At 41.5% G+C, this 94,600-nt stretch carries 89 protein-coding genes, 10 pseudogenes and 1 riboswitch; of the genes and pseudogenes, 50 read left to right on the top strand and 49 right to left on the bottom strand.

All coding sequences use genetic code 11. The features are described 5' to 3' along the window. Positions 1 to 80 precede the first annotated feature (80 nt). Positions 81 to 386 (top strand): hypothetical protein, encoded by a 306-nt coding sequence (locus tag ACLFKQ_RS09355; protein ID WP_448999569.1) that lies wholly within the window; start codon positions 81 to 83, stop codon positions 384 to 386. Beyond that, positions 370 to 501: a hypothetical protein gene (locus tag ACLFKQ_RS09350; protein ID WP_448999568.1), complete on the top strand. Its 132-nt coding sequence runs from the start codon at positions 370 to 372 to the stop codon at positions 499 to 501. Before ACLFKQ_RS09355 ends, ACLFKQ_RS09350 begins: the two co-directional genes overlap by 17 nt. 20 nt (positions 502 to 521) lie before the next feature. On the opposite strand, the gene ACLFKQ_RS09345 is transcribed toward ACLFKQ_RS09350, so the two are convergent. Continuing rightward, entirely contained in the window at positions 522 to 860 is a 339-nt protein-coding gene (locus ACLFKQ_RS09345) for a type II toxin-antitoxin system PemK/MazF family toxin (RefSeq protein ID WP_448999567.1), read from the bottom strand. After that, entirely contained in the window at positions 857 to 1,108 is a 252-nt protein-coding gene (locus ACLFKQ_RS09340) for an AbrB/MazE/SpoVT family DNA-binding domain-containing protein (protein ID WP_449000319.1), read from the bottom strand. The genes ACLFKQ_RS09345 and ACLFKQ_RS09340 overlap by 4 nt, the downstream gene beginning before the upstream one ends. Positions 1,109 to 1,608: 500 nt before the next feature. Between ACLFKQ_RS09340 and ACLFKQ_RS09335 the strand changes: the two genes are divergently transcribed. Continuing rightward, on the top strand, positions 1,609 to 1,701 hold the full coding sequence (locus ACLFKQ_RS09335; RefSeq protein WP_448999566.1) for an endonuclease: 93 nt from the start codon (positions 1,609 to 1,611) through the stop codon (positions 1,699 to 1,701). Between the two features lie 54 nt (positions 1,702 to 1,755). After that, on the top strand, positions 1,756 to 1,935 hold the full coding sequence (locus ACLFKQ_RS09330; protein WP_448999565.1) for a hypothetical protein: 180 nt from the start codon (positions 1,756 to 1,758) through the stop codon (positions 1,933 to 1,935). Between the two features lie 236 nt (positions 1,936 to 2,171). Here the strand turns inward: ACLFKQ_RS09330 and ACLFKQ_RS09325 are convergent. Next, positions 2,172 to 2,336, bottom strand: a pseudogene (locus tag ACLFKQ_RS09325) (CRISPR-associated endonuclease Cas1); the annotation flags it as partial. A 226-nt stretch (positions 2,337 to 2,562) separates the two neighbouring features. On the opposite strand from ACLFKQ_RS09325, the gene ACLFKQ_RS09320 reads away from it, so the two are divergent. Next, the gene (locus tag ACLFKQ_RS09320) at positions 2,563 to 2,799 is read left to right on the top strand and encodes a ribbon-helix-helix protein, CopG family (protein ID WP_448999564.1); all 237 of its coding nucleotides are present in this window, start codon (positions 2,563 to 2,565) and stop codon (positions 2,797 to 2,799) included. Next, positions 2,799 to 3,203, top strand: coding sequence for a PIN domain-containing protein (locus tag ACLFKQ_RS09315; RefSeq protein WP_448999563.1), 405 nt, complete (start codon positions 2,799 to 2,801; stop codon positions 3,201 to 3,203). The genes ACLFKQ_RS09320 and ACLFKQ_RS09315 overlap by 1 nt, the downstream gene beginning before the upstream one ends. A gap of 296 nt (positions 3,204 to 3,499) precedes the next feature. Here the strand turns inward: ACLFKQ_RS09315 and ACLFKQ_RS09310 are convergent, their stop codons facing one another. Beyond that, positions 3,500 to 4,360, bottom strand: coding sequence for an alpha/beta fold hydrolase (locus ACLFKQ_RS09310; RefSeq protein WP_448999562.1), 861 nt, complete (start codon positions 4,358 to 4,360; stop codon positions 3,500 to 3,502). 165 nt (positions 4,361 to 4,525) lie between these two features. Next, on the bottom strand, positions 4,526 to 5,251 hold the full coding sequence (locus ACLFKQ_RS09305; protein ID WP_448999561.1) for a lysophospholipid acyltransferase family protein: 726 nt from the start codon (positions 5,249 to 5,251) through the stop codon (positions 4,526 to 4,528). 479 nt (positions 5,252 to 5,730) lie between these two features. Between ACLFKQ_RS09305 and metG the strand changes: the two genes are divergently transcribed. Then, the gene (metG, locus tag ACLFKQ_RS09300) at positions 5,731 to 7,338 is read left to right on the top strand and encodes a methionine--tRNA ligase (protein ID WP_448999560.1); all 1,608 of its coding nucleotides are present in this window, start codon (positions 5,731 to 5,733) and stop codon (positions 7,336 to 7,338) included. Between the two features lie 118 nt (positions 7,339 to 7,456). Beyond that, positions 7,457 to 8,071: a LabA-like NYN domain-containing protein gene (locus tag ACLFKQ_RS09295; RefSeq protein ID WP_448999559.1), complete on the top strand. Its 615-nt coding sequence runs from the start codon at positions 7,457 to 7,459 to the stop codon at positions 8,069 to 8,071. Between the two features lie 168 nt (positions 8,072 to 8,239). Here ACLFKQ_RS09295 and ACLFKQ_RS09290 read toward each other — a convergent pair whose 3' ends face one another. Both ACLFKQ_RS09290 and ACLFKQ_RS09285 read right to left on the bottom strand, forming a co-directional pair. Then, the gene (locus ACLFKQ_RS09290) at positions 8,240 to 12,511 is read right to left on the bottom strand and encodes a choice-of-anchor I family protein (RefSeq protein WP_448999558.1); all 4,272 of its coding nucleotides are present in this window, start codon (positions 12,509 to 12,511) and stop codon (positions 8,240 to 8,242) included. 599 nt (positions 12,512 to 13,110) lie between these two features. Continuing rightward, positions 13,111 to 14,358, bottom strand: a complete 1,248-nt coding sequence (locus tag ACLFKQ_RS09285) for a DNA cytosine methyltransferase (protein WP_448999557.1) — start codon at positions 14,356 to 14,358, stop codon at positions 13,111 to 13,113. A gap of 136 nt (positions 14,359 to 14,494) precedes the next feature. Here ACLFKQ_RS09285 and ACLFKQ_RS09280 point away from each other — a divergent pair, with 136 nt between their 5' ends. Together ACLFKQ_RS09280 and polA are read left to right on the top strand one after the other, a co-directional pair. Further along, complete coding sequence (locus ACLFKQ_RS09280; protein WP_448999556.1) at positions 14,495 to 15,181, top strand: YqiA/YcfP family alpha/beta fold hydrolase; 687 nt, start codon at positions 14,495 to 14,497, stop codon at positions 15,179 to 15,181. Positions 15,182 to 15,764: 583 nt separating this feature from the next. Beyond that, entirely contained in the window at positions 15,765 to 18,716 is a 2,952-nt protein-coding gene (gene polA, locus ACLFKQ_RS09275; RefSeq protein WP_448999555.1) for a DNA polymerase I, read from the top strand. A 765-nt stretch (positions 18,717 to 19,481) separates the two neighbouring features. Here polA and ACLFKQ_RS09270 read toward each other — a convergent pair. Further along, a complete protein-coding gene (locus ACLFKQ_RS09270; protein WP_448999554.1) occupies positions 19,482 to 19,745 on the bottom strand; it encodes a DUF1830 domain-containing protein in 264 nt (87 codons plus the stop codon). A 580-nt stretch (positions 19,746 to 20,325) separates the two neighbouring features. Here ACLFKQ_RS09270 and ACLFKQ_RS09265 point away from each other — a divergent pair. Next, positions 20,326 to 20,973 (top strand): annotated as a pseudogene (locus tag ACLFKQ_RS09265) (sugar phosphate nucleotidyltransferase). A gap of 52 nt (positions 20,974 to 21,025) precedes the next feature. Here ACLFKQ_RS09265 and ACLFKQ_RS09260 read toward each other — a convergent pair. Then, positions 21,026 to 21,559, bottom strand: coding sequence for a hypothetical protein (locus ACLFKQ_RS09260; RefSeq protein WP_448999553.1), 534 nt, complete (start codon positions 21,557 to 21,559; stop codon positions 21,026 to 21,028). Between the two features lie 17 nt (positions 21,560 to 21,576). After that, complete coding sequence (locus ACLFKQ_RS09255) at positions 21,577 to 22,389, bottom strand: tetratricopeptide repeat protein (protein ID WP_448999552.1); 813 nt, start codon at positions 22,387 to 22,389, stop codon at positions 21,577 to 21,579. Positions 22,390 to 22,587: 198 nt separating this feature from the next. Here ACLFKQ_RS09255 and msrP point away from each other — a divergent pair, with 198 nt between their 5' ends. Then, positions 22,588 to 23,592, top strand: a complete 1,005-nt coding sequence (gene msrP / locus ACLFKQ_RS09250) for a protein-methionine-sulfoxide reductase catalytic subunit MsrP (RefSeq protein ID WP_448999551.1) — start codon at positions 22,588 to 22,590, stop codon at positions 23,590 to 23,592. A 269-nt stretch (positions 23,593 to 23,861) separates the two neighbouring features. Here msrP and ACLFKQ_RS09245 read toward each other — a convergent pair whose 3' ends face one another. Then, positions 23,862 to 24,257, bottom strand: coding sequence for a hypothetical protein (locus ACLFKQ_RS09245; protein WP_448999550.1), 396 nt, complete (start codon positions 24,255 to 24,257; stop codon positions 23,862 to 23,864). Between the two features lie 187 nt (positions 24,258 to 24,444). Between ACLFKQ_RS09245 and ACLFKQ_RS09240 the strand changes: the two genes are divergently transcribed. Both ACLFKQ_RS09240 and aroA read left to right on the top strand, forming a co-directional pair. Then, positions 24,445 to 24,600, top strand: coding sequence for a hypothetical protein (locus tag ACLFKQ_RS09240; protein ID WP_448999549.1), 156 nt, complete (start codon positions 24,445 to 24,447; stop codon positions 24,598 to 24,600). 153 nt (positions 24,601 to 24,753) lie between these two features. Continuing rightward, on the top strand, positions 24,754 to 26,100 hold the full coding sequence (gene aroA, locus ACLFKQ_RS09235; RefSeq protein ID WP_448999548.1) for a 3-phosphoshikimate 1-carboxyvinyltransferase: 1,347 nt from the start codon (positions 24,754 to 24,756) through the stop codon (positions 26,098 to 26,100). 15 nt (positions 26,101 to 26,115) lie between these two features. Here the strand turns inward: aroA and ACLFKQ_RS09230 are convergent, their stop codons facing one another. Together ACLFKQ_RS09230 and ACLFKQ_RS09225 are read right to left on the bottom strand one after the other, a co-directional pair. After that, complete coding sequence (locus ACLFKQ_RS09230; RefSeq protein WP_448999547.1) at positions 26,116 to 27,045, bottom strand: carbonic anhydrase; 930 nt, start codon at positions 27,043 to 27,045, stop codon at positions 26,116 to 26,118. 56 nt (positions 27,046 to 27,101) lie between these two features. Continuing rightward, positions 27,102 to 28,079, bottom strand: a complete 978-nt coding sequence (locus tag ACLFKQ_RS09225; RefSeq protein ID WP_448999546.1) for a phosphoribosyltransferase family protein — start codon at positions 28,077 to 28,079, stop codon at positions 27,102 to 27,104. Positions 28,080 to 29,043: 964 nt separating this feature from the next. Between ACLFKQ_RS09225 and ACLFKQ_RS09220 the strand changes: the two genes are divergently transcribed. Beyond that, positions 29,044 to 30,000, top strand: a complete 957-nt coding sequence (locus ACLFKQ_RS09220) for a diguanylate cyclase domain-containing protein (protein ID WP_448999545.1) — start codon at positions 29,044 to 29,046, stop codon at positions 29,998 to 30,000. A gap of 63 nt (positions 30,001 to 30,063) precedes the next feature. On the opposite strand, the gene rpe is transcribed toward ACLFKQ_RS09220, so the two are convergent. From rpe to ACLFKQ_RS09200, 4 genes are all read right to left on the bottom strand, one after another. Then, complete coding sequence (rpe, locus tag ACLFKQ_RS09215; RefSeq protein ID WP_448999544.1) at positions 30,064 to 30,759, bottom strand: ribulose-phosphate 3-epimerase; 696 nt, start codon at positions 30,757 to 30,759, stop codon at positions 30,064 to 30,066. Positions 30,760 to 30,915: 156 nt separating this feature from the next. Beyond that, positions 30,916 to 31,596: a uracil-DNA glycosylase family protein gene (locus ACLFKQ_RS09210; RefSeq protein ID WP_448999543.1), complete on the bottom strand. Its 681-nt coding sequence runs from the start codon at positions 31,594 to 31,596 to the stop codon at positions 30,916 to 30,918. Positions 31,597 to 31,672: 76 nt separating this feature from the next. Next, on the bottom strand, positions 31,673 to 32,266 hold the full coding sequence (locus tag ACLFKQ_RS09205; RefSeq protein ID WP_448999542.1) for an ExbD/TolR family protein: 594 nt from the start codon (positions 32,264 to 32,266) through the stop codon (positions 31,673 to 31,675). Between the two features lie 37 nt (positions 32,267 to 32,303). Then, complete coding sequence (locus ACLFKQ_RS09200; protein WP_448999541.1) at positions 32,304 to 33,038, bottom strand: MotA/TolQ/ExbB proton channel family protein; 735 nt, start codon at positions 33,036 to 33,038, stop codon at positions 32,304 to 32,306. Positions 33,039 to 33,246: 208 nt separating this feature from the next. Between ACLFKQ_RS09200 and ACLFKQ_RS09195 the strand changes: the two genes are divergently transcribed. From ACLFKQ_RS09195 to ACLFKQ_RS09165, 7 genes are all read left to right on the top strand, one after another. Continuing rightward, positions 33,247 to 33,849, top strand: coding sequence for a hypothetical protein (locus tag ACLFKQ_RS09195; RefSeq protein WP_448999540.1), 603 nt, complete (start codon positions 33,247 to 33,249; stop codon positions 33,847 to 33,849). 62 nt (positions 33,850 to 33,911) lie between these two features. Further along, positions 33,912 to 34,100, top strand: a complete 189-nt coding sequence (locus ACLFKQ_RS09190) for a hypothetical protein (protein WP_448999539.1) — start codon at positions 33,912 to 33,914, stop codon at positions 34,098 to 34,100. A 174-nt stretch (positions 34,101 to 34,274) separates the two neighbouring features. Next, entirely contained in the window at positions 34,275 to 35,366 is a 1,092-nt protein-coding gene (locus ACLFKQ_RS09185) for a 3-deoxy-7-phosphoheptulonate synthase (RefSeq protein WP_448999538.1), read from the top strand. Between the two features lie 328 nt (positions 35,367 to 35,694). Next, entirely contained in the window at positions 35,695 to 36,108 is a 414-nt protein-coding gene (locus tag ACLFKQ_RS09180; protein ID WP_448999537.1) for a cytidine deaminase, read from the top strand. A 122-nt stretch (positions 36,109 to 36,230) separates the two neighbouring features. Next, the gene (locus tag ACLFKQ_RS09175; protein WP_448999536.1) at positions 36,231 to 37,049 is read left to right on the top strand and encodes a carbon-nitrogen hydrolase family protein; all 819 of its coding nucleotides are present in this window, start codon (positions 36,231 to 36,233) and stop codon (positions 37,047 to 37,049) included. A gap of 40 nt (positions 37,050 to 37,089) precedes the next feature. Continuing rightward, positions 37,090 to 37,932: a 16S rRNA (adenine(1518)-N(6)/adenine(1519)-N(6))-dimethyltransferase RsmA gene (gene rsmA, locus ACLFKQ_RS09170; protein WP_448999535.1), complete on the top strand. Its 843-nt coding sequence runs from the start codon at positions 37,090 to 37,092 to the stop codon at positions 37,930 to 37,932. A gap of 256 nt (positions 37,933 to 38,188) precedes the next feature. After that, positions 38,189 to 38,530 carry a cupin domain-containing protein gene (locus ACLFKQ_RS09165; protein WP_448999534.1) on the top strand — a complete coding sequence of 114 codons (342 nt, stop codon included), beginning with the start codon at positions 38,189 to 38,191 and terminating at the stop codon, positions 38,528 to 38,530. A 361-nt stretch (positions 38,531 to 38,891) separates the two neighbouring features. Here ACLFKQ_RS09165 and ACLFKQ_RS09160 read toward each other — a convergent pair whose 3' ends face one another. Further along, positions 38,892 to 40,103 carry an IS256 family transposase gene (locus ACLFKQ_RS09160; RefSeq protein WP_448998010.1) on the bottom strand — a complete coding sequence of 404 codons (1,212 nt, stop codon included), beginning with the start codon at positions 40,101 to 40,103 and terminating at the stop codon, positions 38,892 to 38,894. A 29-nt stretch (positions 40,104 to 40,132) separates the two neighbouring features. Then, positions 40,133 to 40,444: pseudogene (locus ACLFKQ_RS09155) on the bottom strand (hypothetical protein); the annotation flags it as partial. Positions 40,445 to 40,503: 59 nt separating this feature from the next. Here ACLFKQ_RS09155 and ACLFKQ_RS09150 point away from each other — a divergent pair. Together ACLFKQ_RS09150 and ACLFKQ_RS09145 are read left to right on the top strand one after the other, a co-directional pair. Beyond that, positions 40,504 to 40,706: pseudogene (locus tag ACLFKQ_RS09150) on the top strand (acyltransferase); the annotation flags it as partial. Between the two features lie 359 nt (positions 40,707 to 41,065). Next, positions 41,066 to 42,619 carry a haloacid dehalogenase-like hydrolase gene (locus ACLFKQ_RS09145; RefSeq protein ID WP_448999533.1) on the top strand — a complete coding sequence of 518 codons (1,554 nt, stop codon included), beginning with the start codon at positions 41,066 to 41,068 and terminating at the stop codon, positions 42,617 to 42,619. Positions 42,620 to 42,812: 193 nt separating this feature from the next. Here ACLFKQ_RS09145 and ACLFKQ_RS09140 read toward each other — a convergent pair whose 3' ends face one another. Both ACLFKQ_RS09140 and leuC read right to left on the bottom strand, forming a co-directional pair. After that, positions 42,813 to 43,283 carry a DUF4079 domain-containing protein gene (locus tag ACLFKQ_RS09140; RefSeq protein ID WP_448999532.1) on the bottom strand — a complete coding sequence of 157 codons (471 nt, stop codon included), beginning with the start codon at positions 43,281 to 43,283 and terminating at the stop codon, positions 42,813 to 42,815. 304 nt (positions 43,284 to 43,587) lie between these two features. Then, the gene (gene leuC, locus ACLFKQ_RS09135; protein WP_448999531.1) at positions 43,588 to 44,991 is read right to left on the bottom strand and encodes a 3-isopropylmalate dehydratase large subunit; all 1,404 of its coding nucleotides are present in this window, start codon (positions 44,989 to 44,991) and stop codon (positions 43,588 to 43,590) included. A 766-nt stretch (positions 44,992 to 45,757) separates the two neighbouring features. On the opposite strand from leuC, the gene ACLFKQ_RS09130 reads away from it, so the two are divergent. Both ACLFKQ_RS09130 and ACLFKQ_RS09125 read left to right on the top strand, forming a co-directional pair. Next, entirely contained in the window at positions 45,758 to 46,276 is a 519-nt protein-coding gene (locus ACLFKQ_RS09130; protein ID WP_448999530.1) for a hypothetical protein, read from the top strand. Positions 46,277 to 46,602: 326 nt separating this feature from the next. Continuing rightward, a complete protein-coding gene (locus ACLFKQ_RS09125) occupies positions 46,603 to 47,313 on the top strand; it encodes an IS6 family transposase (protein ID WP_448997902.1) in 711 nt (236 codons plus the stop codon). Between the two features lie 171 nt (positions 47,314 to 47,484). Here ACLFKQ_RS09125 and ACLFKQ_RS09120 read toward each other — a convergent pair. Further along, positions 47,485 to 48,117: pseudogene (locus ACLFKQ_RS09120) on the bottom strand (Uma2 family endonuclease). A 219-nt stretch (positions 48,118 to 48,336) separates the two neighbouring features. On the opposite strand from ACLFKQ_RS09120, the gene ACLFKQ_RS09115 reads away from it, so the two are divergent. Next, positions 48,337 to 48,402, top strand: coding sequence for a DUF4351 domain-containing protein (locus ACLFKQ_RS09115; protein WP_449000318.1), 66 nt, complete (start codon positions 48,337 to 48,339; stop codon positions 48,400 to 48,402). Positions 48,403 to 48,830: 428 nt separating this feature from the next. On the opposite strand, the gene ACLFKQ_RS09110 is transcribed toward ACLFKQ_RS09115, so the two are convergent. Both ACLFKQ_RS09110 and ACLFKQ_RS09105 read right to left on the bottom strand, forming a co-directional pair. Beyond that, positions 48,831 to 49,517, bottom strand: coding sequence for a Uma2 family endonuclease (locus ACLFKQ_RS09110; protein WP_448999529.1), 687 nt, complete (start codon positions 49,515 to 49,517; stop codon positions 48,831 to 48,833). Positions 49,518 to 49,714: 197 nt separating this feature from the next. Beyond that, positions 49,715 to 49,846, bottom strand: coding sequence for a hypothetical protein (locus tag ACLFKQ_RS09105; protein WP_448999528.1), 132 nt, complete (start codon positions 49,844 to 49,846; stop codon positions 49,715 to 49,717). A 14-nt stretch (positions 49,847 to 49,860) separates the two neighbouring features. Between ACLFKQ_RS09105 and ACLFKQ_RS09100 the strand changes: the two genes are divergently transcribed. Continuing rightward, a complete protein-coding gene (locus ACLFKQ_RS09100; protein ID WP_448999527.1) occupies positions 49,861 to 51,672 on the top strand; it encodes an ABC transporter ATP-binding protein in 1,812 nt (603 codons plus the stop codon). On the opposite strand, the gene ACLFKQ_RS09095 is transcribed toward ACLFKQ_RS09100, so the two are convergent. The 3 genes from ACLFKQ_RS09095 to bioF all read right to left on the bottom strand — a co-directional run bounded on the left by ACLFKQ_RS09095 (position 51,669) and on the right by bioF (position 54,457). Next, entirely contained in the window at positions 51,669 to 52,010 is a 342-nt protein-coding gene (locus ACLFKQ_RS09095) for a hypothetical protein (RefSeq protein WP_448999526.1), read from the bottom strand. The two genes, ACLFKQ_RS09100 and ACLFKQ_RS09095, sit on opposite strands and share 4 nt — an antisense overlap. A 318-nt stretch (positions 52,011 to 52,328) precedes the next feature. Continuing rightward, the gene (psb27, locus tag ACLFKQ_RS09090) at positions 52,329 to 52,733 is read right to left on the bottom strand and encodes a photosystem II protein Psb27 (protein WP_448999525.1); all 405 of its coding nucleotides are present in this window, start codon (positions 52,731 to 52,733) and stop codon (positions 52,329 to 52,331) included. A 578-nt stretch (positions 52,734 to 53,311) separates the two neighbouring features. After that, a complete protein-coding gene (bioF, locus tag ACLFKQ_RS09085) occupies positions 53,312 to 54,457 on the bottom strand; it encodes an 8-amino-7-oxononanoate synthase (RefSeq protein WP_448999524.1) in 1,146 nt (381 codons plus the stop codon). 334 nt (positions 54,458 to 54,791) lie between these two features. Beyond that, a riboswitch (Glutamine riboswitch) is annotated at positions 54,792 to 54,858 on the bottom strand. A gap of 134 nt (positions 54,859 to 54,992) precedes the next feature. On the opposite strand from bioF, the gene ACLFKQ_RS09080 reads away from it, so the two are divergent. Together ACLFKQ_RS09080 and ACLFKQ_RS09075 are read left to right on the top strand one after the other, a co-directional pair. Then, positions 54,993 to 55,910, top strand: coding sequence for an alpha/beta fold hydrolase (locus ACLFKQ_RS09080; protein WP_448999523.1), 918 nt, complete (start codon positions 54,993 to 54,995; stop codon positions 55,908 to 55,910). 81 nt (positions 55,911 to 55,991) lie between these two features. After that, positions 55,992 to 56,879, top strand: a complete 888-nt coding sequence (locus ACLFKQ_RS09075) for an NAD(P)-dependent oxidoreductase (protein WP_448999522.1) — start codon at positions 55,992 to 55,994, stop codon at positions 56,877 to 56,879. 85 nt (positions 56,880 to 56,964) lie between these two features. Here ACLFKQ_RS09075 and ACLFKQ_RS09070 read toward each other — a convergent pair whose 3' ends face one another. From ACLFKQ_RS09070 to ACLFKQ_RS09060, 3 genes and pseudogenes are all read right to left on the bottom strand, one after another. Next, a complete protein-coding gene (locus ACLFKQ_RS09070; protein WP_448999521.1) occupies positions 56,965 to 57,198 on the bottom strand; it encodes a hypothetical protein in 234 nt (77 codons plus the stop codon). Between the two features lie 18 nt (positions 57,199 to 57,216). After that, entirely contained in the window at positions 57,217 to 57,474 is a 258-nt protein-coding gene (locus tag ACLFKQ_RS09065) for a hypothetical protein (RefSeq protein WP_448999520.1), read from the bottom strand. A gap of 182 nt (positions 57,475 to 57,656) precedes the next feature. Next, positions 57,657 to 58,852 (bottom strand): annotated as a pseudogene (locus ACLFKQ_RS09060) (IS1634 family transposase); the annotation flags it as partial. Between ACLFKQ_RS09060 and ACLFKQ_RS09055 the strand changes: the two are divergent. Beyond that, complete coding sequence (locus ACLFKQ_RS09055) at positions 58,837 to 59,148, top strand: hypothetical protein (RefSeq protein ID WP_449000359.1); 312 nt, start codon at positions 58,837 to 58,839, stop codon at positions 59,146 to 59,148. The pseudogene ACLFKQ_RS09060 and the gene ACLFKQ_RS09055 overlap by 16 nt on opposite strands. A 34-nt stretch (positions 59,149 to 59,182) precedes the next feature. On the opposite strand, the gene ACLFKQ_RS09050 is transcribed toward ACLFKQ_RS09055, so the two are convergent. Together ACLFKQ_RS09050 and ACLFKQ_RS09045 are read right to left on the bottom strand one after the other, a co-directional pair. After that, positions 59,183 to 59,572: a hypothetical protein gene (locus ACLFKQ_RS09050; protein WP_448999519.1), complete on the bottom strand. Its 390-nt coding sequence runs from the start codon at positions 59,570 to 59,572 to the stop codon at positions 59,183 to 59,185. A gap of 377 nt (positions 59,573 to 59,949) precedes the next feature. After that, a pseudogene (locus ACLFKQ_RS09045) lies at positions 59,950 to 61,107 on the bottom strand (ISAs1 family transposase). Positions 61,108 to 61,667: 560 nt separating this feature from the next. Here ACLFKQ_RS09045 and ACLFKQ_RS09040 point away from each other — a divergent pair. Both ACLFKQ_RS09040 and ACLFKQ_RS09035 read left to right on the top strand, forming a co-directional pair. Continuing rightward, on the top strand, positions 61,668 to 63,530 hold the full coding sequence (locus ACLFKQ_RS09040) for an SBBP repeat-containing protein (protein WP_448999518.1): 1,863 nt from the start codon (positions 61,668 to 61,670) through the stop codon (positions 63,528 to 63,530). A 45-nt stretch (positions 63,531 to 63,575) separates the two neighbouring features. Further along, positions 63,576 to 64,282 (top strand): IS1 family transposase gene (locus tag ACLFKQ_RS09035; RefSeq protein WP_448999162.1). Its coding sequence is split into 2 segments (ribosomal slippage): positions 63,576 to 63,849 and positions 63,849 to 64,282, totalling 708 coding nucleotides; the frame shifts between segments, so codons are not numbered across the junction. 9 nt (positions 64,283 to 64,291) lie between these two features. Here ACLFKQ_RS09035 and ACLFKQ_RS09030 read toward each other — a convergent pair. The 8 genes and pseudogenes from ACLFKQ_RS09030 to sipA form a co-directional block, all read right to left on the bottom strand. Then, positions 64,292 to 64,609: pseudogene (locus ACLFKQ_RS09030) on the bottom strand (hypothetical protein); the annotation flags it as partial. 19 nt (positions 64,610 to 64,628) lie between these two features. Beyond that, complete coding sequence (locus ACLFKQ_RS09025; RefSeq protein WP_448999339.1) at positions 64,629 to 65,894, bottom strand: IS701 family transposase; 1,266 nt, start codon at positions 65,892 to 65,894, stop codon at positions 64,629 to 64,631. An 85-nt stretch (positions 65,895 to 65,979) separates the two neighbouring features. Further along, positions 65,980 to 66,968: pseudogene (locus tag ACLFKQ_RS09020) on the bottom strand (IS110 family transposase); the annotation flags it as partial. 466 nt (positions 66,969 to 67,434) lie between these two features. Further along, entirely contained in the window at positions 67,435 to 67,674 is a 240-nt protein-coding gene (locus tag ACLFKQ_RS09015) for a hypothetical protein (protein ID WP_448999517.1), read from the bottom strand. Positions 67,675 to 68,214: 540 nt separating this feature from the next. Then, the gene (locus ACLFKQ_RS09010) at positions 68,215 to 68,439 is read right to left on the bottom strand and encodes a hypothetical protein (protein ID WP_448999516.1); all 225 of its coding nucleotides are present in this window, start codon (positions 68,437 to 68,439) and stop codon (positions 68,215 to 68,217) included. A 17-nt stretch (positions 68,440 to 68,456) separates the two neighbouring features. Continuing rightward, complete coding sequence (locus tag ACLFKQ_RS09005; RefSeq protein WP_449000317.1) at positions 68,457 to 68,894, bottom strand: transposase; 438 nt, start codon at positions 68,892 to 68,894, stop codon at positions 68,457 to 68,459. Positions 68,895 to 68,937: 43 nt separating this feature from the next. Next, entirely contained in the window at positions 68,938 to 69,072 is a 135-nt protein-coding gene (locus ACLFKQ_RS09000; RefSeq protein WP_448999515.1) for a hypothetical protein, read from the bottom strand. A gap of 401 nt (positions 69,073 to 69,473) precedes the next feature. Then, positions 69,474 to 69,689: a regulatory protein SipA gene (gene sipA / locus ACLFKQ_RS08995; protein ID WP_448999514.1), complete on the bottom strand. Its 216-nt coding sequence runs from the start codon at positions 69,687 to 69,689 to the stop codon at positions 69,474 to 69,476. 145 nt (positions 69,690 to 69,834) lie between these two features. Between sipA and ACLFKQ_RS08990 the strand changes: the two genes are divergently transcribed. The 4 genes from ACLFKQ_RS08990 (at position 69,835) to ccsB (ending at position 73,403) form a co-directional block, all read left to right on the top strand. Next, entirely contained in the window at positions 69,835 to 70,704 is an 870-nt protein-coding gene (locus ACLFKQ_RS08990) for a dienelactone hydrolase family protein (protein ID WP_448999513.1), read from the top strand. Positions 70,705 to 70,734: 30 nt separating this feature from the next. Further along, on the top strand, positions 70,735 to 71,400 hold the full coding sequence (locus ACLFKQ_RS08985; RefSeq protein WP_448999512.1) for an SDR family oxidoreductase: 666 nt from the start codon (positions 70,735 to 70,737) through the stop codon (positions 71,398 to 71,400). Between the two features lie 18 nt (positions 71,401 to 71,418). Beyond that, positions 71,419 to 72,276, top strand: a complete 858-nt coding sequence (locus tag ACLFKQ_RS08980) for an SMP-30/gluconolactonase/LRE family protein (RefSeq protein WP_448999511.1) — start codon at positions 71,419 to 71,421, stop codon at positions 72,274 to 72,276. A 137-nt stretch (positions 72,277 to 72,413) separates the two neighbouring features. Next, positions 72,414 to 73,403 carry a c-type cytochrome biogenesis protein CcsB gene (gene ccsB, locus ACLFKQ_RS08975; protein WP_448999510.1) on the top strand — a complete coding sequence of 330 codons (990 nt, stop codon included), beginning with the start codon at positions 72,414 to 72,416 and terminating at the stop codon, positions 73,401 to 73,403. Positions 73,404 to 73,506: 103 nt separating this feature from the next. Here ccsB and ACLFKQ_RS08970 read toward each other — a convergent pair whose 3' ends face one another. Beyond that, a complete protein-coding gene (locus ACLFKQ_RS08970) occupies positions 73,507 to 73,851 on the bottom strand; it encodes a hypothetical protein (protein ID WP_448999509.1) in 345 nt (114 codons plus the stop codon). Positions 73,852 to 73,935: 84 nt separating this feature from the next. Then, a complete protein-coding gene (locus ACLFKQ_RS08965) occupies positions 73,936 to 74,364 on the bottom strand; it encodes an SDR family NAD(P)-dependent oxidoreductase (protein ID WP_448999508.1) in 429 nt (142 codons plus the stop codon). A gap of 83 nt (positions 74,365 to 74,447) precedes the next feature. On the opposite strand from ACLFKQ_RS08965, the pseudogene ccsA reads away from it, so the two are divergent. The 4 genes and pseudogenes from ccsA to ACLFKQ_RS08945 all read left to right on the top strand — a co-directional run. Then, positions 74,448 to 74,606: pseudogene (ccsA, locus tag ACLFKQ_RS08960) on the top strand (cytochrome c biogenesis protein CcsA); the annotation flags it as partial. A 185-nt stretch (positions 74,607 to 74,791) separates the two neighbouring features. Further along, on the top strand, positions 74,792 to 76,564 hold the full coding sequence (locus ACLFKQ_RS08955; RefSeq protein ID WP_448999507.1) for a S8 family peptidase: 1,773 nt from the start codon (positions 74,792 to 74,794) through the stop codon (positions 76,562 to 76,564). A gap of 186 nt (positions 76,565 to 76,750) precedes the next feature. Beyond that, positions 76,751 to 76,966 (top strand): hypothetical protein, encoded by a 216-nt coding sequence (locus ACLFKQ_RS08950; protein ID WP_448999506.1) that lies wholly within the window; start codon positions 76,751 to 76,753, stop codon positions 76,964 to 76,966. A 118-nt stretch (positions 76,967 to 77,084) separates the two neighbouring features. Beyond that, the gene (locus tag ACLFKQ_RS08945; RefSeq protein ID WP_448999505.1) at positions 77,085 to 78,410 is read left to right on the top strand and encodes a TMEM143 family protein; all 1,326 of its coding nucleotides are present in this window, start codon (positions 77,085 to 77,087) and stop codon (positions 78,408 to 78,410) included. A 79-nt stretch (positions 78,411 to 78,489) separates the two neighbouring features. On the opposite strand, the gene ACLFKQ_RS08940 is transcribed toward ACLFKQ_RS08945, so the two are convergent. Next, a complete protein-coding gene (locus ACLFKQ_RS08940; RefSeq protein ID WP_448999504.1) occupies positions 78,490 to 79,077 on the bottom strand; it encodes a nucleotide-binding protein in 588 nt (195 codons plus the stop codon). A gap of 126 nt (positions 79,078 to 79,203) precedes the next feature. On the opposite strand from ACLFKQ_RS08940, the gene ACLFKQ_RS08935 reads away from it, so the two are divergent. Then, positions 79,204 to 79,764, top strand: a complete 561-nt coding sequence (locus ACLFKQ_RS08935) for a DUF3124 domain-containing protein (RefSeq protein ID WP_448999503.1) — start codon at positions 79,204 to 79,206, stop codon at positions 79,762 to 79,764. A 14-nt stretch (positions 79,765 to 79,778) separates the two neighbouring features. Then, entirely contained in the window at positions 79,779 to 81,383 is a 1,605-nt protein-coding gene (locus ACLFKQ_RS08930) for a cation:proton antiporter (protein ID WP_449000316.1), read from the top strand. Here the strand turns inward: ACLFKQ_RS08930 and ACLFKQ_RS08925 are convergent. Beyond that, a complete protein-coding gene (locus ACLFKQ_RS08925; protein ID WP_448999502.1) occupies positions 81,380 to 82,060 on the bottom strand; it encodes a potassium channel family protein in 681 nt (226 codons plus the stop codon). The genes ACLFKQ_RS08930 and ACLFKQ_RS08925 overlap by 4 nt on opposite strands. Before the next feature lie 163 nt (positions 82,061 to 82,223). On the opposite strand from ACLFKQ_RS08925, the gene ACLFKQ_RS08920 reads away from it, so the two are divergent. Both ACLFKQ_RS08920 and ACLFKQ_RS08915 read left to right on the top strand, forming a co-directional pair. After that, positions 82,224 to 83,633 (top strand): malic enzyme-like NAD(P)-binding protein, encoded by a 1,410-nt coding sequence (locus ACLFKQ_RS08920; RefSeq protein ID WP_448999501.1) that lies wholly within the window; start codon positions 82,224 to 82,226, stop codon positions 83,631 to 83,633. A gap of 17 nt (positions 83,634 to 83,650) precedes the next feature. Then, a complete protein-coding gene (locus ACLFKQ_RS08915) occupies positions 83,651 to 84,508 on the top strand; it encodes a M15 family metallopeptidase (protein WP_448999500.1) in 858 nt (285 codons plus the stop codon). Between the two features lie 206 nt (positions 84,509 to 84,714). Here the strand turns inward: ACLFKQ_RS08915 and ACLFKQ_RS08910 are convergent, their stop codons facing one another. After that, positions 84,715 to 84,906 (bottom strand): cation transporter, encoded by a 192-nt coding sequence (locus tag ACLFKQ_RS08910; protein ID WP_448999499.1) that lies wholly within the window; start codon positions 84,904 to 84,906, stop codon positions 84,715 to 84,717. 20 nt (positions 84,907 to 84,926) lie between these two features. Between ACLFKQ_RS08910 and ACLFKQ_RS08905 the strand changes: the two genes are divergently transcribed. Then, positions 84,927 to 85,061 (top strand): hypothetical protein, encoded by a 135-nt coding sequence (locus ACLFKQ_RS08905; RefSeq protein WP_448999498.1) that lies wholly within the window; start codon positions 84,927 to 84,929, stop codon positions 85,059 to 85,061. A 38-nt stretch (positions 85,062 to 85,099) separates the two neighbouring features. Beyond that, positions 85,100 to 85,978, top strand: coding sequence for an SWIM zinc finger family protein (locus ACLFKQ_RS08900; protein WP_448999497.1), 879 nt, complete (start codon positions 85,100 to 85,102; stop codon positions 85,976 to 85,978). Between the two features lie 178 nt (positions 85,979 to 86,156). Here ACLFKQ_RS08900 and ACLFKQ_RS08895 read toward each other — a convergent pair whose 3' ends face one another. The 4 genes from ACLFKQ_RS08895 to ACLFKQ_RS08880 all read right to left on the bottom strand — a co-directional run bounded on the left by ACLFKQ_RS08895 (position 86,157) and on the right by ACLFKQ_RS08880 (position 90,706). Further along, on the bottom strand, positions 86,157 to 86,726 hold the full coding sequence (locus ACLFKQ_RS08895; RefSeq protein WP_448999496.1) for a hypothetical protein: 570 nt from the start codon (positions 86,724 to 86,726) through the stop codon (positions 86,157 to 86,159). An 11-nt stretch (positions 86,727 to 86,737) separates the two neighbouring features. After that, positions 86,738 to 87,880, bottom strand: coding sequence for an alpha-D-ribose 1-methylphosphonate 5-triphosphate diphosphatase (locus ACLFKQ_RS08890; protein ID WP_448999495.1), 1,143 nt, complete (start codon positions 87,878 to 87,880; stop codon positions 86,738 to 86,740). Positions 87,881 to 87,996: 116 nt separating this feature from the next. Further along, positions 87,997 to 89,241 (bottom strand): MFS transporter, encoded by a 1,245-nt coding sequence (locus tag ACLFKQ_RS08885; protein ID WP_448999494.1) that lies wholly within the window; start codon positions 89,239 to 89,241, stop codon positions 87,997 to 87,999. 448 nt (positions 89,242 to 89,689) lie between these two features. After that, the gene (locus ACLFKQ_RS08880) at positions 89,690 to 90,706 is read right to left on the bottom strand and encodes a type I glyceraldehyde-3-phosphate dehydrogenase (protein WP_448999493.1); all 1,017 of its coding nucleotides are present in this window, start codon (positions 90,704 to 90,706) and stop codon (positions 89,690 to 89,692) included. Between the two features lie 399 nt (positions 90,707 to 91,105). Here ACLFKQ_RS08880 and murC point away from each other — a divergent pair, with 399 nt between their 5' ends. From murC to ACLFKQ_RS08865, 3 genes are all read left to right on the top strand, one after another. Beyond that, a complete protein-coding gene (murC, locus tag ACLFKQ_RS08875) occupies positions 91,106 to 92,593 on the top strand; it encodes a UDP-N-acetylmuramate--L-alanine ligase (RefSeq protein WP_448999492.1) in 1,488 nt (495 codons plus the stop codon). Then, positions 92,580 to 93,482 carry a UDP-N-acetylmuramate dehydrogenase gene (murB, locus tag ACLFKQ_RS08870; RefSeq protein ID WP_448999491.1) on the top strand — a complete coding sequence of 301 codons (903 nt, stop codon included), beginning with the start codon at positions 92,580 to 92,582 and terminating at the stop codon, positions 93,480 to 93,482. The genes murC and murB overlap by 14 nt, the downstream gene beginning before the upstream one ends. A gap of 74 nt (positions 93,483 to 93,556) precedes the next feature. Next, the gene (locus ACLFKQ_RS08865) at positions 93,557 to 93,889 is read left to right on the top strand and encodes a YbaB/EbfC family nucleoid-associated protein (protein ID WP_448999490.1); all 333 of its coding nucleotides are present in this window, start codon (positions 93,557 to 93,559) and stop codon (positions 93,887 to 93,889) included. The last annotated feature ends 711 nt before the right edge of the window (positions 93,890 to 94,600 follow it).

Here is a 94,600-nt window from a genome sequence, read left to right as displayed (position 1 = left end):
CTTTAATTTGGTTGCGTTAATTGTGTCAACAGAACCTAGAGAAGTTAATCAAAATCTACGTGAGAAACTCCCTCGACTCGATGAATAAATTTCTTTACGCTACAATCTTATTTCTGACTAGTTCTTTAATCGGCTTAATGCCTTTGAAAGCTCAAGCGCAGGTATTTATTAACGGAGAACTAATTCAAGGACAAGAGTTACAAAACTTCCAAACCCTTGTTGGTTATGAAGTGCCTTCTGGACGTTACTGGATTGATTCTGATACCGGCTACTGGGGTTATGAAGGAAATCCCCAGATTCAAGGCAATGTCTACGTGCAAATCGAACAAAACCTTAATAGTCAGGCTAACAGCCAAAATAGTGGTCGAGTTGACAGTTATTGTTGACAGTTATTATAGTAGCGGTGGAGCAGGAGGATATGGCTCTTATGTCAGTGATGGTGAATGTTCCTATTTTTCTTCGGGAGGAATGAGCATTAATACCTGTGACGACAACTGGTAAAGGGAATCGCAGAACTAATTTCAACCAATAATTACTTTAAAAGTTTCGACTACGCGCTCGACAAATTCTGTGGGCAATACTTCACCTGTTGTTTTCCACCAGCGAGTTTTTAGATCTAAAGTTCTCACTTGTTCGGCAATTACCGAGCCTCTAGCCTTGAAGCCTTCGGGAACGGGAATCATCATTTTAATTTGAGGCTTGACCGTACTAGTTAGGGTAGTAACGACAACTATACCCCCTCTTGCTGCATTGTATTTAGTGTGACTCAACACCAAACAGGGACGGGCATTACCCGCTTGTTCTCTACCTTGAGTGGGATTTAAATTTATTCTGATTACTTCCCCCCGCCGAATTTTCATAACAGTTCCTCGCCCACAGGTTCGCTGCCGACAAAATCAGCCACGTCGTCGGAATATTCAAACTCTTCGGGAATGCTGGCTATGAGCTCGTCTAAAGTCGGCACCGTCTGTTTCTTGCTAATGATTAACTTGCCTTCTTCCTCAGTAAGCTCCACTACCGATTTTTCATCGATGCTCAAACTCTGCGCTACCTTACTCGGTATGCGAAGTCCAATACTGTTACCCCATTTTCTTAACTCTACTTCCATTGTCACTACTAATTTTAGTTGTAATTATACATTGTATAATTTTAGTCGATTCGATCGTCTTGCGATCGCTTATTTCCCCGCTCGACTCATAAACACTTCCGAGCAGAATTAGTTTCTCATCACCATCGAGTTAAAGTAGGAAAAACCCAGAGTGCGAAACTATCAAAGATTGGCGATCCCACATCATAACGACCAACTCTCCAGTTCTTTACCAGTCTGAGAATTCTATTGCTCTATGTGACAATTTCTGCGGTTTATTAAAAAACACTAAAATTGCTAGACAAAATTGTTAGCTTGTGTTTGCAACTCAATCGGTCGCTGGATGTAAAATCCAGCGCTGCGATTGAGAAGGAGGCGGTTGCTGAGGAGGGGCTGTGGGGCGGTTGCGAAGCAAGTCGGTACGACTCGGTCGCCTCGCCCCCTTGTAAGCCTCGTGCTTCCTCAGCAATTAAAGACCTCCGTCGTTGCTCAAATTCAGTGTTTGACTGAGGAGAAACATCATGACAATCGCATTAGTTAGCGTTTTAGTTTTGGGCTGGCTTTTAGCTGTTACTATCGGCACTTATGCTTACTTTGCTAACGAAGAGAAATGAACTTCCAATAAGACCGTTTCAGATTGGAAATACTTCCACATCCAGGAGGAAATCATGACAGATTTAACTAAGAATCAAACTCGATTAGCTTACGTTGATTGGCTGAAAGATATATATCGACACCATCCTAGTATGCGTCAAGTAGAACTTCTCAAAGACCAACTCAAGCAGGAAAAACAAAAAGATAAGGTCTTTTATCAGTCTATCAAAGCGAAACTAGCTACTCAACAATAACAAGTCAGGCTAGAACGATACTCGTCGTTCTAGCCATAGTTCAAACTTTTCTCATCGGAGATATCGCCGCCTGCTATCCGCGATCGATAAGGTTAGGACACTCATTCGACTACGACACCAGCGCCCAGATACGCTAGGGATCAACGCCTTACGGCATCTAAGGTTAGGACACGGCAGTTGCCGAACCTCCTTTTGTGTATGCATCCAGTAGCAATTTTACAAGCACCTTTCTCAAGACGATTAACGGAGGCAACCACAATCATGTCTACTAAAGAAACTCGAAAAATCTCCATCAAATCCAAAGCCAATGGTGCAGCTTGAGAACGAGGCTGATGATAAAATCCCAATGCTGGTTCTAAACCAACACTTAAAATGGCATTCATCATGTCAAAGACGAGGATAGTAAGCCAGAGCGTGGAGGGCAGAAACACGGATAGTTTTAGTTTCAGCAGGTATTGGCAGTAATTGCATTGCTTGTAAACCTTTTGTTTACTTTTGATTACAACTATCTTAATCAATCAACTTGGCGAAAAAGCTTCCACCTATAACAAAATTTCGAACGCTAAGATTTTTCAACAGTTATAAGCAGTTATAATATATACTGATCTCTCATGCTTGGCTAAAAAAATGAACTTCAATCTTTATTTGGAAGATGAGTTAGAACGAGAATTACAAAATCTAGCACGAGTTACTGGCAAATCTCGCAATGCCCTAATCAGAGAAGCTATTCAAAGCTTGATTTCCCAGCATCATAAATCTAAGTGGTCGAAAAACATACTTGATTTTCGAGGCATAAAAGAGGGATTGGATTTTGAATCTTATCGTGATGAACTGTTAAATCCAGAAGAAACAGAGGTAATTTAGTGCGCTTTTTGCTAGATACTTGCACTATTAGTGATTTTGTTAAAGGAGATCTAGGAACGTTAACTCAAATTAAAAATCATCCTCCTTATGACTTAGCAATCTCCGCGATAACTTTGATGGAAGTTGAATATGGATTAATCTTAAATCCTGCTAAGGCAAAAAAGTTAAGACCAATTTTTGCTGAGTTCTTCAATTCAATATCAATTATTGCTTTTGCCACCAAAGAAAGCGATCGCGCTGCCCAAATTCGCGTCAAACTAAAACAAGCTGGCACTCCTATAGGTGCATACGATTTACTAATTGGAGCAACCGCTTTATGTCATAATCTGACTTTGGTAACGTCCAACACTAAAGAATTTGTCAGAATTGAAGACTTGACTTTAGAAAATTGGCGCTCGCTTTAGAATTAAAAACTTACGGCGATCGAAGGTAGAACACGTAACTGTTTTTTGTCTAGTAGTTCTAATTTAGAAAGCGATCGAGGGGGGTGGCAACGATTCGTGAATTGCAAGGTTCATATCCCCCTTTAACCCTTATCTGAATTGAGTTTCATCAACTAGGAATTAGGGAAAATTCAAAATTCAATGCTGGAGGTTTTCGATTCAAATCTAGTCTGTAGCTACCAAAACGATTGATATATTTTGTCAGATGAAAGAAAAAATCAATTTTAACTCTTTCAAATACTAAAAGCTGCAAAATTTCACAGATTACCCCTCATGACACTCTCGCTAGTTTTTCTCCTGGTAGCCGCTAAATTCTCAGTCGGTAAGAAATCGTGTCGAGCGAGAATGTCGTATAAATCGATCTCTTTTTCCAACAAACAAGCATGACCGCTATGGGGTAAAATCGTCATTCTCGCCTTTGAAAGCAAAGCCGTTAAGCGTCGCGCTTCTTCAACGGAAGGTAAAAGCCGGTCTGCAGCACCTGCCAGAATTAATGTCGGTATTGTGATGCCATTTAATTCTGCTGGAGAAACTTCAAAATCTCTTAGTAAAGCCAGACGGCGACTTACTTGTTGGGGTGAAAGGTATCTCATCGCCCTAATTAAAGCTCTTCTGTCGTTCGGCTCGATGCGAGACAACTCTGCCAAAAAAGGTAGTAAACCAACAGCCGAATAGCCATGTACCCAAGGTGGCATCCAGCGAATTAAATCGACACCCCAACCTAAAATAGGTCGTCGGTCGAATGAAGATGCTGGATTTGCCAAAATTAGACGTTGAATTAAATTTGGAGCATATAGAGCAACTTTAATCGCCAGACAGCCACCGAAAGATTCACCGCAAAGATAGACTAAACGCTGGGAATTAAACTGTAATTCTCGCTCGATCAGTTGGATGGTTTCTCCTGTCAGAATTTCCCAATCACCTAAATGATTGGCAGGAATAGATAGACAACGTAAAGCAAAATTAGCCTCTAGCTTTTTTTCTTGAATTTGTAATAGTTCTCCTGTACCATCAAGACCAGGAATATAGATAAATAGAGGGAATTTTGAGTCTCGCTCGCTGCGGCGAGCGCCCAAACTGTTTTTCGACGGTAAGAAACGTATTCGAGGTTGTTTCATTCAAAAGGGTAAGATTGAGGAATATTGCAATGGGTTATTAAAAATTAAAATTCCTTATTATTAACTATCATCTATCGCAGAAATAGTCTAATGGCAACCGGGATAACTGAGGGGTAGAGTGAACTTCTCCCTAAAAGCCAACCGCCATACACGATCGCTTGAATGCTAAGGGTAACTTTTACTGAGTAGTTCGGAAATTTGTGTCTGACAATAATGAGTAAGACCGAGAGCTAGTTCTTTGGCTTGTTTGCCCTGATACTGCTGTTTTTTGGCACTATCAATTATATAAGGACGACCAATAGCAACCTTAACTCGATGGTAAATTATCATGGGGTGAAAACCAGGGCGATCAAAAAATGGCTCTTTTCGGTCGAATTGTCTCAACCAACGAATGGGAATTGTAGGATAAATAGTTTCATCCAAAGAGGCGATCGCGATCGGCAAAACTGCCAGTTGGGATACGGGAACTCTCCAGGCTAAATGAGCGAATCCTCGTTCGAACTCGTTTAAGCGGTTGGGTTGGGTTGGTTCTACCATTGGTTTGGTACCTTCGGGAAATAATCCTACCCACTGTCTGGCGGCTAAAAGTTTGGCGGCACGAGCGAACAACCGTTGTTTTTTGTGTGGGGATTCCGCTAGAGGAAAACAACCGAGGAGCTCGACAGCTACTTGACGAATTATCGGTGCTTGTCCCATGTAATGATGGCAAGCAATTCGCAATGAATAAGGCAGACTAGCGATCAAGATTGGGGCGTCCAAGAAACTGCGATGATTACTAATGACGATCGTCGGGATATCCTGAGGAATACGGTCTGCACCCTCGACAGATAACCTGACATCAATTGCTGACAAAATAGATTGGGCTGTCAAATGAGAAGTATAAAAAGACATTTACGCAATTAAACCTGAAGAATAATTTAATTTATAAGGTTAAGGAGATAGAAGACCCACATAAATAGTTAACAAATTTTTAATCTTTTTCGCTCTGGCGGAAGCTATATTTAAGTCGGAAATTAGTCGCTCGAGCCAAAAATAGATTTATTTTAAGGATTTTGTAAAAGAAATCAAACAAGTATTAAGTATTTTTCCCAATGGCTACATTAATCTATGTTGTCAATAATACTGATAGTGTCAGCCAGACGAGTTATAAACTAGATATAATAACGCTTGATTTCTAATTACATAGCCAAAGCAAAAGTCATCGACAAAAATTGTTAGCGTAATTAAATCCGACAAACTTTCTAACTCAGATTTAGCCAATTCTGCTTTTTATAACGCTCGAATCTTAAAAAAATATGCTAATAAATAAATTCGCTAAATTTTGAAATTTTGACTATGGAGTTAGATTCATATCAGGTGTATCTATATAAATGAACGAGTACCAAACTAATACTTACAAATTTACTATTACAACTCCGCTTTACTATGTTAATGACATTCCTCACATCGGTAGTGCGTATACTACCATCGTGGCAGATGTTATAGCACGTTTTCAACGTTTGCAGGGAAAATCCGTGTTGTTAATTACGGGTACGGACGAACACGGACTCAAAATTCAGCGCACTGCCGACGAAAAAGGTTTGGCTACTCAAGTTCATTGCGATCGCATTGTAGCCAGTTTTCAATCTCTCTGGGAAAAGCTGAATATTAGCTACGATCGCTTTAGTCGAACTACTGCCAAATCCCATCAGGCGATCGTCAATGAATTTTTTGAGCGGGTTTGGGACAGAGGAGATATTTATCTCGCTCGTCAGCAGGGTTGGTATTGCGTATCCTGTGAGGAATTTAAAGAAGAAAGGGAATTAACCGCAGATAAATATTGTCAGATTCATGTTAATAAACCAGCCGAGTGGCGAGATGAAGAAAACTATTTTTTTCGTCTCTCTAAATATCAGCAACATTTAGAAGAATTGTATGCCGCCCACCCCGACTTCATTCAGCCAGCTAGCAGACGTAATGAGATTTTAAATTTCGTCACCCAAGGTTTACAAGACTTCTCCATTTCTCGCGTCAATGTCGACTGGGGGTTCCCTCTGCCAGTCGATCCCAAGCATACGATTTATGTCTGGTTCGATGCTCTGTTGGGATACTTAACAGCTTTACTAGAACCAGGACGAGAGCCAACTTTAGCCAATGCCACATTAGAACGGTGGCCGATTAATCTCCATCTAATTGGTAAAGATATTTTGCGTTTTCATGCAGTTTACTGGCCTGCTATGTTAGCTTCTGCGGGATTGAGTATGCCAGAAACCGTCTTCGGTCACGGTTTTTTAACTAAAGATGGGCTAAAAATGGGTAAAAGTTTGGGCAACACTCTCGATCCCTTTAGTTTGGTCGATCGCTACGGTGCCGATGCAGTACGCTATTACTTCGTTAAGGAAATTGAGTTGGGTAAAGATGGCGATTTTAATGAAATTCGCTTTATCAATACTCTTAATGCCGATTTAGCTAACGATTTGGGTAACTTGCTCAATCGCACTTTGGGAATGTTAAACAAATATTGCCAAGGTAACGGTCCCCAATTAACTAAAGCTGATTACGATTTAGAGCATCCACTCAAAAAAATAGGTGTGGATTTGGGAGAGCGGGTTACCGATGCTTACGAACATCTCAAACCCAGCCAAGCCTGCGAAGAGATTTTCGATCTAATTCGCGCTAGTAATAAATATATCGATGATAGTGCGCCTTGGAGTTTATTCAAGCAGAAAAAACAGGCTGATGTAGAACAAATTTTGTATGCAGTTCTAGAATCGATTAGATTGTCAGCCTATTTACTATCGCCGATTATCCCCAACTTGAGTAATGGTATCTACCAACAGTTAGGATTTACTGCGGATTTCAATGAGATTGAGTCGGAGCAAAACCAACCTAAATTTGCCATTCACTCTCAGTGGGGAGAACTAGCGGCAAATCAAAATTTAGGTAAAGCTAGTCCTATTTTTGCCAAACTAGAATTACCCGAATCAAAACTGCAATAAAAATTGCAGTCGGCTAAATAATTAAAATAAATTTTGGTCAGTCAAACAATAACAAATTTAATACATTCAAAAAATAACTTTTTTCAGTTTTACTTAAATAATAACGAGGCTTAAAAAAATGCTAGATAATTTTGGAAGCGATCCGATATTTACCCCAGAACAGATTCTCGAAAATAGGGGACGCGTAGCGATATTCATCGATGGCTCTAACTTATTTTACGCCGCCCTACAGTTGGGTATTGAAATCGACTACAGTAAATTGCTCTCGCGTCTTACAGGTGGCTCGAGATTGTTGCGTTCCTTTTTTTATACCGGAGTCGATCGCACTAACGAAAAGCAACAGGGATTTTTACTCTGGATGCGTCGCAACGGCTATCGCGTAATTGCTAAAGATTTAGTTCAGTTACCAGATGGCTCGAAAAAAGCCAATTTAGATGTAGAAATTGCCGTTGACATGATGTCCTTAGTCGGAGCTTACGATACGGCAATACTAGTTAGTGGCGATGGCGATTTGGCATATTCTGTAGATGCGGTAAGTTATCGCGGTGCTAGAGTAGAAGTTGTCAGCTTGCGATCGATGACGAGCGATAGCTTGATCAATGTTGCCGATCATTATATCGATCTCGATCAAATTAAAGAAGATATTCAAAAAAACATCAAGCCTAGCGATCCCTATCGTAGTTTTTCGGGTTTTGGTATTTTGGAAAATTCTCCCAGTCCTGAAATTAGATAATTAAACTAGTTTTCAAACTTCTACAGTTGGCGGGAAGCTCGTGTCTTCGCCGCCAATTATTTATTTGCAGTGAATGTTCGCAAGCGATAAAAATGGAGACGTGGTCGAGCAACGTCTCCGAACTCCGAAATAGACAAATTAGTTTAGTTGGTTTGCTAAAGCATCAAATCAAGCAAGGTCAAATTCAACGATGATGTCATTGAAATCTCTGTCGCCGCCGTTGAAGATATCTTCAAATCCATAAGTGTTTTCTCCAATAACGCGAATGTGAGAGAACTCGTCGCTGTTAGCTGTCTTATAAGAGAAGTAAACCGTAGGTTCGTTGCTACTGTTTGAGTCGGTAAGTTCTTCAATGTCGCCATCGACTACTAAGAAAGGCGCATAAATAGTGCCACCAGCCAGTTCGGCAGTAAATTCTGCCTGTTGGTTATTTTCAGGAACGCTGAGGCTGAGATCCAAGCTATTTGCCAAAGCAGCGTCAAGATAACCAGCATCCCCAGGAGTGATCGCTTCACCAGAAATAGGATCGATAACGGTGCCGTCAGTGTCCGTTACTTCAAACAAACCAACGGTGTTTTCAAAGAAAGCATCGCGACTGACGGTAAGGGAGATATTAGCAGCATCTTCAATGCCTGTTAAATCGATTACGGGAACATTATCGACTACAACACCGCCATCACCATTACTGCCATTACTACTACTATCGAGAACCGTGTCGTCGCGAAAGAGAAGATTCTGAATGCGGGTATCCTCTTCAGGAGGAGTATCTTCATTGTCAAAAGCTGGTGTGCTGGGATCGTCATCAGCAGGAAAGTTAACGGCGAGATACTCCGCTAGGGTATCCTGTTCGGTACCTGGTTCGGCAAATTCCGCCTCGTTGGGAGCCGCATCAGGTAGGGGCTGTGGTGGCAGGTCGACGCGGTTTTCGCCAAAGGCTGGGAAAGGATAGCCATCGCCGCCGTCAGCCAGGAAATTGAGGGTGACCAAGCGAATCTCGCGGCTGGGATCGCCTACTAGTTCACCATCTTCAACAATTATATCGGTAACCCCTTCTTCATCGGTAATTGACAGGCTTTGAACCCGTTCTCCCTCTGTAGTAACGTTGCCCTCTTCATCAATGGCGATCGCCTGGGCATCGGGATCGAAGCTAAAGGCAAAGCCGCCAATTTGGGGGAACTGTCCGGGGGTCGCTCCTGCTTCGGTAGCGGATACGGCATACTCGACGATTTGCTCTAGTTCCTCAGCGGTTACGGTGAGTAAACTTAGCTCGTTGTTAAAGCGCAAAGTATTCTCAATATCGAGTTGGGAAATTTCTCCCTCATCTTTACCGGAGGCGGGGTTTGCTTGAGGTGACAAAAACTGAGTTTCGTTGCCCTCATTGACAACCTGCCCAATGGGAGCGCGAATGCCGCCGCCATTTTTAATCGAGACAGCAACTTCATCATCGTAGAAATCGGCGTAAAATAAATTGGCATCAGCGGTCAGATTGCCTAAATTAGTCTCCTGAGTGCGCACTTCTTCACGGCGACCATCTAAGAAAACCTCAGTCAAGCCAAAGACATTGCTGTCTTTGGTATTGACTACGTTCTCAACTGCATCAGTAACCTGTCGGACGACTTCCCCTCTGGTTTCGTCAGCAAAAGCTTCGTCTAAGCTTCCCCAAAGACTTGCGACGATTTCATCGGTAGTGGCATAAGCACCACTTACTTCGGGATCGACGCTTTCAGGGATGACAACGCCGTTTTCGTCGAAATCGACAACCAGACGACCCACATAGGAATATTCCCCAGCACTACTAACAATCGCTACGGGTTCGCCGTCGGCATTCTCGACGAAAATAGGATAAGTATCGGCAGCGGTGTCACCGCTACGCAGCGTATCTGTCTCGTCGGCAAGTATGGTATCAGAACCGCCAGCGATGATAATGTCTACGCCAGAGAGTAGGGGAGCTAAATCCTGCTCTAGGGCAATTTGTTGGAGGTGTGAGGTCAGGACGATCTTGTTAATACCCTGCGACAGTAATTCGTCAATGGTGGGCTGGATAACCTCAGCCAAAGCCTGAAGATCGTTGGTATCGGGTCCAACTACCTCAACCTCACGGGGAGAAGAGATACTGGCTAACAGCGGAGTGGTAATGCCGACAACGCCAATCTGCTCGCCACCACGCTCGATAACTGTCGCTGGAGCGAGTTTGGGAGTATTGGCGATTGGACTCCGCGTACCGGCAGAGCCGCTTGCGTCTAAATCTTCAAAGGGTGGCGAAGATTGGAAAGCCGTATTTTCGGAAATACCTTCGGCAACTAGATCCTCAAGCGCACTATTGGTAAAGTCGAGGTTGGTACTGAGATAGGGGAACTGAGCACCTAGCCAGTTGAGTTCGTCGGGCGTTCCGTCATCATCGCTATCGTCAACTGTAGGCGCAATAATATCTGCCATCGTATCCGGTCCGAGGTCGAACTCGTGGTTGCCAATGGCTGACGCATCGAAGCCGGTGAAGTTCATAATCGAGATATCGACCCGTCCCACACCTTCTTCTAGCCTGGAGAGCGCATCCTCAGGAAGATCGTAGAAGTCTTTGTAGGCATTTTGTAAAGGCTCGACTAGGGATTCATCACCTGCCGCTGAGAAAAAAGGACCCGGAATATAGTTATCTCCGGCGGAAATGGTCAGGGAGTTTGCGACTTCTTCTTCTAGGAAGTCTACGCTCGCTGCAAAGTTAGGAGCGTTTTGGATGGCATCTACACCGCCTTCTAAGTCGGAAGTGTGGAGGAGTTGCAGCCTATACCGTTCTTCATCCATAGGTTGCGATCCAGTTTCTGAATCTGGATCGCTTCCGGTAACTGGGGACATTTCCCCTTCTCCCTGATTCGGGTTAATCGACGTAGTCAGTTCAAACACGGCGGTAGAGCCACTCACCTCGTAGGCAACTGCTAACAAAGGCATTCCGGTGGGACTTTCTGCGGCAGGAATGAACTCTAAACCTTCAGGCGCAACATTACCTGCAGTTCCCGCTTCCAAATCGCCCTCAAAGTCGCGGGTATTGATATATTGAACGAACTCGGCACTGCTAGGTTCGGTAATGTCATAGACCATAATTCCGCCGATTCGTTCTAGCCCGACAAAGGCATAATTGCGATCGCCAATAGTTCCGAGGGCTACTCCTTCTGGTTCTGGTCCCTTATTGTCGCTACGAGTATCGAAGCTGTTTTCGTCGTTGTCAGAGTTGAAAAAGTCGGGGAACTGTTCGGCAGTGATGCGCTCTAATTCACTACCACTATCGAAAACCAAATTGCCTTCGCTGTCCCAAATTGAAAAAGAGCGTCCGCCAAAAGCGTATAGTTCGTCATAGTCGCCGTCGCCATCCGTATCGCCGCGAGTCGTAGTTACTAACAGCCTTCCCAAATTCTCCTCTTGCTGGAGTTCTGCGGCATTGGGAAAAGCTTCTGGATCGAGTTTGAGGTCTGCTATTCGTGACTCTTCGACAAAGGTTTCAGTTTCGTTTCCTGCCTCACCTTCAACAATATATTCTCTGGCATCCCCTTCATTGGCAGTGACGATATAGGTTTCGCCATCGTCAGCTTTGTAAGCAGCGATCGCATCGGGCTGGTACATTCCCAAAACGGGGGCGTTGCGAAGATTAATCGCTCCGTCTTCATCACTAGGGTCGAGGGCATTATTACTGTAGTTCTTGAACCCTAGGGGCAGAATTTCGGTAACTTCAGCAGTGCGGATATCTACTTTTGCCAGGGCATTGTTTTCTTGTAGAGTCACAAAAGCCGTTTCTGAGTCGGGGGTAACCGCGATATATTCTGGCTCTAAATCCTGGGCAACGGTAACGGTGTCGTCTGGATTTTCTGTACTTACGTCGGGACCAAAAATTCTCACTCCCGCTTCAGTTAAGGCTTGCTTGCGATCGTTGAAATCGGCAAACCCTGCCGTTGTCACATCGGTATCCCTTAAGTTTTCTACGCCACCAGAAAGGTCGATAATACTAATCGAACCTTCGGGGTCATTGGTATAATCATCGCTAGGTTCTCCTTCGTTTGCTACTAGTACCTTCTTGCCGTCTGGCGTAAAGGTGACCATATCCGGCAGTGCCCCTACCGTTACCTGACTGACTAAATCACCATTGGTACTGAAGAACGCGACTTTACCGGGATCTTGAGTCTCCTCAGCCGCGATCGCTACCGCGACAATACCGTCTTTAGCCGCAACGCTGTTGGGACTTGCACCAAAGGGAGTAATGTTAATGGCTTTAATTAAAGTCGGATTACTCGGATCGCTGAGATCGAGAACGTCAACCGTTCCCTCGTTACCATTGACAACAAAAAGCCGTTGAGTCTCGGAGTCATAGGCAGGAATTTCTGCCGCACCTTCGTCAAAAACTCCGGTTGCGTATCTGCCAAGTGGAGATAAGTTAATATTATTTGTCTTCGTCATTAATTTCGAAACAATAGTTATAAGTGTTAGCGGTGAAACTAAAGTGAATTTAGACAATTTTTTCTACTAAAATCGAATTTTTTGACAGCCTAAAATGAACAGCTAGATCGAAGTAAATCTCGCTGGAGCTATGTTATTTATTGATATTTGTCGTTAAATTTGGCTCGAAAAAAATCGATTTAAGCAGGATGCTGCTTGAGAAAAGAATTGAAAATAATAAGTTACACTATTGGCTCAATACTAAAAATAGTTCGACCGATAGTTGAAGATATTCACCATCTATTGAGGCTAGATCGTTGGAAAAAGCCTTCAATGTCCGGTTATCTCCGATAGAGAAAGCCTTTAATCTTGAGAATACTCTCTCAGTTTTGAGTAAATAGTAGATAAATTTTTGATTAAGAAAAGGTTATTTAGCTAATTCTTCATCTCAGCTTCAAATATACATACTGTAAGCAGATATTTACTTCATATTTAAGGCAGGAGGCAGAAAAAATTATTGACTCCAACCACCTTAGTCATTTGTAGCAAACGTTTGAATATTTCATATTACCTTTGCAAGTATCGATTCTCGCCATTTTTATGATAGAAATACAGCGAAATTAATTTATTCTCTTTCTTTGAGGAATTATATCGCGAGGTACTTGCCAAAAATTTGAAGCTTGCTTCATTTTGAAACTTAAAATTGAATCGTCAATTAAATCTAATTTTTTTATTTCAAGTAGAGATTTATTAATATTTAAACACTTAATTATTTCTGCTCCCAAAGAGTTTGCCAATAAAGGAACGACGGCATTGCCAATTTCCCGAAATCCGTGCCATATCGTGCGATGAAATTGAAACCAATCTGGAAAAGTATGAAGTCGAGAAGCTTCTCTGATGGATAAGCATCTGGGGTGAAGATAATGAATTGGGCGAGGTGCGGTAAATGCTCCTTTATTACTAGCTGTTCCTGCTCTTAAAGTATTAGATAAACTATGAGGAGATAGTTTTAAAAAATGACTTATCGGCTCTTTTTTTCCTTGAGACGTATTGGTAAAGCGTTGAATCGTTTCAGCAGTATGTCTCGAGCCAATATGTCCCCAAACAGTTTTATTTAGAGTCCTTATGTGACATAAAGAATACGCTTCTTGTGGGATTAGACTGAAGCTTTTTCTAAATCCTGAATAGTTCAGCCGCTCGGAACTTATTCCCTTATCTTTTCCAAGATATACAGAAATTTCACTCAAATCCGATATTGCCGAACTTACTGTATTCAAAGGTGTTAAATTTTCACCATGGGTTGGAGTAGGGTAATTAGGTTTAGGCATATCTCGGCGATAGCCAATTAAGAACAGCCTTTTTCTCTTTTGTGGAGCACCGTAGCAAGAAGAATCTAGCACTCTTATCGGTCGAACCACAGAGTATCCATTGTGTTCGAATTTATCGATTAATTCATGCAAAAACTTGCGATGTTTTCCAGTTGCAATGCCGGGGACATTTTCAAAAATAAAGTACTTTGGTTGAATTTCAGAAACGATCCTGGCATATTCAAAAACCAAGTGATTGCGGGGATCGTCTAAAGCTCTGCGTCCCATATGGGAATAGCCTTGGCAAGGTGGTCCGCCGGCTAGTAAGTCTATATCAGCTTGGAATCCTTTGTGTTCGATCGCACTTAATAATTCTCGACTAGATAACTGAGAAATATCTCTACAAATAGTGGCTCCATAGGGAAAATTATAATGATGGACTAGTGAATGTATGGGATCGATTTCTACAGCCGCCGCAATATCGAACCCAGCAGCTTCTAAACCCAAAGACATTCCACCACAGCCGGAAAATAAGTCGATCGCGATTGGACGATTGCTCAAAGTTTCTCTTCTTGTAGTTGCACTAGCTTATTTATGCCGTAGTTTACAGTATCTCAGTAGAAAACGGTTTAATTTGAATGAAATTAATCGAATTTAAACTTAATGCTGAGGCTAAAATCCTTTTCGCTAGAGATTAATGGCAACCAGAAGTAAGCTCGAATTATTGGTATCCAACATGAACCGAATGGCATATATTTATCTGCATGGTTTTGCTTCTAGTCCCCAATCTAACAAAGCTCGTTATCTGCGCGATCGCTTTGCCGAATTAAATCTGAATTTACAGGTTCTCGATCTCAACCAAGGAAATTTTTCACGCCTTACTCTTACCAGACAGATACAGCAAACTGCAGCGGCTTTTCCAGATTCCGATCTTCCCGTAACTATTATCGGTTCTAGCTTTGGCGGTTTAACGGCAGTATGGCTAGCGCAAAAGTATCCTCAAGTAGAGCGTTTGGTACTTCTCGCACCGGCTTTTAACTTTCTTAATCACTGGCTGCCTAAATTGGGTGAGGCGCAGCTAGAGCAATGGCGAACTACTGGCTATTTACCTATCTATCATTATGGGGTAGATAAATTACTGCCTTTGCACTATAAGTTTGTAACCGATGCTGAAAGTTATGATGAATCTTCGCTAGTGCGATCGCTTCCTACATTAATTCTTTACGGTATCGAAGATGAAGTGATTCCCGTCGCTGCCAGTCGTAATTATGCCCGTCAGCGTCCTGAAGTTAAGTTAATCGAACTAGATAGCGATCATAGTTTATCAAATGTAAAACAGAGAATTTGGCAGGAAATTAAAATTTTTTGTAGCTTGTCTGCCTGAAATGCCAAAAAACGATCGATGACACATAAGTCGCGATCGTTTTGCTACTGTGTATCATACTATACATTTGGAAAGAGAGAGAGACTCGGATATATGTGAAAAATCCATCCTTTAGAGAAACAACTAAACTATTTCGGTCTACTCTCTCTTGACTTTTTTTGATGAAGAATTCCCAATGAGGCGTTAATTTAAGCGATAAAAAGCTTGAGAAGTATTTAAACAAATAGGGTTTACTATAAACGCACAATAACTATCTCAACAACAGATAAAACAACTTACCAATTCTGGCTATGATTGCGTTCCTAACTGGTTCACTTTAATTAGTAAGACAATTAGGTCTCGCCCAACTTTTGTTTTCTGGAAAGAAGTTATCGTGTAGATTGAAGCAGATCGTGTAGATTGAAGCAGGAGGTACAAGCTACAATCTTTTAGGAAGAAGCTTGGTGTACTTCTTTGTACCTGAATATAAATTAGCATCGACCCAAAATTAATTTCCAGTGGATTTTACTAATGTTTACCGTTTTTGATATATGTAAATATTCCTCATTATCGCGATACATCGATCGCTGGTTAGAATAATTTTATGTCTCAAGCTATTTCAAACAACTCATCCTCTTCAGCTCGAGTGGCACCTCTATTTATTTTGCTTGACGGTCACTCGTTAGCTTTTCGCGCTTATTATGCCTTTAGCAATTCTCGCAGTGGACCTTTAATTACATCCAAGGGAGTTCCCACTAGTATTTGTTTTGGTTTTCTCAATTCTCTATTACAGGTTTTAGAGTCAGAACAGCCTCAGTCGATGGCTGTCGCTTTCGATCGCAGCGAACCGACTTTTCGTCACGAAGCCGACTCTAACTATAAAAGCAATCGGGCTGAAACACCAGCAGACTTTATTCCCGATATGTTAAATCTGCAGCAGTTATTGGAGGCGTTAAATTTGACTATTGCCACTCAAGCCGAATACGAAGCGGATGATGTGTTGGGAACTTTAGCCAGACAGGCTAGCGAAGCAGGCTATCGCGTCAAAATTGTCAGTGGCGATCGGGATTTGTTTCAATTAGTGGATGATGCTAAAAATATCGGTATTCTCTATTTAGACAACAAGGCTTTAAAGACTAGTACCAAAAATTATCTAGAATTCGATCGCGCCGCAGTAGTCGCCAAGATGAACATCACTCCCGAACAGGTAGTTGACTATAAGGCATTATGCGGCGATCCTTCAGACTGCATTCCTGGAGTAAAAGGTATTGGGGATAAAACTGCGGTCAAGTTACTAAACAAATACGGCTCTTTAGAAGCTATCTATCAAAATATCGATTCGATTAAAGGTGCGACTAAAAAGAAACTGGAGGCGGGGAAAGCCGACGCGCTACATTCGCAATTTTTAGCTCGAATCGAGCTCGATACTCCTGTTGATGTCACCTTAGAAGACTGTAAATTAACGGGTTTCGATACCGAGAAAGTTATTGCCTTATTAAAAGAATTAGAATTGAATAAAGCGATCGCTAGTATAGACCGCTTGCAAGCTAGATTGGGCGGAGAAGCTTCAGGCGATCGCCAAAAAATAACCATTTCGCGTCAGCCTAGTGATAATAGTAACGGTCAGCTTTCTTTATTTGGCGATGAAAATCTAGTAGAAGGGGAATTAGAACCAGTCAAGCCACCAACTTTTACTCCCAAACTAAATACTCAGATTATCGACACCGAAGCCAAGCTGCAAGAATTAATTACTACGTTAGAAAAACATACTAACCCAGAACAGCCAGTTGCTTGGGATACCGAAACCACTTCTTTAGATACTCGCGATGCCGAACTCGTAGGTATTGGCTGTTGTTGGGGAGAAAAAAATTCTCAAGTTGCTTACTTTCCCATCAACCATACCGTTGGAAAACAGTTAAGCAAACAGCAGGTATTCTCGGCGTTAAAACCTATTTTAGAAAGTGCTAAATATCCTAAAGCTTTGCAAAATGCCAAATTCGATCGCCTGATATTACACTATCAAGGTATCGAATTAGCAGGAGTAGTTTTTGATACGATGTTAGCCAGCTACGTTCTCGATCCAGAAACTACTCACAATCTGGGAGATTTGTCCAAACGTTATGGTTTAGAAATTGCTGCTGCTAGCTATAAAGATTTAGGAATTGCTAAAGGACAAACTATTGCGGATCTAGATATTGCTAATGTAGCAGATTACTGCGGAGTAGATACCTATGCTACTTATTATTTAGTAGGGAAACTCAAAGCAGAACTCCAACAGTATCCCGACTTAGAAAAGTTATTACTAGAAATCGAACAGCCGTTAGAACCCATATTGGCAAAAATGGAAGCGACTGGCATTCGTTTGGATATCGATTATTTACGAGATTTTTCCCAAAAGCTAGAGCGAGATCTAGAAGAAATTGAAGCCCAAACATATCAGTATGCAGGGGAAAAGTTTAACTTGGGTTCTCCGAAGCAACTAAGCGAAATTTTATTCGATCGCCTGAATTTGGATCGTAGAAAATCTAAGAAAACTAAAACGGGTTATTCTACCAACCAGGCAGTCTTAGAAAAGCTCAAAGGCAATCATCCGATTATCGATACGATGCTGGAGTATCGCACTTTAGCCAAACTAAAATCAACTTATGTCGATGCCTTGCCCGCTTTAGTTCGTCAAGACACTAACCGAGTGCATACTGATTTCAATCAGGCAGTTACAGCTACGGGAAGACTATCTTCTTCTAATCCCAACTTACAAAATATTCCGATTCGTACCGAGTTTTCTAGACAAATTCGTAAAGCTTTTATTCCTGAAGATGACTGGCTGTTAGTAGCAGCAGATTACTCGCAGATCGAGTTGAGAATTCTGGCACATTTAAGTCAAGAACCCGTATTAGTGGAAGCTTATCGCAACAGTCGCGACGTGCATCGCGTTACCGCCCAACTTCTATTTGAAAAAGAAGAAATAACCGCCGAAGAAAGACGCTTGGGTAAGATAATTAATTTTGGGGTTATCTATGGTATGGGGGCACAAAGATTTTCCCGAGAATCTGGTTTTAAACCAGAAGTTGGCAAAAAGTTTATTGAAAAATATCGTCAGAAGTATGGCAAAGTTTTTGATTATTTAGAAGGAGTAAAAAAACAGGCGATCGCTTTAGGATATGTTACGACTATTTTAGGCAGAAGACGATATACAAATCTCACTAGCGACAGTTTGAAAAAGCTCAAAGGAAGCGATCCTCAAGATGTCGATTTAGAAAATCTCAATTACAGCTATTCCGATATGCAAATCTTAAGGGCGGCGGCTAATGCTCCCATTCAAGGCTCTAGTGCCGATATTATTAAGATTGCCATGATAAAATTACACCAAACTTTAGAAAAATATCGGGCGCGATTATTATTGCAAGTTCACGATGAATTAGTTTTAGAAATTTCCCCAGAAGAATGGTTGGAATTACAACCATTAATTATTTCAGCGATGGAAAATGCGGTTAGTCTGAGTATTCCTTTACTCGTCGAAGTTCACGCTGGAAAAAACTGGATGGAAGCTAAATAGGGCTGGGGAATCTAGCGATCTCTAGGGAAAGTAGGAAGAGTATGATAGGCAGGGAAAGACTACTAGTAGAGACTTAGGAAATTTTCCTATTGCCTCTCGCCTCCTGCCTTTTGCCTGTTGAAAATTTTTGAAAATTTGGCTATTTTCCCAATGTGTATCTTATGGGTCTGAGAAATACTGTATTACTGACTAATCACCGCGTTCAAAGGTTTCTTTACTGGATTTCTCGATATTTCTAGTTTAGAAACGTTTGTAAATAAACTAGGAACATTAGGCATTTCTTGATGACAAGTCGGACAAAACCAATAGCTTCTATGATGGCTTAAATGGCGCAACAGTTTATCTTGGCAACATAGACAAGTGTTCATATATTTCCCTTCTTTTTAAGCTAATTTTTAAGTTACTGACATGGCACAATCGCCTCAAAACTTTAGCAATCGTCGAGCCAGTTATTTTGTTAATTTCTATTCGTTTATTTAGATAACCTTGGGAAAAAATACTGTATGCTTACTGTATGCTTGGGGCGATCGCGATAATTTTGTTATATTTGTAATTACAAAAAATTGTTTGCTGAAATTTTTTTAAAAATACCATGAACAACCAGCTATATTTCATTCTAGCGTATCCAAAGAATAAATTTTCTATCTAAATATAGATATTAAGTTCGTTTAAACGAACTCGATCGAGCTTGGAGCTAAAAAATTCTTTTCTCGCTCGCTCGTAGTCAGTAATGAAATAGCATCGATGAAAAACAATTTAACTTTGTTAGTTCACTCTCAAGTTGTTACAAGGAATAGTATTGGTTGTAATAACATTTACCTGAGTAGAGCTATAAACATTTAGTTCCGTTTGTATTAAACTCTCGAATAATAACCTTTGTCCGGGAAAAACAACTTTTTCCCACTGAAAGCGGTCAGGATTAGTAATTTTGATTATTTGTAAGTTACTAGTAGTGTTTTGATACAGACAAAGAATTTTTTCGGATTTAATTTTTACATGAGGACGCTCGACAAGATTTTGATTTTTCATGATAATTGTTAGTTAAGTTCAGTTATAAAAAAAAGCTAATGAAAAGTATTCAATAGGCAATTAATTGCTATGAAAAAATACCAATCAAAACGTACTTTTTTTTAATCAACTAATTTTAAAAAATCTATAGTAATTTGTTTATTATTACTTGTTATTACTATAGAGTCGCAGGTGATTTCAGGCTTTAAATTTAAAGTCTCAACTCAAATCATTAGAAAGTTTAAACTTACGAGTAATGAAGGAATTGACTATAAACCAAATCTTTTGTAAAAAATTTTACAGTTTTTTATGAAAGAATTATTTTAGTTATTCCAGGCTATTTTTGTCTACTATACTATGATGGCGTTTATTTGGTAACAATCTCTGTATGGTTTATAACATAAACAAAGCTTTGTTAAATTTCTGTAACAAATTGGGTTAAAGTTCTCAATCTATATAAAAGCGATCGCTTTTAACCGTTGTTGCTTTTGCGCCATAACTCTATAACATTTATTTGGCATTTGTCTGATTTGAAGACTATTGCTTAGAAAAATTTTGTCAAGCAAAAATTTTAAATTTTTATCATACAATTTGAATTATAATGACTTCAAATAAAGTAACTAAAGCCGTAATTACTGCCGCAGGTTTTGGTACTCGGACGTACCCTGCAACCAAAGCTATCAAAAAAGAGTTTTTACCGATTATCGATCGCCAAGGTCGTGCCATACCAGTAATTCTAGCGGTTGTCGAATAAGCAGTAAAAGGCGGTATCGAAGAAATTGGCATTATTATAGTTCGGGCAAGCGATCGTGATTTATTTAAAAACTTTTTTCAGTCTGCAGCACCACCCGAACTTTGGCAGAAACTTTCGCCAGAGAACAGAGAATATAGTCAATATTGAGTTTGGCAAGAAAACCACTCGCTCTTGAAAATTAATGAAATATATGAAAAACCGACTCTTGAATATGCTCGACGAAATTTACGGGTTTCGGGAATGAATAATGATGAGTTTTTAGGTATTTTTGGTCTGTATGTTTTAGAGCCAAGAATATTCAAACTTCTAGCTTCAGAAATTGCCGATAACGAGCGGGTTAAAGGAGAATTTCAACTGACAACTTGTTTGGACAAACCCCAGAAAGAGCTCGGCGCAGTCGGCTATCTAGTCAAAGGACAACATTTTGATACGGGAATGCCTTTAGTTTATCGCCAGACTACGATCGATTTTTATGAGCGGGAAAGCAAACAATAGTCTGAGATCGCTGAATGTTTTTAGTTCAACTCAATTCAACCAGTTCGAAGTTCTAATTGTCGATCGCCTCAATTGCCCGCGCGATCGCTGTTTGTTGTGCGGCATCGTAACCCCAACGCTGCAAAAAGCCGTGGTAATTTCCCGTCCCTTCAGTAATAGTTCGTTCTAACTCGGTTAATTCTTGTTGAATTAAATTTAAATCGAGCTGGCGAATCAAATTAGCAGTGCGTCTAGTAACTCGTTCCGAGCCTCGGGCATTTTCTTCATCATGGTTGCGACGGTGAGCCACTGCCATTGCTGAAGACATGGCGAGATTTTTAACTAACAGTTCGCTAATTACTTCAGGAGCAGTTTTGAGAGCAGCGATCGCCCCAGAAGAAGGATTGTCTGCTAAGGGCAAATCGCCAGTTAAATAAGCTACAAAAAAACCACGCGCTCCTGCTTTAGTACTGACTATTTCAGCGATCGCTCGTTCGATTTCTGAGTCTGTCAGTTGGTTGTGGCTCATTTTGACCATCAAAGACTGAGTTTTGGCGATCACTTCGGGGAAAGAGCGCGCTGGTGCTTGCGGTTGAGATTGGTTCATAATTAAACTCTGCAATTTTAATTTAGCTTGAGAAACTTATCTAGTGCGGCGATCGTCTCGGGAGGCCAGCGGCGAATATTTTTTACCCAGTCTAGGTCTTGGTAGCGATTGTCTAAACCGACAGCGGCTACCCAGTTACTCTCTGCTTCTCCTTGTTTGCCTTCCACCCAAAGCACCGCTGCTAGAGCCGCACGCATATCGGCAAACATGGGATATTTACGTACTAAATTACGCATCTGACGAATTGCTTCAGTGCGATCGCCTAGTTGATATAAAACTAAAGCTGCGTTACCGCGAGCGAGAGCAAAGTCTGGTGCGATCGCTACTGCCTGTTGATAGTCTTCTAACGCTTCCTGCCATTTTTCCTGTCCTGCTTTGGCATTGCCGCGATTGTTGTAAGCCATCGCATCTTGAGAATTTAGTTCTAAAGCACGGTCGTAGTCAGCTAAAGCGAGTTTCCAACGTCTTTGACCTTCATAAGCAATACCCCGATTGAGATAGGTATCGGGATATTCAGGAGCGAGTTCGATCGAACGAGTATAATCGGCGATCGCTCCTTCTAATTTATATTGACCGATCCTAACGTTGCCTCGATTACTCCAAGCGGCAGGGTTATCGGGAAACTCATCAATTAGCTGAGTCCAGTAAGCTTCGGCACCAGCGAAGTCACCACTCTCTAAGGCGCGAAACGCTTTTTGAGCCAGTTGTTCGCCTCTTCTAATTTGTTGTGCCGTAATGTTGCCCTCGACATCCACTGCTACAGCTATCTCGGGAAAACTCCATAAGCAGAGGCAGAAGATACAAAGTAAGCTGACTAACCAACGAATCATAAAATTTTTGTTTGAAGTTACAGTTTTTTATCTTTAGTTTAATATTTTCCTTAATCTGTAATAGTTGCTAGGACTCCGTATTTCTTCAACTCGTTAGAGGTATTTACAACCCTTGAGGCTTTGCCAAGCGGGATAACTTCAGCCTTGATAAAGTAGATATATTGCCGAATATCTCAATAATAAATAATCTAAATTTTAATGACTCTGATTCGTATCCCTCAAGCCTGGGAAATTTCCGAAAACAAGATTACTCCGCCTCGACTGTACTACAATCGCCGTCGCTTTATTAAAACCCTCGTAGGAGCGGGTATCGGAGCGAGTATTTTACCTCTAGCCGGTTGTCAGTCAGGATCTTCTGCTGTCGGTAAATCTGCTTCTGAGACAGCTTTAGAAGCCAGTTTAGATTTACCAGCGATCGAATCCTTCACGCAAAATCCCCAATTCGCTAAGGTAAACCGACCAATTACTGCAGAAAAACTCGCAGGACAATATAACAATTTTTATGAGTTCGGCGGCAACAAAAAAATTTGGCTGGATGCTCAGAAATTACCTACAGAAAATTGGCAGGTTGAAGTGACGGGACTGGTAAAAAATCCTCGTACCTACGATCTCGATACTCTCAAGCAGCAGTTTCCCCTAGAAGAAAGAATCTATCGATTTCGTTGTGTCGAAGCTTGGTCGATGGTGCTTCCTTGGATTGGATTTCCAATGAAAGCTCTAATTGAAGCGGTCGAACCTACTGCTAAGGCTAAGTTTGTTAGCTTTACTTCTTTTTACGACCCAGAAATTACCACGGGACCTACATTTCATTTGGGTTCACTTCCTTGGCCTTATACGGAAGGTTTGCGAATTGAAGAAATGGCGAACGATTTAGCTTTTTTTGCCGTCGGTATTTACGGTCACGACTTGCCCAAACAACATGGCGCACCCTTACGTATGGTCGTTCCCTGGAAATACGGTTTCAAAGGAGCTAAATCTATCGTAAAAATTGAATTTATGGCAACTCAGCCAGCTACTTACTGGAATACCCTCGTTCCTAACGAATATAAATTTGAAGCTAACGTCGAACCTAATGTTCCCCATCCTCGTTGGTCTCAGGCTACGGAAAAATTTATCGGTACTGGTCCCGATTTATCTTGGGAAATCAAAGAAACCCTTCCTTACAATGGTTATGGAGAGTATGTCGCTAGTCTTTATACTTAATAAATGGAGTTTCTAACCAATTTTGGCGATCGCGGAATTTAAAAGTTTGAAGTGCAAAATTGGTTCTACCGACGACAATTTTAGGCAAGAGAAACAGAAACTTCTTAAAATAGGGCGGAGCCACAAACCATTGTAATCTTATAAAAACAGAGGTGGCCATCATTCGACCACCTCACGATCGTTTTTTATTTTTTGGCTCTGACTCGAGTTGCTCGGTTAATTATTATTATCATTACTTCCAAACAACTGAATCGACCCGAGTAAAAAACTTATCTTCCTTTTCTAATATTACGAGCCATGTTACGAAACATATCCATGCTGTTGTCTTTTCGACGACGCTCTTCTGGCTTGGTATTAGGGTTAGCGTTTACGGGTTGAAAACCATTGGTATTAGTTTGAGTAACCGCAGAGCCACCAGTAATTCCAGGCTGAGATTGAGAACTAGGAGTAGGGTTGAATACTGTATTGCTGGTTCGGTCTTGGTCTAGCTCAGTATTAAAATTTTTGTCTCCCATTGAAGAAACTTCTTTAACTACTTCAAAACCGTCTTTATATTTGAGGGTTTTGGGAAAAGTTTTTCTTACTCTGACAGGCTTTCTCATGTAGTTAATGTCGCCTAGAGTTTGTGCGTCATCTGGATTGAGGAAAAAATCTTTAGCTCCCATGAATCGTATCTCCTGATTATTGAGTGTGTTGACGAGAAAGTCTTAAATTAAAATTTCGCCCCATTAAAGTTGCGAAAAATAACCAAAAATTAAAATTAGTTAAGTTAAGTATTATTGTACATATAAATAAAACTAATAGTCAACCAAATATTAATCACTAAAGTCATACTATTAACAGAATTTACCTATGTGCGATCGCCGAGAAATATTGATTGCCTTGGTAATGACTCTGGTAGTGTTTGAGCTGAGAGGACAATGTTTTGGTTGTCGAGGAACAGTTAACGAAAATACAAAAACTTCTAATTTAGTTATTATTTTGGCTTGCAATTTAGCAGTACTATAGTACTAATTAATTGAGACGCGGCGATCGCACTTCAGCTACTTGCCATTTACCATTTCCTTTGTCTTAGACAAAAAGCTCTCGGTGCTATCTATAGCTAGATGAAATTTTGATAAGATTGGCTACGGAAATTATTATTTTGCCGACTTTTAGCTTATGTCCTCTTCTGTCGTAACCACGCAAGATAACCCTGAGCCCCAAAAATTAATTATCGCTATTCCTACTTCGGGAGTAACAGTACGTGGGACAATTAGTATACCAGGAGATAAATCTATTTCTCATCGTGCCTTGATGTTGGGGGCGATCGCTTCAGGAGAGACGATTATTGAAGGTTTGTTACTAGGAGAAGATCCTCGTAGTACCGCTAATTGTTTCCGGGGGATGGGAGCAGAAATTTCCAAATTAAATAGCGAACGAGTTGTAGTTCGAGGAATTGGGTTGGGCAATTTACAAGAACCCGATGATGTATTAGATGCAGGTAATTCTGGAACGACAATGCGGTTGATGCTTGGATTGTTGGCATCTCATCCAGAGCGAACGTTTGTCGTCACCGGAGATCGTTCTTTGCGATCTCGCCCTATGTCTCGCGTTGTCAAACCTCTAGAACAAATGGGTGCGGTTATTTGGGGACGCAGGCAAAATTCCTTAGCTCCTTTAGCGGTTAAGGGTAGACAACTCAAAGCCATACACTACATGTCTCCTATCGCCTCAGCTCAGGTCAAATCTTGTGTGTTACTTGCTGGATTGATGGTAGAAGGGAACACTACCGTTACCGAGCCAGCTTTGTCTCGCGATCACAGCGAACGCATGCTTAAGGCTTTTGGTGCCGAACTAATCACCGAGCCTCAACTTAACAGCGTTACCTTAATCGGGCAACCCAAACTAACGGGACAAAAAGTCATCGTTCCAGGAGATATTAGTTCTGCTGCTTTTTGGTTGGTAGCTGGTGCGATCGTACCAGATTCGGAATTGTTAATTACCAATGTGGGAATAAATCCCACCCGTACTGGAGTTTTAGAAGCCCTAGAGAAGATGGAGGCAAATATTAGCCGAGAAAATGAGCGCATTATTGCCGGAGAACCGGTGGCCGACTTGCGGATTAAACACAGTCAGCTAAAAGCCTGTACCATAGAAGGCAGTCTAGTTCCGCGTCTAATAGATGAGATTCCCATTCTAGCTGTAGCTGCTGCTTTTGCTAGGGGAACTACTATTATTAAAGATGCGGCAGAGTTGAGAGTCAAAGAAAGCGATCGCTTGGCGGTAATGGCTGCAGAACTAACTAAAATGGGGGCAAAAATCACCGAACTACCTGACGGTTTGGAGATTACTGGCGGCAAAGAGCTTAGGGGAACGGAGGTCGATAGTTACACCGATCATCGTATTGCCATGAGTTTGGCGATCGCCGCACTCAATACCGAAGGTGTTACCAGCATTCATCGCGCCGAAGCAGCTTCAATTTCTTATCCCAATTTCGTCAATACTCTACAACAAGTAACTGCTTAACAATGATTACTTTAATTAATTACGTGAATGTACCTTTCTCGCCCAAATTTGAATGGATTTAGAGAATAGTGAATGATAGTTTTTTAGTTCCCTAGGAGTCATTCCCAATTTACTTCCTCGCTCGAATAATTTTGCTAATGAGCTTATCGCTCTTTCAGCTTCTCTGGAAGTTTGGGGTGAATTAACTGCCAGTAATCTATCTAGTTCGGCTCTAATATCGGTCAGTGAAGCTTCTGAATCGGAGCGGAGTTTATTAGTAGGCAGTTCTTTGGTAACTGGAGGAGCTAAAGAACGGACACCATCTGGTTCTTCATTATCTGATAATTGACTCTGGGGCGGCACGTAAGTATGAGTTGCAGTATCATAAGCTAGAACTTCTCCATTCTCGATACGATAAATCCAACCATAAATTCTCAACTTATTTTGATGTAGTCTAGCTCTAACTACTGGATAGGTTTTAAGATTATCAATCTGAATTAAAACATTTTCTGCCACTAATGTTTCAACTAGTTCCTCTCCCGAGTAGTGAGGATAGTTTTCTAATACCAAACGACGAGTAGTTTCGGCGTGTTGTAACCAGTCATATACCAGGGGCATATCAGACTGTAGCTTGTTGAGTTTGAGCAGTCCCTTCATTGCACCGCAGTGAGAATGTCCGCAAATTACTACTTGTTCGATACCCAAAGCATGAATTGCATACTCAATCGTACCTCCTTCACCTCCATTAGCCGAGCCATAAGGGGGGATAATGTTACCTGCATTGCGAATCACAAACAGTTCCCCTATGTCAGTATTGGTGATTAAGTTAGGAGCTACTCTAGAATCGGAACAGGTAATAAACAGCACCCTGGGCTTCTGTCCGTGAGAAAGTTGTTCTAGAAGCTCTTGGTGAGTGTTTACATAGGTTTGTCGAAACTCATCGAGACCGCGAATTAACTTTTTCACTATTTTTTTGTAGACAACAGACAACTAGATGTTCTCTATTATCTAATAAATCAGAACTATTTTCGCCTCAGCAGACGAGACATATTATCTCGAAGCGGACGTAGTCTCCTTTTTAGCTGTTTTAAATTGGAGTTAATTTGCTTCTGTCGATACTGTATCTCAGCAGAAATCATACCATCGGGATAAACCAACCTACGGTTTTCTGTACAAAGTACTGGCTTACCACTGTATTTAGCGATATCTATAGCTTGTTTTAGTTCGCTCTCAATAAATATTATGCTCTTAGTTTGCCGATATATTTGAGACTTAAAATGAGCATGATTATTTAATGCTCTTCTGGTTGTTGAATCGGGCAAATCTAACATGAATAATTTTTCATATTTGATACCCTGTTTCTCTAGCCAATTTTCAGTTTGAGGTCTGTACTTTTCTAGACGAGAAGTTACTAAGTTACCCACTGGCAAGGTGGGAATGAGAAGTGGCTTGGCATTTTCTAAAAATTCAAGGTATTTTAGTCCATCATCATTTTCTTGGGAAGTGGGATCTTCACAGAGTACACCATCTATATCCAAACAAGCTTTCTCAAGATACCCGTGATGCATGAAGTTCCACTCGAACATACGTGGAAAAGGACAAATGTCAAAGTAAAGATCTACTTGGTCTTTGGTCTCTGGAGACACATAAACTGCTGCATAAATAACTTCTTGAGGAATGCCTGCTCGCTCAATTTTTTGTTTCGCCATAATAATAGTTTTACCAGTCCACACGCTGTCATCTATGACCAAAACCTTACGGCAGTCGCCTACTGTCACTCTTTGATTGGTATGAGAGCGAGTTCTGCCCTTACCTAGCATTCTTCCAGAAATCAAACCATCTAGATCTGTTAGAGGCAAATTGAGATGCAAGGCTAAGATGTTAGCAGGAATTAGACCACTACGGGGAATACCGACGATTAAATCTACGTCCCGTGGGATTAAACTGAGCTTGTTAGCCAAAGCCGAACTCATATCGTCAAAAGTACGAAAATTCATCATGATGGCTTTGCTCCTGTAAAGCCAAAGTTACTCCAACCCCATATATAAAAAACAGTTTTCTTTTGCCAGTTTTTGAATTTGGCTTTGTTTGCGATTTTAGTTAATAAATTGAACTTAATCATCTCAATTCTCTTGTTATTTTTTAAATTTCATTAAATTTTTTTAAAATTTTGCTCTACTTAGGATTTGTTTAATGAATTTGAATGAGTTACCGAACTTCTAAAAAATAATATCTGAGACTAATTACACTTGTTTTACTGAGATTATTTCGACTCTAGACACGGGTTGCTCATCATGTATAGTTACCCTGTAACTTAACTTTAGACCGAAATGGATGCTAATAAATAAAAAAATAGATCGAACTTTACGTTTATAGCTGCTAATTTTATTACTGATAAATTGCTATAGGGCTATTTTGACTCTTCTCTCTTGCCCAAGCATTACTATATATGTCATTTTTACCTGGCACCGCAAACCAAATAATCTAGTACGGACAACCGCAAACATACGCAAAAGTTTAGTTTGATTAAAAGTGCGAGCGCTACTCAAATAGAGTTGATTAGACCAAAATTACAGCTTGCGTTTTTTAAAAGTTTCTAATTGCATTGACCGTACGACAAAAAATACTTTGAACAAAACTTTAAATAGGCTAATAAATCGATTTTATCGTGACTTTATATTAATAAGGGGTATGTGCTTTGTAGAAAGCGAAGCTAACAACCTTAGCTCGTACTTTACCATAGCTTAATAGATACTACTAGTCAAGCATGAGTTTTTACTGTCTTTAAATAAAGTAATGTAGAGCTTAAAAGCTTCAAAAGGATATTTGGAACTTTTGAAAATTTAGTTATATTGATTTTCAATAAAGATTTTGCTCTAGATTATAAAGCATTAATTAAGTGCTAAATTTAACGAATATAATTGTGGTGAAAATTATAATAAATGCATTAATAAATTACTTAAAATGTCCAGTTCGCTTTCGTCAATTAAATCGGAAAAGATCTTATTAGTTGACGATCGCGATGACAATTTATTAGTTTTATCAACCGTACTAACTTCGAGAGGTTATGAAGTCAGACAAGCTAATAACGGCAGACTGGCATTAGAAATCGCTAAGTCGAGTGCGATCGATCTCGTTCTGTTGGATATAGCTATGCCAGAAATGGACGGCTATGAGGTCTGTCGACAGCTAAAAGCCAATACTCGTACTAAAGATATTCCGGTTATTTTTATCAGCGTTCTCGCTGAAACGCCAGATAAAGTTAGAGCTTTTACTAGCGGTGGTAGCGACTACATAACCAGACCCTTCGATATTGAAGAACTCATTATTAGGGTTCAAAATCAGCTAGTAGTAAGTAGTTTACAGACAAAATTAAAGACTAAAAATCAGCGTCTCAAAATGTTAGTCAGTCGAGACGATTTGACTAAAATTGCCAACCGCTATTGCTTCAACCGTTACTTAAAACAGGAATGGCGCAGAGCATATCGAGAACACTATCCCTTATCTCTAATACTTTGCGATGTCGATTATTTCAAGCGGTATAACGATCGCTTCGGTCATCAAGCAGGAGATATTTGTTTGAGAAGAGTCGCTCGCGCTATATTCAGTGCAGTCAAGCGTCCGGCAGATTTAGCAGCGCGTTATGGTGGAGAAGAATTTGCGGTGATTTTACCTCAGACACCATCGGCAAATGCTTTAAAGGTAGCCGCAACAATCCGTCAAGCGGTCAAAAACCTCGAGATTCCTCATCCAAATTCAGCGATAAGCAATTTTGTCTCTCTAAGCTTAGGAGTAGCCTCGACGATTCCTACTGTAAGAACTAATAGATTGCAGTTAGTCGCTGCTGCCGATGATGCACTCTATCGAGCCAAAACTCAGGGACGCGATCGCGTCGTTTTGTCGCCAAATCTCAGCAGATAAATAAAAAAAGTGGTTTTAGTTAAAACCACTGACGAGCCGCTTGAGTTTGAGAAAACTACAGATTTATGCCGTAGCAAATTCTGCCTGTGGACGTTTACTATTGCGAATTCCTTCAATCGCCTCAGCGTAATCGGAAGCTTTAAACACTGCAGAACCAGCGACGATCGCGTTAGCACCCGCTTCTAAAACCTGCCAGGTGTTGTGAGCTTTCAAGCCACCGTCAACTTCAATCCAAGGATCGAGTCCTCGTTGGTCGCAGATTTGACTTAGTTTTCTGACTTTATCTGCCATCTCGGGAATGAAACTCTGTCCGCCAAAACCAGGGTTGACACTCATAATTAAAACCAAATCGCACATGGGAAGAGCGTATTCGATCAGTTCTAAAGGCGAGGCAGGATTGAGTACCACACCTGCTTGCTTACCTAGATCGCGTATTTGACCGAGAGTCCGATGTAAGTGAGGAGAGGCGTTGTGTTCTGCATGAACGGTAATAATATCTGCCCCGGCTTCAGCAAAGTCCTCGACATACTTTTCTGGCTCGACAATCATTAAGTGAACGTCTAAGGTTTTTTCAGTCAGAGGACGGATTGCTTTAACGATCATCGGTCCGATAGTAATGTTAGGTACGAATCTACCATCCATAACATCAACGTGAATCCAGTCTGCACCAGCTCTATCTACTGCTTTAATTTCTTCACCCAGACGGGTAAAATCTGCCGACAGGATCGAGGGGGAAATAACAGTTTTTTTATTACTCATAATTTATTTATTTCTCTGATAAAAATCTTTTGTATCGAGCTTAACAAAAATTTTAGATTTCCCCTTTTACCTTATCACGTTTTTAGCTATGGGGAGCGAAATCGAGCTGAAGATCTGACCACAGCAAGACTCTAAAACCGAGAGCGATCGAGCTGATTAAAATTCAACTTGAGCCAGTCGCTGCTGAAGCATTTTAGGAAATGCCGCATAGTATTTTTGGTTCAGGGGAGAAGGATGGGGTAAAGGTAGCAAAATGATAACTTTTTGGTGAGTCATACCCATGTCGTCAGTGGCAGTCAAATTAACCCGTTGCTTAGCCTCAAAGCGATCGCTCTGTTTGTAAAAACTATCTAATTCTCCTTTAGGAGCGTAGGGAGCAAACCATTTAAAGGCTTCCGTACCTAAAGTTATAATTCGATCTCCCTGCCAGTGAAACAGCAATAATTTTTCTACAAAAGGTCGAAAGCGGTTTTTAACCTTCATTAAATACGCCTTATTGCCCGGGGGTTTATAGGGAACGGTATTGGTCAGCAACACGCGATCGCAGGTAGTTTTGTCCAGTTCTTTTCTCGAAGGAGCTTTTTCTCGATGAATGGCATAATAAAATCCCTCTCTAACCATAGTTCCCGAGGCACCAATGAGAGGCTGACGAGCATAAACCTCGTCTTTGCCCAAATCTCTGCCAAAAAAACACAAAGGACTGTTTAAATTACCCGCATATAATATCGGTTGAGTGGGTTCGAGGTTAGCTTCACGATAGACAGCCATGTCGAGAGGGAATTTTTCTCGTTCGGCTTCCTGCTTTACCGCAGCAATTAAAGTTTCAATTTCGGACATATTTGAAGATTAGGCAGTAAAAATCGTTTGTATTATCTCATTTTTTCTCTGGCGAATTTTACTGACTAGGTATTAATTAATTAGTCGGTGGTGTAGGTGGTTGGGGAATTGAGTAAGGATTATAGGGATCTAAGCCTTGAGGAAGCCCGGGTATAGTTGCGGGGGGATTGAAATCATTGGGTTCTGGAGCCTGAGAACCTTCAGGAAGGGTAGCTAGAGCCACGCGATCGCCTCCTACTTCTCGTAAGATATCTAATACTTCTACCACTTCTCTATAGGTAGAATTCTTCGCAGCATACAAGACCATTAAACCATCGGGATTGGTCTGATTGTACTTTTTAATTTCCCAAGTCAAATCGCTGCGACTGACTAAATCCTGCTCTACGTAAAGTTGACCGATGTCGTCTATGGACACGACTAAGATATCCTGCATCTGAGGCGTACCAGTTTTTGCCTGGGGTAAATTCAAACTAATTGCCTGTTGTCGAGAAAAATTAACCGCCGCCAGGATAAAAAAGGTCAAAATACAGAAAATAACATCGATTAGAGGCAAAATTTCAATTCTGGTTTCACTTTCGCGACTATCATCCTGCCAAAGTCTAAAAGGTCTAATTGGTGAAGAACGATACTTAGATTTATTTTTAGTAATTTTTTTATTAGTAGAAGTCATGTTAAATTTACTCACTGGCTATCAAGATGACGCTCGCTTATCTTTGTTCTCCCGTTTCCCTAGCTTCAAAGGGAAAATCCTCCCTATGCGGTGGTTCTGACTCGAGATTGACAAAAGAATATTCATCGGCAACTACTATCTCATCATCTTCTCCATCCCATTTTTGACGATAGATTACTTCTAGTTGACTGGCAGCTTGGCGTAACAGCCTGACCTGATTCGACCAAAAAGCGTGAAACAGCCGGTAAAACGCCAGACTTATAATTGCCACTAATAATCCTACTGCAGTAGAAATTAAAGATTCCCCAATCCCCAGGGTAACTCCGGAAGTTGAAGCAGTACCCAAATCGCCAATTTGGATCGAACTTAAAGATTTAATCAAACCCCAAACCGTTCCAAATAATCCCAATAATGGAGACAGAGCAATCACTGCTTCTAAGAGTTTGTCTCCTTTACGCATTCTGGCTAATTGTTCGTCGGCAGCAGATTCTAAAGCGAGGTGAAATACTTCGGGATCGGGATCGGAATATTTAAAAGGTGCGTGAGCAAAACTTCCCATAGGATGATTGATATGTTCGCTGGCAACTTTTTCTACCAAATCCCAATTGCGCTCGGCTGCGGCGATGATTCTGTGGTAAATTTGTTTTTCTCTGAATAAGACCCTCGACCAAAACCAAATACGTTCTAGAATCGTAGCTATAGAAAGAACGGACAGCAATAGCAAAGGCCAAATGGCTATGCCTCCTTTAGCAATTATTTCAGCAAAGTTCATGGTATCGTCTTACCTCCAGTAATCTTGGTTGCCAAAACATTTCTTCCACAGTTTAAGTTATTCAAATTGTCTTGATGTTAAATTTTAATCCTCCTACAAATAAATCAATGTTAACTGACGTGAAAAGGCACTAGACGACCTAGCAGTAGAGGCGACTTGAGGCTTGTGTGTGGTTGATGTCTGTTTGAGAAACGCAGGTTATATATTTATGTTTCAAAATAAAGTGCCAGAAAAGGCGAGCGAAACTATAGAAATCCGCTGGTTTGAATCTGGAGAAGTACCGGCAGAAGTGGAAAGTTGGTTTCTTAGTGACTGCCTACAAGATACTACAGGCGAACCAGAAGCCAGAACTGACTTTTATCTTTATTTACCAGAATCGACTACCGTTAGCTGTAAATGGCGACAGGGAAACCTCGAACTCAAGTGGCGACAGGCTCAGCGGGGAGAGCGAGAATTTGGCGATGCCGTGTGGTCGGGACGGGTAGAACGATGGTACAAGTCGCTCGAAGGTGAGTCAATCGCTCAAAACCAGCTCGCTCGCTTTGTACCCAGCAAATTTTGGATTGGTGTGAGGAAACAACGTCAGCAGCGTGAGGAATCTGGCGTGAGTGGAGAATTAACTAGATTAGAGATCGATTCTCAACTGTGGTGGAGTATTGCTTTTGAAGCGATCGATGGCGATGGCGATCGCTTCGTTAAAATTCTCGATCGCGTCTGTAAAACCTACTGTGGACCCCAACTATCGCTTCATAACTGTTTTGGCTATCCCCAACTGTTAGCAGAAAAATGTTTGAAAAACTCTAACTTATAAGAGAGGCAAAGCAACCGCGATCGGGATCAAGATCGATTGAGAAGTTTATCCAATTAAACCAGATGATTGAAACTCCTCCTACCAAACCTCCACAACCAGTGCCATCGCCAGAACCCCAACCCGTTCCCAATCCCGTTCCGCAACCAGTACCATCGCCAGAACCCCAACCCGTTCCCAATCCCGTTCCGCAACCAGTGCCAACGCCGGAACCTCAACCGGTACCAACACCAGAACCCCAACCAATTCCCTAACCTAACTAAGCCGCTTATTTTGTAAGCTTATCTCTATGAAATAATGCAAATGCAAGCGTAGCTAAAGATAAATTAAATTATCACAAAAAAATTGATAAACACCTACGTTTCGAGACCAATATATTCGACAATATTTGATATCAAACTCTAAAGTAAGCAACTAAATCAGTAAATATGTACGTTACCAGCGACCTGCACGTTATCGAAACCAGACCATTGTTAAGCCCTGCCTATATTAAAAGCGAATTTCCCATTGAAGAATCCACTGCTGTCTTGGTGACGAGAACTCGCGATCGCATCCGTAATATTTTATCTGGTGAAGACCAGCGAATGTTGGTGGTTGTCGGACCTTGTTCGATTCACGATGTCAAGGCGGCAATGGAATATGCCACTAGACTAGCTGCCCTGCGTACCGAACTAGAAGACAACTTAGAAATATTGATGCGGGTATATTTTGAAAAACCCCGCACTAACGTCGGTTGGAAAGGATTGATTAACGATCCTCACCTCGACAACAGTTACGATATCAATACGGGACTAAAAACCGCTAGAGAATTGCTACTCAATCTAGCAGAGCTTGGACTGCCTGCAGCTACCGAATTACTCGACCCGATTACTCCCCAGTATATTGCCGATTTAATTTGCTGGACGGCAATTGGAGCCAGGACTACAGAAAGCCAAATACACCGACAAATGGCATCTGGTTTGTCCATGCCCGTGGGCTACAAAAATGGTACGGATGGTGGTTTTAAAGCTGCGATTAATGCGATGTTAACGGCAAGAATTTCCCATCATTTTTTGGGAATCAATCAGGATGGACTAGCGAGTATCGTTACAACTACGGGCAATCCCGACGGACATTTAGTTTTACGAGGCGGCGCGAGCAAACCCAACTACGATGCCCAACACGTAGAAGCAGCAGTCACTGCTTTAAAACAAAAAACCCTAAATTCTAGGTTGATGATCGATTGTAGTCATGGCAACAGTAATAAAGACCACACCCGTCAGCCACAAGTTTTAGACAATATAGCCCAACAAGTAGAAAATGGTTCGAAACAAATTATTGGCGTAATGATTGAAAGTCATTTGGTTTCGGGAAGTCAATCTATTTCCAATAATGGTAAGCTTTTAGTTTACGGTCAAAGTATTACCGATGGCTGTGTCGATTGGTCGACTACGGAAAAAATGTTGCGCTCTCTAGCACGATCGGTAGCTAAAGGTAGATCGGAAAACGATAAAAACCCCATTTTTCTAGCAACCAATTAGTTTTGAGGCTCAGAGGGAAATGTATCGCGAGCGTCTAAATAATACAAAAAGCAGAAAAAATGACCGCCATATGTCTAGAGGAAAAAAAATTAACAACGACGGTCAGCTATTTTTAGTACGATAGAAGTCCAATTTTAGATGCGCGATCGTAATATTTCTTGATAAATCGTAAATTTTTCTCTGGCGCTCGAGCTTAAAATTTAAATTTATCGATACCGCTTCTAAATTGCTCATCTTGGATTGTTTTTTGGTTTAAATTTGTCATTTATAATCTAAACTCCGTCCTCAAAAGCCCGTAGATTTTAACTCGATCGGGAGTAGATAAAAATTGAATCCCAGTAACTCAATCAGCGAAGCCCAAATAAACCAGCTAGTTGCCAAAGCCACGGAAACTCTTCAAAATGCCTATGCTCCCTATTCTCAATTCAGAGTGGGTGCGGCAATTTTAACTCATGCAGGTAATATTTTTACCGGCTGTAATATTGAAAATGCCTCTTACGGTTTAAGCATGTGTGCTGAGAGAAACGCAGTGGCTGCGGCGATCGCTACAGAAGGAGGGGATAAAATGAAAATCGATGCGATCGCTATAGTTAACGACCGTCAAATTCCTTGTTCTCCCTGTGGTGCCTGTAGACAAGTGATTTGGGAATTTGGCAAAGATGCCGTAGTAGTTTTTCAGGGTAACGGTCAATGGCAATTCAACCAAGCTAGAGAACTATTACCCGCAGGATTTTCTTTTTAACTTCCTTCCCTCTCAGAAAAGCGAAAGCAAGAACTATCTAGCTTTTGGTGAAAATTGCTATCTTGGTTGGGCTGAAAGTTATATTGTAGGTAGATTAAAAATGCACAAAATTCGAGTCCGCAATGAAGCCATATCTCGCCGCCGCCATTCAAATGACCAGCAAGCCCGACCTCGAACAAAACTTGCTCGAAGCAGAAGAATTAATCGATTTAGCAGTACGCAAAGGAGCAGAATTAGTTGGTTTGCCTGAAAACTTTGCTTTTTTGGGGCTAGAAACAGATAAGCTAGCTAAAGCTGCAGATATTGCTCAAAAAACTCATGAATTTTTGAAAAAGATGGCGCAGCGTTACCAAATAACCATCTTGGGAGGAGGTTTTCCCGTACCAGTAGCAGACAATCCAGCTAAAGCTTACAATACGGCAGTTTTGATCGCGCCCGATGGCAAACAAGTCTTACACTATCAAAAGGTTCATTTATTCGATGTCAATGTTCCCGACGGTAATACCTATCAAGAATCTGCCACGGTAATGCCAGGAAAAGAGTTGCCGTCGATTTATACTTCCGAGCATTTGGGTAAAGTAGGGATCTCGATTTGTTATGATGTGCGCTTTCCGGAATTGTATCGCCATCTTTCCCATCGAGGCGTCGATGTATTATTCGTTCCGGCAGCCTTTACCGCCTTTACTGGAAAAGACCACTGGCAGGTATTACTACAGGCAAGAGCGATTGAAAATACCGCTTACGTAATCGCACCGGCTCAAACTGGTAATCATTATCAACGCCGTTACTCTCACGGTCATGCCATGATCGTCGATCCTTGGGGAGTTATTTTAGCCGATGCGGGAGTGGAACCAGGAGTAGCGATCGCCGAAATTAATCCCAATCGTCTCCTGCAAGTGCGTCGCCAAATGCCTGCTTTAAACCATCGAGTATTTGTTTGACCCTTTATTCCTTATCGTCAATCTTAAAATAATTTATTTAATGACCCAGCGCTCGCCGAGAACCAGTTTTAATTCTCGACCCCAGAAACGTTTTGCCCAACATTGGCTGCGCAGCGAAAAAGTTTTAGAGCAAATTATCGCAGCGGCAGAATTAAAGCAGAGCGATTGTGTCTTGGAAATTGGTCCTGGCACGGGAGTTTTAACTAACCGTTTATTATCTGAAGCCGAAGCTGTAGTTGCCGTGGAAGTCGATCGCCACTTATGCCAAAAATTGCTGGAAAAGTTAGGTACAAAAGACAATTTTTTGCTGCTGCAGGGAGACTTTCTAGAACTAGATTTAAAATCTATGCTCGAGCCTTTTCCTAAATTTCAAAATCCCAATAAAGTAGTTGCCAATATTCCCTACAATATTACGGGTCCAATTATTGAAAAGCTATTGGGAAAAATTGCTCGTCCTGCTACCCAAACATATGACTCAATCGTCTTATTAGTGCAAAAGGAAGTAGGAGAACGCCTGATCGCAACTCCTGGTACTAAAGCTTTTGGCGCATTATCACTCCGCGTACAGTATTTAGCTAGCTGCGAATTAATCTGTCAGGTTCCTGCCAGAGCATTTTATCCACCACCAAAAGTAGATTCGGTAGTAGTTAGGCTACATCCACGTTCCCTTGCCAAGCCTGCTGTTAATCCCAGTCAGTTAGAAACATTAATCAAACTTGGTTTTGGCAATCGCCGTAAAATGTTACGTAATAACTTAACTAGTCTCGTGGCAAAGGAAGATCTTGAGAGATTACTGTCTAAATTAGACTTTAACCCCAAGTGTCGCGCAGAAGACCTCAGCTTGCAAGACTGGATTGCTTTAAGCAATAGCATCAATCTTTGATGTAGCAATATTATATTATCGATCGCATTACCCCCAAGGGAGATGGGAAATTTTTACTTAGCTTGCAGCTATTTTAGTGTCTAGCATTAGTCGTTCGAGGCAATTGCTATAAATCTATCTAATAGTCCATCTTTTTATAACTTTAAGTAGAAGTAAATTTGTTGTCGAGCGAGATAAATTCTAACAAGTGGCAGCCTATCGGCAAAAAAAAATTTAGAAATAGAAATATAGTTGTTATTCAGCGATCGAAAACATTATGAGCGACACCACAGTCAAAAAAGTTAGTTCGGCTCATTCACCAAAAGGAGACATGGGTCAAAAATATTTAGCCAGTGGTAAGAGTATATCCATGCGTCTATGGGAAAAAGAGCAACCTGCAGAACCTAAACCAGACCAAGCTAGAGAATATGAGACAGTAGGCTATGTAATTCAAGGTAAAGCAGAATTACATTTAGAAGGCCAGGTAGTAAAACTAGAACCAGGTGATTCTTGGGTAGTACCAAAAGGAGCTACTCATACCTACAAAATTGTCGAACCATTTACTGCAGTAGAAGCTACTAATCCTCCAGCCAGAATTGACGACAGGGATGAAGTGTAAGTCGAGCTTGTCCAAGAGGTTAAATAAACAATCTTCTTGGTAATCTGGTGAATTACAGCAGTTTTCGTTTGGGTAGACTACATCTTGGTATTAGGCAGGAGTCAGGAGTCAGGAAGCAAAAGAAAAAAGTCGCTCGGTTGTGTTCTATTCAACTGAAAAGCGCAGTAAGTCAGTTGCAGACTTACGCAAAAATAAAACCATGACTCATCTCTTATATGGGCTAGATGCAGGTAAAGATATCGGTCACTACGGTAGATGAGTTTTAACAGTTATAACTTACTGTGATTTGAAAAAATAAAAGTGATAGTGTAATTAAATTAGGCGATTTGAGGATCTGTCAATAAGTTTGTGTCAAAGAAAGTTAAAGTGGAAGCCGTCCTTCAAACTCGATGGCAAATCGATTTAAAGCAGCTTTCCAATCCCGTAAAGGTCTAGTCCATCTCTGAGATAAGTTATTAATCGCAAGATAAATAACTTTGAGCGCAGCTTCATCTGTTGGAAAAATCCGATGATTCTTCAACACTTTTCTAAGAGTCATATTCATCGACTCGATCGCATTAGTGGTGTAAATAATGCGACGGATTTCTGGAGGAAACTGGAAAAACGGAATCACGTGCTGCCAGTGAGCCAGCCAAGACCTACTAATTGGGGCATAAGTGGAGTCCCACTTGTCAGCAAAAGTTATTAGTGCCTGTTCGGCTTCAGCTTCAGTAGCGGCAGTGTACACTCGTTTGAGGTCAGCGGCAACAGCTTTACGGTGTTTGTAGGAGACATAGCGTAGGGAGTTCCTGACCATGTGTACCATACATAACTGTACGCGGGTTTGCGTAAATACCGTTTCAATCGCTTCGGCGAAGCCCGTCAGACCATCGATACAAGCAATAAAGATATCCTTGACTCCACGATTCTTTAACTCAGTTAACACCGACAGCCAGAATTTTGCCGTTTCTGTCTGGGTCATCCACAGCCCCAATAACTCCTTATCGCCTTCGATGTTGATTCCCAGAGCTAGATGGACGGCTTTGTTGATGACTCTTCCCTCCTGTCTGACTTTGACGACCAAAGCATCAAAAAAGATAATTGGATACACTGCCTCTAGGCTGCGATTTTGCCACTGGAGTCGCTCTTCATGAACCGCATTGGTTACTTGAGATACCAGGGCTGGCGATACTTCTACTCCATAAAGGTCTTGTAGTTGGGCTTGGATATCACGAGTGGTCATTCCTCTCGCATACAGGGCGAGAATCTTGTCATCGAAGCCTGTAAAACGAGTTTGTCCTTTTTTGACCATCTGAGGCTCGAATTGGCGATCGCGATCGCGAGGCACGGCAAGTTCCGCTTCGCCAAACTCCCCCTTAATGGTTTTACGGCTGTGTCCGTTGCGTCGATTTTGTCGCTCTTTTTTGCCCCGCTCTGCCTTCTGAGTCTCTAGATGTACGTCTATTTCAGCTTCTAAACAACGCTCTACGAGTTTTTTGGTCAGTTGTTTGAGGATTCCTCCTTCTCCAATAAGGTCTTCTGGTTTTTCATAGTCTTTGAGCAGTTCATCAATTAACTCTGGTCGAAAGGTCATAGTCTCATTCCTCACATTAATTCTATTTATTAGAGTGTGTTTTGACCTTTGACACAATTTATTTTACATACCCCGATTTGAGGTTGCCAGGCTTGATTGTTTTTCATCATGACATTTAAGACAATTAGAAGTTTGTGCATACAAGCAGTGAGAGCACGGGGCTTACAAGCTCTTGAAGTAAATTCAAGAGACAGCCCCTCAACTTTTTGGAGCTTGCCTTTATTAACTAAACGTTCATAAAAAGTCTTTATTGTGGGATTAAAACGTACCGCAACTAGAGTTGCCATATACAGAACACAACGAACTTTAGCTCGCTCACCCCAAATCCTACGCTTTTCCCTTTCCCCTGACTTCTGCAAGAAGTCTAATAACTCTCACTATCTATTACTTCACTTTATAAGGATTTAACTTCAAGGAAATCGAAATTGAGGATAATTGCTGGCTGGGTAGCGGAGTAAATATATGAATATATTTATATTTCGACGGTAACCATTGGCACAGGCAGCGTCATTGTTGCTGGAGCAGTTGTATGTAACTAAAGACATACCACCCTACTCAGTTGCCGTTGGTGTGCCTGCTAAAGTTATCGACAGCCGAAAATGAAAATCCTAAATAACCAAAAAACCAGCTATGTGGATTTGTTTTGTGGTTGAATAGCGACACAAATTATAATAGCGATAAGCAAATTTCTGTTTGAAGATAGCACTACGTTAAAAATTTATCCCAGTAGTTTTGTACAATTTACCCTTTCGTACACAAAATAACTTTTAAAATGATTTTAGCTATGGTAGGTTAAAAAATGAAATTAACAAACAAAACAAACAAGCGATTTTAAGCATTCAAATAGAGCTGTTAAAAATATTGAAAATTGCTGATTAAAGTGTTAATTTAACTATTCGAAAATAATCTATTCTATTCTATTCTATTAGGAAAAACATTAGTCATGATTATCATGTTTGCTAATGACTGAATATAAACAAAAGCGTATTAGTCAAATTAAAAAATCTGAAGCAATAAAATTGATTAAAACTGCTTCTCAAGATACGACAATAATTATAGATTTAGATGAAACGCTATTTTTACGTAATTCTACAGCCGAGTATCTCGACACCCTCAGACCTCGAATACTCGGATTATTACTATTAAAGTTTTTATACTTTGTCCGACCCTGGAGTTGGTTGCCTATATCTTTTAAAGGTTTAAAAGTAAGAGATTGGTTTTTAGTTACAGCATCAACGATTTTATTTCCATGGACGTGGTTTTTATGGCAAAAAAAAGCCAAACAATTAGCCGAACACTACCAAAATAAAGAATTAATTGCTGCTGTCAAACAGAATGGTAGTTCTCCTATTATAGTCGCTACCTTGGGATTTAATTTTATTGTCAATCCTATTCTTAATTCTTTGCAAATAAATTGCGATCGCTTGGTTGGATGTCGATTTTGGCAAGGAGCACGAGATAGATGTGAAGGCAAGTTACTAATGCTAAAAAAAGTTTTATCGCTGCAAGAAATTGAATCTGCGCTCGTCATTACTGACTCTGATGAAGATCTGCCTCTATTGCAAGAAGTAGCCTACCCTTGTTTGGTAACTTGGCCTTTAGCCAAATATACTTTACCACTAGAAAACGTTTATTTGCCATTTTTTTATGTAGAAAAAGTCAAGCGAATCGGACAAAAATATATTTACAAAGTTATCTTGTGGGACGATCTACCACTATTATTTTTGGCTTTTTCCTGGCACACCAGCCATCCTTTACTACACGGCATTAGTATCTTTTTACTATTAGTTTCCTTTTGGTGTGTTTATGAAATAGGCTATTACGAAAACGATCTCGTAGCTGAAAAATACGAAGAAAAACCCAGGTTATCGGTCGCATATCATAGCTATAAGCAAATGATGAAAACTTGGACTCCTTGGCTTTGGTCTGGAATTTTTGGAGTTTTAGGAATTGCTTGTTTGACTAAAGCTAGAGGGGTAAATCTACCGATTAATTATGAACCAATATCCGACCGATTAGCATCACTCAATCCAGTTTTGTTACCTTTAACTTACTGGGTTCTTTTTTTACTAGCCACTAGATTTTGTTTTTGGATCTACAACTATCTTAATAAATCTACGAGGACTTGGTTGTATTTGTTACTTCAATTTTTTAGATATTATGGTTTTCTGGCGGTAACGGCAACTAATATTATTGGTACGAGTTTATTATCTAGTCAGATAATTTGTCGCACGATGCTTTATATCGTGTATCGTTACTCAGGTGGTAGTGACAACGATTGGCCGGTACATGTACCAGAAAAATTATTACGCTGGCTGATATTTACGTTTATTTTATCGGCGATCGCGATCGGTGCTAGAGATTTATCGCTATGGCAAAATTGGCAAACCTGGGCAATTATGGCGTGGTGTCTCATTCAAGGTCACAGGCAGATTCTTAGAGTGGTCGGTCAGTTCAAGCCCATTATCAATCTGCAAGTCAAAATAGAGCCTGTTGCCGATGGTAAAAATGTGTAAGTATAATGTATGTCAGTAGTAATTAAGAAAAAATTTAAAATTTAAGGGAAGAAGATCGCTTCACAACTAATTAAACGGATTCGATCTGAAAAAAGAGATAATGGGGTTCAAAAAAACAGACGCAAGTAATTGTTTTCCCCTACGTCTGTCCGACAAAACCTAGAACTTAAGAACTATTTACTTAAATTCGAGTTTACATTTTGCTAATAATTTTTTGTACGATTTGCATTCCGCTTACTGCTTGCCAACTAAATAACCCCAAAAGAACTATGTTTAAAGAAATATGAGTATAGCGAGCAAAATTATTTCCTTTTTGCATATAAGGAGCTAAAGCAGCAGAAGTAGCAATAATACCAGTCATACCTAATCCAGTTAGCAGATGGGGGCCGAAAAATAGTTTGCCATTGTTAATGTAAGTAACCGCCATTCCGCCGAGACTCCCTATCACCATACAAGCTAAAAGAATCGAACCAATTCGATAATGTCTTTGACCAAAATTCTTCTTAATTAGCTCTTTTCGAGTTTCTTTGTCTGCATCTCGAGTGACGCGAATTTGCCAACCAAGATACAAAGCATAAATTGATAGTCCTAATAAAATCCACATAAAAATTGGATGTCCAAACTGCGACCAAGTTTTAACTGATTCGGGAATCCCTAACTCCATAGTGTTCTCCTCTGTAATATTCCAAAAATTCTATTTAACAACATAACCTAATTCAGGTTTTTAACCAGTTGGTAAAATAACATTCCTAATTTACTTAGGTAAAATTTATTTTTGTCAAACCAATAATTACAGCGGTTCACAACTTGGTAAAGTCCAAATTTATTAACAGCCTAAAAGTTAAAATTAAGTAAAAAGCTAATAGTTCTAAATTCGTTATTCTCTGTAAAATGAACCAAAAATTGCCGTATTTCTAGGAAAACTGCTATTTACTTGCTAAATTCTCCTTTAGAACTACTAAGGAAGTTTAAGCCAGTTCTCGAACGTCAGCAACCTTACCTTCAACTGCTGCAGCTACTACCATTGCGGGACTCATCAGTAGAGTTCTACCAGTAGCAGAACCTTGGCGACCTTTAAAATTACGATTGGAAGAAGAAGCACTAATCTGATCTCCTTGGAGTTTATCGGGATTCATTGCCAAACACATCGAACAGCCAGGTTCGCGCCATTCAAAACCAGCCTCCAGAAAAATTTTATCCAAACCCTCGGCTTCTGCAGCCTGTTTGACTCTTTCCGAACCAGGAACCACAAAGGCTTTAACTCCCGATGCTACCTGTTTTCCTTTAGCCACTCTGGCTGCTTCTTGTAAGTCGCTCAATCTACCATTAGTACAGCTACCGATAAAGCAAACGTCTACTTTAGTTCCTTTGATAGGGTTACCCGGAGACAATTTCATATAACTATAGGCCTCTTTGGCGATCGCTCGCTCGTGAAGAGGCAGACTTTCGGCGGTGGGGATAGTTTCATTAACTCCCAATCCCTGTCCTGGTGTGATTCCCCAGGTTACTGTAGGTTCGATATCTGCCGCTTCAAACGTAACCACGTCATCGTAGACCGCATCTTCATCGCTACGGATACTCTGCCACCACTCTACTGCCTTATCCCAAGCCGCTCCTTGAGGTGCGAAGTCTCTACCCTTGAGATAGTCAAAAGTAGTTTTGTCGGGATTGATATAGCCGCACCGCGCACCGCCTTCTATAGACATATTGCAAACGGTCATTCTTTCTTCCATGGTCATTGCTTCAAAGGTAGTTCCCGCGTATTCATAGGCATAACCTACGCCACCTTTTACCCCTAACTTACGAATGACATGAAGAATTACATCTTTGGCAAAAACTCCAGGTGCCAGTTTGCCGTTAATTTCAATTTTGCGAACTTTTAATTTAGTTAGAGCGAGAGTTTGCGAAGCGAGAACATCCCTAACTTGAGAAGTACCGATCCCAAAGGCGATCGCGCCGAAAGCACCGTGTGTGGAAGTATGAGAGTCGCCACAGGCAACGGTCATTCCAGGCTGGGTCAATCCCTGTTCGGGGGCGATGACGTGAACTACACCCTGATTGCCCGAACCGACATTATAAAATTTAATTCCATAGTCTTTGGCATTTTGCTCTAGTGCCTGCATCATTTCTTCTGCCAAGACATCGACAAAAGGACGCTGGCGATTTTCTGTAGGAACAATATGATCGACGGTAGCGATGGTACGTTCGGGAAACAGTACTTTTAAGTTGCGCTCTCGCAGCATGGCGAAAGCTTGCGGACTGGTTACTTCATGGATGAGGTGCAGCCCGATAAACAACTGAGTTTGACCAGAAGGCAATGTGCCGACAGTATGTAAATCCCAAACTTTATCAAATAGGGTTCCCTTGCTCATATAATTTTTCGATAGTTATTATCTTTATTAAATATCTGTGGTTTATTTTACAATTTTTGCTTCCTCTGCTGCCGAGAGCCTATTTATAAAGTAAAATTTAAGCAGTCAAACAACGTAACATAATGCGTGTCATAACAGCATAAATAGCAGTTTCACTCATTTCAGGCAGGGGAATCGCAGCTATTTTGTATAAATTGTACTTGACAAAATTAAAGTCTAAAAACAGTAGCAGCAAAAATAGGCGAATTTTTTCCGTTCAGCTCAGCAGCAGGAACAAGTTCAGGAAGAGAGAGAAAGGTAAAAAGTTGTCTTGGTCAAATAACTATTTCCAGCCAGCAAGCTACCAAATTGAAGCTAAGAAAAGGAACTCGTTTAAGTCCTCATTTGGAGAAGTGCTGCCTGTTACTTGTGAGTAATGAATCTTTCATCAATGCCGAACAGGACATCAAAGTCTTAACAGGAATGAAAATTTCTCGTAGTACGCAACACAGGTTAATTAACAACTATTACTTGCCAGAACCGAAGATTAGCAAGAGGCTAAAGTCATTAAGTGTCGATGGTGAAACGGTAAGACTAAGTAGGTAGACAGAATTAAATGGAAAATAACAAGAGTTAGTAGCTCGCCCAAAACCTTTATTACTCTATTACTCCTGTCTCCTAACCTTCACAGTTAACTTTAATTTAGTCTATTTACTTAAGAACCAGGTTGGGACAGAAAAGCGAATGGAAAAATTATAAAGCAGTTAAGATTCATCAGGGAATAGGAATGGCATTTTTCCAAGACAATCAGAGTTTAGTCAAATGGGTCAACCAGCAACCATTGAGCCGAAAGGTCAATTGCTTGGGAGATGGTCAAGATGGAGTTGGGAAGATCGTCGAGCAGATTGGAACAAAGCAGCAGAGAAGAGAAATCTTGGATTGGTATCATCTGATGGAAAATCTCCATAAAGTAGGTGGTAGCAACCAGAGACTTAGACAAACCAAAAACTATCTTTGGCAAAGTTTAGTAGATGATGCGATCGCCGAATTTAATGATTTAAAGAAAAAACAAGCAAGGAATTTTCAGAATTATCTACGCAAACACCGATTTAGAATTCCTGATTATCAACTTTACCAAGAGCTTGGTATTTGTATTGGTTCGGGGTCTGTAGAGTCTTGGATTAAACAAGTAGCTTCAAGAATCAAGATTGTTGGCGCACAATGGAATCCCAAAAATGTAACTCAAATGCTGCGACTTCGCTGTGTATATTTAAACAAAGATGTTAGTTTGAGTATTTGTGCCTAGTTTAAAAGTGGGTTGCTCCCGAGGTAAGGAATGCTTTGAAGCATTTTCAGAATAATCATATATAAAATTGATTAACTTACCCACTGTGGTTATTACGGTTTTAAGTTAAAGCTAATTTCTAAGATGCGGGTTATTTTTGGCTGATTCGCAAATCAGCTTTTAGATAAACTGGAACAACAATCAAATATTGTACTTATTGTGTCTGATGTGAATAATTATAGGAAACATAAAATTGCCAAGAGTCAGAGGAAGCACAAACTGGTAATGTTGCAAAAACTTAAGACAAATTTGTAGTATTTAACAAACGTAAATAACTACTAGACCAGATGAACTCAAAGCAACCATTTAAGTGGAAACATTTTCAAGGAGAAATAATTTTACTTTGTGTGAGGTGGTATCTCCGCTATGGTTTGAGTTATCGTGATTTAGCAGAAATCATGCAAGAGCGAGGACTATCTGTAGACCACACCACGATTTACCGATGGGTGATGATTTATGCACCACAAATAGAAAGAAGAGCCAGAAAGCATCTCATCTCAACTAATGACTCTTGGCGAGTAGATCAAACTTATCTCAAGGTCAAAGGAAAATGGAAATATCTATATAGAGCAGTTGACAGCAATGGTATTACCATAGAGTTTATGTTTAGTGCCAGGAGAGATAAACAAGCTGCTAAAAGATTCTTGAAGAAAGCCCTGAAATCGAGACATAATAAGCAGCCAAGAGTTATTAACGTAGACCAAAATCCTGCTTATCCCGCAGCAGTTGAAGAACTTCAAACGGAAGAAATTATCTCTAGTGAGTGTGAATTGAGACAGAACAAATATCTTAATAATATCATCGAGCAAGACCATAGATTTCCGAAAAAGCAGGCTAAGTATAAATTATACTTTCAACATTTCCACTCAGCATGGCGGACATTAAAAGGGTATGAAATCATGAATGTGATTCGCAAAGGGCAAATAAAAAATATCGCTAAAGGTGACATCTTGGGACAAAGAAATTTTGTCTATTCTCTGTTTGGGATCGCTGTCTAAAAAATTAGTTAATCACAGGTATATTCTCTCTGTTCGGATTTTTTGCAACAGAACCGACAGAAGAGATAATTTGTCAATGTTAAAATAGTAAGTTAATTGCCAATAATTTTTAATATGCTTAAAAAGAGCGAATAGTCAAGAAGGCGACCACTCTATAAAAACTAACAATCATCAGGAAATTTGCTGTCTCACCCATGCTCGAAAATCGCGGGTTGTGGCATTTTCTCCATTGGTTTTAGCTTGTTGCAGAAAGCGAGGAATCTTTTTAACTGGTATCGGATTAAAAGTCAGGCTAAATTCAACTTCGGTTTATTGTCCATCTATAAGAGTATAAACTCGCAGTATGCTACCATTAAATCGCCAACATTCGGGAATTTCCATTGAGGCGTAAAGAGCTAATTTATCGATAGCAGAACGAGAATATTCAACTTCAAGCACTAAATCTGGAGGCGGATCTGTTGCCAGATCGATGTTTTCTTTACTCCTAACTAAAGACTCGTTTTGGATGTAATAGCTGCTATCTGGTTCTCCTCCCCGCTCTAAATCATCTCCGATCAGAGTTAACGAACCAGTTCGCTTAATTTCTAACCCCAACTCTTCACACATTACGCCAATAAAAGCTTCAATTAAACGATTTGAGTTTTCATGAGGCATTAATGGGGTCATGATTTCTACAATTCCCGAGCTATAGGCAATGCGATTATTGCGTTGAGAACCCATCTCTGCCAGTATAACCTTAAAAGTTTGCCAGCTAATATTTGTCAGTAATGTTCTAGTTTCTGCCAACGGCTCGATCGCAACCATAGCAATAGTCCCTATGCCTTTAAATCTAATTTTATATATCCATTATCAGACGATGCAATTAATCGAGAAAGTATTTACCAAAACCGCAATAGATAAAATAAATAAGACTTACAGAAGTGCGATCGCTCATTCTACGTCAATTGACTCGAAAGATAGGAGAATTACCTCCAGGGATGCACGTAGCGAAGCCATGCCGTAGGCTTATCGCCTTAACAACCTATCTTAGAAAAGTTAGAAAACCTCGGCGAAGCCTTGTTGGATTTTGAGGCGATCGCCGATTTATAAGTGTGGTTGAGGGAAGTCAGTTAGGACAGTGAGAACAGTTGGGACAGTACGAGTCTCTATAAAGCTATTGCTCTAACTGTTGCTACTTGCTACCTAACAGCAACTCTGGCAAGGCTTTTAAAATAAGCTGGTCAGTCAAAGGTCCGCGTGTCACACTGCTCCAAAGATAAACCTCATCTACTTTGAAAACCGTAGTTTTTCTTCTTTGGGTTCGAGATGTTTCTTGACCCAAAGGCGATCCCTGACAGCAATCGGATTGGTATTGATTCGATTTGGGAAATTAATTACTGCATCAATCAATTACCGCCTTTTTGGTTATACTTATGTACCCAAGACATTACCGTTTCAGGGTTGTCGTTCCTAATCGAGCCAGACATTTGGCGATCGCTAGGAAGCTTAATGAGAACTAACATAGTTCTATTATTTACTTATTTATTTAGTTGTTTGACAAATAGCGCGTGTTCAGGGGAATTTAAACCCTCTTGCAATACCACTAGCACCTGTGCCATATTCCCTGCTAGTAATGCTGAGGTTGCTAACCATAACCCTGGAAATACTTCACTCCGTATAATTCCCCTGTCATCAGCTAATAGCGATTCATACACTCCTTTTCGCAGTATAAACCAGTCCAGCTTTTGCTCTAAAACTTGCCATACGATATATTCCTTCACTCCATTTCGGCGATAGACGGTTTTCTTATCGTATAAGTCATAGGAAGCACTACTGGCAGCAACTTCTGCTATGAGTTCTGGAGAACCTTCGATATAGCCATCACTACTCAATCGAGTTTGTCCCCCCGCATCTGGTTCGATTAGCAGCACCGCATCAGGCTGAGGTTCATTATCCAAATCGAGTCTAACGGTTGGGGCATCGCTCAAGTCAACACCAAAAGTTAGCGCCTGATAGACTCCTAACCAGGTCATTACGCGACTGTGGGGTTTTCCATGCTGTTCGTGTCGTAGGGGAGATGCCACGTAAACTATTCCCTCTATTAGTTCGGCTTTTAAATGGGGCATGGCATGATAACGACGCTCGAACTCATAGCGCGTTAAGCGATCGCCACTCTCTAGAGGTGGTAGTTGCTTATTGACTCGCGGTCGTTTTTGCCGAACCATACTTAAATTTTTAGTATTGCCAATATCATAACTCTAGCAAATTATAAATTGAGAAGCGATCGCCAACGAGGAGAAAGCCAGAGAAATGGAAAAAATGGTTACATCAAATTATTCCGTTTAAGAGTCAAAAAAATCCGTTTAGGAGTCAAATTTAGTCCAGCTTTTCGATAGTCTTGTTTAGGGTAGTTTTCCGTTGGTTAAACTACGAGATCGAGAATTGTTAGCTTTAAAGCGTTTAGGGTTATAGCAATGCGTAATCTAGTTAGGGCAATTTGAAAATTGCTATCTGCTGATTCCTGTTTCCCAACTCCTAGTTCCGAAATTTCCACCAGCTAATGTATTTATGGAAATTCCTCTCAAGCAATATGGCAATCTTCTAGCGGATTATTTAAAACCGCAACGAGGACGGGTAATTAAATTGGCGATCGCTCTACTTAGCAGCATTGCTCTCCAAATACTCAATCCACAACTTTTGGGATATTTTATCGATACGGCTGTGGCTGGTGGCGCGACTAAAACCCTGGTTACTATTGCCTTAGTATTTATCGGCGTGGCGATGTTGACTCAAGTTCTGGCAATTTTGACTACTTATCTGAGTGAAACTGTAGCGTGGACGGCAACCAATGCTCTCTGTGTTGACTTGGCAGAACACTGTTTAAAGCTAGATCTTTCCCATCATCAAGCACGCACCTCTGGAGAATGGGTCGAACGCATCGATGGCGATGTGGTTTCTCTTTCTCGCTTTTTTTCCCAACTGGTAATTCAGGTTTTAGGTAACGGAATTTTATTGGTTGGCATTTTAATTATACTTTGGGTGGAAGATTGGCGGGCTGGTTTGAGTTTGTCTGTCTTTTCTAGCTTGGCACTCGCAATTTTACTAAGGGTGCAAAGATTTGCTGTTCTCCCCTGGACTCGCTACCGTCAAAAGAGTGCCGAGTTTTTTGGCTTTATTGGCGAACAAATTGCTGGACGAGAAGATCTCCGCGCTAATGGTGCTGTTAGCTACGTAATGCAGAGATTCTATCAAATTTTACAGAGTTGGTTGTCTCTCTATCATCAGGCTCGTTTTACCAGTACCCTACTTTGGACGGGTAGCGTGGGACTGTTTACTCTGGGTAATGCGATCGCTCTAGCGCTTGCTGCCTATCTCTGGAATCGTCAAGCGATTACCATTGGTACTGCCTATCTTATTTTTCACTACACCAATCTACTCAGCCAACCCATCGAGCGCATTCGTGAAGAACTCGAACAACTTCAGCAAGTTGAAGCTAGTATTCACCGCATTCGCGAGCTATTTCAGTTGCAATCCTCCGAAGCAGGGTGGTTTCGCCAATCGTATCTTAACTATAAAGAACAGATTTCTCTCCCTTCAACGGCACTGTCAGTAAACTTTAAGAACGTCTGGTTTAGTTACGATAGTTCATCAATAACTAGCGATCTACACAAAACAGATAATCAACAAGACTGGACATTAGAAAACATTTCCTTTGACCTACCTCCTAATAAAATACTGGGACTACTAGGACATACTGGCAGTGGAAAAACTACCCTAGCTCGGCTTTTGCTAAGATTCTATAATGTCCCTCGAGGAACGATCCATTTGGGAAATGTGGCGATCGCTCAAACGTCTATATCGGAGTTGCGTCAACGAGTGGGGATAGTAACTCAAGATGTGCAGCTTTTTCAAGCCAGCATTCGTAATAATTTGACTTTTTTTGATTCTACTATTGAGGATGCAGCGATTTTATCAACGCTAGAGTTATTGGGACTTACAAACTGGTGGCGAGCGCTTCCCCAAGGAATAGATACCATTCTCAGTTCCGATAGTAGTGGACTTTCGGCGGGACAAGCTCAACTCCTAGCCTTTGCCCGTGTGTTTCTCAAAAATCCTGGTTTGGTGATTCTGGATGAAGCATCCTCCCGACTCGATCCGACAACGGAAATGTTAATCGAACGTGCCATCGAAATTCTACTCAAACATCGCACTGCGATTATTATTGCCCACCGCCTTAAAACCATACAGCGAGCCGACCAAATTTTGATTTTGGAGCGAGGAAAGATTGTCGAATCTGGTGTGCGTCCGATCCTCGCTCAAAATCCTCACTCGCGATTTTCCAAGCTGCTGAAACAGGATTTAAAAGGCTCATCCCACTAACTTATAGAAACTATTTGAGATCTAAGAGATAGTAGGTAAAATAAACTCGCTCCTCTTGACTGGCTTTCATTGTTTGTGCGATCGCTAATTAAGAGTAAAGTATCGAAATCTGGTCTGGGAACAGTTCCATATACTGGCTCGAATAAATCGAGAACTAGAGAATTTTCCAAGTCCAGTCTGATTAACTCGTTAAAATTATCTTCGGTTAAATTCAAATTGACCCCAAATAAAACCTGGTGCTCTACTGATCCGGTAGCAAATTCACCCTCACTACTGGTTTGTAAAGAATAACTCTCTCCTTCTTGGGGCTGGGTAGCCCAAAATCGCCAATTTTCCAAGTCACTACGGGGGAGATGAAAAACCGTTCGATATTTTCCTGAATATCGTCGCTGCTACGATTTTACGCAGCAAAATTCTACGAGTATTGAGAAAGCGGTGCGACTCAACGGTTGCGGAGCAAGTCGAAGACTCGGTTTCCTCGCTATGGTAACCTGCACCAAGACACACGATAACAGCATTAACGACTAAGGAATCAACTCGACAAAACGATACTGAGTATATAGGTTCGTGCTTACATAGATCGTCTGAGCGCTCTACAAGCTAAATTCCCTCTCAAAAAATTTTCTTGAGAGGGAAGAAGAATAATGTTATAAAAACTAAACTCCACGTTTGAGAGCAATTTCTACTTGTCTGAATTCTTGGTTGAGTCTTTTCTTCAGTTTTTCTGGTAGAGGACGATTGCCATAGGAGCTATAGTAACCAGCAATAGCATTTAAAGCTGTTTGCATAGTAGTGAAAGAACGCAAACCGGAGGTTTTGGAATCACGCCGATATCGAGAAGCATAATCGCTAATTTTTCGGCGTGCATCAAATACTACATCCTTTTTGTTTGGTGCATCCTCTGGCAGCTCGATCGCCGTTCTCAGACTTTCAAGTACGGCTATGGTATCTTGACTGTAATTGCCCGTCAATCCTGAAGGATTAGAACCACAGCCCATTAAGCTAATTACAACTACTAACACTAAAGCTAGTAACCGTGACAAATATTTTTTGGAAAACATAAATTTATTTAGTCTCGATCCCTGGTTCAATTTATCCTATCAAGAAATTGGTACCTTCTCATACTTCTTGAAGAACTAAGCTGCCAAAATAATAGAAGCAATAGCAAAGATTTTTGAGCCAGGAAGATTTGATGACTGGGAGACTAGGAAACTGAGAGATTTTTTCAGAGCAAAGGTGAAAGGGCAATAAAAATTGTCGCAGCTAGAATTAATCTGGGTTGATGCTGGTTACACAGGAGAAAATTTTCCCCAGTGTAGTCAAGCAATTATGTAATGCCGAAGTAAATGTAATCAAGCGCAGTGATTCTGGTTAATTTTTACTTTATAAATAACTTCTGAGAGCTGATGGCACGAAAAAAAAGAGTTTGATAGCTATCAAAAATTTGCTCGATATTTTAGATAACTCTGATGTAGAAGCGGCATCTAAGCGAGTTCCTCTCGGCTCTTTGGACTACGAGATTGAGGGTGATGTCACCTAATTTCCAGCCAACACTAATAAACAATAAAGTGGTAAATATATGAGACGCGATGAATAAAAAAATTCTGTTTTTTTCTGTTTGAGTCTACTCAATTTAACACTAATTCCAAATTTCGATTAACTTTTGCAGGTGTTCTGGTTGGTGAGTTGCCATCAAAGAAAAGCGAATCCGACTTGTCGGAACGGTAGGAGGGCGAATTGCCGGAGCAAATATTCCTACTTGTAATAGCCGAGTTGCTTTGTCTAAGGCTGCTTGTGGAGAAGCTAAACCCAGACAGATAATTGGAGATTTGGAAGGAAATAAATCGGATTGTGGCAGGTGTCGTTGCAGATAATCTCTATAGCGTAACAGTATTTCCCGTCTGTCTGGTTCTCGTCTCACAATTGCGATCGCCGCTAGTGCTGCTGCCGTATCTGCGGGAGAAAGTCCAGTAGTATAGATCCAGCTTGGAGCGCGATTGCGTAAAAAATCGATAAGGTTAGCACTGCCGGCTACATAACCTCCTAAACTTCCCAAGGCTTTACTGAGAGTACCAACTTGAATTAATTCTGTACCTGTTAGGTTAAAGTGTTCGACACAACCCGCCCCAGTTTTACCCAAAACCCCCGTGGCGTGTGCTTCGTCTACTAGCAACATACATTCAAATTCTCGGGCGATCGCCACTAACTCTGGCAAGGGACATAAATCTCCATCCATACTAAATACGCTGTCGGTAACGATCGAACAGCGTCGGTATAAAGCGCGATTGGCTACTAACTTGAGGCGTAAATCGGCAACGTCGCAATGATTGTAGTCTATTAGTGTCGCACCACTGATTTTTGCTCCTGTTTTTAAGCTAGAGTGATTGTAGGCATCGCTCAGAATTAAATCTCTCCCTCCAACTAGTGCCGCGATTGCACCGATATTGGCTGAATAACCAGAACTAAAAACTAATGCATCCTCAGTTTGTTTTAAATCGGCGATCTCTTTTTCTAACTGTCGATGTAATTCTCGGTGTCCGCTAAGTAAGCGGGAACCAGTACTACCAGTACCGTAAGTTCGGGTAGCTTCTATTGCGGCTTGAATTAGTCGCTCGTCTCCCGCTAGACCCAGATAGTCGTTGCTGGCGAAATTAATTACCTCTCGTCCCTCCAGATTTACTAATGCACCGGGGCGACCGTTAATAGTTTTTACAGCACGATACCATTTGGCATGGTGAATAGTTGCCAGAGATTTTTCCAACCAGCTATAAGGGTTTGCACCCATAGGAAAAATATTATCAATGAGTAGTGCCGAACTTAATGGTTTATTATATCGATCTCGAATCAGCCAGAGCAGTCATACTAAATCTAACAGATTTTACTTGAGTAATCGAGCGAAAATTTAAAAACGGTAGTTCCCACGCTATCGGGAACTACCGTCAATTATTCAGTAAATTGAGTACGAGCTTTGTAGCTAGAACTAACGATATCTTGCTGTCAGAACCCAACAAAGAGCAGGAGACATAATCGCTGTAAAGACAGTAACGATAGCTAATACCCAAAGAAGATCGCTGCTTGCTAAATCCATATATTTTCACCTCTAAAGTTGAAATGTCCGAGGTGCGTTCCTTCGAGAAAGCTTCTCTACTTCCGTCTATCTAAGTGTGAATTAGAAAGATGAACGATAAGTCGGTTGTTTGTATATTTTTATTATGACGGTTGGTTTATTGGTTATGCAAGTACGGTTTTGCCACCAAAGCTTTTACTGCTAGACGAAAGGTAGGATAATGTACAGGGGTGAGCATGACTAATCAAAACCTATGGCAGAAGATACTAAATTTTACAGTTGGCGAAATTTTCGCGCTGGCTACAAAGTCTTTAGTGGCGATCGCACTCTAACAACTACACCTGCTTTACTGCTAATTCATCCCATAGGTGTGGGACTGTCGGGAATCTTTTGGGAACGCTTTATCGAAGCTTGGCTAGCTAAAAATCCCAACTCAGTGATATATAATCCCGACTTACTCGGCTGCGGTATTAGCGAAATGCCTTCAGTGGCTTATTATCCTCTTGATTGGGCGGAGCAACTCAAATATTTTTTAGCAACAGTCGTCAAACAGCCAGTAATGTTGATAGTTCAAGGAGCCTCGTTACCAATCGCGATAAAGTTAGTCCAAAATCCTCCCCAACCCAATTGGATCGAGGCATTGGTTCTATCTGGTCCTCCAGCTTGGCGTACTATAACCCAAGCTGGCAACCCCCTGCGACAAAAATTGTTGTGGAATCTTTTATTTGATTCTCCAATAGGTTTGGGTAATTTATTCTATCGTTATGCCAGTCGCCGCAAGTTTATCGAGTCTTTTTCGGAGCGTCAACTATTTGCCGATGCCCAAAAAGTCGATCGCCATTGGTTAGATGAGTTAACTCAAGAGGCAAAAAATGCTCGGAGTCGCTATGCTGTGTTTTCATTTTTAGCGGGATTTTGGCGAGAAGACTATACTACTGCGATTTCAGCGATCGCCCAACCTACTCTAGTAGTTTTTGGCAAGCAGGCATCGAGTATTAGTTCTGAAGGTAAAACCGAAACGCCACCAGAACGAATGGACCAGTACATCAAGCATCTGCCACAGGGTCAAAGCCGCCTAATTTCTGGGCGTAACGTGCTTCCTTACGAGTCTACTTCAGAATTCGTCAGTGTGGTTTCGGATTTCTTTGATAAATTGAAATCTGCTAGTTAACGTTTCTAATCAAAGTTGCTCTATAAAAAAATTCAAACAAAGAAGTATAGGCACCAATTGCCATAAATACATAAATAAATTATGAACAAAGAAGTAGCATTTTTAGGATTGGGATTGATGGGAGGAGCGATGGCAGCTAATTTGGCGCGTCATGGCTACCAGGTTAAGACTTGGAATCGAACCAGCGGTAGCCCGGGAGTAAAAGTAGCTGCAGCAGGGAGGGCGATCGTAGTCGATTCTTTACCAGAAGCAGTTACAACAGCCGAAATTGTCTTTTCCTGCGTTGGAGATGTTCCTGATGTTGAAGAGGTGTTATTGGGAGATCGAGGAGTCGTACGGTTTGCCCAAACTGGAACTTTGGTAGTAGACATGAGTACCATCGGTAGCGAAGCCGCTAAGGGAATTGGGGCCGAATTACAGCAACGACAGCTGAGATTTATGGATGCACCCGTTTCGGGTGGTGATACGGGAGCGCAGCAAGGTACGCTGACGATTATGGTTGGAGGTTCTGAAGCTGATTTCCAAGAATGTCTGCCTTATTTTGAAGCCATGGGCAAAAATATTACTCTTTGCGGCGATATCGGTAGCGGACAGGCAGTTAAAATGTGCAATCAAATTCTCTGCGCCGTCTACATGGTAGGTATCTGTGAAGCAATGCAGTTGGCTAAACAACAGGGTATCGATCCTAACTTAATTGTCGATGTCTGCGGTACGGGAGCGGCTGGTTCCTGGGCTCTATCTAATTTAGGAGAAAAAATCATCGCTGGAGATTACGCTCCTGGTTTTGCCATCAAACATATTCTCAAAGATTTACGACTAGTCCAAGAAATCAATCGATCTTTAGGCGATCGCGATCTTCCTGGGACAGAGTTAGCCGAGCGCCTGTTTAAAATAGTCAAAGATCTGGATAATGGACAGGGTGGCGAACAGGGAACTCAGGCAATGATTCGTGCTTATTTGAGCGAATAATAAAAATTGAGCTGGTGTCCATTAAAGAATTATCAATACCTTCGCCAAAAAAAGTCCAGAGAACGTACCCCCTGTCAAGAGATTTTTAGCAGCAGAGAGTAATTTTTACTATAGTCCCAGATGAAGACTCTGAGGGAGCAGCTTGAGCTTCTAGCACAGGTCGAATCACCTGTTCGATGCGTAAGGGATAGGATGGTCTTGGTTCGAGACCCACCAGGGATAGGGCAAAGAACGCCAATCCTTTAACGGGACGCTGTGCCAAACTCGAAAAAAACCAATCTACCCTATAGGTCTTATGACCTGATTTGGTCGTAACCACTTCATCTCCTGCGATCGCCTACTTTTCCTGAGGACAAAAACAATGGGTGCGAAAAAACACCCACATTAAGGTCGGCCAGTTCTGGGGACTGTAGAAACATCTTTGAATGGTTTGATAACTCCCTCCTTTTCCCGCCCATCGGGCTATCCCCAGCATTGTTACCCGACCACTCATCCCTAACACTAACATTGCTTGAATAATGCAACCGAGATGCTTCTGGCTGGTGTTGTTGAGTTCAAAACTCAGACAGCTTAGGAGTGTTAGAATTTCTGCCATGGGCTTTGCGGAACTTCGTTTAGGAGTAAACCTAGTTTCCTACAAAAGCCCTGTTGACTTCACACCAAAATTTGGCTCCTCATTTGGCGAAGGTATTGACTCATACAGCGATTTAGCTTTAATCTCTTATCAAACAGCATCGTCGATCGCACCTTCTCAGACAGTGAGACTTCAGGCTCAACTCAATCAATTGAAGTTATTAATCGAGCAAGAAAAATGGCAAGAAGCAAATAGTTTATCCGACGCTCATAAATAGAATCTGGGAGGTTCATTAGTTGTAGTATGCGACGCTGTAGGTCATTGAGAGGTGTAATTTCACAGGTGCCATCACGATAATGATAGAGCGTAATGTCCTCAAAGGCTTTCACCAGTTGCTCAGCAGTGGGTCGCTGGGTTTGGCGTTTGGGGTTACCGGCATAGAGACCAGCGATTTCTTGCTCCTCGGTCTGGAGTTGCCGTCTGTCCTGAAACTCAATGAGTGGAAAAAATCTCAAGGCAATGGTGAGCAGAAACATCAAGCCAGTGATACGCTCTTCATTGCTCAGGTAAATGGGTAAGGCAGGGAGTTGTCCCCGTTTAAAGTGATGAAATCCGTTTTCGAGCTGCCACTGGTCTCGGTAATAGGCAACTGCTTGAGATCGACTCAGTTGCTCAACACTCATGTTGGTGACGTAAATGCGCCAACCAGCAAGTTGCTCAGCCTCATCGAACGCCTCTGCTTGGCGTTCAAATGTGAGCTGGAATTGGGTTTTAGACCGTTTACGTGAAGGGTCTTTGCCACTCGGACGTCCACGCGCCCTACATAGATAAGTCACCGTTTGCGCATCGATTTGAGTGGCAAAGTAAGCACTGACCCGATAGCGTTTGAGAATAGCCTGCATCTTGTTTTTGAGCTGATAGTGGTCTGGGGCAGGGTCGAGAGTGCCCAATAGTTGAGGATATTGGCGCAAGTTAGGACGATAGTCTTTACTATGCTATGTCCCAAGCGCAGTAAGCTGGTAAGCTGGTTGCTTCATCAGCCTCATCAATCTGTTGAGAGACGCTAAAACTGCTGGTATCGCAACGGGCTACCTCGGTCGGTAACTCATAAGCCGTAATCATCGTCTGCCCGAGCTGTTGCTCGATTTGTACTCTTGATGCAGATGAAGCACCTATTACCTCTATTACCGAAGCCAAGCGGTCGTCGGTGGCATCTTTGGTATCTATCTATGGTCCACCCTGTCGCTAGTGCTAGGGTATGTCGGTGCTGAGTTACCCAAGATTCTAATGTACATAGACGATGGTCTGATTGAGTCATGATGTAGCTCAGTAACAGCACACTCAGTTGTCCATAACTCAACCCTCGGCGATTTCCGTGTGGTGATGGCAGGGCTGCATCTAGAATGTCGGACAGGTTCAACTGGAGTAACCAGTATAATTACAGGAATCTCGTCACTGCGTTCTGAGGTGGTGCGTGGCTGGGGTGAGGACATAGTTACTGGATGGCTTCATGTGATGATTTTCCTCAAACCTAATGCCAACAAAAGACTCAGGTTAAATTCTCATGGGCTAAACAATGCGCTCACCTTGGACAAATATTTATTCTACACTCTGACCAAAAATCAGCGAACTGGCAGTCATATCGGTGCTATTTGGAATTTTATACATTTCTACAATGCTTCATTACATCTTTAGCACTACCCTATGTATCTCTATCTCTATGTCATATTCATTCTAATTCGCAGCAATAAGCTAGTAACTGAGTTTCGAGTTTTTGATATTGTATAACTAAATGTAAAAAGTCTTCGAAGTAAGAGATGGCAAATGTCTCAGATTCAGAGGGATGTTTATTGAGATAGACTTTTAAGCAGGCTACTCTAAATTCTTGTTCTAAGCTTAGACTACTGTCAACAAATGCGGGCTTAGGAATTGTGGTGATTTCAAGGCTTCCTTGCTGAAGTTTTTCTAAATTATTTTTTAGCTTTCGGTATTGGCAGAAAAGAATAAGATAATCTTCGAAGTAACTAATGGCTAAGTCGCTAGCTTCTTCGGGATACTCTTGAAGAAAAAGCCTGAGTTCCTGAACTTCGCTCTCAATCGTTGATAATTTTTGATTCATTTGAATGTAAATAAAAATACGTTGAATTGACTGAAAAATTGATTTTGTTTTTTTGAATCAGTTTAATACAGGCTGCTATTCAAAAAACAATGGCTATTTAAATACAAGTTGAAGATAGTAGTCTGCAAACTGAGTAAAAGTCATCTAATTCGTTTGTTCTAGTACTCGCTTATTTAAGTTTAGTTTAATAGGATTTCATTAGAAGTTTACTAGGACTTTCTTTGTTTATTTAAGATTAGTTGCTCGATTCTGTCTATTGAAAAAATCTACAATTTGTCAGTCTTTTCAAGCAAACTTTTATATTGAGAATGGTAGACATTCTTTTTTTTGCTTCTATATTCCCCTTAAAACCAGGGTAAACGCACGAAAGAAAAAAATTAAAATAAGCTAGAATTAGCTAGGATTTGCAGAAGGAAGTTATTATCTAATCCAGCTTGATAAGGCTTCATCTTGAGACTAGCTTTGGAAGTATCTTGTCGCAGTAAGTTGAGAGCCAGTCTGCTCAAAATAGTCATATTTCTAGGAGCGTTATCTTTACGAAGGCGACAACCATCTTCGGCAAACAGCACATCCAGACACCAGTGTAGTTGATTCTCGATTCCCCAGTGAGTTCTAATTGAAGTGGAAAAATGCTCGAATTCTGGCTCTTTAGAACTCAGAAAAAATCTGCGGCTCGAAGTCTGTTGATTCGAGAGACTACGATTACTTTCTTCAATCACCAGTGTTCGCAGTCCGGCCCACTGCTTGATTCTCTTCGGAGAAAATACTTGCTTGACTGGTACTTGCCAAAATGTGCGTCGCTCAAGGCGGTGATGTCCCGCTTCACAAGTGGTTTCTCTGACCACTGCTCAGGAAGTGTCTTCTTGCTGTTGATATTTCTCAAACCAATCTTGAGCCTCATTAGCTAGAGAAGGATGATTAGATTTCAGTGTCAACATGTAATCTGCTCCTGCCCCCTGAATCTGTTTGGCAATAGCTGTTTGGGTTCCCATAGCATCAATTGTGATGATTGCTCCTGTCAAATCTAACTGTTCGAGCCACACGGCAATAGCCGCGATCTCATTGGATTTCTGCTCTAGCGCTACTTGACCGAGAACTAATCGATGACTACTCGACCAAGCACTCACCATCTCTAAAGATTGGAGCGAACTTTCTCTGTGATAAGAGCCTTTGAGAGTTTTGCCATCTATGGCTACTACTTCTAAACCCAACGAATCGATCATCTGTTTGACCCCTGCCTGGAAGTTTGGTTCCAGCATTTCTGGGTCGAGTCGGCCAATAACACGAGCAAATGTATCGTGAGAAGGAATTCCATTTGGTAGTTCTCAAAAGGTTTCTAACCAAGTCTGTTTGGCTTTGCCATAGGTTTCAATTCCCACCCAGCCATCTGCACCGCAGATTACCGCTAGTAAAGATATCGCGATGATGTCTACAAGTTTATGGGCTGTTTTTCCTGTTACTCTCGTATCTGTAAGAGCTCCCAAGCATTGCTCTATCGACTCTTTTAATGATTCGCTGCTCAGTGTAGATGACATTTTGCTTAAATGTCTTTATTTTCGCATTTTTTATCTCTCTGGTTTCATGCGATTACCCTGTTATCCCAAACGTCACTCGAGCTTCAAATAGTCGTCTATCTCTGCTCTCGAACTTAGCTTTTTTTTAGGGTAAGATTTAACCCAATTACGCTAGAAATAAGCTCTTAAACCAAGCAGAAAAGAAAAAAATGTTTTATTGCATACTAATTTTCTGGCACTTACCACTTATAAAAAGCCGAGCGAAATATATTTTCGAAGTCGAAAATAATCCCAATTTTTTAGGGTGTTTTTTGAGAGTTACTCTAAAAATGCGCTTCATAAACAAAATGCAAAAGAAAAACTAAAAAATTAAAATGTAGATTTTTTCCACAGACATAATTAAGTTTTTCATTTTCAATAGACTAAGTGAAGTTCTAGTGAACTGCATTCAAACAAAATAGTTTTGAACGAAAAAAGCTCTAGTGAATAAATTAAATTATTTTTTAGAACTAATTGAAACTGAACGCTTAAATAAACTTGTCATGGAAAAACTTAACTCACTTACAACAAATTTACCAGCAATGGTAAAATCTTTACTTCAAGAAGGTAACGGCTCACTTTTAGCAGAAGATCTTACTAATCCAAATTCGGAATTGATTGGTGCTCTCGATGGGCTTCCAGAACTTTCTACTTTACCAGCTAACCCAGTAGAGCTCGCTCAAAGCTTCATTGCCTTAGAGTTATTCGGGCTCATCCTTGGCACTCCTGCCAGCGATGGGTTTGTCGTCGGTTTTCCTAATAAAAATGACATTCTTTTAGCTCGTCAAGGAAGCGATGTATTATTAGCTGTCGATCCCAGTGCGCCTAATCCTGGGCGAGGAGAAATCGATACTCTTGCCGGAGATCTAGATCTATTTGAGCTTTTTCCTTTACCTGGTAGACCGCCATTAGAAGAAAACCCCAGACGTTGGACAGATAGATTTATTTTAGGCGACGAAGGACAGGCTTACTATCTTGGTTCTGGAGCAGACGATTACGCCTCAATTATAGATTTCGACCCAGAGCTAGATACTATTCAACTCTTCGGACGACCTGGATTCTATCAATTAACCGAATCTTCTGGTAATACCCATATATATAAAAAGCGAAAAGACAGACAACCCGACTTGATTGCCTCGTTGTCTGACACCTCTGGTTTGAGTCTTAGGGAAGACTACTTTCAGTATGTGATTGATAACTCTTCCCAAGACCCAGTGTTAGAAGAGATCGAGCAGGTGGGTACTCCTGGTGTTGACTTTGCTGTTGGTGCTGCCACCGATAATTCTGACGGCGTTTATCTGACGGGGGTATCAGCAGATTCGTTTTGGGTAGCTAAGTATGACAATGAGGGCAACCAGCAGTGGCTCGAGCAGTCTCCATCTACGGGCAATTTAGATACCGATAACTCCGGTAATGTATATGTAGGAGGTGGATTGGGCGACGTAAACCTCGCCAAGTACGATAGTCAGGGCAAGCAGCTATGGACTCAATCCTTAGGAACTTTTACCCTAGATAATTCCTTTAACCTCGACGTTGATGACTCTGGTAACGTCTATCTGACAGGATACACACTTGGTGACTTAGGTGGAGAAAATGCCAGTGAATTGACGGCTAATTCTGTGCCTCTAGTTTCTACCGATTCTTGGTTGGCTAAGTATGATAGTGAAGGCAATCAACAGTGGCTCAAACAGTTTGGCTCCGGTGATTTTGATGAAGCTTTTGGTATCGCCACTGACAGCGATGGCAACGCCTATACTAGCGGCTGGACTTTGGGCGATCTAGAAGGCGCTAATGCCGGATTATATGATGTTTGGGTGGCTAAACACGATGCTGAGGGCAACCAACAGTGGATCGAGCAATTTGGTACCACCGATTACGATTGGTCTTGGGATGCTGCTATTGATGATAGTGAGAATGTTTATCTTACTGGCTGGACTTTAGGCGATTTGGCAGGAGCTAATGCTGGCTCTTATGATGGTTGGGTAGCTAAGTATGACCCAGAGGGCAACCAGCAGTGGCTGAAACAGTTTGGGACTGACGGCGATGATGTCGCCCGAAGTATAGATTTTGATGATTCTGGTAATTTTTATCTGACGGGATATACCGATCGCGATATAGGAGGAGCTAATGCTGGCTCTTATGATACCTGGGTAGCTAAATATGACCCCGATGGCAATCGACTATGGCAACAACAGTTTGGAACTTCTGAGATTGACAATCCTTTTGACCTTACAGTTAATAGCGACGGACAGATTTTTGTTACTGGATTTACCGAAGGTTCTTTAGGTGCAAGCAATTTTGGCTCCTATGATGCTTGGATAGCTGAACTGTCTTCTGCCGATGGTAGCTTGCTCGATTTCAGTCAAAACGACACCGAATTAAATTTTGGTAGTAATGCATTGTAATGGTAATCTAAAAGTCGAAACATTTTAGGAATTATAGCCGAGCTAATGAACTGCCCCAAATGCCAATCAGCTCGAATCATCAAATACGGTTCTACCCATTACGGTAAACCAAGATTCCGCGGTCAAGAATGTGGACGACAATTTGTCGAGAATGCTAGCCGTCAACCGATTGAGGAGGCAACTCGCCAGTTGATTGACAAGCTGCTACTCGAACGCCTATCGTTGGCAGCGATCGCCAGAGTCTCAGGTGTTGCTCAACGTTGGTTACAAATGTACGTCAATCAGAAATTTTATCAAATCCCTAGGACTGTTAACGTTACCCAAAAAAAAGAGGTAGGCTGACGATTCAATTAGACGAGATGTGGTCATTTCTGGGTTCCAAGAAGAACAAGCAATGGATCTGGTTGGCTATTGATGCCGAGAGCCGCGAAATTGTCGGGGTATTTGTTGGCGAGCGCTCTCGGCAGTCAGCGCCGCCGCTTTGGCAATCTTTGGGGGTGATTTATCCTCAGTGTGCGGTCTGTTACACCGACTTTTGGGAGGCTTACGAACAGGTGCTACCAAGTAAGCCTCATCGGGCTGTTGGTAAAAACACAGGTAAAACCAATTACGTTGAGCGATTTAACAATACCTTGCGGCAACGAGTGGGTCCCTTAGTTCGCAAGACCTTATCCTTCTCGAAAAAGTTGAGCAATCACATCGGCGCAATCTGGTACTTCGTTCATCATTACAATAGTCTTCTTCGAGCTTAACCATTACTCCTAAGAAACAAAATCAGTCACAGAGGGGGAGACGGACTGAGGAGTCAAATCAAAGCCGAGAGAGTGAGATTTTTTGGTCAGGTTTTGAACGAGTCGCTCTTGATATTTTTGTTCGTAATAATCAACTCCTGGATCGACATAAGCCTCACCTCTGGTCCAAAGATAATAGAAAAGCCGTGCTATTGTCTTGGTGCGCGTTCCCATGCTGGGGAAACCCCAGGGGGGTCGCACCGCTTTATGTGCTGTAGCTGTAAGTGCTTGAGGAGTACCCAAACGGGTTCGCAGACGACGAGAGAATGCACCCAAAGCAGAACGACTATCGGTACTTAAACAAAAATCAAGCCCAAACAAAGCCCAAACTAGCTTTATAAGCTACGAATACGTCGCGATTTTGGTTCAACCATTGGACAAAACGATAAGATATACCTGTACGAAAAGCTTCTAATGCTTCAGGAAATGTCTCCAAAGGTTTGTTCGCCCAACGTCTTCTTAAACCTCCAGTAAGCTTATGCCAAAGGATAAAAGTATAGGCACAAAAAACTAGAATAAAATGTCTTTCCAAACTCTTCTTATCTCTAACTTGATACTCTTTTAATCCTAACCATCCCTTGGCTTCTCGATAGAAAACTTCTATCCAGTTTCTCTGAGCATAAGTTTGAACTATCCATTGCTCGGTTACTATTTCTCCCTCAACATTTGTGAGTAAGTAGTCAATATCTTCAGCATCTTCAAAGATTGGTGCACTCATGACGATAGCTATTTTTCTGATTCCTTCTAGCCTTGATATTTCTGCTTCTATTATTGCTACCCAGACGGTTCTAGGTTTTTCACCCTGGATTTGAATCTCCTTAAATTCCTCATCAGATAACCATTGAGCATATTCATCTACTCTGATTTTTTCTAATTGATTTGATGGAGTTTTAACCAAAATATTACGATTTTTAGCGATTCCTCCTATATACTTTAATTTCTTTTTTTCCAGTTCGAGTAAAACAGTTGTGTTGTTACCATAGGACGAATCTATTAATACTAGTCCTGGTCGATATCCCCTCTTCAAACTTTTATCGATTAATTCTAAGGCTAAGGTGGGTTTTTTCTTGAATTCTCTGTCTTTCTTTCCTTCGGGCAACGAATTACCATGTTGATATAGTTCTATGTCTAAAGGTAAGCTTTTTTGGCCATCATATAGATGAGTTGTTACTACAACATTGCCATTATCTGTTTTCCCAATTTCCCCAATATATTGACGACCTACTGCTGCGGTAAAGTTACCACTTTTTCTATGCCCAGAGTCATCAACAATTAGACTAAATCCCTTACTGATTCTCGTTTGATTACACTTGTTCATCACTTCTAAGCGACGTTCATTTATCTTGTTCGCTGACCAAGTTGCTTCAGTTAAGAAATGGTGTAATTTGTGGTATGTGACCTCTACTGCGTCTTTAGCCATTTGAGATACATTTTTTCGCTCACTTTCCCCTAATAATCCTCCTAAATAATGTCTGAATTCCCTTTTTTGCGCTTTAGTTCTCAGTAAATCATCAAACTTTTGACACCATCTATCGAAACAGGGAGGCATGGCTGCGGGAGTAGTTTCTTTCATAAAGTAAGTGCGATCGGGCTTTAGAATAATGTTAAAGTTAATCAGCAAAGGTATTCTATCTTATTTTGTCTGTTTAAATTGTTTAAGTACCGCTATTTTTGAGAGCTTGAGCTGCCATTCGGAAGGCATTAGCTGCTCGATTAACGACACAACGAGTCTGAGAACTTTTAATCTTACCTCCAGTTATACGAGAAGCAGGACATAAACCCAACCAAGAACAAAAATGTTTGACAGAAGCAAAGCGAGTCGGGTCAAGCCCAACTTCAGAAAGAATTGTCTGTACCGTCAAAACCCCAAGCCCATCAATTCGAGTGAAATCAACACCACTAATACGATAGAGATGAGTTGTCAAGTCAAAATTAGGTTGATTCCCTTGAGGTTTATGGCGTCGATTTTTAGCGGGAAGAATGGGTGAAGTTTCGACATCAATTTGATTAGCAAACTAAGCTAGACATTGCTCAATTTTTCGGTCGCATTCAGCGATCGCTTTTTGATAGACTTCATAAAGTTGTAATTCCTGTTGCAGCACAAAAATGTGTTCGACACGGTAATCTCCAGTTAAGGCTTGAGCTATCTCTGAGACACTACTCTTGATGCGGGGATTTTTCAAAGCAGTAAGACTTGGGGGTTTCTTTCTCCAGCCACAATAGCACGAATAATTGCTATGCCAGTGATGCCAGTAATATCACTAATCACCCGATGCAGTTGCAGATTCATTTGCCTAAGAGCTTTCTGCATTCGTTGAACGTGAGTACTGGCACTTTTAATTAGCCTATCTCGTTGACGAATATAACTACGCAGAACGCAGATTTGGTCATCGGGTCGAAATGAACCAGATAACAGACCATAACTGTGTAATTGCTGTAACCATTGACAGTCAAGTACATCACTGTTACGTCCAGGGACGGTTTTGACATGATGGGCATTGACTAACTTGACTTCCAAACCTTGAGTTTCCAGAATTTGCAATAGAGGAATCCAGTACACTCCCGTTGATTCCATTGCTACTGTCTTGACTTGGCACTCTTTTAACCAATTGGCTAAAGCATACAAATCACTAGTAATTCTCCTAAACGGGATAGCCCAATTGTGGCTTCACCAATTTCATTCCCTTAAACATCTAGAACCACGCTTCTGTGCGGGCGCAATCGCACCAATGAGGGTTCGGTCTTAACTGTCAGGCGACCACCATTAATATTAAGGGGTTTTCTCCTCTGTGACTGATTTTGTTTCTTTTATTCATTATGAGCAATCGCCGCTCATGGAACGCTTCTGTCAGACTCCGAAAACTAGAGCAATTTCTAAGTTCTGTGACCATTATCTACTATCTATGCGCTCGCGGAGTTGTTTCTGAATAGAAATTTTTTTAGGCGGGCGGATGACGAAAATTTGACTACAAATGGCTCAATGAATTGATATTGTTTCCCTTGAAAACCTTTTCCTAATATGAAATATCGGAAAGTGACATAAGAGGGATAAATAGTTTTTTAGAAGAAATGCTTAGTTGCTGTTATTCTGCTCAAACAGCAATTAAGTTTTTTTAGGCGTTATTATTTTTGGGCGCGACTGCAGCATCTTTTTTCCCATGATAAAGATGGCATTTGAGCACCGCAGCTTCAATTAATGCATCGGCAATTTCTTCAATCTCCAAGGCATACTCAATATCGTTCCGGGGATTGAAGAATTGGCACATCAATTTGATTACTCTCGCTCGAGCTTCTATATAGTCTAAATTATCCTGTCTGCTCTTTTCCTCGATAACTTTTTTAATTCTTGGCATTCGTGGTTAGAGTATGTAGGTCATAGAAATATTACCTTATTCGAAATGGTTAAATCTCTCCGTGTATCTACGGAAATTAGCTAAGTAAGTAATAACAACAATACCTTCGCCAAAAAAAGACCAGAGAACGTACCCCCTGTCAAGAGATTTTTAGCACCAGAGAGTAATTTTTACTATTTTTGGAGTTGATTCAGGTGAAATATCAGTAACAGGAACCGAGTGAATCGCTCCGAGGTTAGCCACCTGATTCTTGATGCGAGAGATTAAAATAGGCTCTAGTTGTTGCCGAAGTAATTTAATGACCTCGTCAACATATTTGAAGGCTCTATAGCAAGCCTTCAAGTCCAAGATACTAAACTGTGGATGGCGAGCTCCTCGAAAGTCACGTAAGAGCTGACCGGAGAGATTGATCGTGAAGAAGGCTAGATTCACGGCATTAGTTATGGCGGTTTGGGAGATATATTCATAAAATCCTCCAACCCCCAGAATTGTTTGGCGTCACGGAAATCAAATTCAATTTGGAACCTCAAAGAGTAGAGGTCACAGTTCACGAGAAAGGTTGACCTGCGTTTTATCCTTGTTCTTGGAGCCTGTGGGACGACCTCGCTTGCCCTTAGTCCCCGATGAAGACTCTGAGGGAGCAGCTTGAGCTTCTGGCACGGGTCGAATCACCTGTTCGATGCGTAAGGGATAGGATGGTCTTGGTTCGAGGCCCACCAGGGATAGGGCAAAGAACGCCAATCCTTTAACGGGACGCTGTGCCAAACTCGAAAAAAACCAATCTACCCTCGTTTACCTCGGAACTTACCACTGTCTTTGCTTAAAGGAGCTACACCAACTAGATAAGAAATTGATTTATGGGAAATTTTGCCTAGTTCTGGTAAAGAAGAAATTAAAGTCACAGCCACTACTTCACCAATTCCAGGCAGGCTAGTTAACATTTGCATTTTTTGTTGCCAGTTTTCATCTAAAGCGATCGCGGAGTGAATTTGCGATTCAATCTCTTTGAGTTGTTGCTCTAACCATTGAAGATGTGAGTCAATACTCGCTCTTACCGAATTAGTTTTGCCTCGGCGACGATTTTTTTCTGCGGTAATCATGTCGCTAAGTTGACGGCGACGGGCAACTAAATCTTCTAGTTGGCGAGAAGATTCATCACTCATCTGTCTGACTTCAAGAACAATCGCATCGGCAAAGTGAGCTAACACTTCGGCATCGATCGCGTCTGTCTTAGCTAACTTTCCTGTTGCTTTGGCAAAAGCTCTAAGGACACGGGTGCTGAGGCAAACTCAGCACCCGTGTCCTTAGAGCTTGACGAGATTTAATCACTGCCACCGCTAATCCTACTTGAGTTAGTTTGATTACTGCATCGATTTCCATTCCCCCCGTTGCTTCCAATACGATTAACTCTGGTTGAATATTTTTCAGGGTTTGAACTAGGTTGCTAATTCCTACTTCATCATTTGTTACTTGAAATATACTTTTTCTAAAGTATCAGGATTTGAGATCCTAAATTCAAGATACAAGACAAATTAAACTTGACATTTAAGACAATCGCTTTTCCCTTTCCCCTGACTTCTGCAAGAAGTCTAGTATACTTGTTAGAGTTGTGAATGACATTATGAAGCAAGAACGGATCGAAAAGTTTGAGTTTCGATCGCTCTAAACAATTGGGAAATAATCTTTACAAGATTAAGCGATCGCCCGGTAATCTCTGTCAGTGGTCTACTGAGGGCAGACCTTAGCCTTATCAGCGTCGCCAAACACAGCCACCTTCTTCATGTACCTTATTTTCCTATTTATTTAGCTAAATATTGAGTTTCCAACAAAAAAGCTCCCTTGGCGAAACGCACTCCCCAGTAACCACCGGGACGGCGATCGATAATAGTTCCCTCATCGCCAATTTGCAACAGGTTGGCAGAACGCAACACGGGCATCGGTTCTGCTGTCTTTAGATAAGGCGGTAACGCAATTAGTCTGACGCGATCGCCTACTGCTATTTCTCGCTCTTTCATCGGTAAAAAATTTGCTCGTGTGAACTATCATAGCGAACCATCACGAGCGAGGGAATCTTTCTGTTTTGAGAACCCTCTGCCAAAAGACGTACGGGTAATCTCAGAGGTAGCTAGTAAAATGATAAAGTCTAATTAAACAGGAAGGATGAAGCAACAAGGTATAAAAAAACTAGCATTAGCAATTGCCTTTATAGTTACGCTCGTAGTTAGCTTGGGAGTCTCTTCGCTTCCACCAGATCGGGGAACTCTGTTGGCTGCAGCCCATCAAAACGATCTCCCCACACCTACCGCAATCGCCCAAGTGAAACCAAAAGTTGCCGTTAATGCTGAAGGAGTTGATTACGCTACGGCAGATGGTCAAATTGTAACTGGTTATTTTGTCAGCCCTCAAGATCAAGCCGAGCCCTTACCTGGGATTATTGCCATTCATGAATGGTGGGGGTTGAATGAGAATATTAAAGCGATGGCAAGACGTTTGGCAGGAGAAGGTTATCAAGTTTTAGCCGTAGATTTATATGGCGGACGAGTTGCAGAAACTCCCGAGAAAGCCCGCCAGCTTACCCAAATCGTCAGTGAAAATCCCCAAGCTGCTAGAGAAAATATCAAACTAGCCTATCAATATTTAGTCGAACAAAAGCAAGCACCGACAATGGGTTCTATTGGCTGGTGTTTTGGCGGCAGTTGGTCGTTGCAAACTGCCCTGTTATATCCCAAAAAATTAGACGCTGCGGTAATTTACTATGGCGGACAGATTGGCGAGGCGACAGCAGAAGAATTAGCACCTCTGGAAGTACCGATTTTGGGGATATTTGGCGCAGAAGATAGTTCGATTCCCGTGGTTACAGTTGAAGAATTTGAATCGACTTTAGATAGTTTGGGAGTACCTACAGAATTTCACATTTATGAAAATGCCGGTCATGCCTTTGCCAATTCTTCTGGCGATCGCTACGTTCCCGAAGCAGCAGAACGAGCTTGGGAAGAAACTACAGAGTTTTTAGATCGATACTTATCTTAAAAATTAACGAAGAAGGAAGGAGGAAAAAATATGAGCACTTATTTAGTAACCGGGGCAAATCGTGGCATTGGTTTGGAATATTGTCGCCAACTGAAAGAACGAGGCGATAAAGTTATTGCCGTTTGTCGTTCTGTATCGGACGAATTAAAAGCCCTCGATGTAGAAACCATAGCAGATATCGATATTACCTCCGATGAATCGATCGCCAAATTAGTCGAACGAGTTGGTGATCGCACTATCGATGTGTTGATTAATAATGCTGGTATTGTCGAACGAGTGAATCTGACGAATTTAGATTTTGAAAGTATTAGAAAACAATTTGAAGTCAATGCCTTGGGCATGTTGCGCGTGACTCATGCCCTATTACCCAAACTAAAAAATGGCTCAAAAATTGCCATTATGACCAGCCGCATGGGGTCGATTGCAGATAATACTTCTGGTGGTTCTTATGGCTATCGGATGTCCAAAGTTGCCATGTCGATGGCGGGTAAATCTCTGGCACTGGATTTAAAACCTCAAGGAATTGCCGTAGCGATTCTTCATCCCGGACTAGTAAAAACGCGCATGACTGGTTTTACCGATTCTGGAATTACCCCCGAAACTTCCGTCGAAGGCTTACTCGCTCGCATCGATGAATTAAATTTGGAAAATACGGGTACATTTTGGCACGCCAAAGGAGAAGTGTTGCCTTGGTAAATTAAAATTCTTTGCTCTATGAAACCAACTATCTTAGTTGATGCTTCCCATCATAATGCTGAAATGCCTCTATGGCATGCCCAACATCGCTGTTTGTACTGGACGGATATTCCTACAGGTAGAATCTTTCGCCATTATCTTGCTGAGGCTAAAACCGAACAAATATATTCTGGCGAACCTGTCGGTGGTATGACCATTCAGACAGATGGTTCGCTGCTGCTGTTTAAAACTAAGGGCACGATTCAACGCTGGCATGAGGGCAAAATTACTACTGTAGTTGACGAAATTCCCGCTGAAAGAGAGACTCGGTTTAACGATGCGATCGCCGATCCCCAAGGCAGAGTGTTTTCAGGAACTATAGCAACCTCAGACCGCCCCGGTCATCTCTATCGCCTCGATTGCGATGGTTCGGTACACCAAATTTTAGAGGGACTAACCGTACCTAACGGCATGGGCTTTACTCCAGGCCTCCAGCAGTTTTACTTTACGGACTCCGAACGCCGAGTAATTTATCGGTTTAATTACGATCGCTCGACGGGAAATATAAGCGATCGCCAAATTTTTGTAGTTACTCCTCTTAACGAAGGAGTACCCGATGGACTGACGGTAGATTCCCAAGGTTATGTCTGGTCGGCACGGTGGGATGGTAGTCATATATTTCGCTATACTCCCCAAGGTAAGGAAGTGTTAAGAATTGGGTTTCCAGCCAAAAAAATCAGCTGTCTTGCCTTTGGCGGTGAAGATTACAGCCAGATCTTTGTCACTTCTGCCGGTGGCAACGATCGCACTCAAGAAGGTTCTGCGGCGGGGGCAATTTTTCGGCTTCAGGTTGGAATTAAAGGCGTGCCTGAGTTTCCCTCGCGAATTTTGCTGTGAAAAATTCAAAATCAACAGTTAACAATTAGAAATTTTTTTCAGAGTAGCTCGTGACTTAATTAAATTTTGAACTTTTTGGTTAGAAGCGATGGGGAATTAATTAAGATCGTATACAAAGCTACTATATAATCCCTAAAATGAATTTAATTGCTTTAGAAAATTTATTAGACAATACTTCTTTTGGTATTCTCTTAGTGACGATGCTGGTTTACTGGGTAGGGGCGGCGTTTCCCCAAATTCCTTCCTTGGCAGCTTTAGGCACTACGGGGATGGCGATCGCCAATCTCTGCATGGCGGTTTTACTCGGGGCGCGCTGGCTTGAGGCTGGCTATTTTCCCCTCAGCAACCTTTACGAATCTCTATTCTTTTTAGCTTGGGGAGTTACTACTATTCATCTGGTCGCCGAACGCATGAGTGGTTCGCGGTTGATAGGTGCGGTGACTAGTCCCGTAGCAATGGGAATTACGGCGTTTGCCGCCCTATCTCTTCCTCCAGAAATGCAGCAGTCTGCACCTTTAGTACCTGCCCTCAAATCTAACTGGTTGATGATGCACGTCAGCGTGATGATGCTCAGCTATGCCACCTTAATGGTCGGTTCGGCAATTGCGATCGCTTTTTTAATCGTCACTCGCGGACAACAGGTACAGCTTAAAGGCAGTTCGGTAGGAACTGGTAGCTTTCGCGATCGCCAGGCGCAAAAATCGATTAAAACAGCTTTAGATAAAAGTTCGTTTGCTACTACTACTGGCAACACCGCAGTCCTAGACCGCCCTCAGACACAAACAATTACCCTATCTCCAGAACGTCTCAGTCTTGCCGATACTCTAGATAATATTAGCTATCGCATCATCGGTTTGGGATTTCCTTTGTTAACCATCGGCATTATCGCTGGCGGTGTCTGGGCAAATGAAGCTTGGGGTTCTTATTGGAGTTGGGATCCAAAAGAAACTTGGGCATTTATTACCTGGCTAGTATTTGCTGCTTATCTCCACGCCAGAATTACTCGCGGTTGGCAAGGTAGAAAACCGGCTATCTTAGCTGCGGTTGGTTTTGTGGTGGTTTGGGTGTGCTATCTGGGAGTCAATTTATTGGGCAAAGGTTTACATTCCTACGGCTGGTTCTTTTAGATAGTTGCTCGATTTGGTGGGCAAAGAGCTATTCTTGAAACGATAATTGGCTCTGATAATTGTTTGCCCACTCTACAAAGGCGCGATCACTATCATTTTGAGTTCAAAATGCAACATCGGAGGCAATATCCTTCCAATAAACGGCTAACTCCTGCGCAGTAGATGCCCGAATAGCAGCGAGGTCTTTCGGATAATCGACCTTCTCTCGCTCAACCCAGCGCGCGGCGGTGAATTGTCCGTTTGCTGCCCTTAAGATAAATCCCGACTGGTGGTATTCTGGCGAGGCAAGATATAAAACTCCGGGAGCCACTCGATCTGGTCGCAAGTCCTCCGGCTCATCCTCTACGCCCCACATGCGCGTTTTTGCAACTGGACAAATCGCGTTAGTAAGGATTCCGTGCTCTTTGCCCTCGATCGCAAGCACATTCATGAGACCTATTTGTGCCATTTTCCCAATTGCGTAGGGGGCGAGACCACTAAGCGCATACTGCTGATAAATAGCTCTGTCCGAAGTCGTTAGTAGGATTCGTCCTTAGTTTTGACGCTTCATGATCGGAAAGGCAGCCTGAGCCAACCACGTTGGTGCTCCAATGTTGACATCAATGGCGCGTTGCAAGAATTTTGGAGTTAAGTCTTCAATCGATTGGTACGCAACCCAGCCAGCATTATGGATTAAGATATCAAGGCGACCGAATTCGGCGAGCGCAGTTTCTACTAAACTTTTACAGTGCTCCCGACTATCAAGAATTTCGGTACTTGGAACCGCCGTTCCGCCCAACTCTTGAATATCCCTTACAGCATTGGCTGCCACGTTTGGGTCGGAACCAGTGCCATCCTTACTTACGCCCGCGTCGTGTACGACGACTCTTGCGCCTCTAACAGCAAGCAGACGTGCATACGCTAACCCCAATCCGCGACCGCTTCCAGTAACAATAGCTACTTGGTCGTCAAGTCGAATCATTTAGCCTCCGTTGCTGTGTATGTGTGTATTGCCCAGCTATATTATCATAGGGAAACTTTCTGTATATCTACCCTACGAGCTAGTTGGTATTCGACGCTTATCTCCACCCCAGAATCACTTGCGGTTGGCAGAGGAGAAAACCGGCTATTTTAGCTGCAGTTGGTTTTGTTGTGATTCGAATGTGCTACTTGTGTGTTATTTTGTTGGGCAAAGTTTTACATTGCTACGGCTGGTTCTTTTAACTGCCAAGTTAATCCCGTGGCGATCGCGCCGTTTCAAGTACCACACCAGATTAAAATTAAGTTGCGATCGCCAAAGAAACCGATTCAATTTACTCTAACTGTTAAGAGAATTATCTTGAAGCAGAAAATATCGCTTAGGATTGGGTTACTGTAAAACAATAAAGTAATAATTTGGGGAAGTAGCAATGAAGAAACTAATGCTGCTAGGTATATTTATCCTCGGGATTGGCTTGGCTTTAGTTAATTTTAAAGCTCTAGCCCAACAGGGAGAATTCGAGTCAATTATTATCGATTTTAAAGAAGGTATTCCCATAACCGAAATTAGTGAAGAGATTAAAGATATCTCGCAAAGATACGGGCAAACGGTTCGATTAAACAGTATTTTTTCCATTAACGATCGCGTCTATGTAGTTGAAGGCGACAAAAAACTTTTACGACGCTTGAAGCGATCGCCGTTAAAGAAAGAGACAGAATATATCGAACCTAACTATATATACCATCAGCTAGATGCTCCCAACGATCCCGACTACAGCAAACAGTGGAACTTTCGCAATATTAATATAGAACAGGCTTGGGACGAAACTAAAGGTAATGGCATTACCGTAGCGGTAATCGATACCGGAGTTACTCGAGTACCAGATTTAAAATTGACCAAATTTGTCAAAGGGTACAATTTTGTTAACGATAAGGTCGATGCTAGTGACGATAACGGACACGGAACTCACGTAGCGGGAACTATCGCTCAATCTACTAACAATGGCTATGGAGTCGCGGGCATAGCCTACGAAGCCAAAATTATGCCGTTAAAAGTACTATCTAATAGCGGTGGCGGCACGGTTGCCGATATTGCCGAAGCGATTAAATTTGCTGCCGACAACGATGCCGACATAATCAACCTGAGTCTGGGTGGTATGGGTGGTAGCAACTTAATGAAAGAAGCCGTAGAATATGCCTACGGTAAGGATGTCGTCATTATTGCGGCGGCAGGAAACGAGAACAAAAATTCTTCTGCCTATCCCGCCCGTTATCCCCAGGTAATGAGTGTAGCTGCTACCGATGCTTCTGGTATCAAAGCTCCCTACTCTAACTTTGGTGCGGGAGTCGATATTTCTGCCCCTGGAGGTAGCGAGGCAGGAAAAATTTTGCAAAATACTATCGATCCCAGTAGTGGCAAATCGGTATTTGTTGGTTTTCAAGGAACCAGTATGGCAGCACCTCACGTTGCTGGGGTAGCAGCACTGGTTAAAGCTAGCGGTATTGAAGAACCAGCAGAAGTGGTCAGCATTCTCAAACAATCTTCCCGTAAGGTTAAAGAAGACCACCTCAACCATTTTGGTGCCGGTCATTTGGACGCTGGCGCGGCAGTAAAACTCGCCCTCAAAGGTCAAATTACCTTCCGCGACTTTTTCCGTTGGTTGCGCGACAGTGGCTATCTCAATCCTGGTTTTTGGCTAGATGGCGGGGCAGTTGCTTTGTTACCCAAACTAGGAATGGTTATCGGTTCCTATCTCCTAGCTTGGTTTTTACGCAACTATCTACCATTTACCTTTGGTTTGAATAGCGGTTTAATCTTGGGTAGTTCGGGCTTATTTTTATTACAAGGTTTATACATTTTCGATCTACCTCAATGGCCGCTGCGCTTATTTGGTAGTTCGATTCCCGAATTAGGTAATGTGGTCAGAGGAACGGCAAGCCTCAATCCTTTGTTTGCTAGTGTTCTAATTCCTTTCGTTTTAATTGTTTTATTCCTCGGACATCCCAGCCTGAAATGGTTTGCCGTCGGTTCAAGTCTTGGCGTAGCAGCTTGTTTGGGGATTAGTGCGGCGATCGATCCTGCAGTTTGGGGATTGGGCGCGGGTGTAGCCGCTCGTAGTTTTCTGGGGATTAATGCTTTACTCTGTTTGGGTTTGGCTTACTTAGCTAGTAAAAACGAAAAGCACAAAGCTGTTGAAACCTAACTTCGGTATACCCAAAAGGGATAATTTTTGAGACTTGGTGATGGGGAGAAAATCTCCCCTATTTTTGTAACTCCATTTAAGATTGTTAAAGATCGCCGCTCGTAGCAAATCTCGATTAACGATTAAAGATCGATTATCAACAAAAAAGGTACTAAACTCAATTTCATAGATCGATAAAATAAAACCATGACTGTAACCGGAAAGATAGAAAAAAAAGGCTTTGGTTTTGGCACTTGGGCATTAGTAACCGAAGATGGCACAACCTACGAACTAAAAGATCCCCCACAAGAATTACAGCAAGTGTCAATTAAAGTACAAATCCAAGGAAAAATCAGAGAAGACGTGATGACCATTGCGATGATCGGTTCCGTATTAGAAATTGAATCCTATAAAATACTTTAGGCGCGATCGCTTTTGGGCAATTTTTGCGATTGCGTGGAGAAAAATTAATCTGAATTCTCCTACTTAGCTATTTTCATTCGAGAATTAGATATTTAAACTCTCAATCAACACTAGAATCATGGCATCGTATCGAGATCGAGAAGCTTATATTCCCTATCGACGAGCCGAGCTAATCGAACTTTGTTTGGAAGACGGTAATTTAAACGATAAATATGCTCGGAAGTTTGAAGAATTTTGCTCGCTCTTGTCAGCTTTTTATCATTTTAAGTTCCAAGCCTACTTAGAACATTTAAAAAATAACTACGCTCCATTTAATCCCGACGCTAATTTAAAATCTCACCAGATAACGCCAGAAGCCTTGCCTAAAATGGAAGCCAAACTAGTAGAAGACTTCCAGCTAGTTTTGGAACGAGCCAACTACAAACCCATCTCGCAAGCTGCTTTAAAACAGGCATTTAACAACAGATCGGTTATCGAACTCAAAACTCAAGTCGATTTTGAAGACTTCGACCAAATGGTTTGCTACCGTCGGGGTGACTTCGAACAAACTATCGAGGTCAAAAAGTTTTTTAGAAAACAAAAAAAGCCAATTGAAGTATTCGATCACGTAGTTTTACTAATTAAGTTTAAAGATGAAGAATATTTTAGGGGAAGAGACCTCGATCGGGGTTTACTCAAGTTTACTCCTGGTAAAATGTATGTTTATTTTTATCGCAACGTACCTAAATACGATCTCGAACTACTCTTTCCTAACATAAAAATTAGTATGACCTGGAAAGATCGGCTACAGTTGATCGTTCCTGCTTTTGGTGCGGCAATTCCCGTAATTATTAAAGCCTTACCCAGACTAGCTTTACTTGTGGGAGCAATTTCTTTTCTAATCTTTGGTACGACGAGAATTTTTGGTATTCAAGTCAGTGAAGAAAATGTGCGTGATTTTATGCCCGTTCTCACCGCTCTTCTATCTTTAATAGTGGTTTTAGGAGGCTATGCATTTAAACAGTACAGTAAATATAAAAGCAAGATAATTGAGTTTCGCAAGAAAGTAACCGATACTTTATTTTTTAAAAATCAAGCAAATAACGCTAGCGTATTTTACTCTCTAATTAATGCCGCCGAAGAAGAAGAGTGCAAAGAAATAATCTTAGTTTATTATCATCTTTTAACTAGCAAAACACCTTTAACTGCTGCCGAATTAGACGATCGCATTGAAGCCTGGATGGAAGACAAATTTGAAGTAAAAATTGATTTCGATATTAAGGGTCCGATTAATAATTTAAGTCAAATTCGCGGTAAGGTTATCTATCCCCAGGATAATGAATCAGACTGTCCAGAAATTCCTTTACTAACTAAAGACGAGCGAGGCAACTGCCAGATTCTATCTCTGGATGAAGCCAAATTACTTATCGATTATATTTGGGATAATATTTTTCAGTACACCTAAGTAACCCGTAAGTAGGTAAACTCAAGCGACTTTTAATTACTAACCCCCTCAACTAACCAACTCAATCTGTCAGTTCTGTTTACTTGATAATTTCTTCACCTATAGCACAATATTTAGACCATCCTAAATGCGATCGCTCATCGGGAAAGTCTTTGACAATTACTCCGCGACTGGGCGATCTTTGAAAAGCCACTAATAAAGGAATATCAGTTTTAAATAAAGGCAGTTGCTCTGATTCTAAATATTTTCTCGCTTCTCTACCATTGATAGTTCGAGAGTCTACCTTGGTTAACAGAACTTTATAATTGGCGTTGAGAGGTTTGAGTAATTCTATAGCCTTTACGGTGGAATCTAAATCTAAATGATTGGGCGTTGTCGGTAGAATTAATAAATCGCTACCCATTGCCAGATCTTCGAGTTCTTCGGGTTCGGGTCGGGCTTGAGTATCGATAATAATATGAGTGTATTTTTTAATTAAACCAGGGGAACCCGCTTGAGAAGCAACGTAAAAAGGTAGCTTATCTTCTCTCGACCAGACTAAAGCCGAACGGTTTTTGTCCGCATCGATTAAAAGTGTTGGCGCGAGGGTTTGAAAATAAGCAGCCAAATGAACTGCTGTCGTGGTTTTGCCCACTCCTCCTTTTAAAGCAGTAATTGCGATAATCATCGTCTGCCAGATGAAAATAGTTTAGTAGTAGTAGTTTACCTATAAGCGTGTCTGACGCAAACAGTGGAGACTTTGATAGATACAAAATTAAACAGCTTAGGATCGGAAAAAGGCGTTCATAGAAAAATGAAGCTATATAAACTTTTTCGTTGGGTAACTGCCGCTATTCTACTTGCATCCTGCACAGCCCAAGAGAATCAGGAACAGTTGCAAGCCGAAGGCGCAATTCCATCGCCAAAAACTATAACCTTGGATCGGAATTACCAGAGAGTAATGGGTCAAACTATTTATGTTCCCGTCTACTCTCATATTTTTCATCAGGATGAGAAAAAAACTTTCGATTTGGCTGCTACTCTGAGTATTCGCAACACCGATCTCGAAGAGGCGATCGCGATTGCTTCGGTAAAATATTATGATTGGAATGGTAGATTAGTAAGAAATTATTTAGAGCAACCTATTGAGATTGCTGCTTTATCTTCTACAGATTTTTTTGTCAATACTAGCGATCGCAGTGGCGGTTCGGGGGCAAAATTTATTGTGGAGTGGGTAGCCCAAACCAGCGTGAGCGAACCGATAGTTGAGGCAATTATGATTGGTACTGGTTTTCAACAAGGAATTTCTTTTGTTAGTCCTGGTAAGGTTATTAAAAATCATAATAATTCTCAGTCTGAAAATCTAAATAAGTGATTAACTCTTTACTTATCAATCGACTTGGCAATTTACCATTGGAAGACTCTGCTTCGTTACCTTCTGTCGAATTCACTGGATTGGTAAATAGTTTAATTATTCTCCTGCTTGTGGCGATTGCCGTTGCTTTAGTTACACGATGGCTGCAAATTCCTTATGTAGTGGGTTTGGTTTTAGCAGGTTTAGCAATTTCCAAGCAAGCATTACCCGAATCTGTCGGTTTAAATCCCGATGTGATTTTGAATCTATTTTTGCCCATTCTGATTTTTGAAGCAGCCATTAACACTGATATTAGTCGTTTACGCAGCACAGTTAAGCCTATTGCTTTACTCGCAGGACCAGGGGTAATTCTGTCAGCAATTATTACAGCTTTTCTGCTTAAGTTTGGGTTGGGGTTCGCCTGGATTACCGCTTCGGCTGTAGGAGTGATTTTAACCATTACCGATACGGTTTCAGTGATTGCAGCCTTTAGAACTGTTTCCGTGCCTGGACGATTAGCCACTATTGTCCAAGGTGAAAGTCTGTTTAACGATGGAATTGCTCTAGTGTTGTTGAGCATAATTACGACAATTCATCTTCAGGGATTGTTTGCTCTTGGTGAAAGTATCGAGCAAATCTTTATTGCCTTTGTGGGTGGTGGTCTTTTGGGGTTGGGGTTGGGTTATTTATGTTTCGGATTATTTCGGCAGTTAGATGATGCTTTGAGTAATATTTTGCTTACGGTAGCCGTCTCTTTAGGAACATTTCAAATCGGTCAAGCCTTGGGAGTTTCTGGTGCAATCGCCGTTGTTATCGCTGGTCTGGTAATTGGCAATTTGGGCTTACGTCAAACCTCTGCCTCGATTAAAGTCACTCTATTAAATTTCTGGGAATATGCTGGCTTTGGGGTTAATACCTTTATTTTCTTATTCGTAGGTCTTGAAGTCGATCCGCCCATTCTTTTAGAAACTATTCCCTCGGCTCTTTTGGCGGTTTTAATTTATCAAATTGGGCGTATTTTTTCTATTTATCCCTTACTCTTTCTGCTGCGTTTTATCGATCGCCCTCTTCCTTTAAAATGGCAGCACGTTTTGATTTTTGGCAACGTTAAGGGATCGCTGTCAATGGCTCTAGCTCTGAGTTTGCCCCTTAATCTGCCTGGAAGAATGCAGGTAATTACCCTGGTGTTTAGCACTGTATTAGTGTCTCTCATCGGACAAGGACTTAGCTTGCCTTGGTTAGTCAAACGGCTACAGTTAATCAAACCCTCCGCGATCGGGCAAAAAATTGAAATTTTACAACTAAATTTAATTACAGCTAAGGCTGCTCAAGAAGAATTACACCATCTGTTAGAGTCTGGTAGCCTACCAAAATTTCTTTACGAAGAACTATTTGCTAGCTATCAAGCTCGAATTGCTTCTTCCGAACAAGAATTACGCGATCTCTATAACCAAAGGACAGATTATCTCGCGAGTAAAACTCAAGAGCAAAAATATTTAGACGGTTTGTATCGTCGTCTCTATTTAGCAGAAAAAGGAGCGATTAACGATGCTATTTTTCAAAGACTTCTCCCAAATGATATTGCCCAGACTTATCTTCAAGAACTGAACGAAAAACTACTATCCCTTAAAGATGACTAGGGAGAACATAGTCCGATAAAATTAATTAGTTGTCGTACGAGTTCGGGTTTAGTTACTGCCAAAATAGTCGAGCCACTTTCTAAAATAGTACTACCATTGGGAATGTTTAAAGCTTCGTGAGGATGTGCCTGATAGCCGATAATCAGTGTGCCAGCAGGAAACCGAGAATCCTGAGCAACTTCAGCTACACTACGCCCTGCTATATAGCAGGTTTGGGGAATGGAAAGCTTTAAAATCTCAATTTGTCCTGGTTCAAATTGCATCATGGCATCTAGTTGGGGATACTCAATGGCGTTGACAACCCTATTAATGGCTAACTCTGTGGTGCTGATAATATGGGTCGCACCTGCTAATTGATAGGGTTCGGCAAAATCGCGATGACGCATTCGCACGACAATTTGAGTTACTCCGTAGTGTTTGCACAGAGTAGCCAGTGCTAGATTGAGTGCATCTTCTGTCAAAGTGGCGACCGCTACATTCGCTTTACGAATTCCAGCTTCTAGCAGCACGGTTGTGTTGACAGCACTCCCCTCAAAAGCCATTACGCCAATTTTTTCACGAGCATATTGACAAGCAAGAGGATCGGTATCTACTACTGCAATAGTATGTCCGATCTGTAGTAGAGTTTTGGCTAAATCTAACCCCACCATTCCAGCCCCACCAATAAGAACGTACATATTATGTTCTAACTCATCAATTTTTATAATAAATTAATTTAGCATCTCGTATTTTTAACCTGCCCATACCTTAAGAGCACAATCGCGCTTTAACGCGATTGGGTAAACTGTCTGAAATAAGAAAACGAGCTACAATTGTCTATTCTTTAGATAGGTAGAAAAGATGGTTGAGTTAAATCCAAGTTCTAGTTTTAGTTTGAAAATCGAACTAGAAATTCCCAATCGTCCGGGAGCATTAGCCGGAGTTATGGGGACGATCGCTTCTCTCGGCGGTAGTCTAGGAGACATTTCCCTGCTGCAATACAATCTGAAATACACTCAGCGAGAACTGACAGTAGATGCTTCTAGTAGCGAACACGCCGACAAAATCGTCAGTGCGATTAAAGCTTTACCCAACATTAAAGTAATTAACTACAGCGATCGCACTTTTGCCCTCCATCGAGGAGGCAAAATTGCCATTAACAGCAAACTTCCCCTACATTCTCAGTCCGATCTCTCCATGGCTTATACCCCTGGGGTAGGCAGAATTTGTCGGGAGATCGCTGAAGAGCCAGAACAGGTATATTCTCTGACGATTAAAAGCAATACCGTAGCAGTAGTCACTGATGGTAGCGCGGTGTTGGGACTCGGTAATTTGGGTGCGGGTGCCGCTTTACCGGTTATGGAGGGTAAAGCATTGCTTTTTAAAGAGTTTGCGGGGATAGATGCCTTTCCCATTTGCTTGGATACTCAAGATTCAGAAGCAATTATTCAAACTGTCAAACACATTGCCCCGGTTTTTGGCGGCATTAATTTAGAAGATATTGCCGCACCCCGATGTTTTGAAATCGAACGCAGGCTGAGAGCAGAATTAGATATTCCCGTATTTCACGACGATCAGCACGGTACGGCAATCGTAGTGTTGGCTGCTTTATATAATGCTCTCAAGCTAGTAGAAAAATCTCTCACCGAGGTGAAAATTGTCATTAATGGCGCGGGTGCTGCCGGAGTAGCGATCGCCAAATTATTACAGCAATCAGGAGCGACAAATATACTAATGTGTGATTCTCAAGGAATTATCTCTAAAGACCGAGATAATCTCAACGAGCAAAAATTAGCATTTGCCGTAGCAACTAAAGGAAGTCTAGCCGACGCTATGGAAAAGGCGGATATTTTTCTCGGTGTCAGTGTCCCCGGAGTCGTTACCCCTGAAATGGTGCATTCGATGGCGGATAAACCAATTGTCTTCGCGATGGCCAATCCCATACCCGAAATTCAACCAGAATTAGTTTACGATGAGGTGGGAGTAATGGCTACCGGACGCAGCGACTACCCCAATCAAATCAATAATGTGTTAGCCTTTCCTGGGGTTTTTCGCGGTGCTTTAGATTGTCGCAGCTCGGCAATTACCAATAATATGTATCTGGAGGCAGCTAGAGCGATCGCCGCTTTAGTAGAGCCCCAAGATTTAGACCGCGAACATATTATCCCTTCGGTATTCGATGCCAGGGTAGCCTCTGCTGTTGCTGCTGCCGTTTCTCTGGCTGCTGAAAATGATGGAGTTGCTAGAATACACCAATCAGGGAATATTTGAACGATTATTAACTGACAATGGATGAGATCCCAGAAGCAATAAGAGTTAGAGATAGCATTAGCAAGCGCGAGTCATCGCCTCTACCGCTAATTGTCGGAGGTTTATTTTGCCTCGCCGTAGTTGGACTGCTGACTATTTTTTTGGCTTCATCTTTTGCCCCTCGACCGCAAGCGAAGGCTAAAAGATCGTCTGAAGCAGTAAGTAAAATAAAAATAGAAGACGACAATACTAGTTTGGCTGAAGCAGTAAGTAAAATAAAAATAGAAGACGACAATACTAGTTCGACTTCCAGTCCGTCTACTCCAACCACACCAGAGACTTCCGAAACTCCCCCAGTCTCTCCCAGTAAAGTTGCTCCTGACAGAGGATTGTTGGGTCATTTACCCTACGAAGAAGCTCGAGAAGTCGATTTAGAGGCGGTTACTGCCGATGGTAGTATTCGTTTGCATCCCAAAGCGGCGGCGAAGTTTCGAGAAATGCAGGCAGCAGCAAAAGCAGAAGGAATTAGCTTGATTCCCATTTCTGGTTATCGCTCTGTGGAGACTCAAGAGCATCTGTTTTTTGAAATTAAGGAAGAAAGACTTCAAGATGCAACTAAAAGGGCTGAAGTTAGTGCGCCTCCAGGATACAGCGAACATCATACGGGATATGCAATTGACATTGGTGACGCTAATTTTCCCGAAGCGAATGTCGAGCCTGAATTTGAGAATACCCCAGCTTTTCGCTGGCTACAGGAAAATGCTGCTAAATTTAGTTTTGAGCTGTCTTTTCCCCCAAATAACTCTCAGGGGATTAGTTACGAACCCTGGCACTGGCGTTATGTAGGCGATCGCCACAGTCTCGAGACTTTTTATAAAGTCAGAAAGTCGAACTAAGATTGCCAAGCATAGTTAAGCTCGTCTGGTAAATTTACAAGCAAGGCAATTTTCGCTCCCGACAAGCGATCGCCCGCTGACTCGATTTACCATAATAAGTCTAGGAAGGATCGAGCAAAATAAAAAAATACTCAGTCGATGACGTAGGAACTTTTTAATTTTGCTAGATAACGAGCAATGCCAATAATAAATATAGAAAACTTAGTCTAACCTAGTTTGTGACCTGCAGCTACGATTAACTCTTTAAAGGTTTCTTCCGATGCTTTTGATTCTACAGTTACCTTTTTTGTCTCGGGATCGACTTCAACCTTGGCATTTGGTTCGGAAGTAAGAATAGTTTCTTTGAGTTGCTTGGCAGATTCAGCACTATCTAGACTAGGAACTTGTAATTCGATCATTATTAATCCTCTAAAAATAAATGTTCGTTAAAAAACTCAGGCTAATAGAGAATACTAGCTCGATCGCCCTCGGCATTAAACTAACTTTAGAGGGATTTAGTAGTCTTACTCCAGTTTCTCACAGGGGCGATCGCTTTGGCTTGAAATTCGATTAGATATAAATATAAATAGAAAATAGAAAAATTAAATAATTATGGAAAATTTTGCTACAGAAGAACGGCAATGGTGGGTAAAACGCTGGCTGGAGTTACTCGATTCATATCGGTTTAAAAAACGTCTAGAACGAGGTAGAAATTACGCTCGAGAGGGCAATGTCTTGAGTATTGAATTCGAAGGGGCGCAAGCTTTGGCGGCGGTTCAAGGTAGCGAAGCCGAACCCTATCGGGTAGCAATTTCTCTCGAACCATTTCCCGATGAAAATCGAGAACGAACCATTGCCAAAATGTCCCAGCCACCCTTTAGCGATGAAGACTGGGAATGTGTGATTCAAACTTTGTCTGAAAAAGCGATCTTTTCCGCACAGTTACTCGCCGGGGAGATGCCCGAAGATATCGAAGCGGTATTCACCGCTAATGGCTTGAGTTTGTTTCCCTTTACTTTAAACGACGTTCGTTCTCGTTGTAGCTGTCCCGATAAAGCCAATCCCTGTAAACACATTGCGGCGGTTTACTATCAGTTGGGCGATCGCTTTAAGGAAGATCCGTTTATCATTTTTCAGCTTCGAGGGCGAACCAGAGAACAAATTCTCGACGCTTTACGGCAAATTCGTACCAAAAATGCGGCTTCTCTAGCCACAGAAGCTAAAGATGAGTTAGAAAGTACTACAGCATCTACTGAAACAGCAGAAAGTTCAACTCAACCCGCTCGCTTTTGGCAATATAACGAACCTTTAGAATCTTCCCTAGTGGCGATCGCTCCACCCTTAGAAAACCAAAATGTTCTCAACTTATTAGGCAGAATTCCTCTGCCAACTGCAGATGCCGAGGCGGTAGAGCAATATTTAACTCAGGTTTATCAGACGGCAACTCAACAGGCGACTATGGCAGCTTTAAATCGGACTTCCACCTCTTAGATAACTCAACAGGCGACTATGGCAGCTTTAAATCGGACTTCCACCTCTTAGATAAACGTAAGGCGCGATAAGTTCTGAAACTTGAATGGTGTGGAGTGAGGGTAAGCGAAATTTACCGTGGAAAAATTATTTTGTGCGTTGTTTAAGTAATAAGTAAGGAGTAAAAACTCATTATTCACTACTCATTACTCATCAAACACCAACTCTGGAGACATCTCCAACTCCAGTCAGGACTTTTTTGATAGAAACGCAATTCCCAGTTGACGCTAGCTTTGATGTCGATGGTTGCTATGGCTAAATTATGAAGTTTTGCTGCATTTTTAGGATTAAAATCATAGGCTAAACTGAGATGCAGCCAGTCTTTTAATCTGATTTCTTCTTGGCGTGTCGGAGAATTGGCTAATCCAGCAAAGTCGGCAATTAATTGTTTGAGTCCATCGGCTTGTATTTCTAAACCATGCCAATTTTCACTAAAAATTAATTTATTGATGTCGATCTCCAACGATAAATAGTTATCTTGTGCTTTTTGATAAGCTAAATCCAAAGCTTGCAAATAAACAGAAATAGAGCTTAATCTATCCTCAAAAAAACCAGTTAAGGTACAGTGAGGCATATAATTATGTGCTTTATTGTGTCCGTATAACTCGCGGCTTTGTTGGAAGTAGGTTTCAAGCTGACTATTTAACTTTCCTACGGGACAAGCATAGACAATGAATTTATTTAGGCTATTCTGGCGACTATCATTCATTATTAATTTTTCTATGCTACTCTCATACCCCGTTTAAAAACTTCTAAAATTCTGGGAACGAGACCATCATCATGTACGGTAATAAAGTCAGCTTGTTTACCAATCTCCAAACTGCCAATTTCATGTTCGAGATCAATTGCTGTTGCTGAATTGAGGGTAACTAACTTAGTAACCTCATACAAAGGTTTCTTAATTTCCCAACTAATAGTAAATAGAGACTGCAACAAACTTCTCGGTGCGTAATCTGAAGAAATTATATCTACCAAATCCAGTTTGATTAATTCCATTGCCGCAACATTACCAGAATGAGAACCACCCAACACTAAGTTAGGCGCACCTACGAGTACCTGCAAATCATGGCTATGAGCTTCTTTAGCTGCATCGATAGTAGTAGGAAATTCTGCCAAGATTACTCCTTCAGCAGCCGCCTGACGAATGTGGTCTACAGTATCATCATCGTGACTGGCTAAAGATATGCCTTTTTCCTGACACATTTTTACCAACTTGTTGCGGTTTTTAACTGCGTACTTTTGTTGATTCTCCAAGCGCATCTTGACAAACTCATCCATCTTTTCTGGCGGTACGCCATGCTTATTCACATAGTATTGCTTGTATTTATCGATATCGACAAACTGACGCTGACCTGGAGTATGATCCATTAATGAAATTAATGCTAGTAATGAATGTCGTGTTAGTGGTTCGATAATTTCGTAGAGATGTTCGTAACCCAGCTCGCAACGCAAATGTAGTAAATGATCTACACTAAATCTGCCCTCAGCTTGCCCTTCAGCAATAGCATCTATCGTCGGGGCATAATGATGTAGCCGTAAAAAATCTTCTTTAGGAGTAACATCACCAATGGCGATCGCATCACAAACCGTAGTAATACCCGCACTGATTAGATCTTTGTCGTGATTGACTGCTGCGGCTTCTAGAGGCCATCTTACCCCAGGACGAGGAGAGATACATCTTTCTAGGTTATCGGTGTGAAGTTCGATTAGACCAGGTAAAAGATAATCTCCCCCGCCATTTTGTCCCCTGGCAACTATTCCTGGCTGAATATGGACAATGAAACCATCTCTAACTACGACAGTGCCTAAAATTTCCTCTGTCGGTAACAGCAAGCGGTAGTTAGTATAAATCTGTTCCTGCATTCTCAACGTATGGTCTATGATACTTTGCAGTTTATGATAACTATTTCAAAATTTATAAGTGCGATCGACATAAATTTAAAAATTGCCGATTTATATGAGAATGTAGAGTTTACTAATTAATTTGTTTTGGCGCGATCGCTCAACAGCCGTTTTAAATATTGTAAAATTCCAAAACCAATAACTATAGAAACCGCGCAAACAAACCAAAAATAGTCTATAACTTGGGGATGGTCTAAAGCCCAACCACCCAGTGGAGGACCGATAAAATAGCCAATCGCCCAACATTGAGAACTAAGGGAAAAATAAACTCCTCGCAGGGATTCTGGGGCTAAATCGGCAACCAAAGCCGAAGCAGATGGAGTATAGCTAGTCATACCTAAAGACATGACTCCCAGAGCCAAAACTGCCCAGATTATCGTCCAATCTCGCACGACTCCCGTTACTCCCACTAAAATAAATCCTACGCCCCAGAAGACTAATGACAACATTAAGCCTCGAACGCGAGTAAAATGATTCAGCGTTCGTGCCATTGGTAACTGACAGAGAGCAGCAAAGGCGATGTGCCAGGTAAACAAACCGCTAATAACTTTTTCGGAAAATCCGACTTGTGTCGCTCCTACCTCCACAAAGTTTTTGAAGTAGAGCGGGATAGTACTCTGCACTTGAGATAAATAAGTGGTAAATATAATACTAACGAGTAGATAGACCATTAAAGCGCGATCGCTAAATGCTGCCGACCAACCGTTACTTGGTTTAGTCTGACTTTGGTTAAATTGATAGGTTTCGGCGATCGCCCAATAAATTACCCCAAAAAACACCACAAAAGAAATACCGTCAATGACAAATAAAATGCGGTAGTTGTCTGAACTGGCAATTAATGCGCCTCCTAAAACTACTCCCAGTCCCAACCCCAAACTATCGGCGAGTCTAGTGATACCAAAAGCCTCATTACGCTGTTCGCTAGTAGTCAAATCGATAATGGCGGCTTCGGTGGCAGGCCAATACATACCAATGCCAAAACCCATGAGTAAATTGCCGATAACCAACATCGGAAAATTGCTAGCAGAAGCCAAGAACACATCAGCTAAAGCAGAAATAGCCGCAGCGGCCAATAAAATCCCCCTACGTCCCCATTGAGGGGAATCAGCTCCTTGCCCGCCTAAAAACCGTCCCACAACTCCCGAAACCGAACCGCTACCGATGGCAACGCCCACTAAAGTTGCAGAAATTCCTACCTGATTGACAAAAAATATTGGTGCGTAAAATAAAGTAAATCCCGTCCCTATTTCTAGCAGTAACCTTCCCGCAGCGAGAATCCAAACTTGGCGATCGAAATCTGGTAGGCGAAATTGATTGAGCATTAGTATAATTGGCGATCACAAACCGCCTGAGTTCGATTTGTCAGCAATTTTAATTTTAAGTTGGCAAAAAAAAGCTTCGGCTGACTAACCGAAGACATTATTCAGGAGAAATCAATTGTCAAATGCAAATGGAATGAGTTGTCGAAGAGATTACTTCTCTTAGGAGGAAAATATAGAAATTTAAACTATATCGAGCCAGTCTAATAGTCTAAAGACTCGCGCTGTTAAGTTATGTAAACAATAGTAACAAAAAGTTTACAAATTGACAAGTTAAAGTAGTTATAGAGGCAAGCGGTGGTTCTTTCGTACAGCAGTCTCAAGCCCAAACAAGTATAGAGTAAGGGGTAATCATCGTTCTCCCAGTTCCTCAAGTCATCAAAAAAAATTGAGGGCGATCGCAGGTCACCCCCAAGATATTAAATTCAATTAAATTAACTACGAGTTGAAATTATGCCTGCCATTTTTCAGCGACTAATTCGGCTAGATCGACTACTCTTTGGGAATAACCCCACTCGTTATCGTACCAACCGATAACTTTAACCATATCGCCATCTAGAACCATGGTTAGTGAAGCATCAACGGTTGAAGAGACATCAGTTTTACGGAAGTCTGTCGATACCAACTCTTCTTCGGTATAGCCTAAGATACCTTTTAACTCGCCCTCAGCTGCAGCTTTGAGCACGCCATTAACTTCTTCGGCAATGGTCTTTTTCTCTACTTGAGCGACTAGGTCGACAATAGAGACATTGGGAGTAGGTACGCGCAAAGCAATACCGTTTAACTTGCCTTTAAGTTCGGGTAAGACCAATGCCACAGCTTTAGCTGCACCAGTAGAGGTAGGAACGATATTAATTCCTGCGGCTCTGGCTCGACGTAAATCGCGATGGCTGGCATCGAGAATGCGTTGGTCGCCAGTATAGCTATGAGTTGTAGTCATAGTTCCTTTGATAATGCCAAATTTTTCATGGATGACTTTAGCTATGGGAGCCAGACAGTTGGTAGTACAGCTTGCGTTACTGAGAACGTTAAATTCGCCATGTTTGTAATCTTTGTCATTGACACCTATTACATAAGTTCCAATGTTGCCTCCTTTTCCAGGAGCGGTAATAATAACTTTTTTAGCACCAGCTTGTATGTGTTTGCCCGCACCTGCTTCATCGCGAAAAACCCCAGTAGATTCGATAACGACATCGATATCCCACTCTTTCCAAGGTAAGTTCAAAGGATTGCGATCGGATACGCACTTGATTGTTTTACCATTTACGATCAAAGAATTGGCATCAGCTTTGATATCGGCATCGCAAATGCCCAGCATTGAATCGTATTTCAATAGGTGAGCATTAGTGTTGGGATCGGAAGTATCGTTAATTCCTATTACTTCGAGATTGCTGCTTTCTCTTCCTAGCCAGCATCTTAAGAAGTTACGTCCGATACGTCCAAAACCGTTAATTGCTACTCTAACCACTACTTATTGCCCTCTAATTCTTAGGTTAATAGATTAAAACATTCTTAATAAGACTAATGATATCGTAAAGCACGAACATTTCATGATATTAATTGCGATCGATTAGTTGAATAAAAAGTTCGATAGTAATAACAAAGTAAGCTTGGACGAACAAACAAAAAAGTCTTCGAATTGTCAATCGGTCTGATACTTTTAGGGCTGATGATGACATTATTTGCAGCCACAGACATTAAAGTGCTGAGTTTTAGATTATAAACGAATTAAACCACTAAATTAGTGGTTTATTACTACTTGTTTCTCCCTAAGTCTAAAAAATTACTGCTATCATAGCCCGTATTGTCGAGCAGCAATGCCGAGCCGTGTTTTTGTGTCGTGTGAGTTACGTAAGGAGATCTAAGAGTGACAAAAGTAGATTTAACAGGCAGATCGTTTCACTTTATTGGAATTGGTGGCATTGGAATGTCAGCCTTGGCTTATATTGTTGCTCGACGAAATTTGCCAGTATCGGGTTCTGACCTTAAAGAGAGTCATATTACCCATCGCCTCAAATCTCTAGGTGCAAATGTTTTTAATCGTCAAGAGGCGAAAAATCTCAGTTTTTTTGTCGATCGCATGGCAGAGCGACTGCCTATATCTACATTGGCAGCGACTAAAAGCGACGAATCTCTCCCCCAGCATAGTGGCTCGGTAATAAAAAATTCCGGGGAGTTATTGCCTCAAGTAATTTGTTCTACAGCAATCGCGCCTAATAATCCCGAGTATCAAGCAGCGGTAGAATTAGGCTGTCCGATTTTTCATCGCTCCGATTTACTAGCGGCGTTAATCAATGAGTATCAGAGCATTGCCGTTTCGGGAACTCATGGCAAAACTACCACCAGCAGTATGATTGGCTATCTGCTATTGGAAACCGATCTCGATCCGACAATTATCGTTGGTGGTGAGGTGGATGCTTGGCAGGGTAATGCTCGGGTGGGTAATAGCGATTTTTTGGTAGCCGAAGCTGATGAATCGGATGGTTCATTGGTCAAACACTCACCCAGTATTGGTGTAATTACCAACATTGAGTTAGACCATCCGGATCGCTATAAAAATATTAGCGAAGTAGTAGATATTTTTCAGACTTTTGCGACTCAGTGCAAGACGTTAATCGGCTGTCTCGACGATCCTCTCATTGGTGAGGAACTAGCCATTACGATCGGCTACAGTCTCGATCCAGAGCTTGGGGCAGACTATACCGTAACTGAGGCAACCTATCACCAGCGCGGTAGCAAAGCTAAAGTCTGGGAACGAGGAGTATGTTTGGGAGAATTAGAGCTACAGTTGCTTGGCAAACACAATCTCAGTAACGCTCTAGCAGCAGTTGCAGTAGGTAGAAACCTCGGTTTGGAATTTAGGGCGATCGCCTCGGCTCTAGCTAGTTTTGGGGGCACTAAACGGCGGTTTGAATATCGCGGCGAAGCTGGGGGCATTATCTTTATCGATGACTATGCCCATCATCCCAGTGAAATCGAGGTGACTTTGGCTGCGGCACGTTTGAGAGTCCGGGGAGATTTTAACCTAAAGCGAGTCGTAGCTATTTTTCAACCCCATCGCTACACTCGTACTCAAACTTTTCTTCAAGAATTTGCTAAAGCTTTTAATAATGCCGACATAGTAGTTATTACCGATATTTACAGTGCGGGGGAAAGCAAGATTGAAGGCATTAGCGGCGAAATTTTAGCAGCGGAGATTGCCAAACATCACGAACGAGTTTATTATCATGGCGAGCTGACATCTCTCCACGAGTTTCTCAACGATGAAATTTTGCAGTCGGGAGATTTAGCAATGTTCCTCGGGGCGGGAAATCTCAATCAAATCATACCCAGAACGATCGATGATGAACGATGAACGATTATCAGCATTGCGTTTGATAAACTCCAGCATATCTCTAGCTCCTCAAACTTCTTATAAGGTAGGAGGAAAAGCTGAATGGTACGCTGCACCCAAAAATTGGCAAGAATTATCAGTTTGTTTTGAATGGTATCAACAGCAAGATTTGCCTTTAACTGTATTGGGAGCCGGCTCGAATTTACTGATTAGCGATCGCGGCATCCCTGGATTGACTATTTCGACGCGCAATCTTCGCGGCTATCAATTCGATTTAGAAACGGGTTTACTCACTGCCGAAGGCGGAGAGGCGATCGCCAAATTAGCTTGGAAAGCCGCCAAAAGAGGTTTGAAAGGATTGGAGTGGGCGGTGGGTATTCCGGGTACTGTAGGGGGAGGAGTCGTGATGAATGCTGGGGCACATCGGCATTGTATGGCAGATATTTTAGTCAGCGCAACCGTACTATCTCCTGACGGTAGGCTCGAACAACTCAAACCTGAAGAGCTAAACTACGCCTATCGCACTTCTAATTTACAAGGAGATAACCGACTGGTAGTCAAAGCCACAATGCAGTTAGAGCCGGGGTTTACCAAAGAGGAAATCTGGGCGAGCTCTCAACAAAATTGGACGCAGCGCAAAACTACTCAACCCTATAATCTTCCTAGCTGCGGTAGCGTGTTTCGCAACCCCCAACCCCACGCTGCAGGTTGGTTGATCGAACAGCTTGGCTTAAAAGGATATCAAATTGGCGATGCTCAAATCGCCCATCGTCACGCTAACTTTATTCTTAACTGTGGTGCGGCTACCGCCAATGATGTTTTTAGCCTAATTCGTTACATTCAAGAAAAAGTAGAATATCGTTGGTCGGTAACTTTAGAGCCAGAAGTTAGACTAATAGGAGAATTCTAGGTGACTCGATTTTATCGCAAAATTGACCGTTCTAATAATATTGTAGTTAACAGCGTAAATAATCAATAATCAACATGGTAGGAAAAGGTCCACTAGGAAGAATGAGAGAACTTGCTAACGCTTTTCAAAAAGCTCAGGAAGTTCAACAAGGTGCCCAGGCACTTCAAGCCGAACTAGAACAGTTAGAAATCGAAGGTGCTAGCCCCGATGGCTTAGTTAAAGTGGTGATGAGCGGCAATCAAGAACCCCGTCGCGTAGAAATTTCTCCCGATGCCCTCGGACAAGGTGCAGAAACTCTGTCCGAATCGGTTACTGTAGCCATGAAAGATGCCTACAGTAAATCTACAGAAATGATGCGATCGCGCATGGAAGAACTGACCAGTGGTTTGAACCTTCCTGGGATGTAGAAAAATAGGGAATAGGGAATGGGGAATAGGGAATAGGAATAAAATACATACCTTTGCCCTTTTCCCTTGTCCCCGCATGACGAACAATTATTTGAGAAGCGTATTAAACTTCCTCTCTTACTCAAATTTACGAAAGTATTTAAATTACTCGCAATGCAATCTTAATTATTACAGATATAATTTTAAATTAAAACTAAATTTATCTTATTAGACGAGCATTGATGTCATTTTGTATAGCTATTTCGTTTTTAGCCGAAACTATTCCTAACTTATACCCACCCATAGTAAAGCCGTCCTGTTTCAAGAGCTAATTGTCTCGCTCTACTTTGAGTTGAATTGTGTTCTAAATTTTCTAAAGCAATCTCATACCACGGCACAGATAAGTACAGAAAGATTATACATTAGCATGAACCGAAATGACTCTAATCAGTAAGTAATTACCACTAATTAGTAGTGTTTTCGTAACGCACAAAAAATCGTTGCATAAAACGCCAAGAGAATTCATTATCGCTTAAAGCGAAACTCTGGATTGACTTTACCAAGCTAATTATTTAAAGTGCTTTGATAATTTAGTTTTTTACAAGTCAGTATTTTTGGCAGTATTACGATCGCGCTCTTTTAAAGGATTAGAATAATTCAAGTGTAAAAGATATTGGCTAACGGTACTTAAACAATTTAAACAGACAAAATAAGATAGAATACCTTTGCTGA

The organism is Myxosarcina sp. GI1(2024) (genome assembly GCF_053543375.1).
This window is presented reverse-complemented; position numbering and strand designations above follow the sequence as displayed.

What these genes read in the sequence shown, in the direction of transcription:
- ACLFKQ_RS09290 (WP_448999558.1), bottom strand. Translation starts at nt 12,511, where the DNA reads ATGACGAAGACAAATAATATTAACTTATCTCCACTTGGCAGATACGCA.
- ACLFKQ_RS09065 (WP_448999520.1), bottom strand. Translation starts at nt 57,474, where the DNA reads ATGGCAGAAATTCTAACACTCCTAAGCTGTCTGAGTTTTGAACTCAAC.
- ACLFKQ_RS08990 (WP_448999513.1), top strand. Translation starts at nt 69,835, where the DNA reads ATGAAGCAACAAGGTATAAAAAAACTAGCATTAGCAATTGCCTTTATA.
- ccsB (WP_448999510.1), top strand. Translation starts at nt 72,414, where the DNA reads ATGAATTTAATTGCTTTAGAAAATTTATTAGACAATACTTCTTTTGGT.
- ACLFKQ_RS08955 (WP_448999507.1), top strand. Translation starts at nt 74,792, where the DNA reads ATGAAGAAACTAATGCTGCTAGGTATATTTATCCTCGGGATTGGCTTG.
- ACLFKQ_RS09260 (WP_448999553.1), bottom strand. Translation starts at nt 21,559, where the DNA reads ATGAACCAATCTCAACCGCAAGCACCAGCGCGCTCTTTCCCCGAAGTG.
- ACLFKQ_RS08900 (WP_448999497.1), top strand. Translation starts at nt 85,100, where the DNA reads ATGGAAAATTTTGCTACAGAAGAACGGCAATGGTGGGTAAAACGCTGG.
- leuC (WP_448999531.1), bottom strand. Translation starts at nt 44,991, where the DNA reads ATGAGCAAGGGAACCCTATTTGATAAAGTTTGGGATTTACATACTGTC.
- ACLFKQ_RS08915 (WP_448999500.1), top strand. Translation starts at nt 83,651, where the DNA reads ATGGATGAGATCCCAGAAGCAATAAGAGTTAGAGATAGCATTAGCAAG.
- ACLFKQ_RS09130 (WP_448999530.1), top strand. Translation starts at nt 45,758, where the DNA reads ATGGCATTTTTCCAAGACAATCAGAGTTTAGTCAAATGGGTCAACCAG.
- ACLFKQ_RS09190 (WP_448999539.1), top strand. Translation starts at nt 33,912, where the DNA reads ATGATTGAAACTCCTCCTACCAAACCTCCACAACCAGTGCCATCGCCA.
- ACLFKQ_RS09195 (WP_448999540.1), top strand. Translation starts at nt 33,247, where the DNA reads ATGTTTCAAAATAAAGTGCCAGAAAAGGCGAGCGAAACTATAGAAATC.
- ACLFKQ_RS09295 (WP_448999559.1), top strand. Translation starts at nt 7,457, where the DNA reads ATGCTAGATAATTTTGGAAGCGATCCGATATTTACCCCAGAACAGATT.
- ACLFKQ_RS08890 (WP_448999495.1), bottom strand. Translation starts at nt 87,880, where the DNA reads ATGCAGGAACAGATTTATACTAACTACCGCTTGCTGTTACCGACAGAG.
- msrP (WP_448999551.1), top strand. Translation starts at nt 22,588, where the DNA reads ATGACTCTGATTCGTATCCCTCAAGCCTGGGAAATTTCCGAAAACAAG.
- ACLFKQ_RS08970 (WP_448999509.1), bottom strand. Translation starts at nt 73,851, where the DNA reads ATGGCACAAATAGGTCTCATGAATGTGCTTGCGATCGAGGGCAAAGAG.
- ACLFKQ_RS09220 (WP_448999545.1), top strand. Translation starts at nt 29,044, where the DNA reads ATGTCCAGTTCGCTTTCGTCAATTAAATCGGAAAAGATCTTATTAGTT.
- ACLFKQ_RS09040 (WP_448999518.1), top strand. Translation starts at nt 61,668, where the DNA reads ATGGTAAAATCTTTACTTCAAGAAGGTAACGGCTCACTTTTAGCAGAA.
- ACLFKQ_RS09255 (WP_448999552.1), bottom strand. Translation starts at nt 22,389, where the DNA reads ATGATTCGTTGGTTAGTCAGCTTACTTTGTATCTTCTGCCTCTGCTTA.
- ACLFKQ_RS09125 (WP_448997902.1), top strand. Translation starts at nt 46,603, where the DNA reads ATGAACTCAAAGCAACCATTTAAGTGGAAACATTTTCAAGGAGAAATA.
- rpe (WP_448999544.1), bottom strand. Translation starts at nt 30,759, where the DNA reads ATGAGTAATAAAAAAACTGTTATTTCCCCCTCGATCCTGTCGGCAGAT.
- psb27 (WP_448999525.1), bottom strand. Translation starts at nt 52,733, where the DNA reads ATGTTTTCCAAAAAATATTTGTCACGGTTACTAGCTTTAGTGTTAGTA.
- ACLFKQ_RS08940 (WP_448999504.1), bottom strand. Translation starts at nt 79,077, where the DNA reads ATGATTATCGCAATTACTGCTTTAAAAGGAGGAGTGGGCAAAACCACG.
- ACLFKQ_RS09185 (WP_448999538.1), top strand. Translation starts at nt 34,275, where the DNA reads ATGTACGTTACCAGCGACCTGCACGTTATCGAAACCAGACCATTGTTA.
- ACLFKQ_RS09330 (WP_448999565.1), top strand. Translation starts at nt 1,756, where the DNA reads ATGACAGATTTAACTAAGAATCAAACTCGATTAGCTTACGTTGATTGG.
- polA (WP_448999555.1), top strand. Translation starts at nt 15,765, where the DNA reads ATGTCTCAAGCTATTTCAAACAACTCATCCTCTTCAGCTCGAGTGGCA.
- ACLFKQ_RS08935 (WP_448999503.1), top strand. Translation starts at nt 79,204, where the DNA reads ATGAAGCTATATAAACTTTTTCGTTGGGTAACTGCCGCTATTCTACTT.
- ACLFKQ_RS09270 (WP_448999554.1), bottom strand. Translation starts at nt 19,745, where the DNA reads ATGAAAAATCAAAATCTTGTCGAGCGTCCTCATGTAAAAATTAAATCC.
- ACLFKQ_RS09175 (WP_448999536.1), top strand. Translation starts at nt 36,231, where the DNA reads ATGAAGCCATATCTCGCCGCCGCCATTCAAATGACCAGCAAGCCCGAC.
- rsmA (WP_448999535.1), top strand. Translation starts at nt 37,090, where the DNA reads ATGACCCAGCGCTCGCCGAGAACCAGTTTTAATTCTCGACCCCAGAAA.
- ACLFKQ_RS09335 (WP_448999566.1), top strand. Translation starts at nt 1,609, where the DNA reads ATGACAATCGCATTAGTTAGCGTTTTAGTTTTGGGCTGGCTTTTAGCT.
- ACLFKQ_RS09055 (WP_449000359.1), top strand. Translation starts at nt 58,837, where the DNA reads ATGGCAGGGCTGCATCTAGAATGTCGGACAGGTTCAACTGGAGTAACC.
- ACLFKQ_RS09320 (WP_448999564.1), top strand. Translation starts at nt 2,563, where the DNA reads ATGAACTTCAATCTTTATTTGGAAGATGAGTTAGAACGAGAATTACAA.
- metG (WP_448999560.1), top strand. Translation starts at nt 5,731, where the DNA reads ATGAACGAGTACCAAACTAATACTTACAAATTTACTATTACAACTCCG.
- murB (WP_448999491.1), top strand. Translation starts at nt 92,580, where the DNA reads ATGATGAACGATGAACGATTATCAGCATTGCGTTTGATAAACTCCAGC.
- ACLFKQ_RS09245 (WP_448999550.1), bottom strand. Translation starts at nt 24,257, where the DNA reads ATGGGAGCTAAAGATTTTTTCCTCAATCCAGATGACGCACAAACTCTA.
- ACLFKQ_RS08885 (WP_448999494.1), bottom strand. Translation starts at nt 89,241, where the DNA reads ATGCTCAATCAATTTCGCCTACCAGATTTCGATCGCCAAGTTTGGATT.
- ACLFKQ_RS09340 (WP_449000319.1), bottom strand. Translation starts at nt 1,108, where the DNA reads ATGGAAGTAGAGTTAAGAAAATGGGGTAACAGTATTGGACTTCGCATA.
- ACLFKQ_RS09280 (WP_448999556.1), top strand. Translation starts at nt 14,495, where the DNA reads ATGGCAACCAGAAGTAAGCTCGAATTATTGGTATCCAACATGAACCGA.
- ACLFKQ_RS09145 (WP_448999533.1), top strand. Translation starts at nt 41,066, where the DNA reads ATGACTGAATATAAACAAAAGCGTATTAGTCAAATTAAAAAATCTGAA.
- ACLFKQ_RS09225 (WP_448999546.1), bottom strand. Translation starts at nt 28,079, where the DNA reads ATGATGAATTTTCGTACTTTTGACGATATGAGTTCGGCTTTGGCTAAC.
- ACLFKQ_RS09075 (WP_448999522.1), top strand. Translation starts at nt 55,992, where the DNA reads ATGAACAAAGAAGTAGCATTTTTAGGATTGGGATTGATGGGAGGAGCG.
- ACLFKQ_RS08905 (WP_448999498.1), top strand. Translation starts at nt 84,927, where the DNA reads ATGTTCGTTAAAAAACTCAGGCTAATAGAGAATACTAGCTCGATCGCC.
- ACLFKQ_RS09205 (WP_448999542.1), bottom strand. Translation starts at nt 32,266, where the DNA reads ATGACTTCTACTAATAAAAAAATTACTAAAAATAAATCTAAGTATCGT.
- ACLFKQ_RS09240 (WP_448999549.1), top strand. Translation starts at nt 24,445, where the DNA reads ATGTGCGATCGCCGAGAAATATTGATTGCCTTGGTAATGACTCTGGTA.
- ACLFKQ_RS09210 (WP_448999543.1), bottom strand. Translation starts at nt 31,596, where the DNA reads ATGTCCGAAATTGAAACTTTAATTGCTGCGGTAAAGCAGGAAGCCGAA.
- ACLFKQ_RS09355 (WP_448999569.1), top strand. Translation starts at nt 81, where the DNA reads ATGAATAAATTTCTTTACGCTACAATCTTATTTCTGACTAGTTCTTTA.
- sipA (WP_448999514.1), bottom strand. Translation starts at nt 69,689, where the DNA reads ATGAAAGAGCGAGAAATAGCAGTAGGCGATCGCGTCAGACTAATTGCG.
- ACLFKQ_RS09110 (WP_448999529.1), bottom strand. Translation starts at nt 49,517, where the DNA reads ATGGTTCGGCAAAAACGACCGCGAGTCAATAAGCAACTACCACCTCTA.
- ACLFKQ_RS09100 (WP_448999527.1), top strand. Translation starts at nt 49,861, where the DNA reads ATGGAAATTCCTCTCAAGCAATATGGCAATCTTCTAGCGGATTATTTA.
- ACLFKQ_RS09305 (WP_448999561.1), bottom strand. Translation starts at nt 5,251, where the DNA reads ATGTCTTTTTATACTTCTCATTTGACAGCCCAATCTATTTTGTCAGCA.
- ACLFKQ_RS09050 (WP_448999519.1), bottom strand. Translation starts at nt 59,572, where the DNA reads ATGAATCAAAAATTATCAACGATTGAGAGCGAAGTTCAGGAACTCAGG.
- ACLFKQ_RS09345 (WP_448999567.1), bottom strand. Translation starts at nt 860, where the DNA reads ATGAAAATTCGGCGGGGGGAAGTAATCAGAATAAATTTAAATCCCACT.
- ACLFKQ_RS08950 (WP_448999506.1), top strand. Translation starts at nt 76,751, where the DNA reads ATGACTGTAACCGGAAAGATAGAAAAAAAAGGCTTTGGTTTTGGCACT.
- ACLFKQ_RS08895 (WP_448999496.1), bottom strand. Translation starts at nt 86,726, where the DNA reads ATGAATGATAGTCGCCAGAATAGCCTAAATAAATTCATTGTCTATGCT.
- ACLFKQ_RS08965 (WP_448999508.1), bottom strand. Translation starts at nt 74,364, where the DNA reads ATGATTCGACTTGACGACCAAGTAGCTATTGTTACTGGAAGCGGTCGC.
- ACLFKQ_RS08925 (WP_448999502.1), bottom strand. Translation starts at nt 82,060, where the DNA reads ATGTACGTTCTTATTGGTGGGGCTGGAATGGTGGGGTTAGATTTAGCC.
- ACLFKQ_RS09160 (WP_448998010.1), bottom strand. Translation starts at nt 40,103, where the DNA reads ATGACCTTTCGACCAGAGTTAATTGATGAACTGCTCAAAGACTATGAA.
- ACLFKQ_RS09165 (WP_448999534.1), top strand. Translation starts at nt 38,189, where the DNA reads ATGAGCGACACCACAGTCAAAAAAGTTAGTTCGGCTCATTCACCAAAA.
- ACLFKQ_RS08865 (WP_448999490.1), top strand. Translation starts at nt 93,557, where the DNA reads ATGGTAGGAAAAGGTCCACTAGGAAGAATGAGAGAACTTGCTAACGCT.
- ACLFKQ_RS08980 (WP_448999511.1), top strand. Translation starts at nt 71,419, where the DNA reads ATGAAACCAACTATCTTAGTTGATGCTTCCCATCATAATGCTGAAATG.
- ACLFKQ_RS09015 (WP_448999517.1), bottom strand. Translation starts at nt 67,674, where the DNA reads ATGCCAAGAATTAAAAAAGTTATCGAGGAAAAGAGCAGACAGGATAAT.
- ACLFKQ_RS09025 (WP_448999339.1), bottom strand. Translation starts at nt 65,894, where the DNA reads ATGAAAGAAACTACTCCCGCAGCCATGCCTCCCTGTTTCGATAGATGG.
- ACLFKQ_RS09080 (WP_448999523.1), top strand. Translation starts at nt 54,993, where the DNA reads ATGGCAGAAGATACTAAATTTTACAGTTGGCGAAATTTTCGCGCTGGC.
- aroA (WP_448999548.1), top strand. Translation starts at nt 24,754, where the DNA reads ATGTCCTCTTCTGTCGTAACCACGCAAGATAACCCTGAGCCCCAAAAA.
- ACLFKQ_RS08910 (WP_448999499.1), bottom strand. Translation starts at nt 84,906, where the DNA reads ATGATCGAATTACAAGTTCCTAGTCTAGATAGTGCTGAATCTGCCAAG.
- ACLFKQ_RS09140 (WP_448999532.1), bottom strand. Translation starts at nt 43,283, where the DNA reads ATGGAGTTAGGGATTCCCGAATCAGTTAAAACTTGGTCGCAGTTTGGA.
- ACLFKQ_RS09200 (WP_448999541.1), bottom strand. Translation starts at nt 33,038, where the DNA reads ATGAACTTTGCTGAAATAATTGCTAAAGGAGGCATAGCCATTTGGCCT.
- ACLFKQ_RS08985 (WP_448999512.1), top strand. Translation starts at nt 70,735, where the DNA reads ATGAGCACTTATTTAGTAACCGGGGCAAATCGTGGCATTGGTTTGGAA.
- ACLFKQ_RS09310 (WP_448999562.1), bottom strand. Translation starts at nt 4,360, where the DNA reads ATGAAACAACCTCGAATACGTTTCTTACCGTCGAAAAACAGTTTGGGC.
- ACLFKQ_RS08945 (WP_448999505.1), top strand. Translation starts at nt 77,085, where the DNA reads ATGGCATCGTATCGAGATCGAGAAGCTTATATTCCCTATCGACGAGCC.
- ACLFKQ_RS08920 (WP_448999501.1), top strand. Translation starts at nt 82,224, where the DNA reads ATGGTTGAGTTAAATCCAAGTTCTAGTTTTAGTTTGAAAATCGAACTA.
- bioF (WP_448999524.1), bottom strand. Translation starts at nt 54,457, where the DNA reads ATGGGTGCAAACCCTTATAGCTGGTTGGAAAAATCTCTGGCAACTATT.